The sequence below is a fragment of the Desulfothermus naphthae genome, from assembly GCF_054657475.1.
The window spans coordinates 1,495,466-1,610,808 of sequence record NZ_BAAHYQ010000001.1; the positions used below are offsets into that span (position 1 = coordinate 1,495,466).

Below are 115,343 nucleotides of genomic sequence, written 5' to 3' on the forward strand. Positions count from 1 at the left end.
TTGTGGGAATACTCTGAACAAGTTCAGTGGTGAGTTGAAATAAACGGGTATTTATTTTCTCTATAAAAACGGTTTCGTATTTTTCCCCTGGTACAAAACCACTTTTAGAACATATCTTAACTTCTCCAGAAATTGCCAGAGGCAACCCATACACCCTACAGGTAATTGGCCTGAACTCATATAAAATACACTTATTATCTTCAGACAAAAGGGGACATTTGATCCTCTTTTTCCCAATCTCTTCTAATATTTTCTCTTCAGGAACCCCTTTTTGCCTCTCCTTAAATGCCCACCTTTTAATTTTATATATTTGTCTATCAATCCTATTTGCCTCGTCCAAAATTTTTTCTTGCTCAGATTTGGGCAGGACTTCAAAAAATTTTTTATTTATATACATAGCCTCAATTAAGGTCAAATCAAAGAGTGCGTAACAACAGTCAACACACCCTATTTTACAAGTAACCTCTTTTGGATATTTTTTTTTCATAGATTCAAAAATATCTGAACACCCTTTTGCTAGCTTTTCATATCTAACAAAGAATTCTTCAAAATCTAATCTCATAAACTAACGCTCCTGAGCTTACTTAAAAAATAAGCCCCTAATATATGGTAATATTAGGGGCCCATTAATACTTTAAAATAGACTCAAATTACTCTACAAGGGTTATTGCATCTTGTTCACAAACTTCAACACAGGATTCACATTCAAGGCACTCATCAGGATTTACTACCTGGGGTTTATCATCTTCCATTTCAATAACTTCAGCTGGACATGTGTCTGCACAGGCGCCACAACCCTCACACTTATCATAATCAATTTCTGGATAAGCCATAGCTTAAACCTCCTATTATTAATTTTATTTTGGTATTATGCCGAGTTCCCTTTTCACACTTACACCAATCTTCCATAAAATTGTTAAAACTAACAGTCCTATGGAATAAACCATCATGGCTATGAGCAACTCATAAATAGTTGGTGAGTACTCTACCACCTTTTCAAATGGATTTGGTATGAAACCACCTACTACAAGGCCAAGACCTTTGTCAATCCATGTGGCCAAAATTAAGAAAATTAAACCAACAACCAATAATTCTGGATTATTTCTGAATTTTGGAGGTATTAATATGACCAAACAGGCAATCGCTGTTACCACCATCACCCACATCCAACCTACCAAGTTTCCATGACCGTGGAGTCCTTTAAAAAGATAGATGAATGTTGCCTTGTGACCAGGGATGTTGCTGTAAAATGAAGTGAATACCTCAGTTAAAAGTAAAAACACATTTACACACATTGCATAGGTAATAATCTTAGCCAAGGTCTGTATTGCCTCTTTCCCAGGATCAAACTTGGTCACTTTCTTTAAGATTAAAAGCAATAGAACTAATATTGCTGGTCCAGCACAAAAAGCAGAAGAGAGGAACCTTGCAGCCATAATAGCAGTTAGCCAAAAATGCCTGCCTGGAAGTCCTTGGTACAAAAATGCCGTCACTGTATGGATTGAAACAGCCCAGGGTATTGAAATATAAGCAAGAACTTTTGTCCATTTTGGATGAGGAACCCTTCTATAATCTGCATGGAGATTGTTCCAAGATATCAAAATATTTAAAAGCATATATCCATTTAATACAATCATATCATAAAAAAGAATGGAATTTGGAGTTGGATGTAAAAGTACATTAAAAAGTCGTTGTGGTTGACCAAGGTCAACTATAATGAAACAAAGGCATATTATCACCGAGGCAACTGCCATAAATTCAGCAAAAGTAACTATCTGTTCAAACTTTTTGTAATTGTGCAGATAAAGGGGTATTACCACCATAACTGCAGATGCTGCTACTCCAACAAAATAGGTGAACTGGGCAATATAAAATCCCCAGGACACATCCTTACCCATTCCAGTAACCATTAAACCATTTTTTAGCTGGGTAATATAAGCAAGAAATCCAATAACAATTAGTATAAGCAAAAATATTACCCATGACCAATATTTTTTATCTCCATAAAAGGCTTTATCTAACATATCATGCCCCCTATATTATATAAAACACACAAGGTTCAGTTCCTAACTCAGGCTTCCTCACAATGGTATAGTTTTCCCTTAAGACCTTTCTTATCTCAGAATTTGGATCTAAGAGATCCCCAAATATGATCGCACCATTAGAGACCTCTACACAAGCAGGTTGTTTACCTTCTTCCAGTCTCTCATAACAGAACAGACACTTTTCAACCACTCCCCTCATCCTGGTGGGAAATTTGGAATTTTTGTGTTTAACAAAAGGAGCAGGGTCTCTGAAATTAAAACTTCTAGAACCGTAAGGACAGGCAGCCATACAATATCTACATCCTATGCAGCGGTGAAAATCCATCATTACTATGCCGTCTTCACGCTTAAAAGTGGCCTTTGTAGGACACACCCTAACACATGGAGGATGTTGACAGTGATTGCATAACACAATTACATCTCTATGCTCATATCTTTCTGCCAGAAAAGGATTTTCCTGATCAGGAAAGGCATGAGTAAATTCCTCTTCCCATATCCATTTTATCCCTTGCTTTTTATTGGGGATATCTTCAGGCACATTGTGTATTGAATGACAGGCCTCAATCACCCTTTCAAAATCTTCTTTTGTCTTAAATTTCCTCGTATCAATGACCATACCCCATTGCTTTGCCTTTTTTTCTTTATCAGATTTTACATATTTCCCTATTTTGGGAAGGTAGGTTGCAAAAGTCTCAATGGGGAGTCCAGTGAAACTCACTGCTGCTGTTGCTGCAGCTAATTTAAGTATTTTTCTTCTTTTATTGTCCATTTGTGACCTCCTCAGGAACTACGTGACAATCCCAACAATATGGACTTACTGAAACCTTTACATGACACTTATCACAAAATTCCTTTTTACTGGTATGGCATTTCATACATGTCTTTTGGAGACTAATCTCATAGTTTTTGCCTGCACTATTCACATAATGTGTCATATCATGCCTTACTACCATATCCCTCCATTCATTTAAAAGCTCCATATGATTTGCCCTCATCCATTTGGTATCTTCAATACATTTTTTTTCATTTACAGGCAGTTTTGGCTGAGGACTCTTGTAAGCTGCTTGCCCAAGATTGAACCAGAATGGAAAGGTCAACACAAAAAAGAAAATTATAAGTCCTGGAATTATTTTATCTTTATCATACATGGATTATCCCTCCTTTCCTGGCAATGGTTCACTCCTAAGGTTTGTCTCCCTTTCTTTCTCTCCTTTCATTACCAGGGCATTGGCAACCAACTCATGAACACCAGCCACTCTCACACCAGGTACCCAGTAGTCCATCAAGGTAGGCAGAGCAGCCCTATCAATGGCACAGATACAGGTTAGTGTATTCACTCCATATTTATCATGCATGTACTTCACCGCACTTGCCCTGGGTAAACCACCTCTCATTCTCATCTCCATAAACTCATCATTATTTAAACCAGAGCCACTGCCGCAACAAAAGGTCTGTTCCCTGATTGTTTGCTCTGGCATGTCATAGAAATTTTCACAAACATGCCTTAATATATATCTTGGCTCTTCAAAAAGCCCCATTGCCCTGGAGGGGTTACAGGAATCGTGATGGGTTACAATCAAATCTGCATTTCTAGAAGGATCTAGCTTTATGGCACCATGTTTAATTAAATCAGCTGTAAATTCACATACATGAACCATTTTTGTAGATTTTGCATTGTGAAATACTGTACCTGTTATTGGACTTCTAGGAACTTCTAGAAAATCAGCAGGTCCATTCATTGTATCCATATATTGATGAATAACACGCCACATATGACCGCATTCACCACCCAGTATCCATTTTACTCCGAGTCTTTTGGCCTCTGCATATATCTTGGCATTTAATCTCTTCATAGCCTCAAAGGAATTAAACAAACCAAAGTTACCACCCTCAGCTGCATATGTGCTCATTGTATAATCAAGTCCAATCTCATGAAATAGCATCAAATATCCCATAAATGTGTATGTCCCTGGATCTGCAAAATAATCACCTGATGGAGTAACAAAAAGTACCTCTGCACCCTTTTTATTCAAAGGTACTTCAATCCTGATCCCTGTAATCTCTTCAATATCATCACACATAAAATCAACAATATCTTTAAATGTGTGAGGTGGGATTCCTATGTGATTGCCCACGTGGAAACAATTATAAATAGGCTCCATTACCCAGTTTATGGAAAGCCCAAGCTCATGTAAAAGTTCCCTACCCATTATGGTAATCTCAGCTGTGTCAATTCCATATGGACAAAACAATGAACACCGTCTACATTCAGTACACTGATAAAAATAATAGAACCATTCTTTTATAACATCCTCTGTTAACTTTCTAGATCCTCCGAACCTGCCTAAAATCTTTCCAACTGTAGTAAAATCATTTCTGTAAATAGACCTCAAAAGCTCAGCCCTGAGTACAGGCATATTTTTTGGGTCACCTGAACCTATGAAAAAGTGACACTTGTCTGCACAAGCTCCACATCTAACACAAATATCCATAAAGACCTTTAAAGACCTATATTTATCAAGACGATCTTTAAAGGCCTTATGAACGATCTCCTGCCAATTTTCTGGAAGATGCCAGTCTTCGTCAGTAGGAGACCATTCATGGGGATTTGGAAATCCCATTTTCTCCACTAATTGCGGTTTTGAAGGATAACTATAAGTACCTGGTCTAAACTCAGGCTTGATATCCATCCAAGATTCCCTTGGTGGCCTGTAATCTATGGATGCTGCTAAATCTTTTGGATTTGGTAATTTAGACATAGCCTTACTCCTTTTCTACTGGAATTCCTGCTTCTTTCAAAACTTCCCTGTATTCGTCCTCCCATTCCTCATAAGTGTGAAGCTTTACAGGATAATTCCAGGGATTGATGTGTCTTTTCATCCTGTTGTTGTTTGACAGATTCCTTGTTGGACTCAAGAAAATACCCCCTGCATGCATCAACTTACTCCATGGAAAATAAGCCATTAGCACGGAAACCAAGAACAGATGGATATAAAAAATCACACCAATATTTTGTGACACCTTTGGATGCAAGGTAACCAACCCCATGGTAAGATCTTTGACTGCTACAATATCTGTTCTTATAAAGTATCTCATCAAAACACCAGTAATCACTATTGCAATAATAAGAAGCAAGGGGAAATAATCAGCAGGAAGGGAGATGTATCTCAGCTTTGGATCACAAATCCTTCTTAAGAAGAGATAGACAAGGGCACCTAAAATAATAAACTCTGTGACGTAGATGTTGGGCACTCCCATCTGCAAGATGGAATCCAGCTTGTCTAACCACTCAAACAGAGTAGGAACTGGATCAGTAAAAAATCTTATGTGTCTAATTAAAATGATGAAAAAACAATAATGAAAACAAATAGCCCCTACCCACAAAAATTTGGATGATCCGTAATGTAAAGATACGCCCCCATTTTGTCTGAGCTGCGATTTCGTATTTCTAAACAGGGACCTAAAAAACAAAATCTCAAGGATCATCCTGCCTACAACCCCCCATGTAGTGGAAGGGTTGTCCAACTTGTTTTGTTTAATCCATCTAAAACTTTCCTGTTGCCCTGCTGTTGTGGGTATCCTAAAAGGTACTGGAGACTTCGCCCATTTGACCACCCTATATATAAAACCTATTAGGAAAATCAAAAAGGCAACATAAGGTATGACTACTCCAAACAGGGCATGAAGTCCCGCAGATCCTGCTCCTACAAGGGCAACTAGGACTAAACCCAGTACAATGATTAAGGAATATAGAGCATTCATAACAGCTACCTCACTCCAAATTTAGAACATTTGGGTTTTTTGGTTAAACAAAATTACCCTAGCCTCTAGCCAAAAAAAATTACTTATCTAAATTTTTTCCTTTATTGACTTCATAATGCCTTAAAATATTCCTTATATTTGCATGAACCTCTTTTGTCTTTAATTCCCAGAGTTTTTCTCTACAACTCATAAAAATATCAAATGCCAGCAAACAGAGCTGATCTATCCTTCTAAAAAATCTATCCACCTCACTCCATTTGGAACCATCAAAATCCTCTATTTCCAAAACTTCCTTAACTATATCTTTTAGCCCCCAAAAAATCATTACAGCAGAAGATGGAGAAAAATCTTGAACCGCCCTTACCCTAACTATTGCGTCTACATGTTCCCTTATGGAATCTTGAGCTTTATCTAATAAAAGCTGGTTATAAATTTCACAAAGTTCATTTTTTAAAATATTTCCAACAGGATTTAAAAAGGGGTCTTTTTGGTGGGAGAAAAAGTGTCTTGCCCTTTTTGGATAGGTAGATAAGGCATAACCTACCCATCTCTCAATTATCTCGTCCCTTTTAGACTTCAATCTATCAAATACTTCATTTTTTACCTGGCTCAATTTTATATACCCCTCGTAAAAATATACTTTACTAAATAGAACAATTAGCTAAACGTTATTTTTGAAAACACATAGCCTTAAGAATAGTCCCTGTCAAGTGAAAAAAGGAACAAATATAAAAGGATAGTTATATAAAAACTCATAACTCTTTTTCATTAATAACAAAAATTTTTCTTTTGCAAAAATAAACGTTAATTTAAGTTAAATAGGCGTAATACTAAAATTATATTTTTTAACTCGCTGGGGATAGCTATATATGTTGAATCTATTTTTTCTTAAAAAACCAATCAAAGTTAATCCCCATTTGTGGGCAAACTCTACAGCCATTGAAGTGGAGGCAGAAAAACCTGCTAATATTTGAACTCCCAGGCGCGCGGCTTTGTGCACCATTTCAAAGCTGAGGCGAGAGGAACAAATAGCCAAATAACTGTGAGATTTTTTATTTTCAGCCAATATCTGTCCTGTACATTTGTCAAAGGCATTATGCCTCCCAACATCTTCTCCAAAAGCTAACATCTTTAAATCATGGGAAAAAATAGCAACTGCATGTACGCATCCAGTTTTATAAAACAGTTCCATCCTGGCCTCAAAATCATCTTTTATCTTAAATAAATAGCTATAATCTAAAGATTTTTTGCCTTTCAATTTTGGAATATCCATAAAAATATCGCCCATCTCCTGTTTACCGCAGATCCCACAACTGGAAAAGCTCTTATGAAAATCCCTATTTTTTCTATCGCACTTCACATTATTCAGTTCCACATAAATCCTATCATTTAACTCCTTACAATAATAGATATCCTTTATTTCTCCTATATCCTCGATTAAACCATTTGAGAACAATATTCCCCTAACAAGATTAACATCATCATCAGGGAGCCTCATGGTCATAATATAAGGCTTATTGTCCAAAAAAATCTCAAGGGGCCTTTCTATAGCCAATAGATCATCAACCTCTTTAATCTCATTGTCTTTAAATTTAAAAATCCTTTTATCAACAACTAAACGCATAATCTCTCCTCATTCTTTTTTTACGGAACAAAATTTGCTTTTTTTATTTCCAGGAGGAAATAAACAAATGAATTTCTACAAGGCAAACCTAATGTGCATTAAAAATGCTTTGTTGCCAACCTTTTTATGGCTAAATAATATCTCATCAAATGACAATAATCTAGCATTTTCAACGTCAAAAAATAAGACCCTAAGAAGTAAGTTTTATAGAACTCACAAAAATGGAATAATAGATAAGAATACAAAACTCTACATAATAATCGGAACCAATCTTGGATATGGAATCTTAAAACTTTTAGAAAACACCACTCCATTATCAAAAGTAGTAGTGATAGAACCAAATCCCCAAATGTTAAGGGCTTGTCTAACCCGTAATGACTATACCAAATATATAAACATTAAAAAACTCTTTTTCTTGCCACCAGACAGACATCTTATAGGTAAATTTTTTGACACCTTAACTCCCTACATAAGGTATTCAAAAATAAAAATACACGTAGATGTTCCAAGTTCTGAAATGGATGAAACTTATTTAAAACTCAAAGAACTAGTCAAATCCATAATTGAGCAAAAGATTTTATATATAAACACCTCTATAAATATGCAAGAGATATTTGTAAAAAATGAATTATTGAATTTTAATAGGGTATTTAAAGATAGAGGACTTTTTCCTTTAAAAAAAGATTACAGAAATCTGATGGGCATAATAATAGGAGCTGGTCCATCACTAAATGTTAAGCTTCCTTTTTTAATAGATTTTATAAATAATGGTCTTTTTGTTACTGCTTTCCAAACCCTCCCAGCCCTCTTTAAACTTAAATTTCAACCACATATAGCAATGGCCATTGATCCTTCAAAAATACTAATTCAGGTCTATGAAAAGGTAGATAAAAATTATCTAAAGTCCATACCTTTATTTTATTCACCTATGGTAAACCCAGAAGTGATAGAAAAATATCCTGGCTCTAGATACAGCATTTGGACATATGGAGGAATTGGTACATATATAAATAGAAATAAAGACCTTGTTATTGACACAAAGGGCAATGTATCTATTGGACTTATAAAGATATTACATGAACTTGGAATAAAAAAGTTTTTACTAATAGGAATGGACCTTGCGTGGCACGATAAAAAAACCCATGTAACAGGACATCATGCTAGCAACTATGACTTTTTCTACAATCCAGATAAACATCTCAAACTTAAAAATATGTATAATGAAACTATCTTTTCATCACCCCAATATATATTAGCAGCAAGAGATATTGAAGACTATATAAAAAATAATAACCTTGAAGTCTATAATTTATATGGAGGTGGACTTGTACTTGAAGGAACAATAAATATAGAGGAAAAACAGGCTATAGAAATATTAAAAACCTTTGATAATAGTGAATTAAAAATTTTTTTGAAATCCTTAAACTCAGATATAACTAAAAGAAATTATGTTCCAAAAATTCAATTATCTTCTCAAGAATGGATAATATCGTTAAATCATTTTGAAAAACGAATCATTAAATTATACAAGAAATTAAAAAATAATCAAATACAAATAAGAAAAGCTTATATTGAACTGCATTCATTTTTATTACAACATCCAATCTATAAAATGTATCTATACAATCAAATACTAGAAATAGCAAAATATATCTTTATAAAAGATTATTATACATTAGAAGATCTAGCAAATACCAGAAAAATTATAAAAACAATAAAATGTAAACTAAAGGAAGTAGATGCTATTTTAAAAAACATAAATGATTTCAAAGAAAAACAAAAATATCTGGCTAAAGCTTCTTGACTTTTGTTTCCTGCAATTTTAAAAGCTACAAAGTCATTAAGGTGTTATTGTCTAAAAACTATGAAAAACAAAATAGTTGGCTATTTTATAATATATTTTTTTTTTTTGCTATGGGTGTAACCCCATAGATCCAGCCCGATATTCCAACTTAACTCACCTATCTATCCCCAAATCCTTTCAAAATGCCATAATTATGGAATCAAATTCTTCTCTTATTAACTGGTATAAAACACTTCATGACCCAAATCTAAATATTCTTGTGGCCAGAACGTTAAAAAGAAATCTTGATTTAAAAATTGCAAAAAAGACCATTGAAGAGCTAAAATATGAATTTTTAAAGACCAAGACACATTCCTATCCAACAATAGATTTGCAGGGACAAGTTACAAGACAACGTCAGTCTTATAAAACAAAGACCCCAACAGGAAAAGAAATTACTATTGTAAATATCACAAATTCATTTAATACAAGTATTGTTGCATCATATGAATTGGATCTGTGGAAAAAGATTTATTTTGAAAAACAGGCATCAAGATTAGAATTTTTGAAGTCAAAAGAGGATGCGAATATTTTAGTCCTATCAATAATTTCAACATGCATTGAAAATTACTTTGACTTAATGACATTAAATAGAAAATTAGATCTATATGATAAAAAGATAAAATTATTAAACAAGTTAAATAAAATTTATTCTACACGATTCAAAATTGGCCTTACTGATTTTTTTACTTATCAATATTATAAAAATTTGTTGTTAGAGACCAATGTTATTTTTGAGAACTTAATAAAGCAAAAAAAATATATTGAACAAAAGATAAATAACCTTGTAGGAGATTATCCTTATACTGGAAATATCAAAGTTTCAGATATTACTATAGACATAAAAAGTCTTTCAATTCCAAAAACCTTACCATCAGATCTTTTAAAAAGAAGACCTGATATAAAAAAAGCAATTTTAAATCTTAAACAAAAGTTATCAAATTTAGGATACGCCAGGGCAATTAGATTTCCATCCATAAATCTTTCTGGAAATATAGGATATATATCAGATGAGTTAAATACTTTAATTAAACCAGAATCAAGGATATGGGCAATATCTTCCTCTTTACTATTTCCTCTATTTAACATGGGAAAGCTAAAATACAATGAAAAACAAAAGGAACAATCTTTTTATAAATCAATACTAGAATATCAAAAGACTGTCTTAAATGCCTTTTTTGAAGTTGAGTCTACTTTAATAGAGAGAAGGGAACTAGAAAATATATATTCAATATATAAAGATGAATTAAACAATAGAACTAAAGAATATATGTTTCAAAAAAAGCGACAGCAGAATGGAATAGTGGAAGTAAGTACACTCTTAGAAAAAGAATTGAACTTAATTGATATTCAAATAAAAATAAATGACACAAGATTGTCTATTTTAAAGAATCAAATACTATTATTTAAAGTATTGGGCGGTACTTACCATAAGGAATAGTCCCTGGAGCATAAAATGAAAAAATCTTTTCAATTAGTTATTATATTATTTATTTTTCTGATTGGAATTACAATATTTATTTTACTTATAAAACATAAGGCAAGGCCTAAAAGTTCAATACATAAAAAGATAATACCTGTAGTCGAGGTAATTTGTGTTAAGCCAATAGATTATCAGATAATAATTGAATCAAATGGAGAAGTAAAACCCTTATCAATAGGTAACATAGTCTCTGAGGTAAAAGGCAAGGTCACCTATGTGTCTGAAAACCTAAGACAGGGTTCAATGGTAAAAAAAGGGGAATTACTCATTCAGATTGACAAAAGGGACTATGAATTTGCTCTGTCCCAGGCCATTTCTCAATTAAAACAGGCAAATTCCACTTTAATAAAGACAAAGGAAGAGGCAAAGCAGGCAAAAAAAGAATGGGAGCTTATCCATAAGGGAGAAAAAATTCCCCCACTCGCTGCAAAACTACCCCAACTTGAAGCTGCAAAAGCAGCTTTTCTGGCTGCAAAGGCCAGCGTTTCTCAGGCCCGGTTAAACTTGCAAAGGACATCACTCTATGCTCCATATACAGGAGTGGTAATAAAACGAGATGTGGACATTGGAAATGTTGTATCTTATGGACAAATCCTGGCCCAAATTTACCCAACAAAAGCAGTGGAGGTCCATATTCCTCTCCCTATGTTTGATGTAGCATGGATTGATATCCCAGGCTACACTGTCCCACCATCCAGTAATGGGTCCATTGTTTTGATTGAATATTCTATGGAAGATAAAAATATCCAATTTACAGGAAAGATTACACGCTCAATTGGTCAAATTGATAAAAATACCAGGATGTTGTATGTGATTGCCACTGTAAAATCTCCATTTAAAAACCTGCCGCCTCTCATTCCAAGTACTTTTGTTCACGTAAAAATAAAAGGACATATATTAAAACGTGTTTTTTTATTACCAATTAAGGCACTTTTCGAAGGACATTATGTATTAAAAGTAGTTAATAATCGAATAAAAAAAGTCAGGGTGAATATCACCAGACTGCTTAAAGATTCTTTTATTGTCTCTCATGGTATTTTTGAAAATGATCAATTAATTATTAGTCCTATATCCGGTGATGTTGATGGAATGGATGTTAAGGTGTTAAAGAGGATAAAATGAAAACTATAATATCATGGTTTGTTAACAATCATGTTGCTTCTAACCTGTTAGTTTTATTTGTTGTTATTGGTGGAATTGTAACTTTTTTTAATATAAAAATGGAAATATTTCCAGAAACAGAATTGGATAAAATATCTATCTCTGTAACTTATGAGGGTGCATCACCAGAAGAGATTGAGGACAGTATTATTCTTCCTATTGAAGAGGCAATATCTGGTCTATCTGGAATAAAAGAAATTTCTGCTACAGCCAATGAGGGATATGGAGTAGTTGTTGTTGATGTTATAAATGGATGGGATGTATCTAAAGTATTGGATGATATAAAATCTCAGGTAGATGCCATAACCACTTTTCCAGAAAAAGCAGATAGACCTATAGTTAGACAATTAACAATAAAAAATAAAGTAGTATATATCGCAGTATATGGTAATACAGACATGCAAACCCTAAAATATAGTGCTGAAAAAATTAGAGATGATATTACAGCTTTAAAGGGCCTATCTCTTGCAGAAATATATGGGGCAAAAGACAATGAAATTCATATAGAAATTTCCCAAGATACCCTTGAAAAATATAATTTAAGTATCCCAGAAATTGCCAAAATCATAAGAAATTATTCTCTTGATATTCCAGCAGGACACATAAAATCATCTACTGAAGATATCTTAATTCGCACAAAGGGAAAAAGATATTATGCAAGAGAATTTAAATTTATTCCAATTATAACAAAGCCTGACGGATCTGTGGTATATCTTAAAGATATTGCAAATATCAAAGAATCTTTTGATGATTCTGACCTGGAATTTAAATTTCAGGGGATGCCAGCAGTTTTAGTGGAAGTATTTAGGATAGGAGATCAAAATGTACTGGAAGTATCTTCAAAAGTAACAAAATATATAGAGCACATAAGAAACTCACTTCCTCCAAATGTTTACATAACAAAATTTGAGGATCAATCAAGAATTCTAAAGGATAGAATGAGACTCCTATTTAAAAATCTGGGAATAGGTCTTATATTGGTTATTTTAATTTTGGGGATATTTTTAGAGGCAAGGTTGGCAATTTGGGTAAGCGCAGGAATACTAATAGCTTTTATGGGTGCATTGGTCCTACTTCCCAAATTTGATGTATCCATTAACATGATATCCCTTTTTGGTTTTATAATGGTCCTTGGAATAGTAGTAGATGATGCAATAATAATTGGTGAAAATATATATACCAAAAGGCAACAAGGTTTCTCCCCTTTTGAAGCTGCAATTTACGGGGCAAATGAAGTTGGAATTGCAGTGATTTTTTCTGTATTAACCACTGTTGCTGCTTTCTGGCCCCTTCTTTTAGGAACTGGCCACATGGGAAAATTCATGAGAAATATCCCAATTGTGGTTAATTTGGTTCTTATTGCATCACTTATAGAGGCTATTTTTATACTCCCTTGCCACCTCTATGAATCAACTAAAAAACACATCCAACCCAATAAAAAAAGGGCGGATAAGGTCCTAAAAAAGATTATAAATGGACCATATAAAACCATGCTTATCAATTGTGTTAGATATAGATACATTTCCATGGCCATAGGTCTTGTAATACTCCTTATTTTTTTTGGTATATGGTATGGAAATATCATAAAATTTACTTTTTTTCCTAAGGTTGAAGGAGAAATTATGATCTGTTCTGTAACACTTCCCCCTGGAACCCCAGTAAGTTATACAGAAAAAATATTAGAAAAAATCAAAGATGCTGGCCTTAAAGCCATAAAAGAAGTTGAAAACAAAAGGGATCCCAACAAACCTCCTTTATTAAAATACGTGCTCACAATAGTTGGAACTCAAATCTCAATTAGAGGTCATGGAGAATCTTCAAAAGGACCTGGAGGGAATAAGGGACAAATACTTATGCAACTTTTAGAGGCAGAAAAAAGAGAACTATCCACAAAATATCTTGTTTCTAAGTGGAGAAAAAAGGTTGGTCAAATACCAGGAGTTGAATCCCTGACATTTTCAGGGGAACTATTTAGTTTTGGTAGCCCCATTGCCATAAATTTGTCTTCACCTAATTATGAACAATTAAAAAGAGCGGTATCAGACCTCAAAAAAGAGCTATCAAAAATAAATGGCGTATTTGATATAGACGACAGTTACCTGCCTGGGAAAAGGGAAATAAAGGTCTTTCTAAAACCCCAAGGGAAGAGCCTTGGATTAAGCGTATCAGACATAGCCTCTCAGGTTAGAGGAGCTTTTTTTGGGAGTGAGGCATATAGATTTGTGAGGAACAAAGATGAAGTTAAGGTAAAGGTGAGATATCCAGAATGGGAAAAGAATGTGCTTATTAGCCTTAAGGGGATGAAAATAAAAACACCAGCTGGTTTCTTTGTTCCCCTAGGTGAGGTAGCGGACTTCAAGGTGTCCAGAGGCTATAGCTCAATATCAAGACAGGACAGAAAAAGGATAATTACAGTGTACGCAGATGTAGATGAAAATATTGCAAATGCAAGTGAAATAAGAAAATTTGTAGTTAAGACAATCTTGCCTAAGCTCATGGCAAAATATAATGACCTATATTTTTCCATGGAAGGCGAGGGCAAGGAACAGCAAGAGTCCTTTCATGACATATTAAAAGGATTTATTATTGCAATGTTTGCCATTTATACCTTACTGGCAATACCACTTAGATCCTTTACACAACCATTTATTATCATGCTTGCAATACCCTTTAGCTTTGTAGGGGCAATAATTGGACATATGATAATGGGGCTTAACTTAACAATCTTGAGCATGTTTGGGATGGTAGGGCTTGCTGGAGTTGCTGTAAATGATTCCCTAGTGCTTACTCATGGGGCGAACTCTTTATCAGGTAATCCTGAAAAAAGAGCAGTCAAAGCAGGAATGTTAAGGTTCAGGGCAGTTTTATTGACATCCCTTACGACTTTTTTTGGTCTGGTGCCCATGATAATGGAAAAGAGCATTCAAGCCAAATTTTTAATTCCAATGGCAATAAGTCTAGGATTTGGAATCTTATTTGCCACCTTTATTACCCTTTTTCTAACCCCATGTTCTTATGTAATCCTGCACGATATTCTCAAAAAACTAGCCTTTTCAAAGGCCAAATCCAATTAATATATAGACAAATTTTATAAAATTACCCCAGGTCAATAAAAAGGTCTCCCAGACCTGAGGTATAAAGCATGAGATAAAAAATCATTTATCCCTTCCATATACATCCTGGAGCCTTACAATATCGTCTTCACCAAGATATGAACCAACCTGAACTTCAATAAAAATCAAAGGTATCTTACCTGGATTTTCAATCCTGTGAACACATCCCAGGGGAAGATATACATACTGGTTTTCAGACAATAATATCTCCTCATCATCCCTTGTGACCTTTCCTGTACCCTGGACCACCACCCAGTGCTCTGACCTGTGGAAGTGTTTTTGAAGTGATAGTATTGCACCGGGATTTACAACAATCCTCTTTACCTGATATCTTTGACCCATCTCAAGGGTTTCGTATGATCCCCAGGGTCTATAGACCTTTCTATGGTGATACGCCTCTTCCCTATTTTGCTCCTTTAATTTAGCAACTATCTTTTTTACTTCCTGAACCCTATTTTTTTTAGCTACTAAAATTGCGTCCTTAGTTACAACTACAACCTCATCTTCTATTCCAACTGTTCCAACTAAAATATCCTGTGCATCCACATAACAGCCTTTTGTATCCACACTAACAACACAACCCTTAAACACATTTCCATCATGGTCTTTCTCACCTATGTCCCAAAGAGAATACCATGAACCAACATCACTCCATGGGCTATCTAATGGAACTACTACAGCATTTTTGGTTTTTTCCATTACAGCATAATCAATTGAATCTTCACGACATTCGCAAAAAGCTTCTTCATCTAATGTCAAAAATTTGTCCCTTCTTTTACCTTTTTCCCATGCCTCTTTTGCCTTTTCATAAATATCTGGTGCAAATTCCCTTAGTTCTGAGAGATAGGAATCTGCTCTGAATAAAAACATTCCGCTGTTCCAATAATAATCACCACTCTCAAGATATTTTTTTGCAGTATCTATATCTGGCTTTTCCACAAAGGCGTCCACATAATAGACACCATCAGATACCATATCTCCCTTTCTTATATATCCGTAACCAGTTTCAGGGGTACTGGGTACAATACCAAATGTGATAAGCCTTCCCTTTTTTGCCTGACGAACTCCAAGCTCAATGACCTTTTTAAATCTGTCAATTTTATCAAGGTAGTGATCAGCTGGAAGTACTAAAAGAGTTGGGACCTTATAATTTGATTGGGCCTCAAATGCTGCAACAGCGATTGCTGGGGCTGTACTTCTTGGTTCAGGTTCAATTATTACCTCACCTATGTCCTTTGATATTTCAGATATTTGGGATACAACTAAAAATCTGTGGTCTTTATTCGTCAAAAATATGGGGGGAGTTTCTATGTTTAAGTTATCAAGCCTCAACACAGTATCTTGCAGCATAGTCCTGTCACTTATCAGGGGCATAAATTGCTTTGGAAACCATTTTCTGGACTTTGGCCATAGTCTGGTTCCAGAACCTCCACACAAAACAACTGGTACTATCATTTTCTCCACCTCCTTTGTGTTTTCTATTGTTCCATCCTACGTCCTGCTACAAAGAGCTTGACTACCTGACGAGTAGTGTTTTTTAAATAAGTCTTTACAGAACTCATAGCATCATCCAGGCTAATGGGAGCAGGACATATAGAAAAAGCACATATAATCCCAACTTGTTCCAATTTCTCAAAATCAAGGTCATTATCTATGGCGCCAGCTATTGCAATGCAAGGAACACCATATTTTTTTGCAGTTTCAGCAACTCCATAAGGTCCTTTTCCATAAAAGATCTGATTGTCCAGCTTTCCTTCTCCTGTAATTACAAGATCAGCGCCTTTTATTTTTTCCTCTAGCCCAGTTAAATCCTTCATTACTTCAATTCCCTTTTTCAAACTAGCACCGAGAAAAGCATAAAATCCTGCCCCTATCCCACCAGCAGCACCACCCCCTGGTATTTCAGTGACGTCAATACCAAGTTTTGTCTTAATAATAGAGGCAAGATTCATTAGACCTTTTTCCAACAATTCAATCATCTCTTCAGTAGCACCCTTTTGAGGGCCATATACCCTGGTAGCGCCATTTTCTCCAATAAGGGGATTTTTCACATCGCATACCACCACAATTTCAACATCTCTAACTCTGGGATCTAGATTGGTAAGGTCAATTTCATTAATTTTTATGAGATTGCCACCGCAGGGAAATATTTCTCTTTTTTCTTTATCTAAAAACCTAATGCCAAGGGCAGCTGCCATACCTATTCCACCATCATTTGTTGCACTACCCCCAATACCCACAATTATTTTTTTTGCTCCCAGATCCAGGGCCCTTTCTATCAACTGACCTGTCCCGTAACTTGTAGTCTTTGTAGGATCTTTTTCACTGTTCTTTAACAGGGCTATACCACTAGCCTTGGCCATTTCAATTGCTGCCAATCTATCCTTTTTAACAAAACAAATTTCTGATTTTGTGTCTCTAAAGAGAGGATCTTTTACATTACACTCAACAATTTCCCCATCAAAGATGTCTCTTAAAACTTCTAAAAGACCATCTCCCCCATCTGAAAATGGAATTTTCTCAATCTCAATATGGGGAAATTCAGATATAATCCCCTCTGCCATTACATCTGCAGCATACTTTGCAGAAATGGAACCTTTATATGCATTAGGTGCTAGGATTATTTTCATCTTTCTTGGCCTTTTTTATTTTTTTTATAATTTGCCTTGCTGAATAGTTCATATATCTATCTATCATTGAATACAAATAGCGCATAGCAAAATAGTATCCGCGGAGTGCAATGGTAGTTGTGTAACATAAGACCCTGCTTGTCCAGAGTTTAAAAATAAGTTCCTGCCAATCTTCATCTGTTGCATCAAAGTGTTCTAACAGCACAAAATAGGTCTCTCTCCATGTATGCTCATCCATAAAACTAAATGAAGGTCCATTCTTATTCGCTAAAAGACCATCTCTCACCCTTCTAGGAAATAGATCTAGAAGCTCTTCCATTTTTGAGGTCCAATTTTCCATCAAAAGGCTCAAAGAGCCTTCAATATCAAAACCTATTTTTTCAAAAACATCTGGTGGCACCTCGTGTGGGTGTTCTGCCCTATGCACAATCCCTCCATTGCAAACAGATAAATTCTCCATAGATGAATTTTTTGACAAGAGGGAAAAAGTTTTATCCTTTAAGGATTGAATTGTATCAAAACACTCAACCAACATAGTCTTTAGGTCTGTAAGTTTACCATAAAGCTTATGAAGCTTTCCTTCAGAAATATAAATTTCAAGCATGGGATATCCATGCATTACACTGTAAAAGGTATACATGGTGTCAATACCCCAATCACTCCTTAAAATAACATCTTCTTCTTTAAAAAGCTTCTCTACCACAGACCTATGCATCAAGAGCTCACCACCAAGGGGTTGTTCTATCCAAGGAAGCTCAGATGTGGGCCAGAGTAAAGCAAACCCTGTTTTTGTGATCATCCAGGTTATCATAGCATCAGTAGAGGCTCGTGGGAAATAATGTCTAACCACAGGATATCCTATATCAGCTCCTTCTAATGCCTTTGTGATCCAGTGCGAAGCAAATGTTGTGATGTCTGAATCAAAAAACAAGATCCTTTCCAGATCGGTCTCTTCTAAAAAGTACTTCAAGGCAGTATTCATGCCATCGCCTTTACCAGGCCTTTTATTTCCAAGTCTTTCTTGAAGTATCAAATTAATTTCTGTATTGGTCTCCATTTTTATTGTGGGTATATTCTGCTCTAGGCTTCTGTAAGTTTCTTCCTTTTCTACTCCTACACACAAGACCTCTTCCACACGTGGATGCTCGGCTGCGATTTTTACGTTGTTTAAAACTACTTGAGGATTTTCCTTTTTAAAGGGAAATACAACTAAACACATAATCTCCTCCCTGCTTTAAGGTTTACAATTAGAAATTATTACTATGTTAGCATTAAAAACTTTTTCACTGCATCTATTTTTCTAAAATATTAATCAAATTATAAAAAAAAATCAACATATTCTGTTAAACTTTCAGCGATTCTTAATAAGAGACAAATTAGATCATTTAAATATTTTATACCCTTATTTCAGATTCAAAAAATTAACTCTATTAAATACCCCCTCTTTTTAGTAAAAATATTCTCTTTTATCTCTTTTTGGATGCAATAATCCCTTAAAATTATTTTCATAAATTCAAAAATTGTACTGTCCTCAAAAGTCAAGTTAAATTTTTAAGAATTTAAGCGAGAGGGAATGAGGTTAACTATAACATTGAAATTAATTAGTTTTGGAAAACGAATATTGTTAAAGGGCTACACCAATTTTCTAAACCGCAATACCAATTCCTTTAGACCTCCAATAACTAAAATCCATAGATTTTCGATTTTATGCATCTCAAAAAAAATTCTACTGAATTCTATACAGGAGAATGGATAGGCAGAAAAAAGATGAATATTTTTATTCGTTGCCAGGTACTATCTTACTTTTTTTGACTTGTGGATAGTGGAATTATCCCAATTAATTATAACTCAAGGTCAGGAGTGCATAGTGTTAAGTTGCGTCCAAAAACACATTTTTGTTTGATTTTTCTGACATATACATATAAAAGATACTCAGCGATTATGTTTAGGAAAATATCCAAATTCTTGATTAATTTGAAAAATAGGAGATAATAATGGCATCCCCAAAAGGTCTTGGTAAGGGACTTGATGCGCTTTTTAGAGACAAAATACAAATAAACAATAATTCTTTAAGTGATGAGCCCAACAAATTAAGGTACATATATATAGATGATTTAGAACCCAGTCCATTTCAGCCAAGGAGTATTTTCTCTGAAGAGGCAATAGAGGAACTCGCTCAGTCTATAAAGAGCCAGGGATTGTTGCAACCAATATTGGTTAGAAAAAAAAGTAATGAAGAAAAATATGAAATAATTGCTGGCGAAAGGAGATATCTTGCCTGCAAAAGAGCTGGGGTAAGGGAGATTCCAGCAATAGTCTGCACATTGAGTGATGAAGAATGTATGGTTGTATCTCTTGTTGAGAATTTACAAAGGGAGGACCTAAATGTTATTGAAGAGGCTCGTGCATTGGATAAAATACGTTCTCTTTTGAATTTAACACAGGAAGAGCTGGCAAAACGGGTTGGAAAAAGCAGATCCCATGTTGCCAATACAATGAGATTACTTCAATTGGAGGAAGAGATATTACAGGGGATTTTTGAAGGAAAAATTTCTGCTGGCCATGGTCGGGCACTTTTGGGCATTAGCTCAAAGGAAGACAGAATCAAAGTATATGAATATATCTTAAAAAAGAACGCCAGTGTCAGGGATGTAGAAAAAATTGCTAATTACTGGAAAAAAAATGGGTCATTACCAAAATATTGCAAACTAGATAGCCCTAAAAGGACCTTAGTAAAAGATAGCATCTTAAAAGAAATTACAAAAGTTATTAACAGTAAATTGGGACTAAAAGCAACAATGAGAGGAACACTCACCTCAGGCAGTGTCACCATCAAATATTCTTCCAAAGAGGAACTAATATCTATTTTAAAACACTTAAATATTGCTGAATCTGTTAATTTTGAGGAGAATGTTTCACATGAAACAATTGATGACAACCACCTCAATAGTTGAGCTCCTAAATACCTTACACAAAAGAGATTGTGAACCAATTCTCATAGTCGGTGATGTGATGTTAGACCACTATCAGTATGGCAAAGTAGAGAGAATTTCACCAGAAGCTCCAGTACCTATTGTGAATATTAAGTCAGAAGAATTTAAACTTGGAGGCGCTGCTAACGTTGCCAATAATATAACCAAACTTAAAGGAACTACATATTTGATAGGTGTAATTGGCGATGACCTAAATGGAGATGTTTTGCTAAAACTACTTAATAAAAATAAGATTCCAAATACCCTGTTAAAAAAAAAGGACTACTTTACAACCACAAAAACAAGAATTATAGCAAAAAGTCAGCAGTTACTCAGGATTGATAAAGAACAGATCCATCATGACTTCTCTTATGACCTCACTAAAATCGTCCAAAAATTCTTACCAGAATTTAAAATCATTATAATTTCAGACTATGGAAAAGGTGCAATAGGTAAATCCTTAATTGATATGTTGTGTTCATCATCTGCTTTAGTTCTCATTGACCCAAAAGAAAGAAATTTTAAAAATTACCGCAAACCATTTATTATGACTCCAAATAAAAAAGAAGCAGAAGACCTTAGCGGAATCCATATAGATACAAAAGAAAGCTTGCTGAAAGCAGGAGAAATTATTATCGAAAAAACTGAGACTACTAATTTACTAATTACCTTAGGTGAGCAGGGTATGGTTTTATTTGAGAACAAAGGTAAACTAGTTTTACACCTGCCAGCCCTGACAAGAAAGGTCTATGATGTAACTGGTGCGGGAGATACTGTATTATCTGCCCTTGCCCTGGGACTCTCAAAAAAAATGTCCCTTATTGAATCATGTATATTTGCCAACATATGTGCAGGCATTGTAGTGGGAAAGATGGGTACATCTTATCCTGTATGGCAGGAAATCTTTGATAATTCAAATAAGTGGGAAAAATATCTACAAATAAAGCTATGGAAGGAGGACAAAACAACATAATTGACATAACAAATCTTTACCATTTCTTTGGAACAAAAAAAATTCTTGAGAAAGTAAACCTGAAAATTCCAAAAGGTGCATTTGTCTTTCTTACAGGAGATACTGGTTCGGGTAAAACAACATTTTTAAAGATCTTACACGGAGAATTAAGGCCCACAGCTGGAATTGTGCAGATTGATAATTTCACCTTTGGTGCCAAAAAAAAGCCCTGTGTCCATCTCCTTAGAAGAAGAGTCCAGATGATATACCAGGACATAAAAATTTTGGATGATTATTCTATAGAAGAAAATATAGAAATTCCCATGAGGAGTATGGGCATTAGCAAAAAAAATAGACAAAAAAGACTTAAAGTATTGCTAAAGGTCTTAGAATTAGAGCATTTAAAAAAGTCATCTCCTGCTTCATTATCTGGAGGTGAAAAACAGCGAATCGCTATTGCCCGTGCTATATCAACCAGTCCTAGCGTTATACTTGCAGATGAGCCCACAGGAAACTTAGATAAAAAAATGGCAAGAAAAATTATGAAAATATTATCTCATTTTAACAAATATGGAACTACCATCATCCTCGCCACACACTCTTATGAACTCCAAAATCTTGTCTCAAATCCAATACACTTAACTATTCGTAACTCTACAATCCTGGAGAACCAGTAATGTCCTATACTCTATGCCTCTTAGAACAATTCATCATTCTTATGAAACATAAAAAATTGCAACATTTCTTTCTAATAACTCTTTTAACAATCACCACACTATTGTTATCGATAATACTTGTGGCTCACTACAATGGATTAAGATTTCTTAAAAAAATCAATGAAAGTAATGTCATCATAATTACTTGGAATAAAGATTATAATGGAAAAATCAAATCTACACTTTATAATCTAAAGAAAAATTATAATATCCAGAAAATAAAAATTTATTCACCTCAAGATGCTTTTTTTATTCTAACCAATGGCCAACAAGAGTTATCCTATGACTCATCCACAAAACTAGACCAAATACTACCATACACAGCAATTATTTCAACTAAGGAAGATAGAAAAAAATTAATCGAAATAGAAAACTTACTCAAAAAACAACCTGGTATTAAAAAAGTAATTATCAATACTTCAAGTATAGATATAATAAATACAGTAAAAACAAATTATATATATTTTTTAGTTGCTACACTAATATTGCTTTTATTTACATGTGGATCACTAACCTACTCCTACTTTTATATCCTTAAATTGAGCAGGGCCAAAGAATTGTCAATCCTACAATTAATGGGGGCCTCTAATGTGTTCATAATTGTCCCTTTCACATTAAAAGGTATAATTACCGGACTACTAGCCTCACTCTTAGGTATTCTCCTCACCAAAATATTGGTATTATATCTTAATATTCTCCTTAACACACCTCCTCTATGGTTAAAAATAGAAATGTTACCAATTTCTTATTGTGTGTTGATCACATTGGGTATAGTTTTAATTTCATTTCTAGGGTCTTTTTTGGCTGTGAACCCTTATTTTAGAAAAGGAGATTGATTATGAGAAGTGACAAAATGAAAAAAGGTTTGGAAAAGGCGCCCCATCGGAGTCTTATGTATGCTACAGGTCTTATAAAAGAGGAAATAGAAAGACCTATAATTGGCGTGGTTAATTCTGCCAATGAATTGATTCCAGGCCACGTCCATTTAAATCAAATAACCAAGGCAGTTAAGGCCGGGATAAGAATGGCAGGAGGTGTGCCCCTGGAATTTCCAACAATAGGCGTGTGTGACGGCATAGCCATGAATCATGAAGGCATGAAAATGAGCCTTCCAAGCAGGGAACTAATTGCTGATTCAATTGAAATCACAGCAACTGCCCACCCTTTTGATGGACTTGTATGTGTGACTAACTGCGACAAGATCGTGCCTGGCATGTTAATGGCCATGTTAAGACTAAACATTCCAAGTTTAATAATCAGTGGTGGACCAATGCTGGCCGGGCGTGTAAAAGACAAACCCATAGATTTAATTACTGTATTTGAAGGTGTTGGCAAGGTGCAAAAAGGAGAAATAACACAGGAGGAATTGGAAGAATTAGAGTTCAAGGCATGTCCAGGGTGCGGCAGTTGTTCTGGCATGTTTACAGCAAACTCTATGAATTGCCTATCTGAGGCCATTGGATTGGCCTTACCAGGTAATGGCACAATCCCTGCTGTTTTTGCAGAAAGAATAAGACTAGCAAAATACGCAGGAATAAAAATAATGGAACTAGTTGAAAAAAATATTAGACCAAGAGATATAGTGACATTGGAAAGCGTGAAAAATGCAATAGCCGTTGACATGGCCCTTGGTTGTTCTACAAATACAGTATTGCATTTACCAGCCATCTTCAAAGAAGCAGAAATTAATATAGACCTGGAAATCTTTGATGAAATAAGTAAAATTACTCCTAACCTGTGCAAATTATCACCAGCTGGCCCACATCATATAGAGGATCTCAATTTTGCAGGTGGCATTTATGGAGTAATGAGTGAATTAGACAAAAAAGGTTTGATAAATAAAGATTGCCTTACAGTCACTGGAAAGAGTATTGGGGAAAACATATCTGAATTAAATGCCAGGGTATTAGACCATAATGTTATTAAATCAATAGACTCACCCTATTCACCAACAGGTGGAATAGCCATTTTACGGGGAAATCTTGCCCCTGATGGATGCGTGGTTAAACAATCTGCAGTTGCTCCTGAAATGATGCAAAGAACTGGAATTGCAAAAGTATTTGACTCAGAAGAAGAGGCAGTAGCAGCAATCTTAGGAGGCAAAATCCAGAAAGGGGATGTAGTAATTATTCGTTATGAAGGACCAAAGGGCGGACCAGGGATGAGAGAGATGTTAACTCCTACCTCAGCAATTGCTGGTATGGGACTTGATAAAGATGTTGCACTTATAACAGATGGAAGGTTTAGTGGTGGCACAAGGGGAGCTGCCATAGGGCATGTGTCCCCAGAGGCCCAGGAAGGGGGCCCAATCGCATATGTCAAAGATGGAGATAAAATTTTAATTGATATTCCAAAAAGGCGGTTAGAACTCCTAGTTGACTCAACAGAACTGGAAAAGAGAAAGTCTTGTATCAAGATTAAAGAACCCAAAATCAAATCAAAATTGCTTAAAAGGTACGCAAAACTTGCTAGCTCTGCCTCAAAGGGAGCAGTATTTGAATAAAATAGGCGCCCTAGCGGCGCCTTTTTTATTCTTTCCCTATCAATTCCATAATCTTTTTGTAAATTCCTTCACTGTCTAGTCCTAACATAAAGCGAAGTTCAGATTGAGGGCCATGCTCAATAAATCTATCTGGAATTCCAAGTCGAATTACTTTTCTACCAGAAAGCAGATCCCTATCATTTAAACACTCTAATATAGCAGATGAAAATCCCCCTATAACCGAATTTTCCTCTACAACTATTATTTTACTAAAATTCTTCACTATATTAAAAAGCTCCTCAGGCAAGGGCTTTATAAACCTAGCATTATACACACAAACGCTCACACCCTCCCTCTCAGCGATCTTTGCAGCATCCAAGCTAGGATCTACCATACTACCCACGGATATAATCAGGATGTCATCTCCAGGTTTTACAATCTCCCCAGAAGGCGCTAAAATCTTTTCATAGGAATGTGATAATGTAATACCTTTTCCCCTCCCCCTGGGATATCTAATAGCCACTGGTAAATCCATCAACAAAGCTGTATATAACATATTTTGAAATTCCCTTTCATCCTTTGGAGCCATAATGGTCATATTGGGGATAATTCTTAAATAGGACAAATCAAAACTTCCATGGTGAGTTGGTCCATCCTCTCCAACAAGACCAGCCCTATCTATACAAAATATAACTGGCAAATTTTGAAGGCATACATCATGAATAATTTGATCAAAACTCCGTTGCAAAAAAGTAGAATAGATTGCTACCACAGGCCTAAATCCCTCAGTAGCCAGACCAGCAGCAAATGTTACTGCATGTTGTTCACAAATCCCCACATCAAAAAATCTATCCGAAAACCTTTCCCTGAATTCATCCAGGCCAGTTCCTTCAGGCATTGCAGCTGTGATTGCAACAATTCGTTTATCTTTAGCAGCTAAATCACACAATGTCTTTCCAAATACTTTACTATAGGTAGGTGGCTGCGCTTTGTTTTCTTTCCTCTCTGTTAACTTACCAATTCCATGAAATGAAGTTGGGTCCTTTTCTGCAGGCGGATATCCCTTCCCCTTTTTAGTTAGCACATGGAATAACACAGGCCTATCTAATTCTTTGATCTCACTTAATACTTTCACCATTTTTTCTATATCATGCCCATCAACAGGCCCTATATAATAAAATCTAAATGCCTCAAAAAGTATTCCTGGAGTAAATAAATTTTTTAAAGATTCTTCGCTTTTACGGGCATAGTTCAATATTTCGTCGCCAAATTTTGGTATTTGTTTAAGCCACCTCTTTAAATCCTGTTTGAACTTCACAAATCTCTTATCAGCAAGTTTCCTGCTTAAAAAAGCAGAAAGTGCGCCTACATTTTTAGAAATAGACATCTCATTGTCATTTAAAATTACGATTAGATCCTTCTCCAAATCACCTGCATGATTGAGTGCTTCATATGCCATGCCAGCGGTCATAGACCCATCACCAATCACAGCAATCACCTTATAACTATCCCCCTTTAAATCCCTGGCAATAGCAAATCCAAGGGCTGCAGAAATGGATGTAGAGGAGTGTCCTGTACCAAAAAAATCATAGGGAGACTCATCTCTCTTAGGAAATCCACTGATACCTCCTAATTGTCTTAATGTCTTAAATTTTTCCTTTCCCCTTGTAATTATCTTGTGTGCATAAACCTGATGTCCCACATCCCATATTAATTTGTCCTTTTTAAAATTAAAAACTTTATAAAGGGCAAGTGTCAGTTCAACAGCCCCTAAAGATGAAGCCAAATGTCCTCCTCTTTTTATAACTGTTTTTATTATTTCACCTCTGATCTCCTCAGCTAATTTCTTTAACTCCTCTATACTTAAATCTCTAATTTGTTCTGGAGTTTTTATCTTGTCCAAAATATTTTTACTCATCTGACTACCCTATCTGGTTCGTATCATAATATACCTGGCTAAGTCTTTTAAAAATTCCACTTTAGGCGAATTAAATTCTGATATAAATGATATTGCCTTTTTAACACATTCCCATCCTAACCTTTTACTCTCCTCTATTCCAAGTAATAGAGGATAAGTACATTTGCCTTTGTCTAAATCACTGTGAATTGGCTTGCCAATAATCTTTTCATCCCCTTCTATATCCAGAATATCATCGGCAATCTGGAAGGCCAATCCGATCATTTTACCATATTCCCTTATTTTTAAAATTTCACTCTTAGAAGCATCTCCTAAAATTGCACCGCATACACAGGCGCTCTCTATAAACCTACCGGTTTTGAGCATATGCATTTGTCTTAATTCATCTAAAGTGCAACTCTCTTTTCCAGTAAGCTCAATATCTATCACCTGTCCACCTACCATCCCCTGAGAACCAACTGCACCAATTATTTCATTCATGGCCTTAATAAGCAATTCTTTGGATACATCACACATCAGCATCAATCTTATGGAATCTGTGAGCAAACCATCCCCTGCTAAAATAGCTATAGCTTCACCAAATAATTTGTGATTTGTGGGCTTACCCCTTCTAAAATCGTCATTATCCATAGCTGGTAGGTCATCGTGTATTAGTGAATATGTATGGATTAATTCTAAAGCACTGGCAAATGGGAGTATCTCTGATATTGACCCTGTAAAAAGTTCATAACACACCATACACAAAATTGGCCTGATCCTCTTTCCTCCTGCCATCACACTGTATTCCATAGACTCCTTTAATGTGGAAGGAACTCCATGAAGAGACTTAAAATATCTTTTTAAAAATTTATCTACTTCTGTCTTATAAACTTTTAATGTATTTTTTAAATCCCTTTCATTCATCTACATCACCATTCGTATTTTCTTGTAAAAGTTCCTTTGAATATATCTCTACCACCTGTTTAGCATTATCAATATATTCTTGAAGATTTTTTGCAAGTTCACACCCCTCCTTATAAAGTTCCATTGCTTTGTCCAAAGATATATCTTCCTTTTCTAAGAGATTTACTATATCCTTTAACCTGGCCATGGCGTCTTCAAAATTAAAGCTCTCCATTTTTAATTACCGTCCATAATTTATTTTTTAGTTAAATCATTCAATGATTTGAGCCAGACGTTCTCCATCTTTAAACAGAATATTTACTTGCTCCCCAACCAAAAGCTCCTTGAAACTTATAACAACTTTTCCATCTAATCTCTTAACCATACTATAGCCTTTATAAAGAGGCCTCGTGGGATCTGCCAAATAGACCTTATTTGTTAGCAAATCAATATCCCTCTCTAATTTATCCAATTTTTTTGATGCATTAAAAATCAATATCTTTGTATGGTCCTTTAAATTCCTGTTTGTTCTTTCCACAATATCTTTAAATCTAATATTTAAAGTAAAAATTAAATGTATTAGTTCCCTCTCCTTGCGATGAATTATCCCGCTCATTGAGGAGACAATGTCGTTTGTGACCTTAAAAAGAGAATGTTCTAAATTTTTCATTATCCTTTTTGGAGAATATGCATTTAACTTTTCCAGATATCCTGAAACCCTATTAAGCCTGAAATTTAGATGTCTATTAATATTTTGAAAAAGGGAAAGCACTAAAGAATCTAACATCTGAATATAATTTTCTATTGGTTCCCACAAAAAGCCAGCCACATATGTTGGTGTTGCACATCTATAATCTGCAACCATATCAGCTATAGTATAGTCAATTTCATGACCTATACCTGTAACAACAGGAATACTTGATTTAAAAATTGCATCTGCTACTGTTTCTGAATTAAATACATGAATATCTTCAAAACTACCGCCTCCTCTGATCAACACCAAAACTTCTGCCCATTTTTCTGAATTTGCAATCTCTATCATTTTGGCAATTTCTGCAGGTGCATTTTCTCCCTGAACAGTAGATGGATAAATCCTCACCCTAAAAGGCATTCCCATCTCTCTGGCTACCCTCAAAAAATCCTGGATTGCTGCTCCATTAGGCGCAGTAATCACTCCTACTCTCTGTGGATTTTTAGATATGTGTCTTTTTCTTGATTCATCAAAATAGCCTTTTTTTCCCAACTTTTGCTTTAGCATTTCCAGCTCAACATAGAGATCCCCTATTCCCACTTCTTCAATAAATTCAACTATCAATTGATAAGTGCCCCTTTGAGGATAAACACTAATTCGTCCAGCGCAAAGGACTTGAGAACCATTTTTTAAAGACTCTGGACTTAAATTTTGACCTATATTCTGATTGGACTTAAACCAAACTGCAGATATTATAGCAAGTGAATCCTTTAGAGAAAAATATATGTGCCCAGAAGAAGGTTTTGATAAATTTGAAACCTCTCCTTTAACCCAGATTAAGGGAAACTCTTCTTCTAAAACAGTTCTAATACTCAAAGTGAGTTCTGATACAGTATAAATTTTTTTTCCAAATTTCATAAATTCAATTAACCAGCCTTTATGTTTAAAGGTATTCCCCAACTCTCCCAGATTCTATTTCTAATTTCTTTAAATTGTGTTATAAATTTATCATGTGATATTTGATATACCTTTCCATCTTTTCTGTCCTTAACTTCAATATAGCCATTAGCTAGACCCTTTTTTCCAACATAAATATGAATCGGAAAACCAATTAGATCTGCATCCTTGAATTTAAAACCAGGCCGCAGATCCCTCTCATCCCATATAACATCAATATTTAATTTAATCAGGGTATCATATAGGTCTTTTGACACCTTCATTACCCTATCATCCTTTACATCAAGACTCGCAATACAGACCTCAAAGGGAGCTATTGAAGGGGGAAAAATTATCCCATTTTTATCATAATTTTGCTCAATTGCTGCAGCAATAATCCTGCTGACACCAATTCCATAACATCCCATAACCATATATTTTTCTTTGCCATCAGCGTCAATATAAGTAGCATTCATTGCTTCTGAATATTTTGTGCCCAATTTAAATACATGCCCAACCTCTATTCCTTTAAGAAATTTTAATTCTCCACCACACACAGGACAGGGGTCACTTTGTTTGACATTTACAAGATCCAGAAAAACTGCATCCTTTATGTGTTCATTAATATCTAAATTTTTTAAGTGATAATCCTTTTCATTGGCCCCACAAATAAGGCCTTTTTTTCCTTCAAGCAATGCATCTACATAGATTTTTTTAACTTTTAATCCAATAGGGCCAGCATATCCTACTTCACAACCTGAAATATTATACACCTCCTCTGGACTTGCCATACGAATCTCTGGGACTTTTAAGAAAGACTTCACTTTAGCCTCGTTTAAATCTCTATCTCCTGGAATTACAAATGCAACTGGTTCGTTGTTAATTATATAAATTAAAGTCTTTACAATATCATTTTTTGACACATTTAAAAAATTAGCTACCTCCTCAACAGTGTGTTTATCTGGAGTGTATATCTTTTCCAGTTTTAATGAATTTTCTTGTGTTTTTCTATCATTTGATTTTTCTTTTAATACAACCTTTGCCTTTTCAATGTTAGATGCAAAATCACACTTTTGGCATACAACTATTGTATCTTCACCAGTTTCTGCCAAAACCATAAATTCGTGGGAAAGGCTACCACCAATTTGGCCTGTATCTGCCTCAACTGCTCTAAATCTTAGTCCCATCCTCTCAAAAATTTTAGAATATGCATTGTACATTTTTTTATAACTTTCCTCAGCACCTCTATCATCTCTATCAAAAGAATAGCCATCTTTCATAATAAATTCCCTACACCTCATAAGGCCAAACCTGGGCCTGATCTCATCCCTGAATTTAGTGTGAATCTGATACAAGTTTAGAGGGAGTTGTCTATAAGACCTAACTTCGTGTCTGACTATATCAGTGACTACTTCTTCATGGGTTGGTCCTAAACAAAAATCCCTCTCATGTCTATCTTTAAATCTAAGTAGTTCTTTTCCATAATAATCCCATCTTTTACTTTCCTGCCAGAGCTCAGCGGGTTGCACAACAGGCATCATAATTTCCAGACAACCTGCTTTATCCATCTCTTCTCTCACAATGTCACTTATCTTTCTAAGAACCCTAAGTCCCATAGGTAGAAAAGTGTAAACACCAGAAGTCAATTTTCTGATCATACCCGCCCTTATAAGAAGTTTATGGCTAATAACTTCTGCATCCTGAGGATCCTCTTTTAATGTTGGACAGTAGTATTTACTGAACTTCATAAGGAACTCCTTTTCTCTCTTGAATATATTTTTTTAATTCCTCTTTGAATTCACTAATTAAATTGTTTAAATGATAAACTTTTTTAATAACTTTACCTTCCTTAAAAATCACTCCTACATCTTTGCCACCTGCTATCCCAATATCAGCCTCCCTGGCCTCACCTGGACCATTTACAACGCAACCCATAATTGCCACCTTAATAGGCAAATCAACCTTTGAGAGCCAGGGCTCAAGTTTATTAACCAGACCATTTACATCTATCTCTGTCCTTCCACAGGTGGGACAGGATATTATTTCCACTCCTCTTTTCCTGAGGCCTAAACTCCTTAATATTTCGTAGCCAGCTATTACTTCTTGGAGAGGATCCCCAGTGAGAGAGACCCTTATTGTATCGCCTATACCCCTTGCCAAAATAAGTCCAATTCCAACTCCACTTTTTATTGCGCCTCTAATACCTGAGCCTGCCTCAGTAATGCCCACATGTAAAGGATAATCACATTTTTCAGAGAACAACAAATAACTCATATAAGAATCCCTAACACAAGAAGACTTTAAGGAAATTTTCATATTAAAAAAATTTCTCTTCTCAATTTTTCTAACCCAACGAAGACCACTTTCTACCAGGGCTTCTGGGGTGGGATGCTTATATTTTTTTTTCAATTCCTTTTCTAAAGAACCACTATTTACACCTATTCGTAAAACCGCATTATTTGCTTTACAAGCATCGACTATAATGGTCACTCTTTTGCTATCGCCAATATTACCAGGATTTATTCTGACTCCGTCAGCTCCATTCTCCACACCAAGAACTGCAAGTTTGTAATCAAAATGCACATCCGCTATCAAGGGTATTTTTATATTTTCCTTTATTTTTTTTATAGCTTTTGCTGCCTCAATGTCATTTACACTGACCCTTATAATTTCACATCCAATCTCTTCTAACCTTTTTATTTGTTCAATTGTAGTTTCATAATCCTGGGTCCTGGTGTTGGTCATGGATTGGACCCTGATTGGTGCCAACCCACCAATATCCACATCACCTACATATATTTTTTTTGTCTTTTTTCTCTTAATAAAGTCCATACACTTTCCTCGTGAAATTATTCTTTTTCCCGCCAGATTCTTGCGCCTAATTTTTGAAGTTTTTTCTCCATTTGCTCATATCCTCTATCAAGATGATATATCCTTCTAACAATGGTTTTGCCTTTAGCAGCAAGGCCAGCCAGCACAAGGGCAGCGCTTGCCCTAAGGTCAGATGCCATAACAGGTGCGCCTTTTAGCTCTTTTCCTCCCCTGATAATTGCAGTATCACCTGCAATTTTTATATAAGCTCCAAGTCTCATAAGTTCTAAGGCCTGCATAAACCTGTTCTCAAAAATAGTCTCTTTGATCATACCGGAGCCATTGGCAGTACACATAAGAGCCATAAACTGGGCCTGCATATCTGTTGGAAAACCTGGATAAGGCTGGGTTATTATGTCAATACAATTGATTGGATCCTTTGCATCAACAAACAAACTGCTATTTTCAATATAAACCTCAACTCCCATTTCCTGTAATTTTGATACAATAGCATCCATGGCAAAAATAGGTGCATTTTTGACTTCAATTGAACTCCTGGTTATTGCTCCAGCAACAAGGTATGTACCAGCCTCGATTCTATCTGAAATCACTTGATATTCACATCCTCTCAGCTCCTCAACGCCTTGAATTCTGATTACATGGGTACCATGCCCTTTAATTTTTGCCCCACACTTGATTAAAAAATTTGCCAGATCTACGATTTCAGGCTCCCTTGCTGCATTTTCTAAAATAGTCTCACCCTTTGCCAATGTTGCGGCCATGAGCAAATTCTCAGTTCCACCTACAGTTGGAAAATCAAAGTTAATGTAAGCACCTTTTAACCGATCGCACTTAGCATCAATATATCCTTGATCCACATTTATTTCCACACCCATTTTCTCAAGTCCTCGAAGATGCATATCTACTGGTCTAACACCAATGGCACATCCACCAGGCAGGGCTACTCTTGCCCTTTTTGTCCTTGCCAAAAGAGGACCTAAACACAAAATCGATGCCCTCATGGTCCTAACAAGTTCATAAGGGGCTTCATCATTATAAATATTAAAAGGATTTACATTAATTATTCCCTTTTCTTTGTGGTGGACAACTTCACAACCTAAAATTTGTAATAACTTAACTGTTGTTTCTATGTCCCTTAAATTGGGAATATTAGTCAGTTTTACACTATCTGATAAAAGTAGGGTTGCAAATAAAATAGGAAGGGAGGCATTTTTCGACCCACTTATTTTTACACTTCCTGACAATTTGTGTCCACCTTCTATAACCAATCTATCCATTTTTACTTGACCTCTTTTTTATTTTTTTATATAAGTCTTTTCAGACGTGGTGGGTGTAGCTCAGGTGGTAGAGCACTTGGTTGTGGCCCAAGTGGTCGCAGGTTCAAGTCCTGTCACCCACCCTTTTTTATCTTTTCCGAAGCTTTCTCACATCACCAATTCTCATTGTCAATTTTTGCTTATCAAAATATTCCAACAAGGGGATTGAGTATTTTCTGCTGAGCCCAGTTAATTCTTTAAAATCTTGAGGCTTCATCTCTTGATTTTGTTCAAAAAATTTAAGCACTTTGGTTTTAATTTCTTCTATAATATCTTTTAGATAAAAGATATCTTCCTTTATCTTAACTAAGTCACCTTTATCAGTAAGTAGTTTTAAAATTGGATCTACAACTTTTTTTTCTGAGCCCAATTGTTCAATCAAATTTTTTACAGTAGGAGGTTTGTACTTGCTCTTTTTAAAAATTTCTAAAATCTGCTTCTTTATCTTTTCTTGATCTTGTTTGAGGGAAACTGTGTAACCTTTAATCTTTATTAGCTCTCCATCAGGTTCAATAAGACCCTGTTTAAAAGAATATTCAAGCACAAAGTGCACTAGCTTTTGATTTAAATCTTTTCCCCAGTCGGAAATTATTTGTCCTTTTGAAATTCCTGGCTCAATTGGATTTTTTGCATGAAACTCTTTTATGTAATTAACCAAACTATCCTGCAATTTTAAGATCCAAACTCTCCCTATATAGATTTTCTCTTCCTTATCAAAACAAAAAATTTCCTGTCTTGATTGCAATTTTTCTAACTCCCTTTGGAGTTCTTTTAATGATACATTAGTCAATACATGAAGCTCCTTTAAGCTGTATCCCCTGACCCCTATTTGTTCTAAGTGGAGGATAATTTTTTCCTTTGTGTCTGCTTTTATGAGTTTTTTTAACACAACTACCTGCTGAGAAAATCTCTTTATCTTCTGGCCAATAGGATTTATTATTGTTCCTCCTCCAATAGTTCTTAATGGGGAAAAGGACCTTACAACAAACTTGTCACCATAAAGTCCTACCATAGGTCCTGGGAACCGGATCTGTGCATATCCTGTGTCTCCAGGCTGAAGCTTATCCCTATCAAGTAAATATATCCTTGCCATAATCTCAGTAGTTCCATGGTGAAAATGCACTTCTTTTCTGTGCAAAATAGGTCTTGGTGAGGAAGATAGACAGGTAATTTCCACATCAAAGGTGTTTGAAGGAAACAGGGTATCAGGCCGTGCAATTATATTACCCCTTTCAATCTCTTCAACTTCGATCTGCGCCAGATTTATAGCTGTCCTTCTGCCAGCTAACACCTCTTTAACAGGTTCTCCATGCACCTGGATATTCCTCACTTTTGAAAACTTTTTATCTGGATAGATAAAGACATCTTCTCCAACTGAAATCTTTCCTGATACCAGGGTGCCTGTTACAATTGTGCCATGTCCCTTTAAGGTAAAGACCCTGTCCACAGGTAATACAAAAATATCTGAAGTACTTCTTTGTTTAACCTTGTCAACTATTTCCCAGATAGCCTCTGTGAGCTCCTTTAGTCCTTCCCCAGTGTGGGCAGATACAGGGACAATTTTTGCGTGTTTTAAAAAAGTATTAGACAAATAGTCTGAAACATCTTCTATTGCCAATTCCCTTAATTCTTCATCCACCATATCTATCTTGGTGAGTGCCACCACTCCCTTATTTATTCCAAGCAAGGAACAAATTTCAATATGCTCCCTTGTCTGGGGCATAATACCTTCGTCTGCTGCTACTACTAACAGGACAAAATCTATACCAGTGGCACCTGCCACCATATTTTTCACAAACCTCTCATGTCCAGGCACATCAACTATTGAGAGCCTTGTTCCATTTGGCAGGTCAAGATATGCAAAACCAAGCTCAATAGTAATTCCCCTCTTTTTTTCGTCCTTTAACCTATCACAATCAATTCCTGTTAAGGCCTTTATTAAAGTAGTTTTTCCATGATCTATATGGCCAGCAGTACCCATAACTATTGACATATCTATTCTCCAATTAAGATCTCTTAGAGATTGAAAATTTTAAAAATTAAAGAAATTGCTATTAAAAAAATTAAAATTTGTAAAGGATTTTAAATTTCTTAAAAATTCCTTATTTAACTAATAATTTTTTTGGGATGTTGTCTTGACAATTTTTCGCTCCCGCCCATATAAAGAAAAGACCTCTTTTAGAGGAAAATATGGCCTGCCCTTAAATTTTTTAAAACAAAAATAATATTTTTAAAGGGAGTTGATATGCGGGACATACTAGAAAAACAACGTACCTTTGCTTTGCTCGGTAGTACTGGAACAGGCAAAACATCCTTAGCAGAAATGATATTTTTTAATGTTGGAGTAACCACAAGGCTGGGGACCATCCCAAATGGAAATACTGTACTGGATTATGAGCCAGAGGAAATCAAAAAAGGTGGATCAATCCAACCTGCATTTGGTGTGTACACATGGAAAAAAAATAGACATTTTTTAATCGACACCCCTGGTGATTCAAACTTTCAGGGAGAACTTCCATACCAGATAGTTGCAGCTGATGGTATTTTGTACGTCTTAGATGCAACTGATGGAGTTAAACCCCAGGACAAAAAACTGTGGAATGAAGCAAAGGAATTTGAGCTTCCAACAATTATTGTTATAAACAAAATGGATAGAGAACGTGCTGATTTTGAAAAGGCCTTAAAGGGTATCCAGGATGTTCTCAAGGCAAAACCAATGGTAAAATATTATCCCATTGGTGCTGAAGCAGATTTTAAGGGAGTAGTAGATGTATTAGAGAAAAAGGCCTATTTTTTTAAAGATAATGGCAAAATCGAAACAGGTGATATACCTGCAGATCTAACAGACAAAATTGATGAGCTCTATGAATATTCTATTGAAAATATTGCAGAAAGTGATGAAGAACTAATGGAAAAATACCTAGAAGAGGGAGAACTTGGCACTGATGATATAATAAGTGGTCTGAGAAAAGGGGTATTGAGTGGAGAGATAGTGCCTGTGTGTGCAGTATCTGCCCTTCAAAATAAAGGCGCAGAACTCATTTTAAACATGATTCAAGACCTGCTGCCATCTCCACTTGAGAGAAAACCCTGGAAGGGAGTTGATGGGTCAATACGCAAATCATCAGAAGAAGAACCTCTGGCTGCATTTGTATTTAAGACTATTACAACTCCCTTTGGCGGTTTACTCTCAATGATAAGGGTATTATCTGGCAAACTCTCTTCTGACATGCAGGTATACAATCCAGAAAAAAATTCCAAAGAAAAATTGGGACAGCTCCAGTATGTGATTGGTAAAAAAATGGACCCATGTAAAGAAGAAGTCGGACCAGGTGGTATTGTAGCTGTAGCAAAATTAAAGAGCACACAAACAGGCGATACCATTTGTGATGAAAAAAATCCATTTATTCTAGACAAACCTAAATTGCCACCTCAAGTCTTATCATATGCAATTAGTGGAGAAAGTAAGGGTGATGAAGACAAAATGATGGTAGCTGTTCAAAAGCTCCTTGAAGAAGATACAAGTTTAAAAGTGCAGCACAGTGAAGAAACAAAGGAAATTTTACTCTCTGGAATGGGACAATTGCACATTGAGATGGCTATAGAAAAGGTTAAAAGGAGAAGTAAGGTTGGAGTCAAATTAAAAGAACCTAAAATTCCATATAAAGAGACAATCAAGGGTAAGGCTGAAGCACACGGTAGATATAAAAAACAGACTGGTGGCCGCGGTCAATTTGGAGACTGCTGGATCAGGATATCTCCCTTGCCCAGGGGTGCTGGCTATGAATTTGAAAACCAGATAGTGGGTGGAGTTATACCAAAACAATTTATTCCAGCAGTGGATCAGGGAATCCAGGAAGCAGCAAAAAAAGGAGTCCTTGCTGGATATCCTGTAGTTGACTTTAAAGTAGAGCTCTATGATGGCTCCTACCACAGCGTAGATTCATCAGAGCTGGCATTTAAAATTGCAGGCTCAATGGCCTTTAAAGAAGCAGCAGAAAAAGCAGGCCTAGTACTTTTGGAACCAATAATGAAAATGGTAATTACTGTACCTGAAGAGTTTATGGGAGATGTAATTGGGGATTTATCCAGTAGGAGGGGTAAAGTACTTGGATATGAATCCCAGGAGGGAATCGCTGAAATCCAGGCACAGGTCCCAATGGCCGAGGTACTAAAATATGCACCTGATTTGAGGTCTATGACAGGTGGTCAGGGAACCTTTGTTATGGAATTTGACCATTATGAAGAATGTCCACCAAATATCCAAGAAAAAGTACTTGAAGAAGTTAAGGCACAAAAACAAGAATAAACAAAAAGGGAGGTAGCTTTACCTCCCTTCCTTTTTTAATCCTTTTTTCTCACACAATTTTTCTATTTCGCACTCATTACATTTAGGAGATCTTGCCTTACACACATCCCTTCCAAACCATACAAGGAGGTGATTTACAAGATGCCAATCTTTTCTTGGGAAAATCTCCATTAAATCCCTCTCAATAATTGCAGGATTTTTAGATTCAGTAAAACCCAATCTAAAAGATAAACGTTTTACATGGGTATCAACGGCAATTCCTTCATTTTTTGAAAAACAATTGGATAAAATTATGTTTGCTGTCTTTCTAGCAACTCCTGGAAGTGTTAAAAGCTTGTCCATCTCAGATGGAACTTCCCCATTATATTCATTTAAGATCTTTTTTGCAGCTTCGATTAAATTCTTTGCCTTGTTTCTAAAAAATCCAGTTGAACGCACTACCTCCTCCACCTCTTGCCAACTTGCCTGTGATAAGGATTTTAAATCTGGCCATTTTTTAAAAAACACAGGAGTTACTTTATTTACTCTTTCATCCGTACATTGAGCAGCTAAAATTGTGGCCACAAGAAGTTCCCATGGACTTTTCCAGACCAATTTTGTCTTTGGATCTGGGTATCTTTTTTTTAAAATTTCTAAAACCCTATTTGCCCGATCTTTAAGCTCCATTACTTACCCCTTGAAATTATGCTTACCCATACTTATTATTTGCTTGCAAATTAATATAGATCCAATTAAACCACAACAAAAAGGGGGACTCTTCTATGGAAACAAAATTATTTTATGTCACCTGCAAAGACAAAGATGAGGCAAAAAAAATAGCCAAAAAGCTTTTAGAGGAAAGATTAATTGCCTGTGCAAATATATTCCCAGAAATTGGGTCCTTTTTCTGGTGGGAACAAAAAATTGACAGTGCAAAAGAAACCCCAATGATACTAAAAACCAAAAAAAACCTAACAAAAGAAATTATTGCGAAGATAAAAGAACTCCATTCATATGAATGTCCATGTATCATAGAAATTCCAATTACAGGTGGATATAAAGAGTTTTTAAAATGGATCTGTGAGGAGACCAAATAGAGATGAAATTTTTCATCCGCACATTTGGCTGTCAGATGAATGTTGCTGACTCCTTGTGGATTTCATCATCCCTTGTATCAAAGGGATTTGATATGACCTATCAAGAAGAAGAGGCAGATATAATTTTGGTAAATACATGCAGTGTAAGAAAAAAACCTGAAGAAAAACTCTATAGTTTTCTTGGCAGGATATACCCATATTTTAAAAAAAATCCAGAACTAATAGTAGGGGTGGGTGGTTGTGTTGCCCAACAACTTGGCGAAAAAATCTGGAAAAAATTTCCATTTGTCAGACTCATATTTGGCACAGATGGAATTCCTTATGTACCTCAGAGTATCAATAGACTCATCTCAACACCTTCCCTTAAAATAAGCTTGTTGGATTTTAAAGACTTTTATCCAGAAAGGGATATAATTATTAATGAGAAGTTATTAAGTAATCACCCGATAGCATATGTTAATATAATGCAGGGTTGTGATAACTTTTGTGCCTATTGTATTGTCCCTTATACCAGAGGACGGCAAAAATCCAGACACAGTGAAAAAGTTCTTGAAGAATGTAGAAGATTGGTGGATGCTGGAGTAAAAGAAATAATGCTTCTTGGACAAAATGTGAATAGCTATGGTAAGGATAAATATGGAGATGGTGTAAGCTTTGAAGACCTACTTATAAAAGTATCAAAAATACCAGGATTAAAAAGAATCAGGTTTACAACATCTCATCCAAAGGATATCTCTGATAAATTGATCAAACTTTTTGGGGAGTTGGATAATCTTTGTCCTGCTATTCATCTTCCTCTGCAGGCTGGATCAAACAGGATATTAAAACTTATGGGCCGTAAATATTTAAAAGAAGATTATCTTAAGATAATTGATAAACTCAGAAAGGTGAGGGAAGATATAGTTATAACCACAGACCTGATAGTAGGGTTTCCTGGTGAAAAGGAAGAAGATTTTAGAGAAACCCTGGACGTGGTCAAAAGAGTTGAATTTGACAGCAGTTTTTCTTTTAAATATTCTGACAGACCAGGGACCAGGGCAGAAAAGATGGAACCAAAGGTTCCTGAGGAGGTCAAATCCAAAAGACTCAAGGTGTTCCAAAATATCCAGGATGAACTTACTTTAAAGTCCATGAATAAACTTTATAATCAAACAGTAGAAGTACTCGTGGAAGGAATGAGTTCTAAACAAAGAGATGAAACAACTGTTTCATTTAAGGGGCGAGAGCCTGGTGGTAGGATAGTAAATTTTTTAGTGAATAAGGAAATTGTTCCTACTATTTCAGTAGGCTCAATTGTAAACATAAAAATAACAGAAATAAAAAAACATTCATTATTTGGGGAGGTGAGAAGATAATATGGTAGAGATGAAAATATTCGGACTTGCACTGGATGAACAGTCACAGGTGCCTATTTTAATACTAAAAGATCTTGAAGAAAAAAAGGTATTACCAATATGGATTGGGGCAATGGAAGCTATGTCTATTTCAATTAGTTTACACAAAATACACATGGCCCGTCCTTTAACCCACGATTTAATGATTAATGTCCTTAATACATTGGGTGCAAAAATTACAAAGGTGTGTATTGTGACATTAAAAGAAGGTACTTATTACGCAGAAATACATATAGAACAAGATGATACTGTATATGTAATTGACTCAAGGCCATCAGATGCAATAGCCCTTGCTATTAGATGCAATGCAAAAATATTTGCCAATGAAACCCTTCTTGAAGATTTACAAAAACATATGGAAAAAGGCCATGAAGTGGTTTTAAAAGACGAAGAAGCAGAAAAATGGACTGAACTATTGGAGCGACTTGGTGATGATGAAATCAAATATAAGATGTAAAAAAACAGTGAGATAAGTAATTTTATGATTGATTTACACACTCATACAGTTTTCAGCGATGGGGAGCTAATCCCAGCAGAACTAATCCAAAGGGCAAAAACTGCAGGATATAAGGCTGTAGCTATTACAGATCACGTAGACCACACAAACATTGAACACATATTAAAAAACTTACAAAATGGAATAAAAGACCTTTGTATGGTCTCTTCAATGGATGTAATTGTTGGTGTTGAAATAACTCATGTGCCCCCGCCCTTAATTTCAGATTTAATAAAAAAAGCCAGAAATCTTGGAGCGCAGCTAGTAGTAGTACATGGGGAGACCATTGTTGAGCCAGTTGAAAAGGGCACTAATCTGGCAGCAATTCAAGGACGATGTGATATCCTTGCCCATCCTGGATTAATAACAGAGGAAGAAGTAAAGCTTGCCGCTGAGTTAGGTGTCTATTTAGAGATTACAACAAGATCAGGTCATTCTCTGACTAACGGACACGTGGCAAAACTTTCAAAAAAATATGGTGCAAAGCTCATTATAAATAATGATGCCCATTCTCCAGAGGACCTAATTTTTGTTGAAAAAAGAAAATTAATTGCCATGGGTGCTGGACTTACATATGAAGATTATATAGAGGTAGAGAACAATTCAAAATTACTCTTAAATAACATTTTAAAAAGATGAAAATCATTTGAGGGTTTAACATGGGAATAGAATCCGCAGGCGGAATATTTTATCTAATTCTAAATGCAACATTAGTGGTAAAAATAATATTGGGAATCCTTGCTGCAATGTCCATTATTAGCTGGACTATTATTTTCTATAAGGCAATTTCTTTTTACAAGGTAAAAAAAGAACTTGAAAGAGATATCAGGCTTCTTAAAGAATCAAAAGATCTTTCAATGGCATTGAAGAGTTTGAGAATTAGACACAACTCAACACTTTTTAAAATTTCTATAACATGCTTAAATGAAATTAAGCAAATTGAAAAATCAAAAATTAATAATCTAAAAAAACCTGAGATAGCATCTCAATCTATAGAAAATACAATAAACAACCTTATTTCTGAAAATTTGATGGAATATTCTTCTTCTCTTTCATTTCTAGCCACCTGTACTAACTCAGCTCCTTTTATAGGATTATTTGGAACTGTATGGGGGATTATGCACTCTTTTCACTCTATTGGTCTTCAAAAAAGCGCAGGCCTAGCAACAGTTGCACCAGGAATTGCTGAAGCCTTAATAGCAACAGCAATTGGTCTTGCTGTTGCTATCCCTGCTTCAATAGCATACAACACCTTTATCTCCCAATTAACAGGAATTGAAAACCTGTTTATAACCTATAAAAATTTATTTATAAATATGGCCAAAAGGGAACTTACCATTTTCTCATCTGTTGTTATAAATAAAAATGAATAAAAATGATCCCAAAATTTCAAAATAAAAAATACATCGCTGATATAAATGTTACTCCTTTTGTGGATGTAATGCTAGTATTATTGATAATATTTATGATAACTGCTCCACTATTAGTTAAAGGTATCAAAGTTGATGTACCAGAGACAAAAAGTGTACGTACTTTAAAAAGAACCAATGATAAAATTGTTATATCTATAGATAAAAATAGAAATATATATATAGATAAATACAAACTTAAAATTGATAAATTAACTGATTATTTAAAAAGAATTGTGACAAATAAAAATCAAATGGTATTTTTAAAGGCGGATAAAAATATTCCTTACGGTTTTATAGTAAAAGTTATGGGATATATAAAAGATGCAGGTATAGAAAAACTAGGTATAATCGCAGAACCAGAAATTAAAAAAAGTAAATAATGCGATTTTTAAGTTTATTATGTTCAATTATATTGCATCTATTTATTGTTTATATTTCTATATTTCTAACAAAAAACAATGTTAAAATTAATTTAGATAGAAAACACACTTATAAAGTAACTATTATTAGATTACAGCCACAAAAAAATAAAATTGTAAAAAAATCACATTCCATTCCAAAAAAAGCAATAATAATTAAAAGAAAAACAGTGCATAGTGCATCCAAAAAAAAGGTTATTAAAATTCCAAAAAAAACAAACAAAAGGATAAAAAAGAAACCAGTCAAAATAAATATAGCAGAACAAAAAGAAAAGGTTGTAAAAAGTGCTTTTAAGGATGTATTGGCTTCATTAAAAAAACAAGAATTAGAAAAAAAAATAGTAGAAAAAGAAGTTAAGAAAATATCCAGACATACAGAGACCCAGGGAGATATAATAAGGGGAGATATAGAAGACACAATTGAAAAATATAAAGCATTGGCAGAAATTAGGATAAAGGCAAATTGGAGGTATCCAGTAAAACAACCAAATTTATCAGCTGAGGTGTTAATAGTACTCGATAGAAAAGGAAATATTTTAGACATTAAATTTAACAAATCTTCGGGAAATAAAATTTTTGACAACTCAGTAGTAAGGGCTATAAAAGAGACCAAAAAATTAGATCCACCTCCTAGGACCATTCTAGGTAAAAATAAAAAAATTATTATTTCTATTACTTTTGGTGGGAAAGGTGAAAAATGAAAAAAATATATATAATTACACTCCTTTTTGTTTTTTTTCTCCATTATAATATAGGTTTTTCTAAAAAAAATATATTACATTTAAATATCTTGGAACCAGGACAACCTCAATTAAATATAACTGTAATCCCTCCAATTTTTTTAGAGCCAAAAGAAGATTATGATAATTCAACTAAAGAACTAGTTAATAAATTTTATCATATATTTTTGAATAATCTATCCTATTTGCCTTTTTTAAATTTAATAAATCCAGATGAACTAGTTGGTGGTAAAAAAATAAATGGTGTTACATTAAGGGATATTGATTTTAAAAAATTTGCACTAAATAAAATAGATTTTCTAATTACAATTGGATGGAAAATAATAGAAAAACAAAATATAAAAATTGAGGTTAGAACATTTGATGTTTATACCCCATCTCTTTATTTAGGCAGAGGATACATCATAAATAAAGTAGTTCATACTTATCTTGCAGCTAACAAATTCTGTGCAGGTTTTATGAAGAAATTGACTGGTAAATCTGGCTTTTTTCAATCAAAAATCGCCTTTGTGAAAAGGCTTAAAGACGGGTCAAAAAATTTATTTATATCAACACCTCAGGGATATCTTCCAAAACAGGTTACCTTTTTAAAGAATATTGTTTTGTCTCCAGCCTGGTCATGGGATGGTAAGAAATTGGTCTTCACCTATTTATCTAATAACCAACACAAATTACTCCTATGGTCAGAGGGCCATATTAAAAATATATTTATCCCGGGAAACACTATTATATCACCTAATTTTACGCCCAAGGGTGAGATCGTTGTAAGTTCAGATATGAAAGGAAATCCAGATATTTATTTGCTAGATGAGAAATTTAAGATAAAAAAAGCATTGATTAGTTCATGGGCTATTGATATTTCCCCAAGTTTTGATAAAAGGGGAGACAGGATGGCTTATGTGTCTAGTATATACGGCAATCCAAATATTTTTTTATATGATTTCAAAAATAAAAAGACCGTCAGAGTGAGCTATATTGGTAAATATAATACAAATCCATGCATTAGTAGCAATGGAAAATATATTGTCTATTCCACCTTAACAGAAAAAGGACATAGAATTGTACTTGCAAATTTAAAAACATTTGAAGAAAAGATAATTACTAATGGTCCTGGAAATGATGAACATCCAGTATTTGGCCCTGATAATTATTTTATAGCATTTACATCAAATAGATCTGGAATATATAAGATTTATATCACAACCAAAGATGGCACCAAACCAATGCTAGTAAATACAGGGGATGGGGAAGCTACATCTGTAGCATGGAGTAAAACATATTTTTAAACTAAAGGAGGACATGCATGTGTAAAAAATTATTTTTACAGGTATTAACAGTTTTGTTTGTAGGATTTTTACTGGTGGGTTGTGCAAAGAAAAAAATAAACAATTATGCACAACCAACAGTTAAAGAGAATCAACCTTCTGCTTTAACACAGGAGGATTTGACAAAAAATGCAACCAGTAATATAAAAACTGAATCAGAGGAAACTGGTAATGTAAATGAATATGCTGTGAAATCAGAAGAAATTAGCTCAGAGAATCTAAACAAAGAATCAAATAAATTTGTATTACCTGTATTACCTGAAGTTGCTAAAAAGGAAATCAAAAAAAGGATTCATTTTGCCTTTGATTCTTATGAATTAAATGACGATGCAAAAGAGATATTGAAAAAAAAGGCAGAGGTACTTTTAAAATATCCTTCAATAAAATTAGTCATTGAAGGCCATTGTGACGAACGGGGAACAGAGGAATACAATCTTGCACTTGGAGAAAGACGGGCTCGCGCTGCTTATGAATATCTCATAATGCTTGGCATTGAGGCAGATCGTCTGAGTATTGTTAGTTATGGAGAAGAGCGTCCTCTTGATCCTCGTCACAACGAAGAAGCATGGGCAAAAAATAGAAGGGATGAATTTAAGATAGTAAATTAGCAAAAGGGGGTTTTATGCCGATATTTGAATTTAAATGTTTAAAATGTAATCACCTGCAGGAGATAATAGTTACTAGTTCAAATCAAGAAATTAAAATAAAATGTGAAAAATGTGGTAGCGAGGATATGCAAAGGGTTATTAGTCGCACATCTTATATCATGGGTTCTGATAGCAGTGCTAGAATTTCTTCTACTACCAGGCAATGTGGCCCTCAAAATAGTTGCACAACCTATGAGATTCCAGGTTGTTCATAAAATATTGAAGGTGGAGATATTAATGAAGGTCAAAATTTGTTTTTTAATTCTCTTTCTTGGCAATTTATATGGTTGTGCTATTTTGTGGTTCGGTGCAGGAGCTGGAATAGGGGTAACTGGATATAAATACCTAAATGGTCAATTAGAATTTACATGTAATACATCATTAAAGCAGGTTTATAAAGCCACTAAACACTCATTTGAGTCATTAAAAATAGATATCATATCTGAGTATAGAGACCCCTTTGAAGCCAAAATTACTGGAATAAGAAAAAATGGAGATAAAGTAGCAGTAAAAATAAAAAATATAGGCAATAATAGTACCTGGATAGGTATTAGAATTGGTTTGTTGGGAGACAGGCAAGCATCTATAGTTATTAAAGATAAAATATTATTTTATTTAAAAAACTAAATAAAAATTTTCAATAATAGTTAAATATGATTAAAGTAAAAGACTTAACAAAATATTACAATAACTTCTTAGCCCTGGAAAAGATTAATTTTAAAATCTCCAGGGGAGAAATAGTGGGCCTACTTGGACCAAACGGGGCTGGAAAGACTACAACTCTTAGATTATTAACTGGATATCTAAAACCTACCTCTGGCTCTATTGAAGTTAAAGGATACAATATAAAAGATGATTATTTAAAAATTAAATCCATTATGGGTTATCTTCCTGAGTCAGTGCCCATTTATAAAAACCTTATGGTATATGAATATCTTACCTATGTTGGAGCTATTAGAGGAATAGATAAAAAACAGCTATTAGCAAAAATTAGATCAGTAATAGATCGCTGCAAAATAAAGGACATAATAGAAAAAGATATAGGGGATCTCTCCAAGGGGTTATTGCAAAGGGTAGGTCTAGCAAGCGTGTTACTCCACGATCCAGAAGTATTGATCTTAGATGAACCTACAACAGGATTGGACCCAAATCAAATATTGGAAATAAGGGATTTAATTAAAGAAATAGGAAAGAAAAAAACTGTAATTTTATCAAGCCATATCTTAAGTGAAGTAGAGGCAACATGTAGCAGGATTATTATTATAAACAAAGGTAAAATAGTAGCTGATGGAACTCCAACAGAATTAAAAGAAAAGTATTTTGGTAAGACAATAATAAAACTTCTATTAAAAAAAGCCAGATTTGATGAGGTAAAAAGTTATTTTCAAAACATAGAGGAGATAGTATCCATTAATTTAATCGAAGAAAAAGATGACATAATAGACTTTGAGTTGGTATTAAAAAAGGATATTAGAGAAAAAATATACAATATTATCAAACAAAAAGATTGGATAATACTGGAATTATCTAAAAAGAAGACTTCCCTTGAAAAAATCTTTAAACAAATCACAACGGAGAATTAGAATGCAGAGGATATGGCCTATTTGTTTAAAGGATCTAAAAGACTATTTTTATTCACCAATAGCATATATAATAATTTCAATTTTTATTCTAGTCACAGGTTGGTTTTTTTTCTCAACTTTTTTTATAATTAATCAGGCATCTCTAAGAGATTTTTTTGAACTCCTTCCTTTTGCATTGTCCTTTATTGTCCCGGCTATTACAATGAGGAGCTTTTCAGAAGAATTTAGTATTGGCTCATATGAGATATTAGTAACTTTTCCAGTAAAGTTAAATGATATAATTTTTGGGAAATTTTTAGCTCTTTGTTGGTTCATTTTCTTCATGTTGATCCCTACAATGTTTTTTCCTATTAGTATAAGCTTCATTGGAAACTTAGATTGGGGGCCTGTAATATGCGGATACATTGGTGCTTTTTTACTGGGAATAAGCTACGCATCTATTGGCATTTTTTCCTCTTCTCTTACAAAGAACCAAATAAACTCCTTTATCATAGGATCACTAATATGCATCCTACTTAGTCTAATGGATAAGCTTCTCTTATTTATGCCAGAATCATTTGTCAATTTTTTTAATTACTTATCATCTAACTTTCATTTTCAAAATTTTTCAAAAGGTGTTTTTGATTTAAGGGATGTGATATATTTCTTTAGTATAATTTTTGTATTCTTATACGCAACAAATATATCACTCTTATACAGAAAATAGCTTTATTGGAGAGTTAATTTATGGTGGAAAAATATATTAAATTTTTTCTCTATTTGATTATAATAATTTTAATCAACATGGTCTGTCAAAATCACTTTATAAAAATTGATACAACAAAAACAAAGATGTATTCTCTTTCTGAAAAAAGTGTTAACGTTGTATCAGGACTTACTGAACCCTTAACTATTAAGTGCTTTTTTAGCAAGGACTTACCCCCACCATACAATGTAATTAAACAATATTTAAAAGACCTTCTTGAAGAATATAGTGAATATTCAAACAATAATTTCAATTATGAATTTGTAGATCCCAAAAATAAAGATTTTCATAGGCTTGCATCTGAATACGGAATCACTCCAGTACAGGTGCAGGTAATAAAAAAAGACGAATTAAAATATCAAAGCGTTTACATGGGAATAGTATTGATACACGGAGATGCCATTTATAAGATACCAGTAATTAACACTACTAATAGACTGGAGTATCTACTTACTTCTTCAATGGAAAAACTAATAAATAAAGTGAGCTATCTTCTATCACTCAAGGAAAATATAAATATTGACTTATATTTATCTAAAGACCTTTATAAAATAGCACCTTATATTGGATTAAAGGAACTATCCAATTTTCCAACTCAAGTTAAAAATGTTATAAAAGATTTAAATAAAAAGTATTATAATAAATTAAATTATAATTTCATTGATTTGAATGTTTCTAATTCTAATACAGAAAAACTTAATAAACTTGGAATTCAAGTTTTGAAATGGCCAGAGTTTAAAAAGGCACACCTTAAATCAGGCCAAGGTGGTATTGGATTGGTATTAGAATATAATAAGGAGCACATATCTGTACCCTTATTAAGAGTAATAAACTTGCCTTTGATAGGAACCCAATATCTACTAACACCTATTCAAGATTTAAAGGATATCATAGAAACATCCATACAATCACTCCTCCATATTAACCAATCTATTGGCTATATAACCAGCCACGACACATTGCCTCTGTACAGCAGCCCTTTTGGAGAGGTATCTTCTGCAAATAATTTTAGAAAATTATTGTCAGAATGCTATGACATTAAAGAAATAGACTTAAAAAAGCAGATTCCTCTTAATATTAAGACTCTAATAATTGCAGGACCAAAAACTAAGTTTAGCGATTATGAACTTTTCCAAATAGATCAAGCACTAATGCACGGAACAAATCTCGCTATATTTTTGGACAAATTTAAAGAAATACCAGAAAGGCACTCTATGCTACTTAAAAACGAAACAGGATTGGAAAAACTCCTAAATCACTATGGAATAAAAATTAAAAATTCTATTGTAATGGATAAAAATTGTTTTAAACAGAGGATTCCACAAGAACAAGGAGGAGGACAAAGACCTATTTATTTTGCACCAATTATTAAATCAAAAAATATAAACCATAAATTAAAATACCTGGAAAATATTAATGGACTGGTTATGTTGAAAAATTCTCCAATTGAAATAGATAAAAAGATATCTAAAAAATACAAAGTTGATATGCTATTTTGTAGTTCTAAAAATTCATGGGAAGCAAAAAATATCCAGACCATGAATCCATTATTTATATATCCGCCAAAACAAGAAAAAATGCACAAAATTCCTCTTGCATATATTATTTCAGGTGAATTTGAAAGTTATTTTAAAGACAAACCAATTCCTCCAAAAGAAAAAAATGATAAAGAAAAAGAGAATAAAACTAAAGAGACAAAAACAAATAGAAAAAATAAGGGTATAACAAATGTTGTTACTAAAGGTACAAAAATTGATAAAGGATATGGTAAAATATTTATAATTGGCTCATCTGATATTTTAACTGATTCTGTTATAGATGCACAAGGGGATACTCCAAATTCTATATTTATAATGAATGTTATAGATGTATTAAATGATAAAATAGATAGAGCAATACTTAGAGCTAAAACTGAAGAATTTAATCCACTAGAGGATGTATCAGATTCAATAAAAACTAATATCAAATTATTTAACATCTTAATTGTTCCAATTATTGTATTGTTATTTGGATTTTTGATAAAAATTCTTAGAAATAGAAAAAGAAAAAAGATAAAAGAAATGTTTATATAAATTCTCAAAGGAGATTTATGTATGAAAAAATATACTGAATATATTATTTTAATTTTAATAATTATATTCTTAATTGCCATACTTTATATAGATAAAAGAAATAAAATTCACTATAAATTGCCTTCAATTCCAAAAATTAATAAGAATCAAATAAATAAAATAGTTATAAGAAAAGGAAAACAAAATCCTATAATTTTAACTAAAAAAGATAATGTGTGGATAATAAATAATAATCAAAAATATAAAGTAGATAGAAAAAAAATAGATTATATATTAAATGACATATCAAATTTAAAATTAGTTTCATTAGTTTCTAAAGGGAATAATTATGAAAGATATTTACTTGATAGAGAGAACAAAATAAATATCTCTATTTGGGAAAAACAAAGCAAAATATTTGCTTTTAGCATTGGAAAACTATCTCCTAATTACACTTCTACTTATATAACATTAGAGAACAAACCTGCCATTTACCTAGCTCAAGGCAACTTAAAGACAACTTTTGATACAGATATAGAGGACTTACGTGATAAACATGTACTTGTATTTAATGTAAATGATATAAATAAAATAAAAGTAAATTTTAAAGGTAAGAATTTAATTCTAACCAAAAAGAATGATCAGTGGACATCAGATAAAAAGGTAAATAACAAAATAGTTGATTTAATTCAGCAATTACAAACCATGGAATGTGAGTCCTTTTTACAGGAAACAAAAATAAAATCAACAGGTACAAAATATATAGAAATTGAATTAGTTACAAATTCTAGCACCCATTTTTTAAAATTATCTAAGTCTAAAGAAGGCAAAAACTCAATTTATATTGGTGAATCCAGTAACTTACCAGATAAGTTTAAACTATCCGATTATATGGTTGAAGAATTAGAAAAGGATTTGGAGAATATAATATTTAAAAAAAGTAAATAATTACTTATATCCTTTAGTTCTTAGTTAAATCAATTAGTTCTTAGTTAAATCAATTAAAAAATCATTCATTATTTTATTTAAGGCCTTATTAAGGGCAACAATGGCTTCATATGGATTGTTTTCTTTACATAATACTTTTACTTTATATTCTCTTTGTTTTATCACACCCATTTTAGATACAATAAATATAATATCAACAAGTCCATATGATTTAGATCCATAATATCTATGTATAAATTTCTTCACAACAATCTTTAAATCATAAGTATAATGAGTGTTACTTACATCACCTGTTATAAATTTAATTCTGGATTTGGGATTTTGACAAAGAATAATGGATGTTAATAACATATGTGATATAGGTGATGCCCATAGATGATATGAATAAGTTTGCACCTCATGATCTCTAAAGCTATAACATATTCTTTTTGTATCATATGGAGGTAATACTTCTATATTAGAAATTAAAATTGTCTGATTTGTATTTCCAATATTTGTATCCAAATTTAAATCAATTGTGTGATAAACTAAATTCTTTTTAGGAAATGAAACACAGGAAGATATAAAAAACAAAAGGAATAAAAAAAACAATTTTTGTTTCATAAACTATTCTCCTGGTCCTGGTTTAATAAATACACGGTCATAGATAAGATTAGATGGTCTATCTTCTATATTTGATAATAAAATTTTTATTCTGTTTAAAGTCTCCTGTATATCCTTTAAAGTTTTTACAGTTTCATCCATTACATAATTGGATTTAGAAGAAAATGCATTTGTTTTTGAAACCAATAAATTGGATATTTTCTTTTCATCTTCTGTAGTCTGTTTCAATAATATACTAGTTTCATTAGATAATTTTTCTACATTTTCTGACACCAGATAAAATAATTTTGGCAATTTTTTGGAAGTCTTTGCCAAATTTTCAATTGTTAACGCTATTTCCTTATTGTGATTATCAATATTCTCAATCACGGAATTAATATTATCTATTGTCTTTATAAGTTTATTTACATGTTCCTTGTCTAATAAATAATTTAAATTCCGAACCAATATCTCAGCCTGTCCACTTAGGCTACTTAAAGTAGTGTCCAGTCTGGTAATTATAGAAGGTGATGTTTTAATTTCTGGATAGGGTTTATCAACCCTAGCGGGTAATTCTTTAGAGCCTTTTGAACCTCCCTTGATTTCAATACTTGCCAAGCCTGTTATTCCCTGATAAGTTAAAATTGCTCTGGCATCTTCTTTAATTGGCACATTTTTCAAAATCTTTACAGTGACGTCAATTATGTTAGGATCGACTCGGTCTATTGACAAACTGTGAACTGAGCCAATTTTTATACCTTTATACTTCACAGAGGAACCCACATTCAAACCTGAAACCGACTCCTTAAATCTGATCAAATAATATTTATATTCTTTTTTATATTTTGTATTACTAACCCATATAGCAAATAAAATAATTGCTATTATTGTAAAAATTACAAAGAGTCCTACAAGTACATAATTGACATTTCTATCCAACTTTTTCTCCTAGATGTTGATTTGAAAATATTGCTTAATCCATGGATGATCCGTCCTTTTAACCTCATCAACTCTCCCCTGGGCAATTATCTTTCCCTTTAAAAGGACTATCATCCTATCTACAATAGAATTAATTGTAGAAAGATCATGAGTAATAATAACTATTGTAATATTTAATAGGTCCCGCAATTTTCCAATGGTCTCATTAAATAAATTAGCAGATACAGGATCCAGTCCAGAGGTCGGTTCATCTAAAAAAAGTATTTTTGGGTCCATTATAAGGGATCTTGCTAGTGCAGCCCTTTTTACCATTCCCCCACTGAGCTCACTGGGATATAAAAAAATGGACTCAAGGGGAAAATTAGCCATTTTTAATTTAAGTAATCCCAATTCATTTATAATATCAATTTTCAAATTTGTTTTTTCTTTAATAGGCAAAACAACATTTTGAATAACATTTAAAGAAGAAATTAGTCCACCTGATTGAAATAACACCCCTATATCGTTCTCAAGGATCTTTTTAAATCTTCTTTTCTCCCGATGGGCGTTAACGCCTAAGATCTTAATGGTTCCAGAATAAGGAGTAATCAACCCCAATAACTCCCTTAAAAGTACTGTTTTACCCGATCCACTTCCACCAATAATGGCAAATATTTCTCCAGAATTTATAAAAAAATTTAAATTTTCGTGAATCTTTTTATCACCAAGTATAGTATTAAGATTTTTAACTTCTATTATTGAACTCATAGACCTAATTTTTGAAACACAATTGAGAGAATAGCATCTATCATTATGACTACAAAAATAGTATTAACCACACTCATAGTAGTCTTAATTCCAAGCTCATCGGAATTATATCTAACACTAAATCCCCTATAACAAGAAATCAACACTATTGGAATAGCAAAAATAAACCCCTTAAAAAGGCCTATTAAAAAAGATGTAAGTGATAAACTCGTCTTTAAACGAATCAACATAGTGGTGAAATCTAAATCTAATAAGAAATGTGATAGATATATACCACTTCCAATACCAACTATATCAGCGATAAAAATCAATAATGGCAACGAAATAAACATTGCAATTAATTTAGGAATAACCAACAACTCTGTAGGTGATATTCCTATTATTCTTAGAGAATCTATTTCTTGATTTAACATCATTGACCCTATTCTTGCAGTATAAGCAGATCCAGACCTTCCAGCCACCATTATAGATGTTAATAATGGTGCCATTTCTCTAGCTATTGACAAGCTTATAAGATCAACAATAAAAATATTTGCACCGAACTTCTCTAGTTGAGCTGCTCCTTGATAGGACAAAACTATACCAGATAATAATCCTACAAGGGATACAATTGGAATAGCATATAAACCACTATTTTCTAACTCATAAAAGATTTCATTTATTCTAATTCTAAATTTCCCAATAATAAGATAAAATAAAGTTACAACAATTTCACCGAAAAAGGATAAAAAATCTATCACATCGTCTTTGAATTTAAATACAAATGAACCTATATTATATAATATTCCATTTTTATCTTTTTTCTCTGTAAAATTAACTTCAGCTAATGTAGCCTCTGCTAAATCCATTATTCTTTTATATTTGTCATCTAAATTTTTAATATAAACTGTAATATTCTTATTTTCTAGTTCTCTAAAAATTCTCTTTAGAGCAAAACCACCTGATATATCCAGATGTGATAGATTGGAACAATCAAAACAAACTTCATTGAAATTAAATTTTAATTTGTAAAAATAATCAAACAATTTTTGTATAGATTCAATTACCAGATTACCTTTGAGATAAATTTCACATTTAGATTGCTTATAGCTTACATCTATAGTAAAATTTGAAACATTTTCTTTCATTTTGCTTTAATTTAAATAATAGTGAAACTTAAAAAAGTTTTGAAAAATATATTTTTTTCAAATAGATAATGACTTGCGAATAATAAATTAAAATGATAAAATTTTTCCATAAAATTTAAGGTTGCTTGGGTAGAGTAAATCTTTTTTTCAGATTTGGCAAGAGATGAGTATATATTAAATTAAAAATAAGGAGAAGATTATGGAGGACAAATATTACATGGCCTCAGAAATATGGAAAAAGGCTAAATTTCCTGTGGCATTTACAGGTGCGGGAATATCCGTTCCAAGTGGAATTCCTGATTTTAGAAGTCCTGGAGGACTTTGGACAAAATATGATCCCATGAAGGTTGCCACTGCTGAAGCAATTTATAACAATCCTAAAGAGGTATGGGAATTCTTACTTGAGACACTTGATCTCTTGGAGAAATCACAACCTAATCCAGCACACATTGCTTTGGCGGAATTAGAGAATAATGATAAACTCAAAGGTATAATCACTCAAAATATAGATAATCTTCATCAGAGAGCAGGGTCTAAAAATGTGGTCGAATATCACGGTAATTTTGAAAGATTTTATTGCGCTAAGTGTGGAAAAAAATATAATAAAGATGAAGTAAAAAAAATTATTGCTACACAAATACCACCCAATTGTAAATGTAATGGACTGATTAGACCAGATGTGGTCTTTTTTGGAGAACCAATTCCCCATAGGGCAATTATAGATTCTGACAATCTTATAAAAAATTGTGACCTTATAGTAATTTGTGGAACTTCAGGTGAAGTATCTCCCGCCAATACTATACCAAGGATTGTAAAAAGAAATGGAGGTAGTGTTATTGAAATAAATTTGGGTCATACCCATTATTATGATATTACTGATATAAGATTTAATGAATCAATAGATATAGTATTACCAAAGTTAAAAGAATTGATTTTATCGTGATGGATTTTCAAGAATTTTTAAAAAAAAATTTAGATCAAAAAATATTAAAAAATCTTTACTGGGAATTTATATCTAAAGAAAATAAAATTAGAATTTATTTTCCACATCATTATTATAAAGAATATTTTGTAATTAACTTTTTAAAATCCATAAAAAATAAATTAAAAAATAATTATAAAATAGAATTAACTATTTCAGACAAAAAAAAAGTTTCATCTCAAATAAATACGAATTTTTTATTCAATATTAATTATGACATAAATAATTTTTTTTATACAGACGAAAATAAATTAACAATTGATACAATTTTAAAAATAATTAAAGATGATATTATTAATTATAATCCAATTATTATTTATGGTTTAAATAATTCTGGCAAAACACATCTTTTAAAATCTATAGGTAATTTATATTTAAAAAATAAACCTAATTATAAAATCTTTTATTTTAATTTAAAAAATTTAAATTATGTAAATTTTAAAAATTATTTTTCTAATTATTTCTATGATATATTATTATTAGATAACATTCATGAAATTAATTATGATGAAAAATTTCAAATATCATTATTAAATTTATTAAATAAATATTTGTTAAAAAATAAAATTGTTTATATTACTACAAATAAAAAAATAATTGATATTAAAAATTTAAATGACAATCTAAAATCATTTTTAAATGGTGGTTTGATTTTAAAATTAAAATTGCCTAATTTATATACAAAATTAAAATGCACCAATTTTTTTTGTAAAAAATATAATTTAGAACTTTCTCATTCGCAAATTTTCGAAATAGCAACAAAGCATAAAACCATTGCGGATATTAAGGCTTATTTATACAGATTGTTGGTAAGGTCTAATTTAAAAAAAGAAAATATTCCTTTAATTTTAAAAGAAAAAAGAGCTCAAAATAGTTATCCTAAAATTTCAACAAAAAAAATAATAGAAATAGTAGCAAAATATTACGGCGTGACACCTAAGCAGATTATATCAAAGAGTCAGAAAAAAAATATAGCTTTGGCAAGACATGTGGCAATTTATCTTTGTAAGGATTTACTAAAACTACCTTCTATTAAGTTAGCAAAAATTTTTAAAAGGGACCATACCACGATTTTGTATTCTTTAAAAAAAATTAATAATTTAAAAGAGTTAGATTCTAATTTTAACATTATGTTGAAGGATGTGTCAAAAAAATGTACAGATCTTTTTGATTAATGCTTAAAATAAATTAAATTGATAAAATGTTTTTTTAAGTGTATTTAAAATATACAAAATTTTATTATTTTTTTCAAAGGGTTAAATAGTTTATCTACAAATCTACAAAATAAAAATAAATATAAAGGAAGATAATATGAAATTATTAATTACCAAAGAAGAAATAATTAAGGGATTACAAAAGGCTGCAAGTTTAACCTCTCAAAAAACTGGTACAACTTTTTTAAAGGCAGTTTGGTTAAAATGGGGAGATAACAGACTCAACATAATGGCTACTGATTCAAAAATGGAATTTATTGGTAGTTATGAGGCACAAACCAGCGGAAATTGTTTAGTTGGGATAAATGGAAGGTCCTTCTATGAGTTAGTAAAAAAATTACCTCCTGGTGAAATTACATTGAAATATTCTCTAGAAGAAACTGAAGAAGAAAGAAAAGAAATTTTATTGTTAGAACAGGGACCTAAAAAATATAAAATATTAACCTATGATTCTTCCTGGTTTAGAGATTTTGTGCCTTTTCCAGAAAATAATTTCATTAAATGGCATGGAGATGAATTTAAAGAATTGATTAATAGGCTCTATTACTTTACCTCAGACGAATTAGATAGTATTACGCGATATATGACATTAAGAAGACATTATGAAGAAGACGATACCATAGCAGCTTTTGCTATACTTATCCAAAGTTTTGCCTTAAAGACTTTTAAACATGATGAACTTTATGAAATTCTTGATGAAGAAGGTTATCTTATAGACAAAACATTTTTAAGTGAGCTAAAAAAATGGTTAAATAGTAATGAGATTTATATAGCTATTCAAAATAACAGATTCTTTATAAAAGACTTAGAAAATAATGAAAATATAAGTTTTCCTCTTGTAAAGAAAAAATCAATTGATTATCAAGAATATCTTGAACCCTTTAATAAGGAGACAATAAATAGATTAATCGTAAATAAAAATGAATTAAAAGAGGCCCTTGAAAGGATATATATATTTGCTTCAGATATGGATGAAATAGTTAAGTTTATCTTTAATGAAAACGAACTTGTAATTTACTGTGAAAGCCATGACAAAGGTGAAGCAACTGAGTCTTTAATAGTTGATTATCAGGGAGATATTGATGAAGTTGTTTTTATGGTGAAAAGTTTAAGGGATATAATTGATCATTTCCATTCAGAAAATATAGAATTTCAATTTGTAGACAAAGAAAAGCCATGTAAAATTGTTGGATTAGATGACTTAGACAAAGGATATTTAATTATAACAGTTACAATAAAAGTTAAAGAAGAATATTATTATGAGGATGAAATAGAGGAGAATTATAATGGAGAATATGATGAGTATAAATAATATTAAATCAAGTAATGATTACACTGCATCAAGTATTACAATACTAGAAGGGCTAAGTGCAGTTAGAAAAAGACCTGCCATGTATATTGGCAGTCAAGATATAAGTGGAGTACACCATTTAATATATGAAGTGGTAGATAATAGTATAGATGAAGCAATGGCAGGTTATTGTGATAAAATTAAGGTAATAATTCATATTGATAATAGTATAACTGTTAAAGATAATGGTAGAGGTATTCCTGTTGATATACATCCTAAAGAAGGTAGGCCAGCTGTTGAAGTGGTTATGACTGTATTACATGCTGGTGGTAAGTTTGATAATCACACCTATAAAGTATCTGGCGGTCTCCATGGTGTAGGAATTTCAGTTGTAAATGCTTTGTCAGAATTTTTAGAAGTTACTATTAAAAGGGATGGTAAAAGATATTATCAGAAGTATTCAAGAGGAAAACCTTTATGTGATCTAATTTGTCAAGGAGAAGCAAATGATAGAGGTACTACGATACACTTTAGACCAGACGAAGAAATTTTTGACAACATAAATGTAAATTATGAGGTTTTAAGGAAAAGATTTGAAGAATTAGCATATTTAAATAAAGGTGTCGAAATCACTTTTATTGATGAACGTAATTCCTATAAAGATGTATTTAAATTTGATGGAGGAATATATTCATTTGTTGAAAATTTAAATAAATCTTATAACTCATTACATTCTATAATTTATAATAAAAAGGAAATTAACAATATAATAGTCGAATTTGCAATGCAATATACTGATGATTACAAGAGTAAATTGTATAGTTTTGCAAACAATATTAGAACCAAGGATGGAGGAACACATCTAGCTGGATTCAAGGCCGCTGTGACTAAGTCCATAAACAATTATTTAAAAAATAGTGATATCCCCAAAAAATTAAAAATAAAGGACAGGATTCAAGGTGAGGATGTGTTGGAGGGCTTGACTTCAGTTATAAGCGTAAAATTGCCAAATCCACAATTCGAAGGACAGACAAAGACAAAATTAGGTAACAGAGAGGTGGCTGGTTATGTGCAGAGTGTTGTTAATGAAACCTTGAGTCAATTTTTTGAGGAAAATCCAAAGGATGCATTAAATATTTTAGAAAAGGTAATTGAAACTGCAAGGGCAAGGGAAGCAGCTAAGAGGGCGAGGGAGCTTGTTAAAAGAAAAAACTTGCTTTCTGATACTTTTTTGCCTGGTAAGTTAACTGATTGTCAGAGTAAAAATCCAGAAGAAAGTGAATTATTTATAGTAGAGGGAGACTCAGCAGGAGGTTCTGCAAAACAGGGAAGAGATCCCAGATACCAGGCTATTTTACCCCTGAGGGGTAAAATTTTAAATGTGGAAAAGACACGGTTCGATAAGATGCTTAAAAATAAAGAAATTCAGAGTTTGATAACTGCATTGGGGGTTGGAATAGGTGATGAAGAGATTGATGTATCAAAATTACGATACCATAAAATTATAATAATGACAGATGCCGATGTTGACGGAGCTCATATAAGGACTTTACTTTTAACATTTTTTTACAGACATTATAGGGAGCTAATTGAAAAAGGCTATTTATATATTGCTCAACCTCCCTTATATAGAGTCCAAAAAGGGAAATTTGAAAAATTTATAAATAATGAAAAAGAGTTAAGAGAATTTTTTGTTACAAATATGATAGATAATATACTTGTAACATCTAATGGAAAAGAATTAGAAAAAAACGAAATTGTTTTTGTAGTAAACAAGTTAAATGAATTACAAGATAAAATTAATAATATTTTGAATTTTGGATTACCCTATGAATTAGCTTTAAATTTATTATTGTATAAAAATAATTTACGTGATATTTTTAACGCTTATTCTAATGAAGATATTAATAATATAAAAAAAGACAAATATTTTATAGAATTTTCTAAATATTTAGAAAAAGTGGGTTATAAAACTGATATTTATATTACTGAGATAGATGATCTAAAAAGGATTTATTTAAAGTTTATTGACATTAATAGCCATGAATTTTTATTGGGAATTGAATTTTTTAATTCAAAATTGTATAGAACTAGTTACAAACTTATAAATACTTTGAGAAATATATCTAATGATCTATCTTTTAATATTAAATTTAAAGATGGAAGAGAGGAAAAAGATTTAATTTTGTTTGACTTTGTTAAAAGTATATTAAATGAAGCCAATAAACATTATAATATCCAGAGATATAAAGGTTTAGGTGAAATGAATCCAGAGCAGTTGTGGGAAACAACTATGAATAAGGAAAAAAGGCAACTTTTACAGGTTACAATTAATGAAGCTGAGGAGGCCAATGAACTTTTTAGTAAATTAATGGGTGACAAGGTTGAGCCTAGAAGGGAATTTATTGAAAAGAATGCATTATCAGTAGATAATTTGGATATTTAAAAAAGGAGATTTTCAAAGTGCTTAAAACTGTTACAATTGAGGAAGAAATAAAAAGGTCTTATTTAGAATATTCTTTGAGTGTTATTATAGGAAGGGCTATTCCTGATGTCAGGGATGGATTAAAGCCAGTTCATAGACGTATTTTGTATGCAATGTATGAGCTGGGTAATTTTTACAATCGTCCTTATAAGAAATGTGCCAGGATAGTTGGTGATGTTATAGGTAAATATCACCCACACGGAGACGCTGCTGTTTATGATGCCCTTGTTAGAATGGCTCAGCCATTTAATATGAGGGATCCATTAATTGATGGACAGGGAAATTTTGGTTCTATTGACGGGGATGCGCCTGCTGCAATGAGATATACAGAATGCAGGATGTCTAAAATTGCCCATGAATTTATTGCTGATATAGAAAAAGATACTGTTAATTTTAGGCCGAATTATGATAATTCTTTAAAGGAACCTGAAGTTTTGCCAACAAAAATACCAAATTTAATTGTAAATGGAGCATCTGGAATAGCAGTTGGAATGGCCACTAATATACCTCCTCATAATTTAGGTGAGGTAATAGATGGGATATTATTTTATATTGATAATCCTGATGAACCTATAGAAAAAATAATGAATTTTATAAAAGGCCCTGATTTTCCTACTGGTGCTTATATTTACAATATTAAAGGACTCAGAGATGCTTATTTAACAGGTAAAGGAACTATTAAAATTAGATCGAAGTTACATATAGAAACTAATAAAAAAGGTTATGATAGTATAGTAATTACGGAGATACCCTATGGTATAAATAAGTCAAATTTATTAAAAAAGATTGCAGAGCTAGTAAATGAAAACAAGATTGACGGAGTAAGTGATTTAAGAGATGAGTCAGATAGAAAAGGTATTAGAATTGTCCTTGATCTAAAAAAGAATGCAATATCCGATGTTGTTATTAATAGATTATATAAATATACTCCATTAGATACATCTTTTGGAATTAATTTTCTTTGTGTTGTTAATAATAGACCAAAATTGATTAATATCAAAGAATATATTAATTTATTTTTAAATTTTAGAAAGGAAGTTATTTTAAGAAGAACTAGATATGATTTAGATAAAGCACAAAAAAGGGCACATATATTAGAAGGGCTTAAAGTGGCATTGGATAATATAGATGAAGTTATTGAAATAATAAAAAAATCTAAAACCCCATCTGAAGCAAAAGTAAAATTGATAGATAGATTTGACTTTACTGAAGTTCAGAGTCAAGCAATATTGGATATGAGATTACAGAGATTGACAAATTTAGAACAGGAAAAGATTATAGAGGAATATAAAGAAATTATAAAAAAAATTGAATTTTATAAAAGCATTATTAATAATCCTGAAGTATTAAAGAACGAAATAAAAAAGGAACTTGTAGAAATTAAAGAGAAATATGCAACTCCTAGAAGAACTGAGATATTAAAATACGATCCTGAATATATTGATATCATTGATTTAATACCAGATGAAGAAGTGGTTATAACATTAACAAAGAGGGGATATATAAAAAGAACACCACTTTCCGCCTTTGGTAAACAGAGGCGTGGTGGTAAAGGGATTAGTGGTGCTCAGCTAAGTGATTCTGATTTAGTTCAGGAGATTTTAATTGGTACTACTCATGAAGATTTATTGTTATTTACTAGTAAGGGTAGGATGTTACGCATCAAAGTGTACGAGGTTCCAGAGGCTGGAAGGAGGGCAAAGGGAACTCATGTGTCTAATTTAATTTCATTAGAGGATGATGAATATATAACTACTGCGCTGGTTCAAAGAGAATTAGATGATAATCGATACTATTTGTTTGTAACAAAAAAAGGAATGGTTAAAAAGACAGGTATTTCCCATTATAAAAACATACGTTCTAGAGGGATGATTGCCATTAATTTAAGAGAGGATGATGAATTGATAGCGGTAAAAGAAATAGATGATAATTGTGAAATTATGCTCTTAACCAGGCTCGGATTTGCCATTAGATTTAAATGTAATGATATTAGAGAAGTTGGTCGAAACGCAATGGGAGTTAAAGGTATTACTTTAAGAAAGGGAGATATTGTTGTATCTTGTGTTGTCCTTAATGGTGAGAATGATAGTTATTTAATAACTGTGACTGAAAATGGAAGCGGTAAAAGGACAATCTTGAATAATTATAGAGTACAAAGTAGGGGTGGAAAAGGAATTATAAATATAAAACCAACTGAGAAGACTGGATTTGTTATAGGCGGTACTTTAGTTAAAGAAACTGATCAGATTTTGATTTTAACTAAAATGAATAAGTTAATAAGAATTGAAGTAAAGGATATTAATATTTATGGTAGAAATGCAAAAGGTGTTAAATTAATTAATCTTGAACAAGGTGATAAGGTTATAGGATTTGATAAAATATCCTTTGAGTAAATTTAATATGAAAGAAATTATAGGCAATAGTCGTAATTTAAAAGAGGCCTTAAAGATAGTTGATAAAGTAGCCAAAACTGATGCAACGGTATTGGTAACTGGCGAGTCTGGAACAGGTAAGGAATTAATTGTCAGAGAAATACATAAGAAGAGTTCAAGGGCAAACAAACCTTTTGTTCCTATAAATTGTGGAGCTATCCCTAAGGAATTATTGGAATCAGAGCTATTTGGTCATGAAAAAGGGGCCTTTACCCATGCAATTAGATCTAGACCTGGACGCTTTGAACTTGCCAATGGTGGTACATTGTTTTTGGATGAAATTGCTGAATTGGATGTGTATCTCCAGGTGAAACTTTTGCGTGCTATACAAGAAAAAGAATTTGAAAGAGTTGGAGGAACAAGGACAATAAAAGTAGATGTAAGAATTATAGCAGCTACAAATAAGGACCTTGAGAAGGAAGTGGAAAAAGGTAATTTTAGGGAGGATTTATTTTATAGATTAAACGTAGTTAATATATCTATACCCCCGCTTAGGCAGAGAAAAGACGATATTTTACTTCTAGCTAATTATTTTTTAAAGAAATTTTGTACTCAAAATAATAAAAAAATATTTAGATTGGAACAAAAAGTTGAACAGGCACTACTTAATTACTCCTGGCCAGGTAATGTTAGGGAATTGGAAAACTTAATGGAAAGACTCAGTATATTGTGTGATAACGATACAGTTACCCTAGAAGATTTGCCATTTAAAATTTTAAATAACTCCATCTACAGAGATAATACTAAAATAAAATCTCCAGTTTTTGAAGAATTTACTTATCCAACATTGGATACTTTAAAAAAATTAAATATGAATTTAAAGCAATTACTTGAGGAAATAGAAAATAGGCTCTTAGTTGAAGCTCTGGAAAAAAGCAAAGGAGTTAAAAACAGGGCCGCTCAACTACTTGGATTAAAAAGAACTACCTTGATTGAGAAACTTAAGAAGAAAAAAATTAAGGTATAATTATTGCTAAATTTTTTTTATAGAAAAAACTCACCCCATTGAGTATATCTATGGGAATTTTAATAAAAATAATTTTATTTTTAATTTTTTCTTTAAATGCGAACATAGTCTATTCTTTGACATATTATTGGGGGGTTCATCCTGATAAGGATAGAATTGTCTTTAAATTTAATAAAAAAATTCCAAAAGATTATAGAGTTATTAGAAATGGCCCTTTGTCTATAGAATTAATTATTCCTGATTCTATTTTTAGACAAGAAAATGTTCCCAAATCTAAAGATGTCAAAAATACGTTACTGATTTCAAAGGTCATAGTAAATCCGAGTGGAGTAATCGAAATAAAGACAAAAAACAGAAATTTTAAATTATCATATTTTGAATTAAAAGAGGAAAATAAGATTGTAATAGACGTTATTAAACAAAAGATAATAAATAATAAAGAATTATTAATCCCTAAAAAAAAGATAAATAAATATTTTTCCGAAAATAATGATAGTTTAAATATTAAAAAAGAAAGATTACAACCAAAAAATACAAATGTAAAAACTGACATAAATAATAATTTATTAAATGGGCAAAATAATACTAATGAAATAAAAAATAGTAATTTAAAAAATAATTTAATAAAAAATACAATTAATACACCTGGATGGAAAATTAAAGGTAAAATAAATAAAAATGCGACAATATATAAACCAAATAAGATATTCTTTAATGATACAATACAAAATAATGTTATTAAAAATAAGATTTCATATAAGAAACAACAAAAGATTTTATATACTTATAAAATTAGAAAAAAAATAAATCTAAAAATTAATTTATCACAAAATAATATTTTAAAAAGAAAAAAATTAGAAGAAAATGGGACCATCACAAAAAGAGAATCGTCTATAAAAAATGCTAATAAAACAAAACTAGTCCAGAATAACCTTTCAACTAAAAGTACTCCTTCAATTGAGTCAAAATCTCAACAGCCGTCAAATGCTACTTCAAAAGTTGACTATGCAGATAAGATTTTTCAGATAAAACTTCAAATAAATAATGGAGAATTAGAAACTGCACTTCAGGATTTAGAGATTTTATATAATGATGCTAGATTACCACCAAAATATAGAGAAGAAGTATTATATTATCTGTCTGACTTATATTTTCAGATATACAATGACAAATTAAAAGAAAATTACATGAAAATATCCAATATATTACAGGAGGCAATTAATTTATTTCCAAAATCAATGTATTTACCCATTTGGTTACTTAAATTGTGTTATTTAAATATAAAGGTTGGCAACATTGAAGAGGCTAAAGGTTATTTTGCTCTTTTAAAGACCAAGTTTCCAAAGTCTTCTTATGTAGCTGATGCATATTATTATTGGGGTGAATATTACCTTTTTAAAAAAGATTATATTCATGCAATGGAGAGTTTTAGAACAATTGTTGAAGAATATCAATCTAGTAAATCTGTCAAAGATGCAGCAGTGAATTTAGCAAGGGTTTTATTTAAACTTCAGATGTATCAAAAATCTTGGATTGTAATGAAATACCTAGAGCAGAGATGGCCCCTTTTTTATCAAAAAGATCCTGATATTTTAAAACTTGCTGGTTTTATTGCAATGTATAATAAAAAATATGATACTTCTTTAGAATATTATTGGAAATATTACAATATATTAGCTAAAGTAGAAGATGCAGATATGATTTTGACCAGAATAGGAGATATTTATCTAAAAAAAGGCGAGATTCCTTATGCCAAGAAGATGTATCTTTATGTTGCTACTAAATATCCTGATAAAGAAGGTGGACTTATTGCAAAGATGAGACTCGCTGAAGAAGGGATCTATGATGAACCTACTGTTAAGGATATGTTCTCAGTGTTTGATAGGCCCTATAACTTAAGGCCAGTTAAGATTTATAATGAAATTGTTACCAAACATCCCAAAAGTCCTCTTGCACCTTTAGCACAGTTAAAGTTGTCAATGTGGTATTTGTGGAAAAAAAACTATCAAGATTGTTTAAAAGAAGTTAAAAAGTTTTATGAAATGTTTCCAAATTCAAATCTAAAACAAAAGGCAATTTATGTTGGAAGGGTTGCTCTTAATTCTTTAATACAAAAAGCTATAAAGGATAATATGTACTCGCTAATACTATCCACATGGTATAAATATGATTTTTTGCATAAAGATTTATCAAAAATCGATCCATCTACAAAAATAGCCGTTGCAATCTCCTTGTGGAGAACAGGAAATCCTGCCAAAGGTTTAAAATTGGCCAACCCCTTGATTGAAAGAACAGATTTAAAAGAAGGGTTTTTGGCATCTCTTGAGCTCATGCTAAATATATATTTAGAGAGTGAGTCCTGGAAAGAGATTGAAGAATTAGGAGATAGATTTTTAACAGACAAAAGATTAACTTCAAATCTCAGGTCTCAACTCAAATATAGTTATGTGCTTGCCAAGATTAATTTAGGTAAGGGAGAAGAAACTTTGCCCTATTTAAAAGAACTTGCTCTGGATGATAATATTTCTGAAAAACAAAGGGGATATGTTTTTTATTTTTTGGCAAAGCAAGAACTTAACAGGGAAGATTTAGAAAAGGTGTATATTTATGCCCAGGAGGCCCTGGATATCTTTCTTCAACGGGACAAGAATAATCCCAATATTTCAGACTGTTTTAATATGCTTATTAATGTGACTGAAAGAGCTGGCAGGACCTTAGAGTCAATTGAATGGGCGCTTAGATATAAGAAATATCTACCCAAAGATTCGCCCTTATTACCTTCTCTTGAATATAAATTAGCAGATCTTTACTTAAAGGCAGGATATAAAGAGAGATGGAAAAAGATGTTGTCACAAATTAAAGACAAATATCCAGATACCTTTTATGGGAAATTGGCCTCCAATGAATTAAAGGGAGTAAGTCTGAGAGAACAAGCAAAAAAATATATCCAATAACTCTAACTATTTTGGGAGGCGTTATGAACAGAAGACCAGTATATGCAGACAGATTTTATCCAGGAGATCCCAATGAACTCATGGCCATGGTTGATTCCTTTTTAATTAAAGTTCCTCCAGAGGATAAAAGGGATGTTATTTTGGCCATGTTACCCCATGCAGGGTATGTTTTTTCTGGTAAGACGGCTGGAAAGACAATTAGTTACGCCAATATTAAAAAAAATGTAATCTTACTTGGCCCAAATCACACAGGTATTGGGACAAATTTTTCTCTGTGGTACGAGGGAACATGGGAAATTCCAGGGGGATATTTAAAAATAAATGAAGATTTGGCCAAGGAACTTCTAGAAAATATAGAAGAATTAAATCCTGATTTTTCTGGGCACCTCCAGGAACATTCTCTAGAGGTTATTCTTCCTTTTTTGTGGAAGATAGATCCAGAAATAAAAATAGTACCAATATCTATTATGGAAAGAAGAGTAGAAAAATTGATTAAAGTAGGAGAATTAATTGCTGATATAATTAAAGAAGATGATGTGAGTTTAATTGTTAGCTCTGATATGAGCCATTTTATCAGTCACAATAGGGCTAAAACATTAGATAAAATTGCCATTGATGAGATTTTAAAAATTGATCCTAAGGGTTTATTTACAACAGTAACACAAAATAATATATCTATGTGCGGAATACTTCCCATGACTGTTGGACTTAGTGCAGCTAAAAAATTAGGGGCAAAGCAGGGAGAACTCATTGATTATACAACATCAGGTGATATTACAGGTGATTTTGAGAGAGTTGTTGGTTATGCTGGAGTCTTGATCTTTTAGTTTGCACATTCTAAATAAATATCGTCCGGATCAATTCACTATTAGAAAATTTGAAGATATAATAGAAGTCAATAACCAGCATTGTCCTAAAGAGGTGGGTATCTTAATACAAAAGGAGGCCAAATGATAGCTATTGTGGATTATCTTGCTGGAAATTTGACCAGTGTAAAAAGGAGTCTGGACTTTCTTGGAATTGAGAATGAAATCACTGATGATCCAAAAAAAATTAAGCAGAGTATAGGAATTATTTTCCCAGGTGTTGGGGCGGCTGGATCTGCAATGAAAAATCTAAAATCAAAGGGATTAGATGAGATTTTAAAAGAGCAGGTAGCTATGGGTAAACCCCTTTTAGGGATATGTCTTGGTTGTCAAATTATTTTGGAATATAGTGAAGAAAATTCAACGGATTGTTTAGGCCTAATTCCTGGCACATGCAATAGGTTCTCAGAGTCATTAAAAGATGAGATGGGGAATTTTATAAATATACCTCATATGGGATGGAATCAGGTCTATTTAAAAAAAGAGACCCCTATTTTTGAAGGAATTGAAGATGGCATGGATTTTTATTTTGTACACAGCTATTATCCCTCTCCAGAACAGGAGTATGTACTTGGTACAACTAAGTATGGGGTAGAATTTTGCTCAGTACTCGGCAAAGACGCCCTTTGGGCAGTGCAGTTTCATCCAGAAAAGAGTGGTAGATTTGGTCTAAAGATTTTAGAGAATTTTTATAACTTCTGTAAGAAAAATTAAAATTAGAATAATGGAGTAAAGTTAGGATGCTTTGTAAAAGAGTTATTCCCTGTTTGGATGTTCGTGATGGAAAGCTCACAAAGGGTATAAAATTTAAAGGAAATGTGGATATAGGTGACCCTGTGGAGTCAGCCAAAAAATATTACATAGAAGGAGCAGATGAAATAGTTTTTTACGATATTACCGCTTCTCATGAAGGAAGGGGGATAATGTTAAAGGTGGTTGAAAAAGTGGCTTCTCAGATTTTCATCCCTTTTTCTGTTGGCGGTGGAATATCCAGTGTTCAAGATATGCGGGATGTTTTACTGGCTGGAGCAGAAAAAATTTCTGTTAATTCTGCTGCTGTGAAAAATCCTAAAATTATAATGGATGGAGCAGATGCCTTTGGTTCCCAATGTGTTGTGGTTGGAATGGATGTTTTAAAGGTACCTGTTTCAGAAGATATTCCTTCTGGTTATGAAATAGTTATTCACGGAGGAAGAAAGAAAACAGGTATAGATGCCCTTTGGTGGGCAAAAGAGGTGGAGAGGCTAGGTGCTGGTGAAATATGTTTAAACTCTATTGATGCAGATGGGACAAAAGATGGATATGAATTGAATTTGACAGGTCTTATTTCAGAAAATGTGAAAATTCCAGTAATTGCATCAGGAGGTGCAGGAAATCCTCAACATATGGTAGATGCAGTTACAAAGGGTAAGGCATCTGCTGCACTTATTGCTTCAATTGTACATTATGGAGAATATACAATAAAGGAAATCAAAGAATATATGCAAAAAAATGGTGTTCCAGTTAGAATGAAATGGTAAATAATTTCCTTCTCAATTTTTTAGGGCTTCAGACAATGAATTTAAAATTGATTTAATTCTTAGGAGCGATTTATTGGAAAAAACTTGACATCTTTAATTTTTATTATTAATCATTCATAACATGAACGACAATAATAATGTGCTAATAGAGTATCAAGCCCATAGGTTAAGGGAGATAATAGACTTTATTGTCACTTGTTGTAACGATAAACGCACATATACCAAGGAAAAATTTGGGATCCCCTATGCTGAAATTACCTGTTTGCTCCTATTTAAAGGTGAGAGGTATTTAACAGTAAAAACATTGGCCAATAAAATGGAGGTTGCTAAAAGCAGAATAACCAAGATTATAAAGGGGCTGATGGCCAAAGGCTTAGTTGAAAAAATAGAAGATTCTAGGGATAATAGAGTAAAACTACTAAGTTTAACCAGTGCGGGTGAAAAAAAGATAGAAGATATAGAAAAGTTTAGACTGGAAATTCACAAAAAATTAGTGGAGAACATAAGTCCTAATGAAAGATCAAATGTATTTTTTTATCTTGAAAAATTGATAGAGAGTATGCAGATAGTAAAAAAGGAGTTTGGTTCATAAAATTTCTGTACAAATCATTAATAATATTAATTGTTTAAAACTAAAAAATATGGATGTGACAACCTTTTTACAAGTAGCTGGAGAAAGCCAGATGCAATTATTTATTTAAACCAATAACTGCTTGTTGCCATGGGCAAACATTTTAATAAAGGAGGCATATTTTCGTCAGATTTTATGCCTCCTCTACTTTTCTTTTTTGAACGTAAATAAATTATTCCCTCTTCTATATTTATTTCCTTCCAAACAATCTGGCCAATATATCTCTTTTCTCCACATTTAATCTCAATTTGATTTGGCAAAAAAAAGTTTCCAATATGTACAAAATTCTTAAATGAATACTCTTTACTCTCTATTATTTTTTTTCTGATCACAAAATTTTCAATATCAACATATATTTTATTTGTGTTGCCCATTACCACACACGGAATATGATCTACATATTCATAGGAAATCTGACTTTTCTCTAATTTCATTGAATATAACATTATTTCTGGATTAGTAAAATCTTGTAAAGTCAAAGGGATAATGGGCACATCTTTTATTATTTTTCCATTTTTTATGTAACCATACATCAAATTTTCCCTAGTCTCATTCCTGCTTTGACTCCATAAGATCTTTACATCTTGTCCTTTTTGAAGATAATCATACGAAATATGCCTTCCATCAAGATTTATAAAATCAACATGCATATAAAATGATTTAAGCCCTTTGTATTCCTTTTTTATATTAATAAATATCTCTTTCATCTCAGGAGGTTTACCAGAAATAATAGCGGGGAGTAGGAGATACAGAAAAGTTATACACAAACGAGTTATTAACAAGGTATTAGCTCCCTGAGCCTATTTATAATGTCCTCTCTCAACTCCTCATCTTGGAGGGCAAAGTAGACATTTGCAGTAAGGTAGTCAACCCAATGACCCACATCAAAGCGCATACCATGAAGCCTAACAGCCAACAATTTATTGTCTTTGGCAAGGCACCTCAATCCTTCAGTTAGTTCAAGCTCGCCTTTTTGATCTGGATCAAATATCCTTTCGAGATGATGAAATATTTCAGGGGTGAGTACATATCTCCCAATAATTGCAAGATTTGATGCAGCCTCATCTATCTTTGGTTTTTCCTGAAGATCACGAACTCTATATATGTGGGGTCCTATTTCCTCGGCATTTAAAATTCCATATCTATCAACTTTGCTCTTTTCCACAGGCATTACCCCTACTACTGCCATATTTTCCTTTTCAGCCACCTCTATTAATTGTTTAATCCCAGGCACACTGCTAAATAAGAGGTCATCTCCCAAAATAACAGCAAAGGGTTCATCTCTAACAACTTCTTTTGCACATAAGACGGCATGTCCGAGTCCTAATTGTCTTTTTTGTCTAATACTAATAATATTGGCAAGTTCACTAACTTTTCTCACCTCCTGCAAAAGTTCCATCTTTCCGCTTCTCTCTAACACCCACTCTAAAGAGAGATTATAATCAAAATGATCTTCTAATATATTCTTATTTTTATTTGTAATAAAAATGACATTATCTAGACCTGCTGCCTTGGCTTCTTCTACAATATATTGAATTGCAGGCTTTTTAAACACAGGCAGGATTTCCTTGGGTAAATTCTTTGTTGCAGGTAGGGACCTTGTACCCCATCCAGCTACAGGTATCACTACTTTATTTATCTTCATAAAGACTCCTTATTTAATTGTTGAGAGTTACCTTGACTATTTCTGCCAATTCCAAAGCCATGGACTCAACGATCTCAACATCTTCCCCTTCAACCATAACCCTGGCCTTTGGCTCTGTTCCAGAGTACCTAAGAAGAACTCTTCCTTTACCTTTTAGTTTTTCTTCAGCCAATTTCACGGCATTCATCACCTTAGGTACTTGATCAAAGGGGATTTTTTTATCTACTTTAACATTTATTAATTTTTGTGGAAAAAGTTGAAGTTGTTTCGCCAATTCAGACAATGTCTTCTGGTTTTTAATCATTATTTTTAATGCCTGAAGTGCAGCCAAAATACCATCTCCAGTTGTTGAATATTTAAAAAATATCAAATGACCTGATTGCTCACCACCAAAAACAGCCCCAACATCCCTCATTTTCTCTACAACATACCTATCTCCAACTGGAGTTCTGATAAGCTCCCCACCAAGATCTTTCATAAATATTTCCAAAGCCATATTGCTCATCACAGTTGCAACTAACTTGCCACCATCAAGTTCTTGGTTTTTCATCATTTCTTCTGCACAAAATGCCATTATCTGGTCCCCGTCCAAAATTTTTCCCTTTTCATCTATAAGTATCACTCTATCCCCATCTCCATCAAGAGCAATTCCAATATCGGCCCCGGTTTTTAAAACCATGTCTCTCACCTTTTCTGGATAAAGTGCACCACATTCCTCATTAATATTAAGGCCATTTGGATTCACTCCTATTTTAACAACATCTGCACCAAGCTCTTCAAAAACCAGTGGTGCTACCCTGTATGTGGCGCCGTTGGCACAGTCAAGTACTATCTTTATTCCATCAAGTGTTAGTTCTGAAGGAAAGCTGTGTTTTAGAGAAACGATGTATCTGCCTGGACTATCTTCTATTTTAAAGGCGCGTCCAACTTCATGGGCCTTTGGGTATTTCCAATTATTTTTTGTCAATACCATCTTGGATATTTCTTTTTCTGCGCCATTATTTAATTTAAACCCCTTTCTGTCAAAAAATTTTATACCATTGTCATAATATGGATTGTGGGACGCAGAAATAACAATGCCTAAATCAGCCCTCATATTTCTGGTTAAAAAAGAAATCGCTGGTGTAGGAAGTGGCCCAACTAGATATACATCCATACCTGAGGCACATAGACCTGAGGTAAGAGCTGTTTCAAATATATAGCCTGAGAGCCTGGTATCCTTTCCAATAATTACTTTATGTCTTCTTTTTCCCTGTCTAAAGTACTCTCCTGCTGCAAGCCCAAGTCTAATAGCAATCTCTGGCTCCATAGGAAATTCGTTCACCAGCCCCCTTACACCGTCTGTACCAAATAAATTTTCTTTCTTTGTCATTTTGTTCAACTCCTAAATTAACAAATTGACCTTACAATTTTTAAAGTATCCCTTGTCAACTTTACATTGTGTACCCTATGGATAAGCACACCTTTTGATGCAAGGAGTCCTGTGGCCACCTGTGTTGCCATCTCTCTCTTGTCTGGAGGCAGGCCAAGTAGATTCTCCCACATGAATTTGTTGGATAGCCCCATAAATACAGGTCTGCCCAATTTATAAAACTTATCAATATTTTTTAATATCTCTAAATTATGTTTAAGTAGCTTTCCAAACCCAATACCAGGGTCTATTACTATATGATCTTCTGGCAAATTGGCATCTGTTAATTTTTTTAAATTTTTCTCAAAAAAATCTAACAACTCTCCAACAACATCCTTATATTTTGGATCCTTTTGCATATCTTCTGGCCTGCCTAAAGAATGCATAAGCACATATCCAGGTTTATATTGACCTATAACATCAATAAGTTCAGGGTCAAATCTACAAGCTGATACATCATTAATTATCTTGGCTCCCTTTAAGATAGCCTGCTCTGCCACTTTTGCCTTGTATGTATCAACAGACACTACTATTTCTTTTACATCTGATACTAACTTTTCTAAAACAGGCATAATCCGCCTTAATTCTTCTTGAGCATCTATTCTTTTTGAAAAAGGCCTTGTAGATTCCCCTCCAATATCAATTACATCAGCACCATCCTCTAACATCTCTTTAGCATGTTGCAAAGCAATAGAAGGGTCAAAAAATTTTCCACCATCATAAAAGGAATCTGGAGTGATATTTAAAACACCCACAACTAAATAATTTGAAAGGTCTAATTCTTCTCCTCCATATATTTTCCACTTAGTATTAATTTTCATGTGAAAACTCCATTTCTTATTAGATAAAAATTCAGCTAATAATAAACCATTGTAAATCTACTGTAACAATTCATTAGGAAATTTAATCTTTAATCCATTTTTTGTTATGTCTTCAATAAAAGGAGTTTTATCCTGAAATTCTTCTCGTGAACATGGAATTATTTCCAAACATGAGCTAATTTTTAATACATATTTCCTAATTTTTTTTCTATCTTCTATTAAATTACCTTCAAATATTGGTGATACTACTAATAGATCTATATCACTGTTTGAAGTATAATTACCCTTTGCATAACTGCCAAATAAAAATACATCATCTACAGGAATATTATTTTTTTTTAATTCATTGATAAACTCGAAAACAATTTTTTTTATTTGATCTGGGACAGTAGCCATTTATAAAACTCCTTAATCCCTTTAAAATATTGTTTTGTGAAATCTTCAGTGCATCTTTTATAAAACTCAAATTTATAGTCAGGATAACGAATTGCAAGATTAAAATCATTTACTTCATCCAAAAATACTTTTTGTCCTTCTGTAAGTTCAAGATTAGCCATTTCAGCCAATCTTATTAAATTGTGAATTTTTGGCGGTAATTTATTATATCGTTTAACAAAATATGCTTTTAAAACCTTTTCTAACACTAAATGTGCGATAAAAAGACACCAGTCGTATTTTTTACTCTGAAAAAGAGTGTCTGCTACTTCTAAATCATGTTCTGCAGATTTTAACCAATAGCTTATATGTTCTTCTTTTTTCATTTTCTCTATTTGCTACGACGCAAAAACTCTAGTCAGCACATTTAATTATTACTCCTCTTCCTCCAATGAAAATTCTTCCTCTGACTCAGCATCTTGACCTTTTGTTTCTATCTTATGTTCGGTCTTTTTAGGTGGTGGTAGCTCTTTTCCTTCCATTATAAGACTAAGTTCTTCACCAGTTAAGGTCTCTCTCTCTAAAAGGTATTTCACGATTATATGGATTTTGTCTTGATTTGAAGTCAGTATATCTCTTGCCTTATCATATGCATGCTTAACTATTTTAATAACTTCCCTGTCTATTAATCTAGCTGTTTCTTCGCTATAGTGTTTGTGTTGTACAAGTTCTCTTCCTAAAAATACCTCTTGTCCATTTTCTCCAAGGGCAATTGAGCCAAAGGTTTCGCTCATACCCCACTCACATACCATCTTCCTTGCCATCTTTGTAGCCCTATCTAAATCATTGGATGCACCTGTGGTCATTTCATTTAAAAACATCTCTTCAGATACCCTTCCGCCCATAAGAACTGCGAGGGTGTCTTCTAAATATGCCTTTGTATAGTTATGGCGATCATCTAATGGAAGCTGCATAGTTACGCCCAAGGCCTGGCCCCTGGGAATTATAGAGACCTTGTGTACAGGATCTGCATTTGGAAGGACTTTAGCCACCACTGCATGTCCTGCCTCATGGTATGCGGTAATCTTTTTTTCTTCTTCACTCAATATAACGCTCCTTCTCTCTTTTCCCATAAGCACCTTGTCTTTGGCCTCTTCAAGGTCTTCCATCTCTATCTTATCCTTATTTTTCTTAGCAGCAATCAAAGCAGCTTCATTTACCATATTCTCTAAATCTGCTCCAGAAAAACCAGGAGTTCCCCTTGCCAGGACTTCTAGATCAACTTCTTCAGACATAGCAACCTTTTTTGCATAGATCTTTAATATCTCCAGCCTTCCCTTGAGGTCAGGATTTGGAACCACTACTTGTCTGTCAAACCTGCCAGGTCTTAAGAGTGCAGGGTCTAAGACATCTGGTCTATTTGTAGCAGCAATTAAAATAACACCCTCATTGGTTTCAAACCCATCCATTTCAACCAGAAGCTGGTTAAGGGTTTGTTCCCTTTCATCATGGCCTCCACCTAAACCAGCTCCACGCTGTCTGCCAACTGCATCTATTTCATCAATAAATATGAGGCATGGTGCGTTTTTTTTCCCCTGCATAAAAAGGTCCCTTACCCTGGCTGCACCAACACCTACAAACATTTCTACAAAGTCAGAACCAGATATAGAGAAAAAAGGAACTCCTGCTTCTCCTGCAACCGCCCTAGCGAGCAAGGTCTTTCCAGTTCCAGGGGGACCAACAAGGAGAACTCCTTTAGGAATCCTTCCTCCAAGCTTGGTAAACTTCTTTGGATTCTTTAAAAACTCAACAATTTCTTGAAGTTCTTCTTTGGCCTCCTCTACTCCAGCCACATCTTTGAAAGTGACCTTATTATTATCCTCTGAAAGAAGTCTTGCTTTAGATCTGCCAAATGAAAAGGCCTTACTACCACCAACTCCCCCCTGCATCTGTCTCATGAAAAATATCCATACTCCAATTAGTAAAAACATTGGAAACCATGACACTAGAAGGGTTATATACCAGGGAGAGTCCTCCTTTGGCTTAACATCCACGGCTACACCCCTTTTAAGTAAAAGGGGAATTAGCGAATTATCATTATTTGGAATATAAGTTACAAAAGAGTTGTTATTTATCAATTTACCAATCACTTTTTCCCCTTCAATCCTCACAGCAACAACATCTCCTTCCTTCACTAACTTCACAAACCCTGAATAGGGAATCTTCATTTGTGCAGGCACAGGCTTATTGAACATATTAAACAGGGCAATTAAAACCAGAGATATTACTATCCAGACAACTAAATTTTTCCCAAAGTTATTCAAACTAAAAACCTCCTTATTTTTGAAATATACATAAAATTATTTTCATTAAGAATCAATCCATGGAACTAATTATACTATTTACTTTTTTATTAAAAGTAGTTAAATATTTTTTTTGAGCGGAAGCGTTACGTCACCGGTGTGGCGCCTGGACTTCAAATCCAGTGGGCGGCCGAGAGGTCGCCGGTAGGTTCGACTCCTATACGCTTCCGCCATTTTTTTTATTTGTAAGCCATTTTTTTCCTATCTCTATTTGGGCCTCTACAGACTCAAACCCAGTTGACCCAAATACCTTACGCCTTGCAACCCCATTTTTATACTCAAGGACATTATACACATCTTCGTCTATTAGACCAGAAAATTTTTTAAATTCTTCAATTGACAATTCTTCTAAAGTTTTATTTTTTTCTTCTGCATAAGCAACCAATGATCCACTTATATGGTGTGCTTCTCTAAATGGTACCCCTTTTACAACTAAATAATCAGCAAGCTCTGTTGCATTTAAAAATCCCTTATTCAAGGCCTCTTTCATATTCTCTGGATTAAAAATTATTTTATCAAACATCCTTGCCATAACAACAAGGGACATTGAAACTATCTTGTCTGTATCTAAAAAGGGCTGCTTATCCTCTTGCATATCTCTATTATATGCAAGGGGCAGAGATTTCATTAAACCAAGCAGAGAAAAGAGATTTCCAAAACTCCGTGTACTTCTGCCCCTCATGAGCTCACATATATCTGGATTCTTTTTCTGGGGCATAATTGATGAACCTGTGGCAAACTCATCTGGCAGAGACACAAAACCAAAACAGGGATTTGCCCAAAGTATTATTTCTTCGCAAAGTCTGGATAAATGCATCATTATGACTGCGCCAACAAAAAGTGCTTCAATAACAAAATCTCTATCTGAAACAGCATCTAAACTGTTTGAAAAACGGCTATTTAACCCTAACTCTTTTGCCACAAAATCAGGATCAATCTCATAGGTTGTACCAGCAAGGGCTGCTGCACCAAGGGGAGAAACATCAACCCGTTTTTTTACCTCCTCTATCCTCTGAACATCCCTTTTAAACATTTCCACATATGCTAGGATGTGATGAGCAAGGGAGATTGGCTGAGCAGGCTGTAGATGGGTATATCCTGGCATTATAACATAGATATTTTCTTCTGCCCTTTTTAAAAATACACTAATCAACTCAAGCAAGGCCTCTTTCCACAAGGATAACCTACTGGATACAAAAAGTCTAAAATCAAGGGCCACCTGATCGTTTCTACTGCGAGCAGTATGTAATTTTTTCCCCACATCACCAACCAGTTCTGTAAGTCTCATTTCTATATTTAAATGCACATCCTCTAGTTCTTGTCTCCAGGGGAATTCTCCTCTTTTAATCTCTTCCTTAATCTTTAAAAGTCCGCATATAATCTTATCTCCTTCTTCTTTGGTTAATATCCCCTGTTTCATTAGCATCTTGGCATGGGCAATGGAACCCTTAATATCAAACTCAGCAAAGTGTTTGTCTATCTCAATAGATGCACTAAAATCAAGAACAAGCTTATCAATATCTTGCTTAAATCTGCCCTTCCACATAAAGTTATTATCCCCTTTTATTTAAAAAGCCCATATCTAGCCATTAGTCTAAGTCCCTGTAACCTTATAAATCCTGTGGCATCCTGTTGATTATATATCTCATCTTCCTCAAAAGTTACCAGCTCTGGATTATAGAGAGAATTTGGAGACTTTCTGCCAATTGGATAAACTCCACCCTTATACAACTTTAATTTTACAGTGCCTGTGACTTTTTCCTGTGTTTTGTCAAAAAAGGCCTGTAAAGCCTCCCTTTCTGGAGAAAACCAAAAACCATAATAAATCATCTCAGAATATCTGGGAATAAGTGTATCTCTAATATGCATAACTTCTCTATCTAAACAAATTCCCTCTAAATCCCTGTGAGCAGTATAAATTACTGTACCACCAGGGGTTTCATATATACCTCGAGACTTCATACCAAGGAATCTATTTTCTACCATATCAATCCTTCCAATACCATGTTTTCCAGCGATTTCATTTAATTTCAAAATAAGCTGAGCAGGTGAATATGGTTTACCATTTATTGCTACAGGGTCTCCTTTGTCAAAATCTAAGGTAATGATTTCAGGTTTATCAGGGGCCTCTTCTGGGGGAGTAGTTAAAAGATATGTGTACTTTGATCCTTCTTTCCAGGGATCTTCTAGCTCACCCCCTTCAAAACTAAGATGCAAAAGATTTCTATCACAACTATATGGTTTTTCCTTGGTTACAGGGACTTCAATTCCATTTTCCTTTGCATAATTTATAAGATCACTTCTAGATTTTAAATTCCATTCCCTCCAGGGCGCTATAATTTTAAGGTCCTTAGATAAGGCCATAACTGATAATTCAAATCTTACCTGATCATTTCCCTTTCCTGTTGCTCCGTGGGCAACTGCGTTTGCATTCTCTTGTTTTGCAATTTCAACCATCTTTTTAGCAATAAGTGGTCTGGCCAAAGATGTACCAAGAAGATATCTACCTTCATATATTGCCCCTGCCCTGAATGCAGGAAAAACATATTCCTTTGCAAATTCCTCTTTTAAGTCAACCACATAGGCCTTTTGTGCTCCAGTTCTTATTGCCTTTTCTTCTATTCCCTTAAGCTCTTCACCCTGACCTAAATCAGCGGTAAAAGTTATTACCTCACACTTATATGTGTTTTTTATCCATTTTAAAATAACAGATGTATCAAGTCCTCCAGAATATGCCAAAACTACTTTTTTAACTTTCTCCATACATCCTCCGAATATATTTTTTATCTCCAGTTATTAACCAACTTAAGAAAAAATCCACTCTAAGATAGCCTTTTGCATATGCAACCTGTTTTCAGCCTGGTCCCATACAATGGACCTTTGGCTTTCAATAACATCTTCAGTAATTTCTTCACCCCTGTGTGCAGGTAAACAATGCATAACCTTTACATCTTTTTTGGCATAAGAGAGAAGTGTCTCATTTATCTGATATGGTAAAAAGGCCTTTAATCTATTTTCTCTCTCTTGTTCCATTCCCATGGATGTCCAAACATCTGTGTTTATAAAATCTGCATCTTTTGCAGCTTCTATTGGATTATAGGTAAATTTTATTTTTGCTCCATTTAAAATAGCATCATCTAATATTTCTTTTTTTGGTTCATATCCTTTGGGAGTAGATACATATAACTCAAATGGAAGATATATAGCAGCGTTTATCCATGAATGCGCCATGTTGTTTCCATCGCCAATCCATGCAATCTTTAATTTTGAAAAATCATCTGTTCTCTCAAAAATGGTAAGCAAATCACTCATAACCTGACAGGGATGATATAAATCACTTAAGGCATTTACAACAGGTATAGAAGAATATCTGGCCAATTCTTCTAGTTTTTCCTGTCCAAATGTCCTGACAATCATAAGGTGTGCATATCTTGATATAACACGTGCAGTATCTTTTATAGGCTCTCCTCTACCAAGTTGTGAATCTTGTGGAGTCATAAATAATGTGTATCCACCAAGTTCTTTTACAGCTATTTCAAAGGATATCCTGGTTCTGGTAGATGGTTTTTCAAAAATCATTACACCACAACAACCATTTAATATAGACATCTTGGCCCTTTGTTTCTTTATCAATAATGCCCTTTCTAATATGTCATAAATATTTTCCTTTGGAAGGTCTTTTATGGTTAAAAAATGCTTCATGATATTCTCCTTAAATTATATACATCCTTCACCTTTGATATGATCTAGTATTGAATCTGTTGTATAATACATAACATCACCATGTTGAAAACCACAAAGATGAAGTATTCCATGAACAATCATTCTATAAAAATATTCTTTTGGATCCTGCCTATACAAATTGGATTCTCTTTTAATTGCATCAATTGAGACACAAATACTTCCCAAAAAATCTTGTTCATCTCCTGGAAAACTCAAAACATTAGTTGGACCTTCTAATTTTAAAAAATCTTTATTTAATTTTTCAATCTCTGCATCTTTTGTCAATTTGACCTCTAAATAACCCTTGGCATCAATAAATTCACAGATCTTTTTGATACATTTTTTTAAATTTCTCATATCCAGCAAAAATGGGATAATTTTATTATAATCAAGAATTATTTTTATTTTGGTATTTCTCATAGGCATCAATTATTTCACCAACCAGCTTATGTCTTATTACATCTTTTTTTGAAAAATAGATAAATTTTATTCCTTTGATATCTTTTAATACCTTTTCAGCTTCTACAAGACCTGAGGTCTTATTCATTGGTAAATCTATTTGAGTAACATCACCTGTAATAATTGCCCTTGATCCATAGCCCAATCTTGTTAAAAACATCTTCATTTGTTCTGAGGTGGTATTTTGGGCCTCGTCTAAAATAATAAATGATCTATTTAATGTCCTGCCCCTCATAAAGGCAAGGGGAGCAACCTCTATTACTCCACTATCCATCAGTTCTTGAACCTTTTTAAAGTCCAACATATCGTGGAGTGCATCGTATAGGGGGCGTAGATAAGGATTTACTTTTTCCAGTATGTCCCCTGGCAAAAATCCAAGTTTTTCCCCTGCCTCAAGTGCTGGTCTGGTTAAGATAAGTCTCTTTACTTTTTTTTGCAACAAAAAGGACACTGCCATGGCCACTGCAAGATATGTCTTTCCTGTTCCAGCAGGCCCTATTGCAAAAACAACTTCACTATCTCTGATTGCATCTAAGTATTCTTTTTGAATAATAGTTTTAGGAGAGATAGTTTTTTTGGGAGATATAGCAAAAAATTTTTCTTTAAAGAGTTTGCCTAAATCAGCACTGGGATAATTTTCAAGATAAGTTAGGGCATAGTCAAAGTCAGGGGGATGGACTGTAAAACCGTGTCTTAAGAGCTCATACATCTGTATTAAAAAATTACAGGCAATATCCACTTTTTCTCTATTCTCTGAAGATAAAAACAACTTGGTTCCCCTGGACGATATTTCTACCCCAAGCCTTTTGGTCAAAAATTTGAGATAATTTTCCTGAGGACCAAAAAGTTGTTGCGCCAATATAGAATCTTTAAATTCAAGTTCCCTATTTATCACCCTATATAACACCTCCTCTAAATTTATATTTTACTTAAAAAATATTTTTTTCTATAAATATAGAAATAATTTTTAAGGAGGAATCTTTCAATGGACTGGAAGCTTTTTTTTACCACATTCTGGATAGTATTTTTAGCTGAGCTTGGCGACAAGACCCAGTTAACTGCCATGGTCATGACAGCCAAATCACACAAGATATGGACAGTGTTTTTATCTGCTTCCTTGGCGCTAATATTAGTTACTTTATTAGGCGTCCTAATTTCAGATGCTTTGGCATCATTTGTACCTGAAGACATTATTAAAAAGGTCTCTGGTGTTTTATTTTTGGTAATAGGAGTTTTGATACTGTTAAATAAAATCTAAAAAATCATCCTCCAACTACATACATACCCTGTATTCCATTGCCTTGTTTGGATATTAATTCACTCCCTATGGGCTTTTTGGCCACAGCATTTTTCATTATTCTATACAAAAACCTATCTCCTAATTTAGGATTCCTTAAAATTGGTTTTAAGTCATAGGCCTTTTCAGCAAAAAGGCATGTCCTTAACATGCCATTGGCTGTAATCCTAAATCTATTGCATGTGTGACAAAAATGATTAGAAAGGGGAGAAATTATACCTATTTTACCTAATCCTCCCTGAATTTTATACATCCTTGCTGGCCCTTTTGCATTTTCTTTAGGTTCATCTCTAATCAAAGAATATTTTTTCTTTATAGTAGATAAAATATCTTTTGTAGAATAAAAATATAAGTCCATTTGATCTTTAGACATTGATAGATCCATAAATTCAATAAATCTCACGTGAACAGGATTTTCATATGCAAATTTTGCAAACTTCAAAATCTCATCTTGATTTATATTTCTCAAGGCCACTACATTTATCTTTGTCATAATCTCCGCATCTATCAAATCATAAATAGCATTAATAACCCTGTGATGAAGATCCATTCCTGTTATTTTAAAAAATTTTTTTCTATCAAATGTATCTAGAGATACGTTTATGGCCTTTATACCTATTTTTTTCAAACACAAAATTGTATTTTTTGTAAAGAGGGTTCCATTGGTAGTTATCCTAAGATCTAAACCTGGAAAGGTATTCAACAGGAGTTCTAAGAGATTTAAGAAATTGCGCCTCACAAAAGGCTCTCCCCCTGTGAGTCTAACCTTTTCTATCCCAAGCATTAAACCAATTCTAACAAGTTTTACAATTTCTTCAAATCTCAGGATCTCTTTATGTGGAAAAAATTTAAAATTTTTAACAGGAGAACAGTAAATACATCTTAAATTACATCTATCAGTTACACTTACCCTGAGATAACTAACCCTTCTGACATTTTTTTTGTTAATGGTATTATTTTCCATTAAAAAATCCTCAATTTTTCCTCAATAGCTGGGTCTAATTTTAATCTAAAGGAATACAAAACTTTAGTAACATCAACTTCACCTAATCCCATCCCTTTTTTCTTTTTTACATATCTTACTTCTGTGCCTATTACTTCTGCATAATTACTTTCTTTTTGATAACTTGCAAGTCCAGCTAAAATGGCGGCCTCTTTTAAAGTGGTGTCAGGAATTTCCATTTTGGGATTATCTCTTACAAGGATCACATGTGACCCAGGTCCATTTAATGCGTGAAACCACAGATCATGTGGTCTTGCACCAATACTTAAGAGTTTGTGATTGGCCTCTTTGTTTTTTCCCCTTACAATCAAAAAACCATCACTACTTTTATATATCTTTACCTTTAGTTTTGCAAATCTAGATGGCAGGCTAATATCTTTTACTATCTTAAATTCATCTGAACCAAGTTCCACACCATGGGATGATTTATTTATATCTTCAGTCAAAAATTTTTCTCTTTTTAAAAGGGACATAAGTCCTTTTTTCCCTTTTTTGGCCCGTTGAAACATATATTCCATATTTTCTTTGACACTTAGTGCTGGATCAAGGTCTATCTGAACCTTTGTTCCATCAACCAATGTAAAGGTTATACTGGGAAGATGTGCATTAGAATCTATGTTGTGCAAATTTTCTTTTATAATCTGAGCCTTATGTTCCAGAGAAATCCATTTCTCTAGCTTTTCCCTCTCTTTTTTAAGCCTTTTTTCTAACCTCTTTTTTCTTTTGTTTGAAGAGCCATTTATTTTTTGTTTGTTTATAATATACCATCCATAATATTCTGCTGCATCAAGGGGGGAGTCAAACACTAATTCTTTTTCATATTCAGGGTCTTCTAAGGGCCAAAGGGAGAGCAATATTCCTTTATTTTTGTCACTCTCGTACACATAAAATTTATCTATTTCACCAGATATAAGTTTGGAATACCAAAACTTTTGTTTAGAGAGATCTTTTAACTTAATCAGGGAATACCTTAAAGGTGAGGTTATATGTGGATAAATCTTATAAATATCCCTATTTGTCAAAATTTCATCTAAACTCGGCCATATAATTTCTCTTTGTTCAATAGGATTTTTGGATAGTAATTTTAGTCCAGACCTTAAATCAAAAAAAATCCACCCCACTTCACTTGAGGTGCGCTCTATTTTGAGGGATAATTGACGATTAGGCCAGTCATAAGATACATCACTTATCCAGAAGTTTAAGACCCTTTTTCGCCACCAGGAGACTTCACTAGAGGGTTTTAGGGAATTTTCAGGTTTGTTTTTGGAAAAGAACAAAAAATTATCTTTGGTATCATAAAAAAATATTAAATGTACTTTGGAGGAGAGTTTAAATATCCACAGCTTGTTTACAGGATTGTATATTTTTTCTATCCTGGCAGACTTTAAAAACTTAAGCCCATCTTTTAATAAAAATCTAAAAAAATTTGCATCCATTCTAAATTATAAAAAATAACCCCTTTGCTTATCTTCCTTTGCGCAATCTTTCTTCTTCTTCCTGTTTATTTTTACATTCAATACAAAGGGTAGTCACAGGTCTTGCTTTTAGACGGGCAATGCTGATTTCTCCACCGCATGCTTCACAAATTCCATAGGTACCGTTTTCAATTCTTTCAATTGCCTCGAGGATCTTTTTCTTGAGTTTTCTTTCTCTATCCCTAAGACGCAGGGCAAAGAACTGCTCTGATTCAACTGATGCCCTGTCAGCAGGATCAGGATAGCTTGATGATGAATCCACCATCTCTTCTATTGTCTGCTTGCCCTTCTGTTCTATCTCTTCCAACATTTTTTCCAGTTGATTCCTAAAATATTTTAAATCTTCCATTGTTAACACTTTTTCACTCCTAGCTAAAGAATTTTATTAGCATTTGATTTTGAATTTTCATATAGGATAATTATTATAAAATCAATAAAAAAACATCATCTCATCCAATTCTTAGTTTATCCTCTCACGTGGAAGAAGTGTTTTGATAATGATATAAGGAGGTTATTTTTGGAAGAGTGTGTAAAGTGATAGAAAATAAAAGATGCGGGAGCTATAAGCTCCCATATTAATTTTTTATGCTATTCCAAGTTTGAATTTCAAAGCACGGAGTGTATTTTTCATAAGCATTGTAATTGTCATTGGACCTACGCCACCTGGAACAGGTGTGATCCAACCAGCTATTTCTTTAGCTGCCTCAAAATCAACATCTCCCCTTAAGATTGGAACCATTTTATTTGGATCTTTCTTACTTGGTTTTTCTCCAACCCTATTGACTCCAACATCTATTACACAGGCCCCTGGTTTGATCCATTCAGGTTTTACAAGGCCTGGCACACCTGCAGCAACGATCAAAATATCTGCTCTCTTACAATGGGAAGCCAGGTCCTTAGTTGCTGTATGTACCACAGTAACAGTTGAATTTGCGCCTCTACCTTTTTGCATCATCATAACGGCAATTGGTTTTCCAACAATATTGGACCTACCAACAACAACCACTTCTGCACCTTTTGTCTCCACTCCAGACCGAACAATGAGTTCCTGAATACCAGCTGGCGTACATGGTGGAAACTTTACTTCGTCGCCTCCGATCATCAGCCTTCCAACGTTTACAGGATGAAAACCGTCAACATCCTTATCTGGGTCAATGGCATTTATTACCTTTTTTTCATCAATGTGTTTTGGAAGAGGGAGTTGTACTAATATTCCGTGAATACTGTCGTCTTTGTTGTATTTATCAATTAAATCAAGTAGTTCTTTTTCTGAGATGTCTGCTGGCCTTGTGTCCTGGACTTCGTGGAATCCAAGGCGTTTTGCAGTTTTGATTTTAAGGGTTACATAAGAGACTGATGCTGGGTTGTCTCCAACCAAGATAGTTACAAGTCCAGGTACCACTCCATGTTTTTCTTTGATTTCTTTAACTTCTTGTTCAATTTCTGCAAGGATCTCTTCTCTAATTTCTGTTCCTTTAATTAATTTGGCTGTCATAAAAAACTCCTTTTTAAATTTTGTTAATATCAAATTTTTATAGCGACCCAAAACTCCGTTTTTTAGTCACTGTTAAACCTTAAAATTTTTTCTTGTCAAGGAGTAAACTGGATTTAATTTTATATAGATAAGATTTGGGCTTTTTAGAAGAAAAAATTTAAACTCCAATGTATCCTTGCTTGATTGTAAGGTCCTTATGCTATATCATTCAAAAACATTTTTGAAAAGGGATAGTTAAAAAAATATGGAAAAGGTCCATCAAGATTATTGTCTTCTCTGTGGTAAGTGTCTTGAAGTTTGTCCGGTTTTTAATGTAACCCAATTGGAGGAATATTCTCCCAGGGCAAAGGCCTTTGTCTATTCTCAGATACAAAAAAAGGGTCTTGATATAAAAAATGTTGATAGAATTTTAGGCAATTGTGTCGGATGTTTAAAATGTTATGATGTTTGTACACAGGGGATCAATATCCCAGATAAGGTCGCTAATATAAGGTCTTTATCTCCTACTTTTAAAAGATGGATTTATTTAAAAATAGTAAAATATTTGCCTGAGTTATCTCCATTGATAAAGAATGGATTCAAAATAAAAGATATAATTCCCCATTTAAAAAAAATAAAAGAGCTTGGAAATTTTTTTGAAAATAGAAATAAGAAAGGTCTTTTTAAGATAAATGTGTTTAAAAATAAAAAACAAAAACAAAGGGCAATTATTTTTGGAGGTTGTGTAGGGACTTACTTAAAAAAAAATTGGCTTGAGGCTGCATCTAATATCGCAGGATTATTTTATAATGTAGAAGGTATACTTGAATGGGAGTGTTGTGGATATCCCATGTTTTTTGCTGGTGATATAAAAGGTGCTAGAGAAGTTTTTAATTCTAATGTAAAACTCTGGCAACAACTTGGAAATCCCAAAATACTCGTATTTTGTGCTACATGCTGGTCATATTTGAGAAAAAATGCTTCACTTATTGAAGATAAAATTCTAAGAGATAATTGGCTAAGCTCTCTTATATATATGACAGAACTTTTTGGAAATATTGAAAGTATAGAGATTACTGAAAATTCTCACAAATTTCTTTTTCATAAGCCATGTCATTTAGAAGATAAATTATACAAGAATTTCTTGGAATTTTTGGATAGTTTTAAAATTAAATATAGATTACTTAGTGATTGTTGTGGTTTTGGAGGATGCACAAGGTTGGAAAATCCTACATTGTGTGATAGATTAGGTGAAAGATTTTGGAAAAATGTAGAAAAGGACGAAATAATTGTATCTGGGTGTTCTGGATGTATTATGCAATTTTGTCTAACTGGCGATTTTAAGCGAGTCTATCATTGGTTAGAATTATTTTATGTGTAAATAAATTTTTTTGAGGAGACAGATATGTTTTTCTTAGATTTTTTGGCAAAAAAGATCTTTGGAACAAAGAATGAGAGATATTTAAAGTCTATTCGTCCTCTAGTGGACAGGGTAAATAGCTTTGAACAGGAGATGGTCAAATTAAAGGACCATGAATTTCCTGCAAAAATAAATAAATACAGAGAAGAAGTTGAAAAAGGAAGGAGTTTAGATGACCTTTTGCCTGAAGTGTATGCACTTGTTAGGGAGGCGGCAAAAAGGACATTGGGCATGAGACATTTTGATGTGCAGGTAATGGGGGCAATTGCCCTTCATCAGGGAAAGATTGCAGAAATGAAGACTGGTGAGGGAAAGACATTAGTTGCCACTATGCCCCTTGTTTTAAATAGTCTTGAAGGAAAGGGTTGCCACCTGGTCACTGTAAATGATTACCTGGCAAAAAGAGATGCTGAATGGATGGGGGAGATCTATAAATTTTTAGGACTAACCGTTGGGGTGATTTTGTCCAATATGGAAGATGAAGAGAGAAAAGAGGCATATAATTGTGATATCACATATGGGACAAACAATGAATTTGGTTTTGATTATTTAAGGGATCACATGAAATTTTATCCAGAACAGCTTGTTCAAAGGGACCTTCACTATGCAATTGTTGACGAAGTTGACTCAGTCTTAATTGACGAAGCCAGGACTCCGTTGATCATTTCAGGTCCTGCAGAGGAATCTACAGCCCTTTATAAAAAGATCAATGCAATTATTCCAAAACTAAAAAAAGATAGAGACTTTACAGTAGATGAAAAGTACAAGACTGTGATGTTGACAGAAGAAGGTGTGATGAGATGCGAAGAGATATTGGGCCTTGATAATCTATTTGATCCCAAAAACATAACCTATCAACACCATATTTTGCAGGCATTAAAGGCCCATTATTTGTTTCAAAGGGATGTGGATTATATTGTAAGAGATGGAGAAGTCTTAATTGTTGATGAGTTTACAGGCAGGGTTTTGCCTGGCAGAAGATATAGCGATGGACTCCATCAGGCCTTAGAGGCAAAGGAACGGGTCAAGATTCAAGAAGAAAATCAGACTCTGGCCACTATCACATTTCAAAATTTCTTCAGGATGTATAAAAAATTAGCTGGTATGACGGGAACTGCTGATACAGAGGCAGTGGAATTTAAAGAGATCTATAACCTAGATGTTGTTGTTATCCCAACTAACAAGCCAATGATAAGGATTGATTATCCAGATGTTATATATAAGACCCAGAAGGAAAAATTTGATGCCATTATAAAAGAAATAGTTGATCTCCATAAGCAGGGAAGACCAGTATTGGTTGGAACAACCTCTATAGAAAAGTCTGAACTCATTTCAAAGAGGCTAAAAAAACTAAAGATCCCTCATGAAGTGTTAAATGCAAAACACCATGAGAGGGAAGCAGAGATTGTGGCCAAGGCAGGTGAAAAAGGAAGGGTCACAATTGCCACAAATATGGCAGGTAGGGGAACTGATATAAAACTAGGTGAAGGGGTAAGAGAGCTAGGTGGTCTCCATATTCTGGGAACAGAGAGACACGAATCCAGGAGGATAGATAATCAGTTAAGGGGAAGGGCAGGAAGACAGGGAGATCCTGGTAGCTCAAGGTTTTATCTCTCCCTGGAAGACGACCTTTTGAGACTCTTTGGATCAGATAGAATCTCTTCACTTATGGATAAACTTGGAGTCGATGAAGGACAACCTATTGAAAACAAATTAATTTCAAAGGCAATAGAGAATGCCCAGAGGAGGGTGGAAGAGCAAAACTTTGAAATAAGAAAACAACTTTTAGAATATGACGATGTGTTAAATCAGCAAAGATTGGTTATATACCAAAAGAGAAAAGAATGGATGGTAGCTGAGGATTTAGAACCAACTGTTTTTGAATTTATAGATGACCTTATAGAGGATATTTATTTTGAGGTAGAGCAAAAAAAGAATAAATCAAAGGATGAGGATATTGAGTTTGTAAATAAAAAGCTCATAGAAGTTTTTGGATTAGATAGATACATTGAGTTAAAAAAAGATTCCTTTCCATCTAAAGAGGAGGTAAAAAAAGAGGTTGAAAAGATTATTAAAGAGTTAAAAACAAAGGCAGGAGAACACTATCAAGATATACTCAGGTTCTTTTTGCTTGAAAATTTAGACAGGTTCTGGAAAGAGCACCTTCTTAATATGGATTATCTGCGGGAAGGAATAGGCCTTAGAGGTTATGGTCAAAAGGATCCAAAACAGGAATATAAAAAAGAAGGCTTTGAATTATTCCAGGAAATGTTATATCTTTTAAAGGAAAATACTATTAAGGCCCTAACTCACATAAAATTTCAAGAAGTGTCTGAAGAAGACCTAAGACATGAGGACCAGACAAAGGATTTAAGATACTCTGATAATACAGAAGAAGCGCCAAAAAGAACACCTTATAGGAGAAAGGGAAAAAAGATTGGGAGAAATGATCCCTGCCCCTGTGGCAGTGGCTTAAAATATAAAAAGTGTTGTGGAAGATAATGAAATATGGAGTATTAGATATGCAAAAGGGTGTAGACAAGGACCTTGTTTTAAAAAGAACTGTTGATTTGTTATTTGAAGTGGGGATGTTAAAAAAGACCCCAAGGACTGGATATCAGTTTTTGGGATCTGGTTCAGAAAATGTTGCAGAACATTCCTATAGGACTGCAATTATCGGTCTTATCCTGGGTATAAAGGAGAAGTTAGACTGGAAAAAAATAGTGCTTATGTGTCTGTTTCATGATTTACACGAGGCGAGAACTGGTGATTTTAATTACGTGTATAGGAGATACAACAAGGCAAAAGAGAACAAGGCAATATCTGATGCACTGAAAAATACCCCTTTAGAAGATTTGGTACTACCTTTGCTTACAGAACTTGAAGAGGTAAAATCAAAGGAAGCTGAAATTGCACAAGATGCAGATCAGTTAGATCTTATATTAAATTTAAAAGAACAGATGGACCTTGGAAATCCCTATGCTGAGACATGGATAAAATATGCACTTGAAAGGCTCAGGACAGATGCAGGACGTAAGTTAGCTGAAAAAATATTGGAAACTGATCATACAGATTGGTGGTTTCAAGGAGTAGACAAAGATTGGTGGGCAACAAAAAACGGCAAAAAATAAAATGGATATGTAGTGCAATTTTGTGTTCTTTGGTGCTCCACCTATGTTTTTTTGTGATAAGTTCTATTAAATTTTCAAAAAAAGATTTAATACTGACATTATATAATGTATCCAGAAAAAGTAACAGTGCAAAGAGCTCAATTATAAAGAAAGATAGAGTTAAAAAATTTTCAATTACAACTTATACATATGAAGAGAAAAGTATTAAAGGCAGGCTCTTAAAAAATCCAATAAAGGATGAGAATCTGGCTCTTGCATTAGAGAATTTAAAAAAAAAATTGATTTACTTTGGAAAAACAGTGTAATTGACACCACTGGTTCGGTTTTGGTCACTGTTAAAATTAATCCAGATGGTAGGGTGCAGGATATTGTTTTAAACTCTATTTTGGGAGATGGAAAATTGTCAAATATAGTTATTTCATTGATAAAACAGGGTGAACCATATGTAAATGTAATGAGATCCTTTAACCTACCCCTAAAATTTCAGCTATATTTTGAGGTAGCTGAGTCTGATGAGCCTGAATAAAGTTTTTTAGATTGGAGGAAAAATGAAAATAGCAGTAATTTCAGATACCCATATGTCAGTTCCAAATAACATTCTTATTAAAGAATTTGAATCCACTTTATTTGATATGGATGCTATATTCCATCTTGGTGATTATACCCATGAAGATGTATATTTGTATTTAAATTCTCATCCCAGATTTTTTGGTGTGTGCGGCAATATGGACTTTGGATCATGGACCCAAAATATACCTTCACAGCAAGAGATAAAATTAAATAATATAAAATTTGGTTTTTTGCATGGATATGATCTTGACTTTTCCAACATTGAAAGAGATATTAAAAGTAGGTTCTCTGATGATGTAAATTTTTTGTTCTTTGGACATACACACAAACGTTTTTTCAAAGAGGTTTCTAAGACAAAGTATATTTTAAATCCTGGCAGTTTTACATATGCTAAAGGGAATCCAAAAGGGTATGCAATTCTGGAATTTAATGATATTGAGCATATAAAACTTGAATGGAAAAACTTATAAAAAGGAGGACAGATTATGGCAAAAGAAGAAAGTATTGAAGTAACAGGAATTGTAAAAGAGGCCTTGCCCAATGCAATGTTTAAGGTAGAGTTAGAAAATGGTCACGAAGTATTAGGTCATATCTCGGGCAAGATGAGAAAATATTATATTAGAATCTTGCCAGGTGATAAGGTCAAAGTAGAACTTTCGCCTTATGATTTAACTAGGGGAAGGATTGTATATAGGTACAAGTAAGATTTATTCAACGGCCTTTTCAATGGCAAAAAATACCTTGGGCTGGTTTTTTAAGCTACCAATTATTTTTAAACGATATCCAAAGGTAATGTAGATGGGACCAGGTGCCCCAAAATCTTTGGGCTCTAGTTTAAATTCAAAGAAGAGCCCTTTATTGTCTATTTTTTGAGGGGAGTAGACATTAATGTCCTGGGCCAATACCTTCCCAAACTTATCACAAATGTATATTCCTAACCACAATTCATCTAGGGTGTCTCCCCAGGGGGGCAATTTTTCTCTTCTTGGATATGCAAATCCTTTTACATAAAAATTACTTCCCCTTTGATAACATGTGTAGTGAAATTCAATGTATTTCATGGTTAAAATCTGGGATTGATTGGTTAGTAAGCGATTCTTTTTTAGATGTAATACCATTGGAGTTGAACAAGAATTAAGTAAGATAATTAAAAATAAGATTAATTTATTTTTTTTCATCTTGGTTCTCCTGATACAATCATCTCTGCAAGTGTATGATCTACTTTTTTTAAAGGATTTTTTAAAAGTTTTTTAAATCTTTTTTCTAATTCTGCTAACTTAATATAAAATGGAGTTCTATCCATTACAGGGAAATAGGGCATATCTTTAGTTATTTGTACACATCTATAGCATCCAGAAAATTTTTTCATAACTCCATCTGGCATTTTCACAACATTTGGAATACCATGCAATCTACATATCATGAGCCTGTATTTGTAGAGAATACATTTTCCATTTTCATTTAAAGGACACATTATTTTGATAGGTTCATTTTGTAATAATTTTTTTTCTGCAACTTTAACATATTCTTTTGCTCTCATAAAAATTTCTTTTTGTTTAGTATCTGATAAAGACTTTAACCCCTTATATAAATATGCCCATTCAATATGTGTATGATGCTGAAAATAAGTTGTACAACAGTTATTTTCACAACCATCACAGCTAAGACCAATTTTATTTGCAATATCATTATATGTTGATTCCATATGATTATATAACTTTTCTAATTGAAGAAATAAATTTTGCTTTTGTTTTAAAGTGAGAATTTTACTTTTTTTCTTATTTTTTTTCATGTTGTATCCAGTTTACAATTTTTTCAATGCATTGATTTACACTTAATTTGTCAGTATCTACTACAAAATCGCAATAACTTTGGTATAAGGGTGTTCTTTCTCTATATAAGTCTGATAAATCCTGACCTTTTTCTATTACAAGTCCACGTTCTGGATTTTTTGCTATACGGTATTTAATTTCATCTAAGCTACATCTTAAATAAATTACTGGTCCTAATTTTTTTAGGTATTTCATTGCATCTTTACTATAAACAACGCTTCCACCAGTTGCAATTACGCACTTATTGACATATAAATTTAAAACAATAAATTCTTCGGCTTTTAAAAAATTTTCATTTCCCAGCCTATCTCTTATCTCTTGTAGAGATGTGCCAAACCATGATTCGATTAACAAGTCTGTGTCAATCCAGGTAAAGTTCAGTGTCCTGGCAAGCTTTTTCACAATTGTTGACTTGCCAGAACCTGGCATGCCAATTAGAGAGATATTTGAAAGGGTCATGTTTAAATAAAAAATTTCTCAATTATAGAATTACTCACTAAAAAGCCATTTTTTGTTAAACTTAAATATCCATTTCTTATTTTTATCATATTGTTTCTATGAAGTAAATTAATGAGTTTGTGGTGTTTTTTCCAGAAATTTTCGCCTGTCTTTTTGGCATATTTTTTAAGATTTAGTCCTCGTGTTGTCCTTAAGCTGAGCATTATAAATTCATTTATATGGTCTTTTTTATCTAATTTTATTTCTTTGCGCTTAAAGGGATTTTGAGAATATTCAACAATATTTTTACAATTTTCCCACCTTTTGTTTTCTATGGTTGAGACCGCTGATGGCCCAAGTCCAAGATAGTCCATTTGTTCCCAATAGCCCATATTGTGCATACAGACATACCCCAGCTTTGAAAAATTAGATATTTCATATTGAATAAATCCTCTAGATTCTAAAAAATCAGCACCACCTATGTATAAAGAAGCAAGTCTATTTTCATGAGGTAATTTTACCATATTTTTTTTCACCATGGTGTGTAATTTGGTGCCCTGTTCTACTGTTAGACCATAGCAGGATATGTGTTGGATGTCTAATTTGCATATTTGTCTTAAATCATGCAACCATGAGGCTACTGTTTGTTCTGGCAGACCCCATATAAGGTCTATGTTAATATTTTCAAATTTTGCCAGATTACAAAGTTTAACTGAAAATATTCCGTCCTTTGCACTATGTGTCCTTCCAAGGAATTTGAGATAGCTATCCCTTATGCTTTGAATGCCTATACTAATTCTATTGACACCAAAACTTTTTAATTCCTTTAGATAAATTAAATCCTTAAGGGAATCTGGATTGCCTTCAAAACTAAATTCTATGTAGTTTTCAAATTTAAAATTTTTAAATAATGCATTAATTATCTGGTCTAAGTATTTTAATTTCAAGATACTGGGTGTGCCACCGCCGATGTATATTGAGTTAAATTTAATATCATGTAATTTATCTTTCCAATATTTAATTTCCTCAAATAATCCATTTAAATATAACTTTACTAATTCATCATTGATTTTTACAGAATAAAAATTACAATAAATACACTTGGACTTGCAAAAGGGAAAGTGTATATATAGCAACATAATTTTTATGTTTTTAATTCATTTTTATACCTTTCAAATTCACTAAATATACAACCACAATATTGTTGCCTATAGATACCCAAATTTTTGCTTTCTTCGATTCCAATTTTCCATCCTTCTCTAAAGTCGTAATAATAAAATTTCACACCCTTATTTACTGATAGGTCTTTACATAAAGTGCTTATTGTATCGTGCTTTTGAAATTTACTATATAAAAGTGTAGTTGTAAAATAATCAAACTTTCCCCTTCTTGCTATAGATATGGTCTTTTCAATTCTCATATGATAACAATAAAAACATCTATTGTTTTCTCTATAAATAACTTTTCTAAAATAATTAATTGGATTATATTCATCGTCTTTATAAATAACTTTTATGTTGTATTCTTTTGAAACAGTTTGAAGAGCTTGTTTTCTTTTTAAATACTCTTTTAATGGATGTATGTTTGGATTATAGTAAAGACCTAAAATTTCAAATCCTTCTTGTTTTAATATTTGTATTGGGTAAATTGCGCATGGCCCACAACATATGTGGAGTAAAATTCTTTTTTTCATGGCCTATATCTCTTCTATTATGATTTTTTTATGGTATTTTTTTTCCATTTCTATTAAAGTTTGTTTTTTATTATTTAAAAGATAAAGACACAATTCTTTTTCAAGGATAAATTCTAAAGGATTAGGTGAATCAGGTTTTAATATCTCTTTGTAGATTTTTTTTAATACCTGGGCGGCCCTCCACTCTATACTCATCACACGTCCTATTCCTCTACATTTTGGACACTCTTTATATATAGTTGATATTGCAGATGATCCCATTTTTTGCCTCACAATTTCTAAAAGTCCAAACTTGGATATCTTGCCTACAGAGGTCCTGGCTTTGTCATTTTTGAGGTATGTTTTGAGTTGTTTTTCTACCTCTCTGGCATATTTTTTATCTTTCATCTCTATAAAATCTATTACAATTTGTCCACCAATGTCTCGCAATTTGAGCTGATTGGCGATTTCTTTTGTGGCCTCTAAGTTTGTCTTGTATGCCATTTCTTTAAAAGAAGATTCCCCAGAGACCTTTGCTGAGTTGATGTCAATGGCAGTTAGGGCCTCTGTTTGGTCTATTACTATTTCTCCCCCAGAAGGTAATTTCACCCGTCTGTCAAATACTTTTTTTATTTGTTCTTTTATATGAAATTTGTCAAAGAGGTCAATCTCATCAGATAAATAACATTTCACCATATTTTTTCGTCTTGGAAATACAAGATTCACATATTCTTCTAATTTATGTGCTACATTTTTATTATCTACCCATACATATTTAACATCAGAGGTTAGATAATCTCTAATTGCCCTAAATGCCAGGTCCTTTTCTTCATACAAAAGGCAAGGGGCAGATTCTTCCATGGCCTTTTTTTTAATATCTTTCCAGAGCCTTGTTAGAAATTGAAGGTCCCGAAATAGGTTTGTTTTATTTTGACCTTCACTCACGGTCCTGACTATTACTCCCAGACCAGGCTCCAGCTTGAACTCATTTATTATTATTTTCAGTCGTTGTCTCTCTTCATCATCTTCAATTTTTCTTGAAATAGCAACTTGTTCTTTTCCTGGGGTTAAGACAAGATATCTGCCAGGGAGGGTGAGATAGGTGGTTAAGAAGGCGCCTTTATTTTCTGTGGGTTCTTTTACTATCTGGACCAATATCTCCTGACCAGGCTTTAATACCTTTTGAATGGGTGGAAATTTTTGCCCCTTTTGTGGCCTTATGTCTGATATATAGTAGTCTGGATGTATTTCATCTATTTGCAGAAATCCATTTTTTTTGTCCCCATAATTTACAAATGCGGCCTGAAGAGATGTATCTATATTGTGGATCACCCCTTTATATATATTTCTCTTTATTTTATGGGCACTTAGCATCTCAACATAGTATTCATCAAGTGCATGGTCTTTGATTAATGCCACTTCAATTAGTTCACCTGGCAATATTGAAATTAACATTTGTCTTTTCTTAATTGCCATGCCTATTATCTGCTCCTATTTGAAAAAATATGTAATTGACCTTAGGGAATAATGGATATATGAATTTAATCCTTGAACATGATTAATAATAGAGTAGGAATTCTATAATGATATCCCCTGGAGAATTAATACAACTGGTTAGTCCTCAAGGCAAGAAATATCTTTTGACAGTTGAGGCAGGAAAGGAGTTCCACACTCACCATGGAAAAATAGATATCTCAGAGGTCTTGGAAAAGGATTTTGGTGATGAGATTAAGACTCATCTAGGTAAAGTTTACCATATTTTAAAACCAACACTCTATGATTTGATTAAAAATATAGAGAGAAAGACTCAAATTATTTATCCTAAAGACATTGGCTATATACTAGTTCGACTTGGAGTTGGGCCAGGGAGTAAGGTGGTTGAGGCTGGATGTGGGTCTGGTTCCCTTACCATGTCTTTTGCCTATATGGTTGGTGAGACTGGAAAAGTATATAGTTTTGATAGAAGGGAAGAATTTGTCTCCTTGTGTAGAAAGAATTTAACTAAAGTAGGTCTTGAATCCAGGGTGGTATTAGAGGTAAGGGATATAAGTGAAGGTTTTGGACTTAAAGGTATGGATTGTGGCTTTTTAGATGTAAGGGAACCCTGGTTATATGTTGAGCAGTTTAGTGAAACAGTAAAAAATGGAAGTGTAGTAGGCTTTTTGCTTCCTACTACTAATCAGGTCACTACTTTGCTAAAGGCTTTAGAAAAAGGACCTTTTATTGATATAGAGGTGGTTGAGATAATGCTTAGAAGGTATAAACCAGTTTATGAAAGGTTCAGGCCTGAGGATAGGATGGTTGCACACACTGGATTTTTAATATTTGCAAGGGTCAAAAATAAATGAGAGGTTAGATACATGGACAGATTTGTTAAAAGGAGAGAAGGGGTTAAAAAGAAAATAAAAGAGTTAAATCTTGATGCATATTTAGTTTTGCATCCTGCAAATAGATTTTATTTAAGTGGATTTGAATTAAAGGATCCTCAATGTAATGAAAGTGCAGGTTGTATATTGATTTTACCTGATAAGGAAGATTATCTTTTAACAGATCCAAGATATTTTGAAACTGCTCAAAAATTATGGGATAAAAATTATTTATTTATTTATACAAGTAATAAAGAAGAAGAAATTAAGAAATTCTTAATAAAAAATAAGTTAAAAGATATTGGCTTTGAGCCAAATATTATGACATATGAATTTTATAAATCTCTTTCAGAATCTGTGAATCTTCATCCATATAAGGGATTAATTGAATCTTTAAGAGAAATAAAAGATGAGGATGAAATAAATTTTATTAAAGAATCAGTAAAAATAAATCATAAGGTATTTGACAGACTAAATTCAATGGAACTTATTGGAGTTACAGAAGAAGAACTGGCATGGGAAATAGAAAAGCTCTTCAGGGATTTTGGAGCAACAGAAATGGCCTTTAATCCCATTGTTGCATATGGGAAAAATGCAGCTGAGCCCCATTACACTCCTGGCAAAATTAAAGTGCAAAAAAATGGATGTTTGCTTATAGATATTGGGGGAAGATATAAAGATTATTGTTCTGACCAAACAAGGACCTTTTGGATTGGAGATAAAGTGCCCGATTATTTTTCCAGGGTCCTAGATTTGGTCATAAGTGCGCAGAGGCTGGCAATAGAGAATTTAAAAGTTGGGATGAGGATTAAAGATCTATTTTTTTTAGTAAAAGATTTTTTCAATGAAAATGGTGTAGGGGATAATTTTACTCATGCCCTTGGCCATGGAATTGGTTTAGAGACCCACGAAGCTCCAGCTCTTGGTTCTAGAAACGATAAAACATTTAAACCAGGTATGGTTGTAACCATAGAACCAGGACTCTATTTCCCAGAGTGGGGCGGTGTGAGATGGGAACACATGGTGGTTGTCACAGAAGAAGGTGCAAAAGTCCTTTGATCTATTCAAAACGGTTATATGTAAAGATCCCAAGGGATCAAATTGGATATTTTAAGTTTATTTTAGAAAGCTATGAAAACCTGTGCTACATGAGTGTAATTGATAGATTTGAGGCAATTATAAAGATTTCTTACTTAGAAGACCAGAAAGAGGAGTTGTATTACTTTATTAATGGCTTGAAAAAAGAGATTGGACTTGAGGTGATCTATCCACAAGAATGGGAGAAAAAGTAGTAATTTTAAAAAAATCAAGGGAAATTCCAGTTAAAAGAAGACATCCATGGGTATTTTCTGGGGCTATCTCAAAGGTTGTTGGTGACCCAGGATATGGTGATGTGGTATTGGTTTTGTCTTATGAAAAACAAGAGTTGGGATATGGATGGTATTCCCCGAGGTCCCAGATACGTGTTAGGATGTTATCCTTTGGAATGAGTGATAAAAAAATTGATGATGAATTCTTTTTTAAGAGATTACACAGGGCATATTCTTACAGAAAAAATGTGAAATCCTTAGTTAATTCCAATGCTTATAGGATTGTTAATTCTGAAGGTGATTTTCTCCCTGGGCTTATAATAGACTTTTATAATGGATATATTGTTTGCCAGTTTTTAAGTTGTGGAGCAGAAAAAATTAAAGAGGTAGTTTTATCCTATTTAAAAAAACAAATAAATCCAGATGGTATATATGAAAGATCTGATGTGGATGTCAGGTTAAAAGAAGGTCTAAATCCAGTAAGTAGGACATTATTCGGAAATATTCCAGATAGAATAGAGATTCAAGAAAGGGATGTTAAATTTTATGTTGATGTAAAAAAAGGACATAAAACAGGATTTTATTTAGACCAAAGAGAGAATAGATATTTTTTAGGTAAAATTTCTAATAATAAGAATATTCTAAATTGTTTTTGTTATACTGGTGGATTTGGCTTACATGCTTTAAAAAACAGGGCCAAAAAAGTAGTAAATATAGATACATCTATAGATTCGTTGGAAATACTAAGGGAAAATCTGCTATTAAATAATATAGAAAAGAGCAGATATGAAATAAAAAGACAAAATGTCTTTGCATCACTTAAAGAATATATTGAAGCAAAAGAATTATTTGATATTGTTATATTAGACCCACCTAAGTTTGTAAAACATACATCTGATTTAAAAGAAGGGATAGCTGGATATAAAAAATTAAATAAAAGGGCATTAAAAATTGTAAAGTCAGGAGGATATTTAATCACTTTTTCCTGTTCAGGACTTGTGGACCAATTGCAATTTAAAAAAATCATCATGGAATGTGGGCTTGACTGTGGAAGAGATATTTCAATATTAAAAGAGATGTCCGCTGGAGTGGATCACCCATATCCCCCAGCACTGGAATATGGGAAGTATTTAAAAGGACTTGCTATTAAAGTGGAATAATGCACTATTATCCAGTTTTTTTAGATTTAAAAAACAAGGAATGTCTGGTTGTTGGGGCTGGATCTGTAGGAAAAAGAAAGATAGAGATCTTATGTAAAGCAGCCCCAAAAAAAATATTAGTTGTGGATCCCTATGTATCAAATGATTTTCAAAAATCTTTGCCTAAGTTTGTGGAGGTTAAAAACAGGGAGTTTCAAGAAAAAGACCTAGACAACAAGTTTCTTGTCATAGTTGCAACCAATAATTTAGAGTTAAACAAAAGGATATCTAAGCTGTGTCATGACAGGAATATCTTATGCAATGTAGTAGATAGACCAAATCTCTGTTCTTTTATAGTCCCGTCAATAGTAGATAAGGATGTAATAGAAATTGCAATTTCTACTGGTGGCAAAAGTCCTGCCATGTCTAGATATTTAAAAAAAATAATAGAAAATGCAATAGGTGATGAATTAGTTACTTTGACCAAGATACTAGGAAAGATGAGACCTATTATTATTTCTCAAAATAAAATGAGTGATGAGAACAAAAAGATTTTTAATAGTTTTATAGAAGATAGATTTATTTTAGCAATAAAAAATAAAGATTTAGATTACATAAAAGAAAGAATAAAGAGTGTTTTAAAAGAGCAAAATGAAGAAAAAGTAATGGAGTTATTAAATGGTATTTTTTAATATTTTTGTTTCAATAACATATATTATTGCCTTTATTTTATGTGTTATTGCTATTCATAGAAAAAATTCAGTTTTAGATAAAATATCAAATTTATTTATACTAGCTGGATATTTGGCCCATTCTCTGGTTTTGTTATTTAATGTCTGTCAGGGTAATTTTTTGTCAGAAGGGCAATTTTATTTTAGTCTATTTGGATGGTCTGTTATACTTGTATTTTTATTTTTGATATGGAAAATGAAAATAAGATTTTTATCTTTAATGATCTCGCCTTTAGCACTTATTTTTTTTATTTCATCTAATCTCATAAATACAAAAATGTTACCAGTACCAAAGACCATGAGTATGTTGTGGTTTACTACACACATCTTGTGTTTATTTCTCTCTATTGCAATGGTCTCTGTTGGATTTGCTGTTGGTATTTTTTATCTATATATGCACAATCAAATAAAGAAAAAATCATCAACAACGTCCTTTAAAATAGAAGGAATCTCACTGGAAACATTGGATAGAATAAATCATTTTGTTGTTGGAATAGGATTTCCTTTATTTACTATTGGAATCCTATCTGGTTTTATATGGGCATCATTGACCTGGCACAAGATTTTTTCATGGGACATAAAAGAGGTGTGGAGTTTGGTGGTGTGGGTCTTATTTGCATATCTATTTCATCAGAGGATGGCCATTGGATGGAAAGGTAAAAAGCCAGCCATTTTAATAGCGTGGATTTTTACTTTGAGTCTTATCTCTTTTCTAGTGATCAATTCACTTTTTCCAACCCATCATAGTTTTAGATAATTTAGGATTTTATATGGAAAAGCATATATATCTTATTGGCATAAACCATAAAACTGCGCCTGTTGAGGTTCGTGAAAGATTTGCTTTAACAAATACTTCACCCCGAGATTTTTTAGAGGTTACTAACAATTTAATAGATGAAGTTCTTTGTCTTTCAACCTGTAATAGGGTAGAGATAATTTTTGTAGCAAAAAAAGATATAGATCCAACTGATTGGGTGATTGAGAGGTGGGCTTTTTTATGTGGAGAACAAAAAGAACATCTTTTGCCATGCATTTATTCATATAGGGACACGGATGCAATTTTCCACCTATTTGAGGTGGCTTCTAGTCTAGATTCAATGGTAGTAGGTGAGCCCCAGATCCTTGGGCAATTAAAAGAAGCCTATAAAATAGCGGCTGATAGTAAGACCACCAAATCTATTTTAAACAGGCTCATGCACAGATCATTTTCTGTTGCCAAGCGCATTAGAACTGAGACAAAAATATCCCATAGTGCAGTATCCATTAGTTATGCAGCAGTAGAGCTTGCAAAGAGGATTTTTTCTGAATTAGATAATAAAAAGGCCATGTTAATAGGTGCTGGGGAAATGGCAGAGTTAGCAGCTCAACATCTAATTAATTCAGGAGTAAAAGATATTGTGGTGGTAAATAGAACACTTTCCCGTGCAAAGGAACTTGCAAAGAGATTTGGTGGAGTTGGATATTCCTTTTCTAAACTTTTTGATCTCTTAGTTGATAGGGATATAGTAATCAGTTCTACTGGAGCCAGTGAACCTATTATACATCAAAGGGACATGAAGGTTATTATTAAGAAGAGAAAATATAGACCAATGTTTTTTATTGATATAGCAGTTCCCCGTGATATTGACCCTGATGTAAATAATTTAGACAATGTATATCTTTATGACATAGATGATTTAAAGGATGTTGTATCTGAAAATTTAGAGAAGAGGGCAAGGGAAGCTGAAATAGCAAGGTCTATTATAAAGGAAGAAGTACAAAAATTTGAGACATGGCTAAGGTCTTTGTCTTTAAATCCTACAATTAAGGATTTGATTGAGAAATTTGAAAATATTGCAGAAGGAGAAGTAAAAAAGAGTTTTAAGAGGCTTAGTAAATTAACACAGGATCCTGAAGCTGAAGAGATATTAAAGACACTGGCCTCATCACTAATAAAAAAATTTTCCCACTATCCCATCACTTTTTTAAAAAACAAATCTACAAGGGCAAGAGTGGATTTAAGGGAATATACCTCGTTAATAAGGGATATTTTTGAGTTGGATGAAAAGTAAATGCAAAGTAGTGTTAAGATAAGAAGTTTTTCCAAAACAAGAACCATCCTCTGTCCACTGCTAGTTGAAATTTCGCTCCTATCCTCGGGGAAGAAGCATAGGAAAAAGGTCATCCTCAAAACCCCCTTCTCTTGAAGCGACATCTTTCCTAGGACATTGGGTTGCTATGTTCGGGATATTGCTCAATTAATAATAGTTGCAAAATATTTGAGATTGGCTCAAAATTAGATAAAAAAATAAAAGGGTAATTAAATGCAATATGATATAGCATCGAGGGATGGCGATACTAAGTGGTTTAATATCCAGGGAAATCCCTATGGAATTAATAAGCGTAGGAGGGATATAATGATAGAATCAGCAGCATATGAGATAATAAAAAGAGAAGGGTTTGAAGAAGGGATCCAGCAAGGAATTCAGCAAGGAATTCAACAAGGAATTCAGCAAGGAATCGAGCGAGGAAAACTTGAAGGTCTTTTGGAGGCCATAAAATTTGGTTTGGAATTAAAATTTGGAAAAGAGGGTATAAAATTATATCCTGAAATTAAAAAGATTAAAGATTTAAATATACTAGAAGCCATAATAGAAGTTATTCGCATAGCTGAAAGTGTGGAAGATGTAAAAGAAGTTTATCAGAAGGTTTTGAAATAACAACTTTCTTAATCCTTTTATTAAATAGATTTTTAAGATAAGGTGTTTTAGATGAAAAAGATTCCCTATGGCAAATCAGATATAGTTCAGATTTTAACTGAAAACTACTATTATGTGGATAAGACAAGATTTATCCCTTTAATAGAGCAAGCAGGGGATTACCTCTTTTTTCTTAGACCAAGGCGGTTTGGAAAATCTTTGTGGTTAGCAACACTGGAGACCTATTATGATATTTTAAACAAGGATAAACTTACTGCGATATTTAAAGATACGTGGATAAGTGAGAATTTGACCCGTGAAGCAGGGAAGTATTTTATCTTGCGTTTTAATTTTGCTATGGTTGATCCAAATCCAGACAGGGTGGAAGAGTCATTCAATGAAACCTGTTTGCAGAGTATAGAAGATTTTATCACAAGATATAAAGATGTTATATCTAATAAACTCAAAACAAAGATCCTTTCTTATAAAAAATATGATAGGGCTTTAAAGGCTCTTTTATCCAGAACCACCTTTGAAGAACTTCAAAATAAGCTCTATGTCTTAATAGATGAATATGACAATTTTACAAATACGATACTATCAGAATATTCATCAAAGAGGTATCATGAGATAACGCATGGTTCAGGTTTTTTAAGGTATTTTTACAATTTATTAAAAGGAGCTACAACAGGACCAGATGCACCTGTTGGCAGGATATTTATAACAGGTGTCTCTCCAATAACCATGGATGATGTGACCAGTGGATTTAATATAGGAGATCCTATTTCCTTAGAACCTGAATTCAATGAAATGGCAGGTTTTACTTTTGAAGAAGTAAAAGAGATTTTTAAATATTATGTGGAAGCTGGATGGCTAAATCAACCCCTGGATAAGCTATTAGATATAGCTTCTCAGTGGTATAATAATTATAAGTTTGATAATAACAGTGAAGTGACTTTATACAATCCAGATATGATATTTTATTTTGTTAGGCAAACAGGCCGTAGAAAGGGCATTCCTAATATGCTAATAGATGATAATGTAAAAATAGATTATAATAAACTAAAACACCTTGTTATAATTGATAAGAGATTTAATGGGAATTTTTCCATTCTCAAAAAAGTAATGGATAAGGGAAGTATAATATCTACGGTTTTAACATCTTTTCCTTTGGAGAGTTTACTAAAGAAATCTAATTTTGTGTCTCATCTTTTTTATCTTGGTATATTATCATTTGAAAAAGAAGATGTATTAACTATTCCCAATCAAACCATATGGAGCATCTTGTTTGAATATTTAAGGGATATATATGAGGATTTAGATATATTTCGAATAGATGTATTTGATCTGCAACAGATGTTGAGGGAGATGGCGTATAGTGGTAAATGGAGAGAGGTTTTGAGCTTTTTATCCCAGGAGATAGAAAGACAATCGTCATTAAGGGATTTTATAACAGGAGAGAGTAGTATAAAGCTATTGCAGGCAGCGTATTTAAACATAACTAGATATTTCATAGTACGCACAGAGACAGAATTAAATAAAGGATTTGCAGATATATATCTTGAGCCCTTCTGGGAAAGGGATGAAAATGTAAGATATGGTTACTTAATAGAATTAAAGTATATTCCCCGTTCAGAGAAAGTTACAGAAAAGCTTTTAGAAGATTTGAGGAATAAAGCAAAGAAACAATTAGAACAGTATTCCAGTGCTCCTGGAATTCAGGAGAAGTTTTCTACGAGACCAGATGGAAAGTTGATTGAGATATATCAGATCTGGCATGGTTGGGAGATGGTGGAGATAGGGCAGTTATGTCCTCAAAAGGAAAGAAATCAGCACCTTGTTTAAATATCTCCCGTCTTTTTTTATGTTTTCCTTCTCTTTTATCTCGCCTTTTAGAATCTTTAATTTTTCATTTTAGGGCCAGCTAAAGCGCCTTTTTGCTCCCCTATCCCAAAAGTCAAAAAAGCTCGAGTCCCAAATCCCTAAAAGGGAGAGGGGTTAATGGGTTAATGAGTTAATGGGCTTATCCCCTAAAAGCGGGGCAGTCATTTGGACACGGACATAAAGTCTGGGGAGGTCGAAGGGGAGTTGTCTCAAACCCCTAAAAGCGGGGCGCGTTTTCAGACTCTTACCCTATTGAGCCCTTGTGTGTCAAGGGCCGAGAAGGCAAAATCCGTCCATGTCCTCAAAAAAAGCGTCCGGTCGATTTTTTGACGTTCAAATTTTGCATAATTTTTAATGTAACCATTTAAAATTATTAGTAAATCTAAAGTCCGTCCATCTATTTTTTGCTTATTTAATAATTTCAGTAGGTTGACAAAAATTGTCACTTATCCCAGATCATGGACGAATTTTTGTGATTTGGAACAATTTTGTATTGTAAATCAATTAATAATATTTCAATGATTAAAATTTTTAGTAGTTGTGGTTTTGCTATGTTCGGGATATTGCTCAATTAATAATAGTTGCAAAATATTTGATATTGGCTCAAAATTAGATAAAAAAATAAGAGGGGAATTAAATGCAATATGATATAGCATCAAAGGTGATATTGACACATTGTAGGAATGCTATATTGCGTAGGTTGTGTGGATTAGAGATAAAGGATTCGGAGTTAGTAGATGTGCGTCCTCAGGAGACTGCGTCGGTAAGGAGATCAGATTTTGTATTAAGGGCGTCATTTGAGGATGGGACACAGAGGCTAGTGTTGTTGGAATTAATAACTCAGTGGAAGAAATACTTGCCTTTAAGGACATTGGAGACAAGATGCAGGCATATACTTGAAGAGGATTTGGAGATAGAGACAGTAATGATTGAGTTAAAGAGGTGTTATGGGATAGTGGATTATTATAGGGACAATGAGGTAGAATTTAGGTATAAAGTAGTAAAGCTATATGAGCTAGAAGCAAGAGAGGTATTAAAAGAAGGGATTGTGTGCTTGTATCCATTTGTACCTTTAATGAAGGGAGGTATAGGTTTAATAGAAGAAGCGGAGAAAGGGATATATGAGGTAGAGGAAAGCAGGCAATATAAATCAGATTTATTAACAGGGATGGCGATACTAAGTGGTTTAATATCCAGGGAAATTCCTATGGAATTAATAAAGCGTAGGAGGGATATAATGATAGAATCAGCAGCATATGAGATAATAAAAAGAGAAGGGTTTGAAGAAGGGATCCAGCAAGGAATTCAGCAAGGGATTCAGCAAGGAATCGAGCGAGGAAAACTTGAAGGTCTTTTGAAGGCCATAAAATTTGGTTTGGAATTAAAATTTGGAAAAGAGGGTATAAAATTATATCCTGAAATTAAAAAGATTAAAGATTTAAATATACTAGAAGCCATGATAGATGTTATTCGGATAGCTGAAAGTGTGGAAGATGTAAAAGAAATATATCAGAAGGTTTTGAAATAACAACTCTCTTAATTCTTTTATTAAATAGATTTTTAAGATAAGGTGTTTTAGATGAAAAGAATTCCCTATGGCAAATCAGATATAGTTCAGATTTTAGCTGAAAACTACTATTATGTGGATAAGACAAGATTTATCCCTTTAATAGAGCAAGCAGGGGATTACCTCTTTTTTCTTAGACCAAGGCGTTTTGGAAAATCTTTGTGGTTAGCAACACTGGAGACCTATTATGATATTTTAAACAAGGATAAACTTACTGCGATATTTAAAGATACGTGGATAAGTGAGAATTTGACTCCTGATGCAGGGAAGTATTTTATCTTGCGTTTTAATTTTGCTATGGTTGATCCTAATCCAGACAGAGTGGAAGAGTCATTCAATGAAACCTGTTTGCAAAGTATAGAAGATTTTATCACAAGATATAAAGATGTTATATCTGATAAACTCAAAACAAAGATCCTTTCTTATAAAAAATATGATAGGGCTTTAAAGGCTCTTTTATCCAGAACTACCTTTGAAGAACTTCAAAATAAGCTCTATGTCTTAATAGATGAATATGACAATTTTACAAATACGATACTATCAGAATATTCATCAAAGAGGTATCATGAGATAACGCATGGTTCAGGTTTTTTAAGGTATTTTTACAATTTATTAAAAGGAGCTACAACAGGACCAGATGCACCTGTTGGGAGGATATTTATAACAGGTGTCTCTCCAATAACCATGGATGATGTGACTAGTGGATTTAATATAGCCACTCCAATAACTTTATATCCTCAATTTAATGAACTTGCAGGATTTACAATAGAGGAGGTAAAGGAAATTTTTGAATATTATATTGAAGAGGGTTGGTTAAATCAGCCATTGGAATTACTTTTAGAGATAGCATCAATCTGGTATAATAACTACAAATTTGAGGCTCATAGCTCTGTTTATCTATATAATCCTGATATGATTTTTTATTTTGTAAGGGAGGTAGGTACTTATAAACGCATTCCTAATATGCTAATAGATGACAATGTAAAAATAGATTATAATAAACTAAAACACCTTGTTATAATTGATAAGAGATTTAATGGGAATTTTTCCATTCTCAAAAAAGTAATGGATAAGGGAAGTATAATATCGCCGGTTTTAACATCTTTTCCTTTGGAGAGTTTACTAAAGAAATCTAATTTTGTGTCTCATCTTTTTTATCTTGGTATATTATCATTTGAAAAAGAAGATGTATTAACTATTCCCAATCAAACCATATGGAGCATCTTGTTTGAATATTTAAGGGATATATATGAGGATTTAGATATCTTTCGAATAGATGTATTTGATCTGCAACAGATGTTGAGGGAGATGGCGTATAGTGGTAAATGGAGAGAGGTTTTGAGCTTTTTATCCCAGGAGATAGAAAGACAATCGTCATTAAGGGATTTTATAACAGGAGAGAGCAGTATAAAGCTATTGCAGGCAGCGTATTTAAACATAACCAGATATTTTATAGTACGGACAGAGACAGAATTAAATAAAGGATTTGCAGATATATATCTTGAGCCCTTTTGGGAAAGGGATGAAAATGTAAGATATGGTTACTTAATAGAATTAAAGTATATTCCCCGTTCAGAGAAAGTTACAGAAAAGCTTTTAGAAGATTTGAGGAATAAAGCAAAGAAACAATTAGAACAGTATTTCAGTGCTCCTGGAATTCAGGAGAAGTTTTCTACGAGACCAGATGGAAAGTTGATTAAGATATATCAGATCTGGCATGGTTGGGAGATGGTGGAGATAGGGCAGTTATGTGGTGAAATGGAAAGAAATCAGCACCTTGTTTAAATATCTCCCGTCTTTTTTATGTTTTCCTTCTCTTTTATCTCGCCTTTTAGAATCTTTAATTTTTCATTTTAAGGCCAGCTAAAGCGCTTTAAACCCTCAACTCTCTCACCTTTAACTGTTAAAGTCTCAAACCCCTATAAGGGGGGAGGAGGAAATGGGTTGATGGGTAAATGAGTTAATGGGTTTATCCCTTAAAAGCGAGGCGTGGTTTTCTGACTGACGGAGGCGAGTTTGATTTTGTTCTTGAAGATTATAACTCGCAATCCCCTCGAATCGGGTCTATAATTTCGACACATGCATTATGGATTTGTCTTCGATACTCCAGAGGTGTCGCAATCCCCTCGAATCGGGTCTATAATTTCGACTCTTACCCTATTGAGCCCTTGTGTGTCAAGGGCCGAGAAGGTAAAATCCGTCCATGTCCTCAAAAAAAGCGTCCGGTCGATTTTTTGACGCTCAAATTTTGCATAATTTTTAATGTAACCCTTTATAATTATTAGTAAATCCAAAGTCCGTCCATCTATTTTGGGCTTATTTAATAATTTTAGTAGGTTAACAAAAATTGTCACTTGTCCCAGATCATGGACGAATTTTTGTGATTTGGAACAATTTTGTATTGTAAATTAATTAATAATATTTCAATATAGATAAAAATTTTTAGTAGTTGTGGTTTTGCTATGTTCACGAGTCAATTATAATAGTTGCAAAATATTTGAGATTGGCTCAAAATTAGATAAAAAAATAAAAGGGGAATTAAATGCAATATGATATAGCATGGAGGAATGGCGATACTAAGTGGTTTAATATCCAGGGAAATTCCTATGGAATTAATAAAGCGTAAAAGGGATATAATGATAGAATCAGCAGCATATGAGATAATAAAAAGAGAAGGGTTTGAAGAAGGGATTCAGCAAGGAATCGAGCGAGGAAAACTTGAAGGTCTTTTAGAGGCCATAAAATTTGGTTTGGAATTAAAATTTGGAAAAGAGGGTATAAAATTATATCCTGAAATTAAAAAGATTAAAGATTTAAATATACTAGAAGCCATAATAGAAGTTATTCGCATAGCTGAAAGTGTGGAAGACGTAAAAGAAATATATCAGAAGGTTTTGAAATAACAACTTTCTTAATCCTTTTATTTTAAATATAAGGTGTTTTAGATGAAAAAAATTCCCTATGGCAAGTCAGATATAGTTCAGATTTTAGCTGAAAACTACTATTATGTGGATAAGACAAAATTTATTCCTTTAATAGAGCAAGCAGGAGATTACCTCTTTTTTCTTAGACCAAGGCGCTTTGGAAAATCTTTGTGGTTAGCAACACTGGAGACCTATTATGATATTTTAAACAAGGATAAACTTACTGCGATATTTAAAGATACGTGGATAAGTGAGAATTTGACTCCTGATGCAGGGAAGTATTTTATCTTGCGTTTTAATTTTGCTATGGTTGATCCAAATCCAGACAGAGTCGAAGAGTCATTCAATGAAACCTGTTTGCAGAGTATAGAAGATTTTATTACAAGATATAACCATGTTATATCTGATAAACTCAAAACAAAGATCCTTTCTTATAAAAAATATGATAGGGCTTTAAAGGCTCTTTTATCCAGAACCACCTTTGAAGAACTTCAAAATAAGCTCTATGTCTTAATAGATGAATATGACAATTTTACAAATACGATACTATCAGAATATTCATCAAAGAGGTATCATGAGATAACGCATGGTTCAGGTTTTTTAAGGTATTTTTACAATTTGTTAAAAGGAGCCACAACAGGACCAGATGCACCAGTTGGCAGGATATTTATAACAGGTGTCTCTCCAATAACCATGGATGATGTGACCAGTGGATTTAATATAGGAGATCCCATTTCCTTAGAACCTGAATTCAATGAAATGGCAGGTTTTACTTTTGAGGAAGTAAAAGAGATTTTTAAATATTACGTGGAAGCTGGATGGCTAAATCAACCCCTGGATAAGCTATTAGATATAGCTTCTCAGTGGTATAATAATTACAAATTTGATAATAACAGTGAAGTGACTTTATACAATCCAGATATGATATTTTATTTTGTTAGGCAAACAGGCCGTAGAAAGGGCATTCCAGATATGCTAATAGATGATAATGTAAAAATAGATTATAATAAACTAAAACACCTTGTTATAATTGATAAGAGATTTAATGGGAATTTTTCCATTCTTCAAAATATTATTCAAAAAGGATATATTTCAGGAGAGGTGGCAAGTTCCTTTCCTCTGGAAGATTTACTGGAAGAAGAGAATTTTACATCTCACTTGTTTTATTTAGGGTTACTCACCTTTGAAAAAGGAGGTCTCCTTAAGATACCCAATCAGACTATGTGGAAGATACTCCATGATTATATTCGTAGGGCCTATAAGGATTTAAAGATTTTTAAACCGCATATTTGGCAGCTTCAACAATATTTAAAAGAGATGGCTTATGAAGGTAGATGGGAAGCGGTTTTTGAGCTATTGTCCAGAGAGATCAAAAATCAAAGTAGTATAAGAGATTTTTTAAAACATGAAGAAAGCATAAAGATATTTTTGGCCACGTATATAAATATAATGGATTATTTTATAGTACGCACAGAGACAGAATTAAATAAAGGATTTGCAGATATATATCTTGAGCCCTTCTGGGAAAGGGATGAAAATGTAAGGTATGGTTATTTAATAGAATTAAAGTATATTCCCCGTTCAGAGAAGATAACAGAAGGGTTGATAAAAGGACTAAGAGACAGGGCCAGGGAGCAACTGGAGCAATATTCAAAGGATGTAAGGATTGAGAAGAAATTTTCTGCCAGGGCAGATGGAGAATTGATTAAGATATATCAGATCTGGCATGGTTGGGAGATGGTGGAGATAGGGCAGTTATGTGGTGAAATGGAAAGAAATCATCACCTTGTTTAAATATCTCCCGTCTTTTTTATGTTTTCCTTCTCTTTTATCTCGCCTTTTAGAATCTTTAATTTTTCATTTTAAGGCCAGCAAAGCGCTTTAAACCCTCAACTCTCTCACCCTTAACCCTTAAAGTCTCAAACCCCTATGAGGGGTGAGGAGGAAATGGGTTGATGGGTAAATAATGAGTTAATGGGTTTATCCCCTAAAAGCGGGGCGTGGTTTTCTGACTGACGGAAGCGAGTTTGATTTTGTTCTTGAAGATTATAACTCGCAATCCCCTCGAATCGGGTCTATAATTCCGCCTCTTACCCTATTGAGCCCTTGTGTGTCAAGGGCCGAGAAAGCAAAATCCGTCCATGTCCTCAAAAAAAGCGTCCGGTCGATTTTTGACGCTCAAATTTTGCATAATTTTTAATGTAACCCTTTATAATTATTAGTAAATCCAAAGTCCGTCCATCTATTTTGGGGTTGTCCAATAATTTCACTAGGTTGACAAAAATTGTCACTTATTTCAGATCATGGACGAATTTTTGTGATTTGGAACAATTTTGTATTGTAAATTAATTAATAATACCTAAAATCTGCAATTACAGTTCAATCGTAAGCAACTGATTGTTCTGGACAGAGATACCTAGATATGGAGCTGTTATGTTAAAGGATATGTCTCCCTCATTGTGACTTGGAAGGCTTTTTCAGGTAGAAGCTGCGGTCAGTGGCACTCTTTACGGGTGTGTAAAGGCACACCACTGCACATGGACTTACGCAAAATCCTATTTTGGAGGATACTCTCAAAAAAAGATTAAGCAAATTGTAATGACCGGATGGAATTTTCTATCTTTATCCAACGTTCTTTGAAAAAATAATCCCTCGATAATCGAAGGAACCATTGTCGTCCCGCATGCATCAGCCGAGCTGGAACATGGATTAGAAACATGCGGATTGTGTTGGGCTCTTCTCTAAAACCATCTTCATCGTTGAGCCACATCATCCAAACCAGTAGATTGTAAGCCAGAATACAGGTCTGGAATATGGCGGAGTTGGCCCAAAAATCCTGTGTCAAAATGCTTCCAGAGGCCATCTGTCCCTTACACCACTCAATCCAGTTTTCACTGGCCCCCGTTGGCAATAATACCTGTGGACGTCCCAGGGACTCAGGTTCATATTTGTTACATAACAAAAATAATCATACTCAGTCTTTGTAACGCTGAAAAAAAAGCAACTAAATTTGCTCTCTATTACTTGACGTACGGCCACAAACCGGCGGGGGTGCTTCCACCTTTCACATTTGTATGTGAATTCGGTCTTCTCATAGCCAGGTCTATTTTTAACCTTGTGCCATTTCTGAGTTTCTAAAAGCTGAGTGAGTCCTCGCATCTTAACCTTGATTAAGTACAAAGCATGAGCCTCTTCTAAGTAGTCTAAAAGTTCTCCATTAAAAAAGGCGGAATCTGCACGTACAATAATTTTCCAGACTCTCCTTGGAAGCTTGGCAAAGCACTCTTGCATAAACTCTACACAACCATTGGCTGAATAAGCATCTCCGGCTCTAAACCAGTTGTGAAGACATTCCCGCGTCTCAGCAATAAAGCAAAGTAGCGGATGATATCCCCTTTGTCCTGGCTTCTTGGGGTTGTAACCCTTCTCGGCACCTTCCTGTTTCCCATACACCCCACGCACTGTAGAGTCCAAATCTAAAGTGATGCGGCTAAACCATTTTTTACCCCAAACCTTTTTGCGCACTTTTGTTTCTACATCGGAGAGCTCATTGCAATGTCGGGGATTAAACAACTTAAAAACCCGATTTATGGTAGTATAGTCAGGAAACCTTTCCCATTTAAAAAGCGACCTCAATGCTAAATCAGATTTTAGGATAAATACATGGCTCATATGCTTAGCCCCGGCTAACACTGCCATCATCAAAATCATGATAATGTCGGAAACCTTATACTGTGCGGTAGCTCCCCGCTTAATAGTAATGTGTTGCTCAAGCATCTTGGGAAGCTTCAGTTTGTCAGCAAACAGGCCCAGCAATACCAGTCCGGCGTTGCCCGTAAGATTTTTTTCAGTGAACTTAACATGGAATCTACGCATAGAATCAGTGCCTCCTTCATACTTCCTATTTGAAACACTTTATACCATTAATTCACTATATTGTCAAGCTAAACATTATCTTATGATGCAAATTTTAGGTAATATTTCAATATAGATAAAAATTTTTAGTAGTTGTGGTTTTGCTATGTTCGGGATATTGCTCAATTAATAATAGTTGCAAAATATTTGATATTAGCTCAAAATTAGATAAAAAAATAAGAGGGGAATTAAATGCAATATGATATAGCATCAAAGGTGATATTGACACATTGCAGGAATGCTATATTGCGTAGGTTGTGTGGATTAGAGATAAAGGATTCGGAGTTAGTAGATGTGCGTCCTCAGGAGACTGCGTCGGTAAGGAGATCAGATTTTGTATTAAGGGCGTCATTTGAGGATGGGACACAGAGGCTAGTGTTATTGGAATTAATAACTCAGTGGAAGAAATACTTGCCTTTAAGGACATTGGAGACAAGATGCAGGCATATGCTTGAAGAGGATTTGGAGATAGAGACAGTAATGATAGAGTTAAAGAGGTGTTATGGGATAGTGGATTATTATAGGGACAATGAGGTAGAATTTAAGTATAAAGTAGTGAAGCTATATGAGCTAGAAGCAAGAGAGGTATTAAAAGAAGGGATTGTGTGCTTGTATCCATTTGTACCTTTAATGAAGGGAGGTATAGGTTTAATAGAAGAAGCGGAGAAAGGGATATATGAGGTAGAGGAAAGCAGGCAATATAAATCAGATTTATTAACAGGGATGGCGATATTAAGTGGTTTAATATCCAGGGAAATCCCTATGGAATTAATAAAGAGGAGGAGGGATATAATGATAGAATCAGCAGCATATGAGATAATAAAAAGAGAAGGGTTTGAAGAAGGGATCCAGCAAGGAATTCAACAAGGAATTGAGCAAGGGATTCAACAAGGGATTCAGCAAGGAATCGAGCGAGGAAAACTTGAAGGTCTTTTAGAGGCCATAAAATTTGGTTTGGAATTAAAATTTGGAAAAGAGGGTATAAAATTATATCCTGAGATTAAGAAGATTAAGGATTTAAATGTATTAGAAGCGATAATAGAAATTATTCGGCTGGCTGAAAGTGTGGAAGACGTAAAAGAAATATATCAGAAGGTTTTGAAATAACAATTCTCTTAATCCTTTTATTAAATAGATTTTTAAGATAAGGTGTTTTATAGTTATCCGCACAATTTCATATAATATAATATGGGGTGCCCTTTAAAAATTTTTCTATCCAACTTTTAGCAAAACTTAGTTTTTTACATAACCTATTCCATGCTTCTGATATAACCTCCTTCATCTCTTTTATATCTTTTACAAAAACTAATGAAAGCACTCTTTTTATACTTTTCCAGATATACTCAATAGGATTTAACTCTGGTGAATAAGGGGGAAGATAGACTAGATAAATATCTAACTCAGATGCCTTCTCTCTTACTACTTTACTCTTATGGGATGAAAAATTATCTATTATTGCTACTATCGCTTTATATCTCTTATTTACTTCTCTTATCTTTTCTAAAAACTTAGCTATTGATAAGCCTTTTGAATCTTCTAAAAATGATTTTACACTTTCTCCTTTTATAGCATAAAAACCTATTGTGTTTGTCTTGAACTTTGTTGTATTTTTTATAATTCTTGTCTTCTCAAAACTCCATACCCTTACTGTATTGGCGGTGTTCTGCGGACTTGTTTCATCTATAAAACCTATTGCTATCTCCTCTTCTTTAAATCCTTTCTCCTTTAACAGAGAAAAAGTAAGTTGAAGTTGATTCTCTAATATCTTCTCTCCATCTTTTGGTTTCCTATAATCCATCGGATATGGTTTAGAAAAATGCATCTTAAGCTTATCTCTCAATATCCTTACTACATGGTCTTGGGAGTATTCTATATCAAAAGTATCTTTTATCAATGCCCTTACTTCTTTTGTAGTCCAATAAGCTCTCTTTTTAAGTAATTCCTTAAGCTTTTTTAAATCTTCCTCTGATAGCCTACTTGGCCTTCCTCCCCCTTTTCCTCTTCCTTTACCTTTTATCCCTTTATAACCCTCTTGGTTCCATTCCCTTATCCATAAGTATCCTGTCGATTGGGCTATCCCACAACCGCTACACGCCTTTTCAAAATCTATCCCTTCTCTTATAAGATTTAGAAAAATAAGTTTTACCAAAATATTGTCTTTCTTCTCACCCTTTAATTTTTCCTTTAGCTCTTCTGCATTTTTAACCTTAATACGTTCCCCTTTCATAAATATTCATTATATCAAATCGTTCCTATTATATCAAGTTCTGAAGGATACTAAAATATAATGGATTATTTTATAGTACGCACAGAGACAGAATTAAATAAAGGATTTGCAGATATATATCTTGAGCCCTTCTGGGAAAGGGATGAAAATGTAAGGTATGGTTATTTAATAGAATTAAAGTATATTCCCCGTTCAGAGAAGATAACAGAAGGGTTGATAAAAGGACTAAGAGACAGGGCCAGGGAGCAACTGG

General features: G+C 33.3%; 107 protein-coding genes, 2 tRNA genes and 1 pseudogene (2 of these 110 running past the window's edge). 60 read left to right on the plus strand and 50 right to left on the minus strand.

Annotated elements, in window-relative coordinates:
• The 9 genes from ACYQ1E_RS07275 to fdhD form a co-directional block, all read right to left on the minus strand.
• Nucleotides 1–562: the 5' portion of a YkgJ family cysteine cluster protein gene (locus ACYQ1E_RS07275; RefSeq protein WP_459877203.1), read on the minus strand. 143 nt of this gene lie to the left of the window's left edge; 562 of the gene's 705 nt are visible here — the first part of the coding sequence; its start codon is at nt 560–562; its stop codon lies off the left edge, out of view.
• Between the two features lie 88 nt (nt 563–650).
• Nucleotides 651–833: an ATP-binding protein gene (locus ACYQ1E_RS07280; RefSeq protein ID WP_459877206.1), complete on the minus strand. Its 183-nt coding sequence runs from the start codon at nt 831–833 to the stop codon at nt 651–653.
• A 24-nt stretch (nt 834–857) separates the two neighbouring features.
• Nucleotides 858–2,024, minus strand: a complete 1,167-nt coding sequence (dsrP, locus tag ACYQ1E_RS07285; protein WP_459877209.1) for a sulfate reduction electron transfer complex DsrMKJOP subunit DsrP — start codon at nt 2,022–2,024, stop codon at nt 858–860.
• Nucleotides 2,025–2,034: 10 nt separating this feature from the next.
• Nucleotides 2,035–2,814 (minus strand): sulfate reduction electron transfer complex DsrMKJOP subunit DsrO, encoded by a 780-nt coding sequence (dsrO, locus tag ACYQ1E_RS07290; protein ID WP_459877212.1) that lies wholly within the window; start codon nt 2,812–2,814, stop codon nt 2,035–2,037.
• The gene (gene dsrJ, locus ACYQ1E_RS07295) at nt 2,804–3,193 is read right to left on the minus strand and encodes a sulfate reduction electron transfer complex DsrMKJOP subunit DsrJ (protein ID WP_459877215.1); all 390 of its coding nucleotides are present in this window, start codon (nt 3,191–3,193) and stop codon (nt 2,804–2,806) included. Before dsrJ ends, dsrO begins: the two co-directional genes overlap by 11 nt.
• Nucleotides 3,194–3,196: 3 nt before the next feature.
• Nucleotides 3,197–4,804, minus strand: a complete 1,608-nt coding sequence (dsrK, locus tag ACYQ1E_RS07300; protein ID WP_459877218.1) for a sulfate reduction electron transfer complex DsrMKJOP subunit DsrK — start codon at nt 4,802–4,804, stop codon at nt 3,197–3,199.
• Between the two features lie 4 nt (nt 4,805–4,808).
• Nucleotides 4,809–5,807 carry a sulfate reduction electron transfer complex DsrMKJOP subunit DsrM gene (gene dsrM / locus ACYQ1E_RS07305; protein WP_459877221.1) on the minus strand — a complete coding sequence of 333 codons (999 nt, stop codon included), beginning with the start codon at nt 5,805–5,807 and terminating at the stop codon, nt 4,809–4,811.
• Between the two features lie 79 nt (nt 5,808–5,886).
• Nucleotides 5,887–6,420 (minus strand): RsbRD N-terminal domain-containing protein, encoded by a 534-nt coding sequence (locus ACYQ1E_RS07310; RefSeq protein ID WP_459877224.1) that lies wholly within the window; start codon nt 6,418–6,420, stop codon nt 5,887–5,889.
• A gap of 201 nt (nt 6,421–6,621) precedes the next feature.
• The gene (gene fdhD / locus ACYQ1E_RS07315) at nt 6,622–7,431 is read right to left on the minus strand and encodes a formate dehydrogenase accessory sulfurtransferase FdhD (protein WP_459877227.1); all 810 of its coding nucleotides are present in this window, start codon (nt 7,429–7,431) and stop codon (nt 6,622–6,624) included.
• 67 nt (nt 7,432–7,498) lie between these two features.
• On the opposite strand from fdhD, the gene ACYQ1E_RS07320 reads away from it, so the two are divergent.
• From ACYQ1E_RS07320 to ACYQ1E_RS07335, 4 genes are all read left to right on the plus strand, one after another.
• Nucleotides 7,499–9,235 (plus strand): motility associated factor glycosyltransferase family protein, encoded by a 1,737-nt coding sequence (locus ACYQ1E_RS07320; protein ID WP_459877230.1) that lies wholly within the window; start codon nt 7,499–7,501, stop codon nt 9,233–9,235.
• A 190-nt stretch (nt 9,236–9,425) separates the two neighbouring features.
• Nucleotides 9,426–10,715, plus strand: coding sequence for a TolC family protein (locus tag ACYQ1E_RS07325; protein ID WP_459878489.1), 1,290 nt, complete (start codon nt 9,426–9,428; stop codon nt 10,713–10,715).
• Between the two features lie 15 nt (nt 10,716–10,730).
• Nucleotides 10,731–11,879, plus strand: a complete 1,149-nt coding sequence (locus ACYQ1E_RS07330; RefSeq protein ID WP_459877233.1) for an efflux RND transporter periplasmic adaptor subunit — start codon at nt 10,731–10,733, stop codon at nt 11,877–11,879.
• On the plus strand, nt 11,876–14,992 hold the full coding sequence (locus tag ACYQ1E_RS07335; protein ID WP_459877236.1) for an efflux RND transporter permease subunit: 3,117 nt from the start codon (nt 11,876–11,878) through the stop codon (nt 14,990–14,992). Before ACYQ1E_RS07330 ends, ACYQ1E_RS07335 begins: the two co-directional genes overlap by 4 nt.
• Before the next feature lie 81 nt (nt 14,993–15,073).
• Here ACYQ1E_RS07335 and ACYQ1E_RS07340 read toward each other — a convergent pair whose 3' ends face one another.
• From ACYQ1E_RS07340 to ACYQ1E_RS07350, 3 genes are read right to left on the minus strand one after another with little or no spacing between them, the layout of a single operon-like run.
• Nucleotides 15,074–16,486: a mannose-1-phosphate guanylyltransferase/mannose-6-phosphate isomerase gene (locus ACYQ1E_RS07340; protein ID WP_459877239.1), complete on the minus strand. Its 1,413-nt coding sequence runs from the start codon at nt 16,484–16,486 to the stop codon at nt 15,074–15,076.
• A gap of 23 nt (nt 16,487–16,509) precedes the next feature.
• A complete protein-coding gene (locus tag ACYQ1E_RS07345; RefSeq protein ID WP_459877242.1) occupies nt 16,510–17,661 on the minus strand; it encodes a glycerate kinase in 1,152 nt (383 codons plus the stop codon).
• Nucleotides 17,639–18,880: a mannosylglycerate synthase domain-containing protein gene (locus ACYQ1E_RS07350; RefSeq protein ID WP_459877245.1), complete on the minus strand. Its 1,242-nt coding sequence runs from the start codon at nt 18,878–18,880 to the stop codon at nt 17,639–17,641. The genes ACYQ1E_RS07345 and ACYQ1E_RS07350 overlap by 23 nt, the downstream gene beginning before the upstream one ends.
• A 775-nt stretch (nt 18,881–19,655) precedes the next feature.
• Here ACYQ1E_RS07350 and ACYQ1E_RS07355 point away from each other — a divergent pair.
• Genes ACYQ1E_RS07355 through ilvD form a run of 5 tightly spaced genes read left to right on the plus strand, consistent with a single transcriptional unit; the run spans nt 19,656 to nt 24,804 of the window.
• The gene (locus ACYQ1E_RS07355) at nt 19,656–20,615 is read left to right on the plus strand and encodes a ParB/RepB/Spo0J family partition protein (protein WP_459877247.1); all 960 of its coding nucleotides are present in this window, start codon (nt 19,656–19,658) and stop codon (nt 20,613–20,615) included.
• Nucleotides 20,581–21,606: a bifunctional heptose 7-phosphate kinase/heptose 1-phosphate adenyltransferase gene (locus ACYQ1E_RS07360; RefSeq protein WP_459877250.1), complete on the plus strand. Its 1,026-nt coding sequence runs from the start codon at nt 20,581–20,583 to the stop codon at nt 21,604–21,606. The genes ACYQ1E_RS07355 and ACYQ1E_RS07360 overlap by 35 nt, the downstream gene beginning before the upstream one ends.
• Complete coding sequence (locus tag ACYQ1E_RS07365; RefSeq protein WP_459877253.1) at nt 21,555–22,262, plus strand: cell division ATP-binding protein FtsE; 708 nt, start codon at nt 21,555–21,557, stop codon at nt 22,260–22,262. Before ACYQ1E_RS07360 ends, ACYQ1E_RS07365 begins: the two co-directional genes overlap by 52 nt.
• 41 nt (nt 22,263–22,303) lie before the next feature.
• Nucleotides 22,304–23,137 (plus strand): FtsX-like permease family protein, encoded by an 834-nt coding sequence (locus ACYQ1E_RS07370; RefSeq protein ID WP_459877256.1) that lies wholly within the window; start codon nt 22,304–22,306, stop codon nt 23,135–23,137.
• Between the two features lie 2 nt (nt 23,138–23,139).
• Nucleotides 23,140–24,804 carry a dihydroxy-acid dehydratase gene (gene ilvD / locus ACYQ1E_RS07375; protein WP_459877258.1) on the plus strand — a complete coding sequence of 555 codons (1,665 nt, stop codon included), beginning with the start codon at nt 23,140–23,142 and terminating at the stop codon, nt 24,802–24,804.
• A 25-nt stretch (nt 24,805–24,829) separates the two neighbouring features.
• Here the strand turns inward: ilvD and dxs are convergent, their stop codons facing one another.
• Genes dxs through murA form a run of 7 tightly spaced genes read right to left on the minus strand, consistent with a single transcriptional unit; the run spans nt 24,830 to nt 33,319 of the window.
• Nucleotides 24,830–26,701, minus strand: coding sequence for a 1-deoxy-D-xylulose-5-phosphate synthase (gene dxs, locus ACYQ1E_RS07380; RefSeq protein WP_459877261.1), 1,872 nt, complete (start codon nt 26,699–26,701; stop codon nt 24,830–24,832).
• A 9-nt stretch (nt 26,702–26,710) separates the two neighbouring features.
• Entirely contained in the window at nt 26,711–27,604 is an 894-nt protein-coding gene (locus tag ACYQ1E_RS07385; protein WP_459877264.1) for a polyprenyl synthetase family protein, read from the minus strand.
• Complete coding sequence (xseB, locus tag ACYQ1E_RS07390; protein ID WP_459877267.1) at nt 27,597–27,818, minus strand: exodeoxyribonuclease VII small subunit; 222 nt, start codon at nt 27,816–27,818, stop codon at nt 27,597–27,599. Before xseB ends, ACYQ1E_RS07385 begins: the two co-directional genes overlap by 8 nt.
• Before the next feature lie 36 nt (nt 27,819–27,854).
• Entirely contained in the window at nt 27,855–29,192 is a 1,338-nt protein-coding gene (xseA, locus tag ACYQ1E_RS07395) for an exodeoxyribonuclease VII large subunit (protein WP_459877270.1), read from the minus strand.
• An 8-nt stretch (nt 29,193–29,200) separates the two neighbouring features.
• Complete coding sequence (locus tag ACYQ1E_RS07400) at nt 29,201–30,958, minus strand: proline--tRNA ligase (protein WP_459877273.1); 1,758 nt, start codon at nt 30,956–30,958, stop codon at nt 29,201–29,203.
• Nucleotides 30,945–32,042, minus strand: a complete 1,098-nt coding sequence (gene ispG / locus ACYQ1E_RS07405) for a flavodoxin-dependent (E)-4-hydroxy-3-methylbut-2-enyl-diphosphate synthase (protein ID WP_459877276.1) — start codon at nt 32,040–32,042, stop codon at nt 30,945–30,947. Before ispG ends, ACYQ1E_RS07400 begins: the two co-directional genes overlap by 14 nt.
• Nucleotides 32,043–32,059: 17 nt before the next feature.
• Nucleotides 32,060–33,319 carry a UDP-N-acetylglucosamine 1-carboxyvinyltransferase gene (gene murA / locus ACYQ1E_RS07410; RefSeq protein WP_459877279.1) on the minus strand — a complete coding sequence of 420 codons (1,260 nt, stop codon included), beginning with the start codon at nt 33,317–33,319 and terminating at the stop codon, nt 32,060–32,062.
• A 49-nt stretch (nt 33,320–33,368) separates the two neighbouring features.
• Here murA and ACYQ1E_RS07415 point away from each other — a divergent pair.
• Nucleotides 33,369–33,441 (plus strand) — tRNA-His (locus ACYQ1E_RS07415).
• Between the two features lie 5 nt (nt 33,442–33,446).
• Here the strand turns inward: ACYQ1E_RS07415 and selB are convergent.
• A complete protein-coding gene (gene selB, locus ACYQ1E_RS07420) occupies nt 33,447–35,351 on the minus strand; it encodes a selenocysteine-specific translation elongation factor (protein ID WP_459877281.1) in 1,905 nt (634 codons plus the stop codon).
• Nucleotides 35,352–35,603: 252 nt separating this feature from the next.
• Here selB and fusA point away from each other — a divergent pair, with 252 nt between their 5' ends.
• Entirely contained in the window at nt 35,604–37,667 is a 2,064-nt protein-coding gene (gene fusA, locus ACYQ1E_RS07425; protein ID WP_459877284.1) for an elongation factor G, read from the plus strand.
• Nucleotides 37,668–37,685: 18 nt separating this feature from the next.
• On the opposite strand, the gene nth is transcribed toward fusA, so the two are convergent.
• Nucleotides 37,686–38,333, minus strand: coding sequence for an endonuclease III (gene nth, locus ACYQ1E_RS07430; protein ID WP_459877287.1), 648 nt, complete (start codon nt 38,331–38,333; stop codon nt 37,686–37,688).
• 95 nt (nt 38,334–38,428) lie between these two features.
• Between nth and cutA the strand changes: the two genes are divergently transcribed.
• The 12 genes from cutA to ACYQ1E_RS07490 are packed head-to-tail and all read left to right on the plus strand — an operon-like array spanning nt 38,429 to nt 46,759.
• On the plus strand, nt 38,429–38,743 hold the full coding sequence (gene cutA, locus ACYQ1E_RS07435) for a divalent-cation tolerance protein CutA (protein ID WP_459877290.1): 315 nt from the start codon (nt 38,429–38,431) through the stop codon (nt 38,741–38,743).
• 2 nt (nt 38,744–38,745) lie between these two features.
• Nucleotides 38,746–40,098: a tRNA (N6-isopentenyl adenosine(37)-C2)-methylthiotransferase MiaB gene (miaB, locus tag ACYQ1E_RS07440; RefSeq protein ID WP_459877293.1), complete on the plus strand. Its 1,353-nt coding sequence runs from the start codon at nt 38,746–38,748 to the stop codon at nt 40,096–40,098.
• 1 nt (nt 40,099) lies between these two features.
• On the plus strand, nt 40,100–40,594 hold the full coding sequence (locus tag ACYQ1E_RS07445) for a bifunctional nuclease family protein (protein WP_459877296.1): 495 nt from the start codon (nt 40,100–40,102) through the stop codon (nt 40,592–40,594).
• 24 nt (nt 40,595–40,618) lie between these two features.
• Nucleotides 40,619–41,272 (plus strand): histidinol phosphate phosphatase domain-containing protein, encoded by a 654-nt coding sequence (locus ACYQ1E_RS07450; RefSeq protein WP_459877299.1) that lies wholly within the window; start codon nt 40,619–40,621, stop codon nt 41,270–41,272.
• Nucleotides 41,273–41,292: 20 nt separating this feature from the next.
• Complete coding sequence (locus ACYQ1E_RS07455) at nt 41,293–42,006, plus strand: MotA/TolQ/ExbB proton channel family protein (RefSeq protein WP_459877302.1); 714 nt, start codon at nt 41,293–41,295, stop codon at nt 42,004–42,006.
• A gap of 2 nt (nt 42,007–42,008) precedes the next feature.
• Nucleotides 42,009–42,425: an ExbD/TolR family protein gene (locus ACYQ1E_RS07460; protein ID WP_459877305.1), complete on the plus strand. Its 417-nt coding sequence runs from the start codon at nt 42,009–42,011 to the stop codon at nt 42,423–42,425.
• Nucleotides 42,425–43,165: a cell envelope integrity protein TolA gene (gene tolA, locus ACYQ1E_RS07465; RefSeq protein ID WP_459877308.1), complete on the plus strand. Its 741-nt coding sequence runs from the start codon at nt 42,425–42,427 to the stop codon at nt 43,163–43,165. Before ACYQ1E_RS07460 ends, tolA begins: the two co-directional genes overlap by 1 nt.
• On the plus strand, nt 43,162–44,490 hold the full coding sequence (locus tag ACYQ1E_RS07470; protein ID WP_459877311.1) for a hypothetical protein: 1,329 nt from the start codon (nt 43,162–43,164) through the stop codon (nt 44,488–44,490). Before tolA ends, ACYQ1E_RS07470 begins: the two co-directional genes overlap by 4 nt.
• 17 nt (nt 44,491–44,507) lie before the next feature.
• A complete protein-coding gene (gene pal, locus ACYQ1E_RS07475; RefSeq protein WP_459877314.1) occupies nt 44,508–45,137 on the plus strand; it encodes a peptidoglycan-associated lipoprotein Pal in 630 nt (209 codons plus the stop codon).
• Between the two features lie 14 nt (nt 45,138–45,151).
• Nucleotides 45,152–45,391 (plus strand): FmdB family zinc ribbon protein, encoded by a 240-nt coding sequence (locus ACYQ1E_RS07480; protein ID WP_459877317.1) that lies wholly within the window; start codon nt 45,152–45,154, stop codon nt 45,389–45,391.
• 22 nt (nt 45,392–45,413) lie between these two features.
• Nucleotides 45,414–45,803, plus strand: coding sequence for a DUF3568 family protein (locus ACYQ1E_RS07485; protein WP_459877319.1), 390 nt, complete (start codon nt 45,414–45,416; stop codon nt 45,801–45,803).
• A gap of 26 nt (nt 45,804–45,829) precedes the next feature.
• On the plus strand, nt 45,830–46,759 hold the full coding sequence (locus tag ACYQ1E_RS07490; RefSeq protein WP_459877321.1) for an ABC transporter ATP-binding protein: 930 nt from the start codon (nt 45,830–45,832) through the stop codon (nt 46,757–46,759).
• 132 nt (nt 46,760–46,891) lie between these two features.
• Here ACYQ1E_RS07490 and ACYQ1E_RS07495 read toward each other — a convergent pair whose 3' ends face one another.
• On the minus strand, nt 46,892–47,164 hold the full coding sequence (locus ACYQ1E_RS07495; protein WP_459877324.1) for a hypothetical protein: 273 nt from the start codon (nt 47,162–47,164) through the stop codon (nt 46,892–46,894).
• A gap of 321 nt (nt 47,165–47,485) precedes the next feature.
• On the opposite strand from ACYQ1E_RS07495, the gene ACYQ1E_RS07500 reads away from it, so the two are divergent.
• Both ACYQ1E_RS07500 and ACYQ1E_RS07505 read left to right on the plus strand, forming a co-directional pair.
• Entirely contained in the window at nt 47,486–49,576 is a 2,091-nt protein-coding gene (locus tag ACYQ1E_RS07500; protein ID WP_459877327.1) for a Gldg family protein, read from the plus strand.
• A gap of 21 nt (nt 49,577–49,597) precedes the next feature.
• Nucleotides 49,598–50,503, plus strand: a complete 906-nt coding sequence (locus ACYQ1E_RS07505; RefSeq protein ID WP_459877330.1) for a DUF4340 domain-containing protein — start codon at nt 49,598–49,600, stop codon at nt 50,501–50,503.
• A gap of 33 nt (nt 50,504–50,536) precedes the next feature.
• Here the strand turns inward: ACYQ1E_RS07505 and ACYQ1E_RS07510 are convergent, their stop codons facing one another.
• From ACYQ1E_RS07510 to ACYQ1E_RS07525, 4 genes are read right to left on the minus strand one after another with little or no spacing between them, the layout of a single operon-like run.
• Nucleotides 50,537–51,106 carry an ABC-type transport auxiliary lipoprotein family protein gene (locus tag ACYQ1E_RS07510; RefSeq protein WP_459877333.1) on the minus strand — a complete coding sequence of 190 codons (570 nt, stop codon included), beginning with the start codon at nt 51,104–51,106 and terminating at the stop codon, nt 50,537–50,539.
• A gap of 3 nt (nt 51,107–51,109) precedes the next feature.
• Complete coding sequence (locus ACYQ1E_RS07515; RefSeq protein WP_459877336.1) at nt 51,110–52,024, minus strand: MlaD family protein; 915 nt, start codon at nt 52,022–52,024, stop codon at nt 51,110–51,112.
• Nucleotides 52,025–52,033: 9 nt separating this feature from the next.
• A complete protein-coding gene (locus ACYQ1E_RS07520; protein ID WP_459877339.1) occupies nt 52,034–52,771 on the minus strand; it encodes an ABC transporter ATP-binding protein in 738 nt (245 codons plus the stop codon).
• The gene (locus ACYQ1E_RS07525; RefSeq protein WP_459877342.1) at nt 52,768–53,898 is read right to left on the minus strand and encodes an ABC transporter permease; all 1,131 of its coding nucleotides are present in this window, start codon (nt 53,896–53,898) and stop codon (nt 52,768–52,770) included. Before ACYQ1E_RS07525 ends, ACYQ1E_RS07520 begins: the two co-directional genes overlap by 4 nt.
• A gap of 199 nt (nt 53,899–54,097) precedes the next feature.
• Here ACYQ1E_RS07525 and ACYQ1E_RS07530 point away from each other — a divergent pair, with 199 nt between their 5' ends.
• From ACYQ1E_RS07530 to ACYQ1E_RS07580, 11 genes are all read left to right on the plus strand, one after another.
• A complete protein-coding gene (locus ACYQ1E_RS07530) occupies nt 54,098–54,841 on the plus strand; it encodes an SIR2 family NAD-dependent protein deacylase (RefSeq protein ID WP_459877344.1) in 744 nt (247 codons plus the stop codon).
• Complete coding sequence (locus ACYQ1E_RS07535) at nt 54,841–56,055, plus strand: helix-turn-helix domain-containing protein (RefSeq protein ID WP_459877347.1); 1,215 nt, start codon at nt 54,841–54,843, stop codon at nt 56,053–56,055. The genes ACYQ1E_RS07530 and ACYQ1E_RS07535 overlap by 1 nt, the downstream gene beginning before the upstream one ends.
• Nucleotides 56,056–56,191: 136 nt before the next feature.
• Complete coding sequence (locus ACYQ1E_RS07540; protein ID WP_459877350.1) at nt 56,192–57,406, plus strand: DNA polymerase III subunit beta; 1,215 nt, start codon at nt 56,192–56,194, stop codon at nt 57,404–57,406.
• Nucleotides 57,381–59,831, plus strand: coding sequence for a DNA topoisomerase (ATP-hydrolyzing) subunit B (gene gyrB, locus ACYQ1E_RS07545; protein ID WP_459877353.1), 2,451 nt, complete (start codon nt 57,381–57,383; stop codon nt 59,829–59,831). The genes ACYQ1E_RS07540 and gyrB overlap by 26 nt, the downstream gene beginning before the upstream one ends.
• A 17-nt stretch (nt 59,832–59,848) precedes the next feature.
• Entirely contained in the window at nt 59,849–62,263 is a 2,415-nt protein-coding gene (gene gyrA / locus ACYQ1E_RS07550) for a DNA gyrase subunit A (RefSeq protein WP_459877357.1), read from the plus strand.
• Nucleotides 62,264–62,270: 7 nt separating this feature from the next.
• Complete coding sequence (locus ACYQ1E_RS07555) at nt 62,271–63,269, plus strand: sigma-54 interaction domain-containing protein (RefSeq protein ID WP_459877359.1); 999 nt, start codon at nt 62,271–62,273, stop codon at nt 63,267–63,269.
• 50 nt (nt 63,270–63,319) lie between these two features.
• Entirely contained in the window at nt 63,320–66,223 is a 2,904-nt protein-coding gene (locus ACYQ1E_RS07560; protein ID WP_459877362.1) for a tetratricopeptide repeat protein, read from the plus strand.
• Between the two features lie 23 nt (nt 66,224–66,246).
• Nucleotides 66,247–67,050: an AmmeMemoRadiSam system protein B gene (gene amrB, locus ACYQ1E_RS07565; RefSeq protein ID WP_459877365.1), complete on the plus strand. Its 804-nt coding sequence runs from the start codon at nt 66,247–66,249 to the stop codon at nt 67,048–67,050.
• Nucleotides 67,051–67,173: 123 nt separating this feature from the next.
• A complete protein-coding gene (gene hisH / locus ACYQ1E_RS07570; RefSeq protein ID WP_459877368.1) occupies nt 67,174–67,803 on the plus strand; it encodes an imidazole glycerol phosphate synthase subunit HisH in 630 nt (209 codons plus the stop codon).
• A 26-nt stretch (nt 67,804–67,829) separates the two neighbouring features.
• A complete protein-coding gene (gene hisF, locus ACYQ1E_RS07575; RefSeq protein ID WP_459877371.1) occupies nt 67,830–68,609 on the plus strand; it encodes an imidazole glycerol phosphate synthase subunit HisF in 780 nt (259 codons plus the stop codon).
• A gap of 121 nt (nt 68,610–68,730) precedes the next feature.
• On the plus strand, nt 68,731–69,201 hold the full coding sequence (locus ACYQ1E_RS07580) for a MarR family winged helix-turn-helix transcriptional regulator (protein WP_459877374.1): 471 nt from the start codon (nt 68,731–68,733) through the stop codon (nt 69,199–69,201).
• 101 nt (nt 69,202–69,302) lie between these two features.
• Here the strand turns inward: ACYQ1E_RS07580 and ACYQ1E_RS07585 are convergent, their stop codons facing one another.
• From ACYQ1E_RS07585 to ftsH, 7 genes are all read right to left on the minus strand, one after another.
• Nucleotides 69,303–69,947 (minus strand): hypothetical protein, encoded by a 645-nt coding sequence (locus tag ACYQ1E_RS07585; protein WP_459877377.1) that lies wholly within the window; start codon nt 69,945–69,947, stop codon nt 69,303–69,305.
• A gap of 68 nt (nt 69,948–70,015) precedes the next feature.
• Nucleotides 70,016–70,885, minus strand: a complete 870-nt coding sequence (locus tag ACYQ1E_RS07590) for a UTP--glucose-1-phosphate uridylyltransferase (RefSeq protein WP_459877380.1) — start codon at nt 70,883–70,885, stop codon at nt 70,016–70,018.
• Between the two features lie 13 nt (nt 70,886–70,898).
• Nucleotides 70,899–72,257 (minus strand): phosphoglucosamine mutase, encoded by a 1,359-nt coding sequence (gene glmM / locus ACYQ1E_RS07595; protein WP_459877383.1) that lies wholly within the window; start codon nt 72,255–72,257, stop codon nt 70,899–70,901.
• 17 nt (nt 72,258–72,274) lie between these two features.
• Nucleotides 72,275–73,117, minus strand: a complete 843-nt coding sequence (folP, locus tag ACYQ1E_RS07600; RefSeq protein ID WP_459877386.1) for a dihydropteroate synthase — start codon at nt 73,115–73,117, stop codon at nt 72,275–72,277.
• 57 nt (nt 73,118–73,174) lie between these two features.
• A complete protein-coding gene (locus ACYQ1E_RS07605) occupies nt 73,175–73,513 on the minus strand; it encodes a nucleotidyltransferase domain-containing protein (protein WP_459877388.1) in 339 nt (112 codons plus the stop codon).
• A complete protein-coding gene (locus ACYQ1E_RS07610; RefSeq protein ID WP_459877391.1) occupies nt 73,489–73,878 on the minus strand; it encodes a HEPN domain-containing protein in 390 nt (129 codons plus the stop codon). The genes ACYQ1E_RS07605 and ACYQ1E_RS07610 overlap by 25 nt, the downstream gene beginning before the upstream one ends.
• Nucleotides 73,879–73,926: 48 nt before the next feature.
• Complete coding sequence (ftsH, locus tag ACYQ1E_RS07615; RefSeq protein WP_459877394.1) at nt 73,927–75,816, minus strand: ATP-dependent zinc metalloprotease FtsH; 1,890 nt, start codon at nt 75,814–75,816, stop codon at nt 73,927–73,929.
• A gap of 118 nt (nt 75,817–75,934) precedes the next feature.
• Here ftsH and ACYQ1E_RS07620 point away from each other — a divergent pair.
• Nucleotides 75,935–76,028: transfer RNA gene (locus ACYQ1E_RS07620), tRNA-Sec, on the plus strand.
• Here ACYQ1E_RS07620 and argH read toward each other — a convergent pair.
• The 5 genes from argH to ACYQ1E_RS07645 are packed head-to-tail and all read right to left on the minus strand — an operon-like array spanning nt 76,013 to nt 80,932.
• The gene (argH, locus tag ACYQ1E_RS07625; RefSeq protein WP_459877397.1) at nt 76,013–77,401 is read right to left on the minus strand and encodes an argininosuccinate lyase; all 1,389 of its coding nucleotides are present in this window, start codon (nt 77,399–77,401) and stop codon (nt 76,013–76,015) included. The two genes, ACYQ1E_RS07620 and argH, sit on opposite strands and share 16 nt — an antisense overlap.
• Nucleotides 77,402–77,418: 17 nt before the next feature.
• Nucleotides 77,419–78,618: an argininosuccinate synthase gene (locus ACYQ1E_RS07630; RefSeq protein ID WP_459877400.1), complete on the minus strand. Its 1,200-nt coding sequence runs from the start codon at nt 78,616–78,618 to the stop codon at nt 77,419–77,421.
• A gap of 42 nt (nt 78,619–78,660) precedes the next feature.
• Entirely contained in the window at nt 78,661–79,560 is a 900-nt protein-coding gene (gene argF, locus ACYQ1E_RS07635) for an ornithine carbamoyltransferase (protein WP_459878492.1), read from the minus strand.
• Between the two features lie 12 nt (nt 79,561–79,572).
• Nucleotides 79,573–79,998: an rRNA maturation RNase YbeY gene (ybeY, locus tag ACYQ1E_RS07640; protein WP_459877403.1), complete on the minus strand. Its 426-nt coding sequence runs from the start codon at nt 79,996–79,998 to the stop codon at nt 79,573–79,575.
• Entirely contained in the window at nt 79,967–80,932 is a 966-nt protein-coding gene (locus ACYQ1E_RS07645) for a PhoH family protein (protein ID WP_459877406.1), read from the minus strand. The genes ybeY and ACYQ1E_RS07645 overlap by 32 nt, the downstream gene beginning before the upstream one ends.
• A 90-nt stretch (nt 80,933–81,022) precedes the next feature.
• On the opposite strand from ACYQ1E_RS07645, the gene ACYQ1E_RS07650 reads away from it, so the two are divergent.
• Nucleotides 81,023–81,295, plus strand: a complete 273-nt coding sequence (locus tag ACYQ1E_RS07650; protein ID WP_459877409.1) for a TMEM165/GDT1 family protein — start codon at nt 81,023–81,025, stop codon at nt 81,293–81,295.
• Between the two features lie 4 nt (nt 81,296–81,299).
• Here ACYQ1E_RS07650 and moaA read toward each other — a convergent pair whose 3' ends face one another.
• The 4 genes from moaA to folD form a co-directional block, all read right to left on the minus strand.
• The gene (gene moaA / locus ACYQ1E_RS07655; RefSeq protein ID WP_459877412.1) at nt 81,300–82,298 is read right to left on the minus strand and encodes a GTP 3',8-cyclase MoaA; all 999 of its coding nucleotides are present in this window, start codon (nt 82,296–82,298) and stop codon (nt 81,300–81,302) included.
• Entirely contained in the window at nt 82,298–83,773 is a 1,476-nt protein-coding gene (locus tag ACYQ1E_RS07660) for an NFACT RNA binding domain-containing protein (RefSeq protein WP_459877415.1), read from the minus strand. Before ACYQ1E_RS07660 ends, moaA begins: the two co-directional genes overlap by 1 nt.
• A gap of 28 nt (nt 83,774–83,801) precedes the next feature.
• On the minus strand, nt 83,802–84,161 hold the full coding sequence (gene dksA / locus ACYQ1E_RS07665; protein WP_459878495.1) for an RNA polymerase-binding protein DksA: 360 nt from the start codon (nt 84,159–84,161) through the stop codon (nt 83,802–83,804).
• Between the two features lie 234 nt (nt 84,162–84,395).
• On the minus strand, nt 84,396–85,307 hold the full coding sequence (gene folD, locus ACYQ1E_RS07670; protein WP_459877418.1) for a bifunctional methylenetetrahydrofolate dehydrogenase/methenyltetrahydrofolate cyclohydrolase FolD: 912 nt from the start codon (nt 85,305–85,307) through the stop codon (nt 84,396–84,398).
• Between the two features lie 244 nt (nt 85,308–85,551).
• Here folD and ACYQ1E_RS07675 point away from each other — a divergent pair, with 244 nt between their 5' ends.
• The 7 genes from ACYQ1E_RS07675 to infA are packed head-to-tail and all read left to right on the plus strand — an operon-like array spanning nt 85,552 to nt 91,111.
• Nucleotides 85,552–86,667 carry a (Fe-S)-binding protein gene (locus ACYQ1E_RS07675; RefSeq protein WP_459877421.1) on the plus strand — a complete coding sequence of 372 codons (1,116 nt, stop codon included), beginning with the start codon at nt 85,552–85,554 and terminating at the stop codon, nt 86,665–86,667.
• Nucleotides 86,668–86,691: 24 nt separating this feature from the next.
• Entirely contained in the window at nt 86,692–89,208 is a 2,517-nt protein-coding gene (secA, locus tag ACYQ1E_RS07680) for a preprotein translocase subunit SecA (RefSeq protein ID WP_459877424.1), read from the plus strand.
• Nucleotides 89,208–89,837 (plus strand): HD domain-containing protein, encoded by a 630-nt coding sequence (locus ACYQ1E_RS07685; protein WP_459877426.1) that lies wholly within the window; start codon nt 89,208–89,210, stop codon nt 89,835–89,837. The genes secA and ACYQ1E_RS07685 overlap by 1 nt, the downstream gene beginning before the upstream one ends.
• A 53-nt stretch (nt 89,838–89,890) precedes the next feature.
• Entirely contained in the window at nt 89,891–90,142 is a 252-nt protein-coding gene (locus ACYQ1E_RS07690) for a hypothetical protein (RefSeq protein ID WP_459877429.1), read from the plus strand.
• A 20-nt stretch (nt 90,143–90,162) separates the two neighbouring features.
• Nucleotides 90,163–90,363: a hypothetical protein gene (locus tag ACYQ1E_RS07695; protein WP_459877432.1), complete on the plus strand. Its 201-nt coding sequence runs from the start codon at nt 90,163–90,165 to the stop codon at nt 90,361–90,363.
• A gap of 22 nt (nt 90,364–90,385) precedes the next feature.
• Complete coding sequence (locus ACYQ1E_RS07700; protein ID WP_459877435.1) at nt 90,386–90,877, plus strand: metallophosphoesterase family protein; 492 nt, start codon at nt 90,386–90,388, stop codon at nt 90,875–90,877.
• A gap of 15 nt (nt 90,878–90,892) precedes the next feature.
• Nucleotides 90,893–91,111 (plus strand): translation initiation factor IF-1, encoded by a 219-nt coding sequence (infA, locus tag ACYQ1E_RS07705; protein WP_459877438.1) that lies wholly within the window; start codon nt 90,893–90,895, stop codon nt 91,109–91,111.
• Nucleotides 91,112–91,114: 3 nt separating this feature from the next.
• On the opposite strand, the gene ACYQ1E_RS07710 is transcribed toward infA, so the two are convergent.
• From ACYQ1E_RS07710 to ACYQ1E_RS07735, 6 genes are read right to left on the minus strand one after another with little or no spacing between them, the layout of a single operon-like run.
• A complete protein-coding gene (locus ACYQ1E_RS07710; RefSeq protein ID WP_459877441.1) occupies nt 91,115–91,585 on the minus strand; it encodes a hypothetical protein in 471 nt (156 codons plus the stop codon).
• Nucleotides 91,582–92,199, minus strand: a complete 618-nt coding sequence (locus ACYQ1E_RS07715; RefSeq protein ID WP_459877444.1) for a hypothetical protein — start codon at nt 92,197–92,199, stop codon at nt 91,582–91,584. Before ACYQ1E_RS07715 ends, ACYQ1E_RS07710 begins: the two co-directional genes overlap by 4 nt.
• The gene (thrB, locus tag ACYQ1E_RS07720; protein ID WP_459877447.1) at nt 92,186–92,698 is read right to left on the minus strand and encodes a homoserine kinase; all 513 of its coding nucleotides are present in this window, start codon (nt 92,696–92,698) and stop codon (nt 92,186–92,188) included. Before thrB ends, ACYQ1E_RS07715 begins: the two co-directional genes overlap by 14 nt.
• 2 nt (nt 92,699–92,700) lie before the next feature.
• A complete protein-coding gene (hemW, locus tag ACYQ1E_RS07725; protein WP_459877450.1) occupies nt 92,701–93,816 on the minus strand; it encodes a radical SAM family heme chaperone HemW in 1,116 nt (371 codons plus the stop codon).
• Between the two features lie 5 nt (nt 93,817–93,821).
• On the minus strand, nt 93,822–94,370 hold the full coding sequence (locus tag ACYQ1E_RS07730) for an epoxyqueuosine reductase QueH (RefSeq protein WP_459877453.1): 549 nt from the start codon (nt 94,368–94,370) through the stop codon (nt 93,822–93,824).
• A gap of 3 nt (nt 94,371–94,373) precedes the next feature.
• Complete coding sequence (locus tag ACYQ1E_RS07735) at nt 94,374–95,825, minus strand: Rne/Rng family ribonuclease (protein WP_459877456.1); 1,452 nt, start codon at nt 95,823–95,825, stop codon at nt 94,374–94,376.
• Nucleotides 95,826–95,932: 107 nt separating this feature from the next.
• Between ACYQ1E_RS07735 and ACYQ1E_RS07740 the strand changes: the two genes are divergently transcribed.
• The 13 genes from ACYQ1E_RS07740 (at nt 95,933) to ACYQ1E_RS07800 (ending at nt 110,742) form a co-directional block, all read left to right on the plus strand.
• Nucleotides 95,933–96,697: a tRNA (adenine-N1)-methyltransferase gene (locus ACYQ1E_RS07740; RefSeq protein WP_459877458.1), complete on the plus strand. Its 765-nt coding sequence runs from the start codon at nt 95,933–95,935 to the stop codon at nt 96,695–96,697.
• Nucleotides 96,698–96,709: 12 nt separating this feature from the next.
• Complete coding sequence (locus ACYQ1E_RS07745; protein ID WP_459877460.1) at nt 96,710–97,774, plus strand: M24 family metallopeptidase; 1,065 nt, start codon at nt 96,710–96,712, stop codon at nt 97,772–97,774.
• Nucleotides 97,771–98,007, plus strand: a complete 237-nt coding sequence (locus ACYQ1E_RS07750) for a DUF4911 domain-containing protein (protein ID WP_459877463.1) — start codon at nt 97,771–97,773, stop codon at nt 98,005–98,007. Before ACYQ1E_RS07745 ends, ACYQ1E_RS07750 begins: the two co-directional genes overlap by 4 nt.
• Nucleotides 97,992–99,185 carry a class I SAM-dependent rRNA methyltransferase gene (locus ACYQ1E_RS07755; protein ID WP_459877466.1) on the plus strand — a complete coding sequence of 398 codons (1,194 nt, stop codon included), beginning with the start codon at nt 97,992–97,994 and terminating at the stop codon, nt 99,183–99,185. The genes ACYQ1E_RS07750 and ACYQ1E_RS07755 overlap by 16 nt, the downstream gene beginning before the upstream one ends.
• On the plus strand, nt 99,185–99,856 hold the full coding sequence (locus ACYQ1E_RS07760; protein WP_459877469.1) for a precorrin-2 dehydrogenase/sirohydrochlorin ferrochelatase family protein: 672 nt from the start codon (nt 99,185–99,187) through the stop codon (nt 99,854–99,856). Before ACYQ1E_RS07755 ends, ACYQ1E_RS07760 begins: the two co-directional genes overlap by 1 nt.
• Nucleotides 99,843–100,652 (plus strand): cytochrome c biogenesis protein CcsA, encoded by an 810-nt coding sequence (gene ccsA / locus ACYQ1E_RS07765; RefSeq protein WP_459877472.1) that lies wholly within the window; start codon nt 99,843–99,845, stop codon nt 100,650–100,652. The genes ACYQ1E_RS07760 and ccsA overlap by 14 nt, the downstream gene beginning before the upstream one ends.
• A gap of 13 nt (nt 100,653–100,665) precedes the next feature.
• Entirely contained in the window at nt 100,666–101,946 is a 1,281-nt protein-coding gene (gene hemA / locus ACYQ1E_RS07770) for a glutamyl-tRNA reductase (RefSeq protein ID WP_459877475.1), read from the plus strand.
• Between the two features lie 252 nt (nt 101,947–102,198).
• A complete protein-coding gene (locus ACYQ1E_RS07775; RefSeq protein WP_459877478.1) occupies nt 102,199–102,594 on the plus strand; it encodes a hypothetical protein in 396 nt (131 codons plus the stop codon).
• Between the two features lie 51 nt (nt 102,595–102,645).
• Nucleotides 102,646–104,418, plus strand: a complete 1,773-nt coding sequence (locus tag ACYQ1E_RS07780) for an AAA family ATPase (protein WP_459877481.1) — start codon at nt 102,646–102,648, stop codon at nt 104,416–104,418.
• 676 nt (nt 104,419–105,094) lie between these two features.
• The gene (locus ACYQ1E_RS07785; RefSeq protein ID WP_459877483.1) at nt 105,095–105,985 is read left to right on the plus strand and encodes an RpnC/YadD family protein; all 891 of its coding nucleotides are present in this window, start codon (nt 105,095–105,097) and stop codon (nt 105,983–105,985) included.
• Between the two features lie 51 nt (nt 105,986–106,036).
• Nucleotides 106,037–107,809, plus strand: coding sequence for an AAA family ATPase (locus tag ACYQ1E_RS07790; RefSeq protein WP_459877486.1), 1,773 nt, complete (start codon nt 106,037–106,039; stop codon nt 107,807–107,809).
• A gap of 782 nt (nt 107,810–108,591) precedes the next feature.
• Nucleotides 108,592–108,927, plus strand: coding sequence for a hypothetical protein (locus ACYQ1E_RS07795; protein WP_459877489.1), 336 nt, complete (start codon nt 108,592–108,594; stop codon nt 108,925–108,927).
• A gap of 42 nt (nt 108,928–108,969) precedes the next feature.
• Entirely contained in the window at nt 108,970–110,742 is a 1,773-nt protein-coding gene (locus ACYQ1E_RS07800; RefSeq protein WP_459877492.1) for an AAA family ATPase, read from the plus strand.
• A 790-nt stretch (nt 110,743–111,532) separates the two neighbouring features.
• Here the strand turns inward: ACYQ1E_RS07800 and ACYQ1E_RS07805 are convergent.
• Nucleotides 111,533–112,824: pseudogene (locus ACYQ1E_RS07805) on the minus strand (IS1380 family transposase).
• A 231-nt stretch (nt 112,825–113,055) separates the two neighbouring features.
• Between ACYQ1E_RS07805 and ACYQ1E_RS07810 the strand changes: the two are divergent.
• On the plus strand, nt 113,056–113,970 hold the full coding sequence (locus ACYQ1E_RS07810) for a hypothetical protein (protein WP_459877495.1): 915 nt from the start codon (nt 113,056–113,058) through the stop codon (nt 113,968–113,970).
• Between the two features lie 67 nt (nt 113,971–114,037).
• On the opposite strand, the gene ACYQ1E_RS07815 is transcribed toward ACYQ1E_RS07810, so the two are convergent.
• Complete coding sequence (locus ACYQ1E_RS07815) at nt 114,038–115,090, minus strand: IS630 family transposase (protein WP_459877498.1); 1,053 nt, start codon at nt 115,088–115,090, stop codon at nt 114,038–114,040.
• Nucleotides 115,091–115,150: 60 nt separating this feature from the next.
• Between ACYQ1E_RS07815 and ACYQ1E_RS07820 the strand changes: the two genes are divergently transcribed.
• A protein-coding gene (locus ACYQ1E_RS07820; protein ID WP_459877501.1) for a PD-(D/E)XK nuclease domain-containing protein crosses the window boundary here: on the plus strand, nt 115,151–115,343 show its 5' portion. Its footprint extends 152 nt past the window's final position; only the first 193 of its 345 coding nucleotides appear in the window; its start codon is at nt 115,151–115,153; its stop codon lies off the right edge, out of view.

Coding starts and splice junctions, on each gene's coding strand:
- ACYQ1E_RS07280 (WP_459877206.1), bottom strand. CDS start 833: ATGGCTTATCCAGAAATTGATTATGATAAGTGTGAGGGTTGTGGCGCC.
- dsrP (WP_459877209.1), bottom strand. CDS start 2,024: ATGTTAGATAAAGCCTTTTATGGAGATAAAAAATATTGGTCATGGGTA.
- dsrO (WP_459877212.1), bottom strand. CDS start 2,814: ATGGACAATAAAAGAAGAAAAATACTTAAATTAGCTGCAGCAACAGCA.
- dsrJ (WP_459877215.1), bottom strand. CDS start 3,193: ATGTATGATAAAGATAAAATAATTCCAGGACTTATAATTTTCTTTTTT.
- dsrK (WP_459877218.1), bottom strand. CDS start 4,804: ATGTCTAAATTACCAAATCCAAAAGATTTAGCAGCATCCATAGATTAC.
- dsrM (WP_459877221.1), bottom strand. CDS start 5,807: ATGAATGCTCTATATTCCTTAATCATTGTACTGGGTTTAGTCCTAGTT.
- fdhD (WP_459877227.1), bottom strand. CDS start 7,431: ATGCGTTTAGTTGTTGATAAAAGGATTTTTAAATTTAAAGACAATGAG.
- ACYQ1E_RS07320 (WP_459877230.1), top strand. CDS start 7,499: ATGAATTTCTACAAGGCAAACCTAATGTGCATTAAAAATGCTTTGTTG.
- ACYQ1E_RS07330 (WP_459877233.1), top strand. CDS start 10,731: ATGAAAAAATCTTTTCAATTAGTTATTATATTATTTATTTTTCTGATT.
- ACYQ1E_RS07335 (WP_459877236.1), top strand. CDS start 11,876: ATGAAAACTATAATATCATGGTTTGTTAACAATCATGTTGCTTCTAAC.
- ACYQ1E_RS07340 (WP_459877239.1), bottom strand. CDS start 16,486: ATGATAGTACCAGTTGTTTTGTGTGGAGGTTCTGGAACCAGACTATGG.
- ACYQ1E_RS07345 (WP_459877242.1), bottom strand. CDS start 17,661: ATGAAAATAATCCTAGCACCTAATGCATATAAAGGTTCCATTTCTGCA.
- ACYQ1E_RS07350 (WP_459877245.1), bottom strand. CDS start 18,880: ATGTGTTTAGTTGTATTTCCCTTTAAAAAGGAAAATCCTCAAGTAGTT.
- ACYQ1E_RS07355 (WP_459877247.1), top strand. CDS start 19,656: ATGGCATCCCCAAAAGGTCTTGGTAAGGGACTTGATGCGCTTTTTAGA.
- ACYQ1E_RS07360 (WP_459877250.1), top strand. CDS start 20,581: ATGAAACAATTGATGACAACCACCTCAATAGTTGAGCTCCTAAATACC.
- ACYQ1E_RS07370 (WP_459877256.1), top strand. CDS start 22,304: ATGAAACATAAAAAATTGCAACATTTCTTTCTAATAACTCTTTTAACA.
- ilvD (WP_459877258.1), top strand. CDS start 23,140: ATGAGAAGTGACAAAATGAAAAAAGGTTTGGAAAAGGCGCCCCATCGG.
- dxs (WP_459877261.1), bottom strand. CDS start 26,701: ATGAGTAAAAATATTTTGGACAAGATAAAAACTCCAGAACAAATTAGA.
- ACYQ1E_RS07385 (WP_459877264.1), bottom strand. CDS start 27,604: ATGAATGAAAGGGATTTAAAAAATACATTAAAAGTTTATAAGACAGAA.
- xseB (WP_459877267.1), bottom strand. CDS start 27,818: ATGGAGAGCTTTAATTTTGAAGACGCCATGGCCAGGTTAAAGGATATA.
- xseA (WP_459877270.1), bottom strand. CDS start 29,192: ATGAAATTTGGAAAAAAAATTTATACTGTATCAGAACTCACTTTGAGT.
- ACYQ1E_RS07400 (WP_459877273.1), bottom strand. CDS start 30,958: ATGAAGTTCAGTAAATACTACTGTCCAACATTAAAAGAGGATCCTCAG.
- ispG (WP_459877276.1), bottom strand. CDS start 32,042: ATGGACTTTATTAAGAGAAAAAAGACAAAAAAAATATATGTAGGTGAT.
- murA (WP_459877279.1), bottom strand. CDS start 33,319: ATGGATAGATTGGTTATAGAAGGTGGACACAAATTGTCAGGAAGTGTA.
- selB (WP_459877281.1), bottom strand. CDS start 35,351: ATGTCAATAGTTATGGGTACTGCTGGCCATATAGATCATGGAAAAACT.
- fusA (WP_459877284.1), top strand. CDS start 35,604: ATGCGGGACATACTAGAAAAACAACGTACCTTTGCTTTGCTCGGTAGT.
- nth (WP_459877287.1), bottom strand. CDS start 38,333: ATGGAGCTTAAAGATCGGGCAAATAGGGTTTTAGAAATTTTAAAAAAA.
- cutA (WP_459877290.1), top strand. CDS start 38,429: ATGGAAACAAAATTATTTTATGTCACCTGCAAAGACAAAGATGAGGCA.
- miaB (WP_459877293.1), top strand. CDS start 38,746: ATGAAATTTTTCATCCGCACATTTGGCTGTCAGATGAATGTTGCTGAC.
- ACYQ1E_RS07445 (WP_459877296.1), top strand. CDS start 40,100: ATGGTAGAGATGAAAATATTCGGACTTGCACTGGATGAACAGTCACAG.
- ACYQ1E_RS07450 (WP_459877299.1), top strand. CDS start 40,619: ATGATTGATTTACACACTCATACAGTTTTCAGCGATGGGGAGCTAATC.
- ACYQ1E_RS07455 (WP_459877302.1), top strand. CDS start 41,293: ATGGGAATAGAATCCGCAGGCGGAATATTTTATCTAATTCTAAATGCA.
- ACYQ1E_RS07460 (WP_459877305.1), top strand. CDS start 42,009: ATGATCCCAAAATTTCAAAATAAAAAATACATCGCTGATATAAATGTT.
- tolA (WP_459877308.1), top strand. CDS start 42,425: ATGCGATTTTTAAGTTTATTATGTTCAATTATATTGCATCTATTTATT.
- ACYQ1E_RS07470 (WP_459877311.1), top strand. CDS start 43,162: ATGAAAAAAATATATATAATTACACTCCTTTTTGTTTTTTTTCTCCAT.
- pal (WP_459877314.1), top strand. CDS start 44,508: ATGTGTAAAAAATTATTTTTACAGGTATTAACAGTTTTGTTTGTAGGA.
- ACYQ1E_RS07480 (WP_459877317.1), top strand. CDS start 45,152: ATGCCGATATTTGAATTTAAATGTTTAAAATGTAATCACCTGCAGGAG.
- ACYQ1E_RS07485 (WP_459877319.1), top strand. CDS start 45,414: ATGAAGGTCAAAATTTGTTTTTTAATTCTCTTTCTTGGCAATTTATAT.
- ACYQ1E_RS07490 (WP_459877321.1), top strand. CDS start 45,830: ATGATTAAAGTAAAAGACTTAACAAAATATTACAATAACTTCTTAGCC.
- ACYQ1E_RS07495 (WP_459877324.1), bottom strand. CDS start 47,164: ATGTATCCGCATATTACAGGCCCCCAATCTAAGTTTCCAATGAAGCTT.
- ACYQ1E_RS07500 (WP_459877327.1), top strand. CDS start 47,486: ATGGTGGAAAAATATATTAAATTTTTTCTCTATTTGATTATAATAATT.
- ACYQ1E_RS07505 (WP_459877330.1), top strand. CDS start 49,598: ATGAAAAAATATACTGAATATATTATTTTAATTTTAATAATTATATTC.
- ACYQ1E_RS07510 (WP_459877333.1), bottom strand. CDS start 51,106: ATGAAACAAAAATTGTTTTTTTTATTCCTTTTGTTTTTTATATCTTCC.
- ACYQ1E_RS07520 (WP_459877339.1), bottom strand. CDS start 52,771: ATGAGTTCAATAATAGAAGTTAAAAATCTTAATACTATACTTGGTGAT.
- ACYQ1E_RS07525 (WP_459877342.1), bottom strand. CDS start 53,898: ATGAAAGAAAATGTTTCAAATTTTACTATAGATGTAAGCTATAAGCAA.
- ACYQ1E_RS07530 (WP_459877344.1), top strand. CDS start 54,098: ATGGAGGACAAATATTACATGGCCTCAGAAATATGGAAAAAGGCTAAA.
- ACYQ1E_RS07535 (WP_459877347.1), top strand. CDS start 54,841: ATGGATTTTCAAGAATTTTTAAAAAAAAATTTAGATCAAAAAATATTA.
- ACYQ1E_RS07540 (WP_459877350.1), top strand. CDS start 56,192: ATGAAATTATTAATTACCAAAGAAGAAATAATTAAGGGATTACAAAAG.
- gyrB (WP_459877353.1), top strand. CDS start 57,381: ATGGAGAATATGATGAGTATAAATAATATTAAATCAAGTAATGATTAC.
- ACYQ1E_RS07555 (WP_459877359.1), top strand. CDS start 62,271: ATGAAAGAAATTATAGGCAATAGTCGTAATTTAAAAGAGGCCTTAAAG.
- ACYQ1E_RS07560 (WP_459877362.1), top strand. CDS start 63,320: ATGGGAATTTTAATAAAAATAATTTTATTTTTAATTTTTTCTTTAAAT.
- amrB (WP_459877365.1), top strand. CDS start 66,247: ATGAACAGAAGACCAGTATATGCAGACAGATTTTATCCAGGAGATCCC.
- hisH (WP_459877368.1), top strand. CDS start 67,174: ATGATAGCTATTGTGGATTATCTTGCTGGAAATTTGACCAGTGTAAAA.
- hisF (WP_459877371.1), top strand. CDS start 67,830: ATGCTTTGTAAAAGAGTTATTCCCTGTTTGGATGTTCGTGATGGAAAG.
- ACYQ1E_RS07580 (WP_459877374.1), top strand. CDS start 68,731: ATGAACGACAATAATAATGTGCTAATAGAGTATCAAGCCCATAGGTTA.
- ACYQ1E_RS07585 (WP_459877377.1), bottom strand. CDS start 69,947: ATGAAAGAGATATTTATTAATATAAAAAAGGAATACAAAGGGCTTAAA.
- ACYQ1E_RS07590 (WP_459877380.1), bottom strand. CDS start 70,885: ATGAAGATAAATAAAGTAGTGATACCTGTAGCTGGATGGGGTACAAGG.
- glmM (WP_459877383.1), bottom strand. CDS start 72,257: ATGACAAAGAAAGAAAATTTATTTGGTACAGACGGTGTAAGGGGGCTG.
- folP (WP_459877386.1), bottom strand. CDS start 73,117: ATGAAAATTAATACTAAGTGGAAAATATATGGAGGAGAAGAATTAGAC.
- ACYQ1E_RS07605 (WP_459877388.1), bottom strand. CDS start 73,513: ATGGCTACTGTCCCAGATCAAATAAAAAAAATTGTTTTCGAGTTTATC.
- ACYQ1E_RS07610 (WP_459877391.1), bottom strand. CDS start 73,878: ATGAAAAAAGAAGAACATATAAGCTATTGGTTAAAATCTGCAGAACAT.
- argH (WP_459877397.1), bottom strand. CDS start 77,401: ATGTGGAAGGGCAGATTTAAGCAAGATATTGATAAGCTTGTTCTTGAT.
- ACYQ1E_RS07630 (WP_459877400.1), bottom strand. CDS start 78,618: ATGGAGAAAGTTAAAAAAGTAGTTTTGGCATATTCTGGAGGACTTGAT.
- ybeY (WP_459877403.1), bottom strand. CDS start 79,998: ATGAGAAATACCAAAATAAAAATAATTCTTGATTATAATAAAATTATC.
- ACYQ1E_RS07650 (WP_459877409.1), top strand. CDS start 81,023: ATGGACTGGAAGCTTTTTTTTACCACATTCTGGATAGTATTTTTAGCT.
- moaA (WP_459877412.1), bottom strand. CDS start 82,298: ATGGAAAATAATACCATTAACAAAAAAAATGTCAGAAGGGTTAGTTAT.
- ACYQ1E_RS07660 (WP_459877415.1), bottom strand. CDS start 83,773: ATGGATGCAAATTTTTTTAGATTTTTATTAAAAGATGGGCTTAAGTTT.
- dksA (WP_459878495.1), bottom strand. CDS start 84,161: ATGGAAGATTTAAAATATTTTAGGAATCAACTGGAAAAAATGTTGGAA.
- folD (WP_459877418.1), bottom strand. CDS start 85,307: ATGACAGCCAAATTAATTAAAGGAACAGAAATTAGAGAAGAGATCCTT.
- ACYQ1E_RS07675 (WP_459877421.1), top strand. CDS start 85,552: ATGGAAAAGGTCCATCAAGATTATTGTCTTCTCTGTGGTAAGTGTCTT.
- secA (WP_459877424.1), top strand. CDS start 86,692: ATGTTTTTCTTAGATTTTTTGGCAAAAAAGATCTTTGGAACAAAGAAT.
- ACYQ1E_RS07685 (WP_459877426.1), top strand. CDS start 89,208: ATGAAATATGGAGTATTAGATATGCAAAAGGGTGTAGACAAGGACCTT.
- ACYQ1E_RS07700 (WP_459877435.1), top strand. CDS start 90,386: ATGAAAATAGCAGTAATTTCAGATACCCATATGTCAGTTCCAAATAAC.
- infA (WP_459877438.1), top strand. CDS start 90,893: ATGGCAAAAGAAGAAAGTATTGAAGTAACAGGAATTGTAAAAGAGGCC.
- ACYQ1E_RS07710 (WP_459877441.1), bottom strand. CDS start 91,585: ATGAAAAAAAATAAATTAATCTTATTTTTAATTATCTTACTTAATTCT.
- ACYQ1E_RS07715 (WP_459877444.1), bottom strand. CDS start 92,199: ATGAAAAAAAATAAGAAAAAAAGTAAAATTCTCACTTTAAAACAAAAG.
- thrB (WP_459877447.1), bottom strand. CDS start 92,698: ATGACCCTTTCAAATATCTCTCTAATTGGCATGCCAGGTTCTGGCAAG.
- hemW (WP_459877450.1), bottom strand. CDS start 93,816: ATGTTGCTATATATACACTTTCCCTTTTGCAAGTCCAAGTGTATTTAT.
- ACYQ1E_RS07730 (WP_459877453.1), bottom strand. CDS start 94,370: ATGAAAAAAAGAATTTTACTCCACATATGTTGTGGGCCATGCGCAATT.
- ACYQ1E_RS07735 (WP_459877456.1), bottom strand. CDS start 95,825: ATGGCAATTAAGAAAAGACAAATGTTAATTTCAATATTGCCAGGTGAA.
- ACYQ1E_RS07740 (WP_459877458.1), top strand. CDS start 95,933: ATGATATCCCCTGGAGAATTAATACAACTGGTTAGTCCTCAAGGCAAG.
- ACYQ1E_RS07745 (WP_459877460.1), top strand. CDS start 96,710: ATGGACAGATTTGTTAAAAGGAGAGAAGGGGTTAAAAAGAAAATAAAA.
- ACYQ1E_RS07755 (WP_459877466.1), top strand. CDS start 97,992: ATGGGAGAAAAAGTAGTAATTTTAAAAAAATCAAGGGAAATTCCAGTT.
- ACYQ1E_RS07760 (WP_459877469.1), top strand. CDS start 99,185: ATGCACTATTATCCAGTTTTTTTAGATTTAAAAAACAAGGAATGTCTG.
- ccsA (WP_459877472.1), top strand. CDS start 99,843: ATGGTATTTTTTAATATTTTTGTTTCAATAACATATATTATTGCCTTT.
- hemA (WP_459877475.1), top strand. CDS start 100,666: ATGGAAAAGCATATATATCTTATTGGCATAAACCATAAAACTGCGCCT.
- ACYQ1E_RS07775 (WP_459877478.1), top strand. CDS start 102,199: ATGCAATATGATATAGCATCGAGGGATGGCGATACTAAGTGGTTTAAT.
- ACYQ1E_RS07780 (WP_459877481.1), top strand. CDS start 102,646: ATGAAAAAGATTCCCTATGGCAAATCAGATATAGTTCAGATTTTAACT.
- ACYQ1E_RS07785 (WP_459877483.1), top strand. CDS start 105,095: ATGCAATATGATATAGCATCAAAGGTGATATTGACACATTGTAGGAAT.
- ACYQ1E_RS07790 (WP_459877486.1), top strand. CDS start 106,037: ATGAAAAGAATTCCCTATGGCAAATCAGATATAGTTCAGATTTTAGCT.
- ACYQ1E_RS07795 (WP_459877489.1), top strand. CDS start 108,592: ATGGCGATACTAAGTGGTTTAATATCCAGGGAAATTCCTATGGAATTA.
- ACYQ1E_RS07800 (WP_459877492.1), top strand. CDS start 108,970: ATGAAAAAAATTCCCTATGGCAAGTCAGATATAGTTCAGATTTTAGCT.
- ACYQ1E_RS07810 (WP_459877495.1), top strand. CDS start 113,056: ATGCAATATGATATAGCATCAAAGGTGATATTGACACATTGCAGGAAT.
- ACYQ1E_RS07815 (WP_459877498.1), bottom strand. CDS start 115,090: ATGAAAGGGGAACGTATTAAGGTTAAAAATGCAGAAGAGCTAAAGGAA.